Origin of the sequence: Fibrobacter sp. UWH9 (assembly GCF_900129715.1) — a bacterium.
GTDB lineage: Bacteria > Fibrobacterota > Fibrobacteria > Fibrobacterales > Fibrobacteraceae > Fibrobacter.
The window spans coordinates 286,790-402,132 of record NZ_FQWP01000001.1; the positions used below are offsets into that span (position 1 = coordinate 286,790).

91 protein-coding genes and 6 tRNA genes (2 of these 97 running past the window's edge) are annotated in these 115,343 nt (G+C 50.3%); 53 read left to right on the forward strand and 44 right to left on the reverse strand.

Annotated elements, in window-relative coordinates; genetic code table 11:
• From BUB94_RS01290 to purU, 5 genes are all read right to left on the reverse strand, one after another.
• A protein-coding gene (locus BUB94_RS01290) for a hypothetical protein (protein WP_073233581.1) crosses the window boundary here: on the reverse strand, positions 1–891 show its 5' portion. The gene continues 384 nt to the left of window position 1, outside the view; 891 of the gene's 1,275 nt are visible here — the first part of the coding sequence; its start codon is at positions 889–891; its stop codon lies off the left edge, out of view.
• The gene (locus BUB94_RS01295) at positions 888–1,577 is read right to left on the reverse strand and encodes a hypothetical protein (protein ID WP_073155675.1); all 690 of its coding nucleotides are present in this window, start codon (positions 1,575–1,577) and stop codon (positions 888–890) included. The genes BUB94_RS01290 and BUB94_RS01295 overlap by 4 nt, the downstream gene beginning before the upstream one ends.
• Positions 1,578–1,656: 79 nt before the next feature.
• Positions 1,657–2,328 (reverse strand): orotate phosphoribosyltransferase, encoded by a 672-nt coding sequence (gene pyrE / locus BUB94_RS01300; protein WP_073155678.1) that lies wholly within the window; start codon positions 2,326–2,328, stop codon positions 1,657–1,659.
• 42 nt (positions 2,329–2,370) lie between these two features.
• Positions 2,371–2,850, reverse strand: coding sequence for a hypothetical protein (locus BUB94_RS01305; RefSeq protein WP_073155680.1), 480 nt, complete (start codon positions 2,848–2,850; stop codon positions 2,371–2,373).
• Positions 2,851–2,859: 9 nt separating this feature from the next.
• On the reverse strand, positions 2,860–3,705 hold the full coding sequence (purU, locus tag BUB94_RS01310; RefSeq protein ID WP_073155683.1) for a formyltetrahydrofolate deformylase: 846 nt from the start codon (positions 3,703–3,705) through the stop codon (positions 2,860–2,862).
• A gap of 177 nt (positions 3,706–3,882) precedes the next feature.
• Between purU and BUB94_RS01315 the strand changes: the two genes are divergently transcribed.
• The gene (locus BUB94_RS01315) at positions 3,883–5,022 is read left to right on the forward strand and encodes a fibrobacter succinogenes major paralogous domain-containing protein (protein WP_073155685.1); all 1,140 of its coding nucleotides are present in this window, start codon (positions 3,883–3,885) and stop codon (positions 5,020–5,022) included.
• Positions 5,023–5,138: 116 nt separating this feature from the next.
• On the opposite strand, the gene argS is transcribed toward BUB94_RS01315, so the two are convergent.
• From argS to miaB, 9 genes are all read right to left on the reverse strand, one after another.
• A complete protein-coding gene (gene argS / locus BUB94_RS01320) occupies positions 5,139–6,851 on the reverse strand; it encodes an arginine--tRNA ligase (protein ID WP_073155688.1) in 1,713 nt (570 codons plus the stop codon).
• Positions 6,838–7,251 carry a ribosome silencing factor gene (gene rsfS, locus BUB94_RS01325; protein ID WP_073155691.1) on the reverse strand — a complete coding sequence of 138 codons (414 nt, stop codon included), beginning with the start codon at positions 7,249–7,251 and terminating at the stop codon, positions 6,838–6,840. The genes argS and rsfS overlap by 14 nt, the downstream gene beginning before the upstream one ends.
• Positions 7,248–7,613, reverse strand: coding sequence for a LytR C-terminal domain-containing protein (locus tag BUB94_RS01330; protein ID WP_073155694.1), 366 nt, complete (start codon positions 7,611–7,613; stop codon positions 7,248–7,250). The genes rsfS and BUB94_RS01330 overlap by 4 nt, the downstream gene beginning before the upstream one ends.
• 44 nt (positions 7,614–7,657) lie before the next feature.
• Positions 7,658–8,227 (reverse strand): hypothetical protein, encoded by a 570-nt coding sequence (locus BUB94_RS01335; RefSeq protein WP_254793627.1) that lies wholly within the window; start codon positions 8,225–8,227, stop codon positions 7,658–7,660.
• A gap of 103 nt (positions 8,228–8,330) precedes the next feature.
• Positions 8,331–8,684, reverse strand: coding sequence for an aspartate 1-decarboxylase (panD, locus tag BUB94_RS01340; RefSeq protein ID WP_073155699.1), 354 nt, complete (start codon positions 8,682–8,684; stop codon positions 8,331–8,333).
• A gap of 9 nt (positions 8,685–8,693) precedes the next feature.
• A complete protein-coding gene (locus BUB94_RS01345; protein WP_249269360.1) occupies positions 8,694–9,356 on the reverse strand; it encodes a hypothetical protein in 663 nt (220 codons plus the stop codon).
• Between the two features lie 64 nt (positions 9,357–9,420).
• A tRNA-Leu gene (locus BUB94_RS01350) sits at positions 9,421–9,504 on the reverse strand.
• 77 nt (positions 9,505–9,581) lie between these two features.
• Positions 9,582–10,703 (reverse strand): SPOR domain-containing protein, encoded by a 1,122-nt coding sequence (locus BUB94_RS01355; protein ID WP_073233585.1) that lies wholly within the window; start codon positions 10,701–10,703, stop codon positions 9,582–9,584.
• 29 nt (positions 10,704–10,732) lie between these two features.
• The gene (gene miaB, locus BUB94_RS01360; protein ID WP_073233587.1) at positions 10,733–12,055 is read right to left on the reverse strand and encodes a tRNA (N6-isopentenyl adenosine(37)-C2)-methylthiotransferase MiaB; all 1,323 of its coding nucleotides are present in this window, start codon (positions 12,053–12,055) and stop codon (positions 10,733–10,735) included.
• Between the two features lie 463 nt (positions 12,056–12,518).
• On the opposite strand from miaB, the gene BUB94_RS01365 reads away from it, so the two are divergent.
• Together BUB94_RS01365 and BUB94_RS01370 are read left to right on the forward strand one after the other, a co-directional pair.
• On the forward strand, positions 12,519–13,349 hold the full coding sequence (locus BUB94_RS01365) for a hypothetical protein (RefSeq protein WP_073155709.1): 831 nt from the start codon (positions 12,519–12,521) through the stop codon (positions 13,347–13,349).
• Positions 13,350–13,383: 34 nt separating this feature from the next.
• Positions 13,384–14,013: an AgmX/PglI C-terminal domain-containing protein gene (locus BUB94_RS01370; protein ID WP_073233589.1), complete on the forward strand. Its 630-nt coding sequence runs from the start codon at positions 13,384–13,386 to the stop codon at positions 14,011–14,013.
• Between the two features lie 14 nt (positions 14,014–14,027).
• Here BUB94_RS01370 and BUB94_RS01375 read toward each other — a convergent pair whose 3' ends face one another.
• Entirely contained in the window at positions 14,028–14,855 is an 828-nt protein-coding gene (locus BUB94_RS01375) for an HAD family hydrolase (protein ID WP_073233591.1), read from the reverse strand.
• Positions 14,852–15,481 (reverse strand): CatB-related O-acetyltransferase, encoded by a 630-nt coding sequence (locus tag BUB94_RS01380; protein WP_073233593.1) that lies wholly within the window; start codon positions 15,479–15,481, stop codon positions 14,852–14,854. Before BUB94_RS01380 ends, BUB94_RS01375 begins: the two co-directional genes overlap by 4 nt.
• A 55-nt stretch (positions 15,482–15,536) precedes the next feature.
• On the opposite strand from BUB94_RS01380, the gene BUB94_RS16640 reads away from it, so the two are divergent.
• The 3 genes from BUB94_RS16640 (at position 15,537) to BUB94_RS01390 (ending at position 16,618) form a co-directional block, all read left to right on the forward strand.
• Positions 15,537–15,701, forward strand: a complete 165-nt coding sequence (locus BUB94_RS16640) for a hypothetical protein (protein WP_158236565.1) — start codon at positions 15,537–15,539, stop codon at positions 15,699–15,701.
• Positions 15,702–15,721: 20 nt separating this feature from the next.
• Complete coding sequence (locus BUB94_RS01385; protein WP_073233595.1) at positions 15,722–16,465, forward strand: hypothetical protein; 744 nt, start codon at positions 15,722–15,724, stop codon at positions 16,463–16,465.
• 79 nt (positions 16,466–16,544) lie between these two features.
• Positions 16,545–16,618: transfer RNA gene (locus BUB94_RS01390), tRNA-Pro, on the forward strand.
• A gap of 140 nt (positions 16,619–16,758) precedes the next feature.
• On the opposite strand, the gene BUB94_RS01395 is transcribed toward BUB94_RS01390, so the two are convergent.
• Positions 16,759–18,573, reverse strand: coding sequence for a sensor domain-containing diguanylate cyclase (locus BUB94_RS01395; protein ID WP_073155723.1), 1,815 nt, complete (start codon positions 18,571–18,573; stop codon positions 16,759–16,761).
• Positions 18,574–18,581: 8 nt separating this feature from the next.
• Entirely contained in the window at positions 18,582–20,114 is a 1,533-nt protein-coding gene (locus tag BUB94_RS01400) for an extracellular solute-binding protein (RefSeq protein ID WP_073155725.1), read from the reverse strand.
• Positions 20,115–20,369: 255 nt separating this feature from the next.
• Here BUB94_RS01400 and BUB94_RS01405 point away from each other — a divergent pair, with 255 nt between their 5' ends.
• The 6 genes from BUB94_RS01405 (at position 20,370) to BUB94_RS01430 (ending at position 26,054) form a co-directional block, all read left to right on the forward strand.
• A complete protein-coding gene (locus tag BUB94_RS01405; RefSeq protein ID WP_073233738.1) occupies positions 20,370–20,807 on the forward strand; it encodes a DUF3332 family protein in 438 nt (145 codons plus the stop codon).
• Positions 20,808–20,880: 73 nt separating this feature from the next.
• The gene (locus tag BUB94_RS01410; RefSeq protein ID WP_073155731.1) at positions 20,881–21,603 is read left to right on the forward strand and encodes a tetratricopeptide repeat protein; all 723 of its coding nucleotides are present in this window, start codon (positions 20,881–20,883) and stop codon (positions 21,601–21,603) included.
• Positions 21,600–22,706, forward strand: a complete 1,107-nt coding sequence (locus BUB94_RS01415) for a serine/threonine protein kinase (RefSeq protein ID WP_083537976.1) — start codon at positions 21,600–21,602, stop codon at positions 22,704–22,706. Before BUB94_RS01410 ends, BUB94_RS01415 begins: the two co-directional genes overlap by 4 nt.
• A 15-nt stretch (positions 22,707–22,721) precedes the next feature.
• Positions 22,722–24,176, forward strand: coding sequence for a sigma-54 interaction domain-containing protein (locus BUB94_RS01420; RefSeq protein ID WP_073155734.1), 1,455 nt, complete (start codon positions 22,722–22,724; stop codon positions 24,174–24,176).
• 73 nt (positions 24,177–24,249) lie between these two features.
• Positions 24,250–24,672 (forward strand): hypothetical protein, encoded by a 423-nt coding sequence (locus BUB94_RS01425; RefSeq protein ID WP_073155737.1) that lies wholly within the window; start codon positions 24,250–24,252, stop codon positions 24,670–24,672.
• Between the two features lie 32 nt (positions 24,673–24,704).
• Positions 24,705–26,054, forward strand: a complete 1,350-nt coding sequence (locus BUB94_RS01430) for a hypothetical protein (RefSeq protein WP_217653108.1) — start codon at positions 24,705–24,707, stop codon at positions 26,052–26,054.
• On the opposite strand, the gene BUB94_RS01435 is transcribed toward BUB94_RS01430, so the two are convergent.
• The 4 genes from BUB94_RS01435 to uvrA all read right to left on the reverse strand — a co-directional run bounded on the left by BUB94_RS01435 (position 26,055) and on the right by uvrA (position 34,503).
• Positions 26,055–26,127: transfer RNA gene (locus BUB94_RS01435), tRNA-Ala, on the reverse strand.
• 20 nt (positions 26,128–26,147) lie between these two features.
• Positions 26,148–26,726, reverse strand: a complete 579-nt coding sequence (locus tag BUB94_RS01440) for a hypothetical protein (RefSeq protein ID WP_073155744.1) — start codon at positions 26,724–26,726, stop codon at positions 26,148–26,150.
• Positions 26,723–29,050, reverse strand: a complete 2,328-nt coding sequence (locus BUB94_RS01445; protein WP_073233599.1) for a formylglycine-generating enzyme family protein — start codon at positions 29,048–29,050, stop codon at positions 26,723–26,725. The genes BUB94_RS01440 and BUB94_RS01445 overlap by 4 nt, the downstream gene beginning before the upstream one ends.
• A gap of 107 nt (positions 29,051–29,157) precedes the next feature.
• Complete coding sequence (gene uvrA, locus BUB94_RS01450; RefSeq protein ID WP_073233601.1) at positions 29,158–34,503, reverse strand: excinuclease ABC subunit UvrA; 5,346 nt, start codon at positions 34,501–34,503, stop codon at positions 29,158–29,160.
• Between the two features lie 123 nt (positions 34,504–34,626).
• On the opposite strand from uvrA, the gene BUB94_RS01455 reads away from it, so the two are divergent.
• Positions 34,627–36,627 carry a response regulator gene (locus BUB94_RS01455; RefSeq protein ID WP_139260095.1) on the forward strand — a complete coding sequence of 667 codons (2,001 nt, stop codon included), beginning with the start codon at positions 34,627–34,629 and terminating at the stop codon, positions 36,625–36,627.
• Between the two features lie 14 nt (positions 36,628–36,641).
• On the opposite strand, the gene BUB94_RS01460 is transcribed toward BUB94_RS01455, so the two are convergent.
• Positions 36,642–37,673, reverse strand: coding sequence for a hypothetical protein (locus tag BUB94_RS01460; protein ID WP_073155754.1), 1,032 nt, complete (start codon positions 37,671–37,673; stop codon positions 36,642–36,644).
• A 360-nt stretch (positions 37,674–38,033) separates the two neighbouring features.
• Positions 38,034–39,131 (reverse strand): redox-regulated ATPase YchF, encoded by a 1,098-nt coding sequence (gene ychF, locus BUB94_RS01465; RefSeq protein ID WP_073155757.1) that lies wholly within the window; start codon positions 39,129–39,131, stop codon positions 38,034–38,036.
• Positions 39,132–39,253: 122 nt separating this feature from the next.
• On the opposite strand from ychF, the gene BUB94_RS01470 reads away from it, so the two are divergent.
• The 3 genes from BUB94_RS01470 to BUB94_RS01480 are packed head-to-tail and all read left to right on the forward strand — an operon-like array spanning position 39,254 to position 42,966.
• Complete coding sequence (locus BUB94_RS01470; RefSeq protein ID WP_073155760.1) at positions 39,254–40,612, forward strand: MATE family efflux transporter; 1,359 nt, start codon at positions 39,254–39,256, stop codon at positions 40,610–40,612.
• A 23-nt stretch (positions 40,613–40,635) separates the two neighbouring features.
• A complete protein-coding gene (locus BUB94_RS01475) occupies positions 40,636–41,829 on the forward strand; it encodes a hypothetical protein (RefSeq protein ID WP_073233612.1) in 1,194 nt (397 codons plus the stop codon).
• Positions 41,830–41,838: 9 nt separating this feature from the next.
• On the forward strand, positions 41,839–42,966 hold the full coding sequence (locus BUB94_RS01480) for a hypothetical protein (protein WP_073155766.1): 1,128 nt from the start codon (positions 41,839–41,841) through the stop codon (positions 42,964–42,966).
• 162 nt (positions 42,967–43,128) lie between these two features.
• On the opposite strand, the gene BUB94_RS01485 is transcribed toward BUB94_RS01480, so the two are convergent.
• Entirely contained in the window at positions 43,129–44,037 is a 909-nt protein-coding gene (locus tag BUB94_RS01485) for a tyrosine-type recombinase/integrase (protein WP_073155769.1), read from the reverse strand.
• A gap of 88 nt (positions 44,038–44,125) precedes the next feature.
• On the opposite strand from BUB94_RS01485, the gene BUB94_RS01490 reads away from it, so the two are divergent.
• The 5 genes from BUB94_RS01490 (at position 44,126) to BUB94_RS01510 (ending at position 48,971) form a co-directional block, all read left to right on the forward strand.
• A complete protein-coding gene (locus BUB94_RS01490; RefSeq protein ID WP_141099779.1) occupies positions 44,126–45,448 on the forward strand; it encodes a PorV/PorQ family protein in 1,323 nt (440 codons plus the stop codon).
• Between the two features lie 71 nt (positions 45,449–45,519).
• Positions 45,520–46,173, forward strand: a complete 654-nt coding sequence (locus BUB94_RS01495; RefSeq protein WP_073155774.1) for an STAS domain-containing protein — start codon at positions 45,520–45,522, stop codon at positions 46,171–46,173.
• 16 nt (positions 46,174–46,189) lie between these two features.
• Positions 46,190–47,110, forward strand: coding sequence for a M23 family metallopeptidase (locus BUB94_RS01500; protein WP_073155777.1), 921 nt, complete (start codon positions 46,190–46,192; stop codon positions 47,108–47,110).
• A gap of 3 nt (positions 47,111–47,113) precedes the next feature.
• Positions 47,114–48,241 (forward strand): hypothetical protein, encoded by a 1,128-nt coding sequence (locus BUB94_RS01505; protein WP_139258145.1) that lies wholly within the window; start codon positions 47,114–47,116, stop codon positions 48,239–48,241.
• A gap of 7 nt (positions 48,242–48,248) precedes the next feature.
• Complete coding sequence (locus tag BUB94_RS01510; protein WP_073155782.1) at positions 48,249–48,971, forward strand: NUDIX domain-containing protein; 723 nt, start codon at positions 48,249–48,251, stop codon at positions 48,969–48,971.
• A 65-nt stretch (positions 48,972–49,036) separates the two neighbouring features.
• Here BUB94_RS01510 and BUB94_RS01515 read toward each other — a convergent pair whose 3' ends face one another.
• Positions 49,037–49,243 carry a hypothetical protein gene (locus tag BUB94_RS01515; protein WP_073155785.1) on the reverse strand — a complete coding sequence of 69 codons (207 nt, stop codon included), beginning with the start codon at positions 49,241–49,243 and terminating at the stop codon, positions 49,037–49,039.
• A gap of 210 nt (positions 49,244–49,453) precedes the next feature.
• On the opposite strand from BUB94_RS01515, the gene rimP reads away from it, so the two are divergent.
• The 7 genes from rimP (at position 49,454) to BUB94_RS01550 (ending at position 60,714) form a co-directional block, all read left to right on the forward strand.
• Positions 49,454–49,906, forward strand: coding sequence for a ribosome maturation factor RimP (gene rimP, locus BUB94_RS01520; RefSeq protein ID WP_073155788.1), 453 nt, complete (start codon positions 49,454–49,456; stop codon positions 49,904–49,906).
• Positions 49,907–49,921: 15 nt separating this feature from the next.
• Entirely contained in the window at positions 49,922–51,094 is a 1,173-nt protein-coding gene (gene nusA, locus BUB94_RS01525; protein ID WP_073155790.1) for a transcription termination factor NusA, read from the forward strand.
• A gap of 93 nt (positions 51,095–51,187) precedes the next feature.
• Entirely contained in the window at positions 51,188–54,322 is a 3,135-nt protein-coding gene (gene infB, locus BUB94_RS01530) for a translation initiation factor IF-2 (protein WP_073233617.1), read from the forward strand.
• Between the two features lie 22 nt (positions 54,323–54,344).
• Positions 54,345–54,698, forward strand: a complete 354-nt coding sequence (gene rbfA, locus BUB94_RS01535; RefSeq protein WP_073155795.1) for a 30S ribosome-binding factor RbfA — start codon at positions 54,345–54,347, stop codon at positions 54,696–54,698.
• Positions 54,699–55,628: a tRNA pseudouridine(55) synthase TruB gene (gene truB / locus BUB94_RS01540; RefSeq protein WP_073233619.1), complete on the forward strand. Its 930-nt coding sequence runs from the start codon at positions 54,699–54,701 to the stop codon at positions 55,626–55,628. It begins immediately after the preceding gene.
• Positions 55,621–56,529 carry a riboflavin biosynthesis protein RibF gene (ribF, locus tag BUB94_RS01545; protein WP_073155801.1) on the forward strand — a complete coding sequence of 303 codons (909 nt, stop codon included), beginning with the start codon at positions 55,621–55,623 and terminating at the stop codon, positions 56,527–56,529. Before truB ends, ribF begins: the two co-directional genes overlap by 8 nt.
• 153 nt (positions 56,530–56,682) lie before the next feature.
• The gene (locus tag BUB94_RS01550) at positions 56,683–60,714 is read left to right on the forward strand and encodes a T9SS type A sorting domain-containing protein (protein WP_073233621.1); all 4,032 of its coding nucleotides are present in this window, start codon (positions 56,683–56,685) and stop codon (positions 60,712–60,714) included.
• Between the two features lie 38 nt (positions 60,715–60,752).
• Here BUB94_RS01550 and BUB94_RS01555 read toward each other — a convergent pair whose 3' ends face one another.
• The 3 genes from BUB94_RS01555 to pelA all read right to left on the reverse strand — a co-directional run bounded on the left by BUB94_RS01555 (position 60,753) and on the right by pelA (position 65,824).
• The gene (locus BUB94_RS01555) at positions 60,753–61,679 is read right to left on the reverse strand and encodes a hypothetical protein (RefSeq protein WP_073233623.1); all 927 of its coding nucleotides are present in this window, start codon (positions 61,677–61,679) and stop codon (positions 60,753–60,755) included.
• A 149-nt stretch (positions 61,680–61,828) separates the two neighbouring features.
• Positions 61,829–63,967 carry a pectinesterase family protein gene (locus BUB94_RS01560; RefSeq protein WP_073233625.1) on the reverse strand — a complete coding sequence of 713 codons (2,139 nt, stop codon included), beginning with the start codon at positions 63,965–63,967 and terminating at the stop codon, positions 61,829–61,831.
• 27 nt (positions 63,968–63,994) lie between these two features.
• Positions 63,995–65,824 (reverse strand): pectate lyase, encoded by a 1,830-nt coding sequence (gene pelA, locus BUB94_RS01565; protein ID WP_083537978.1) that lies wholly within the window; start codon positions 65,822–65,824, stop codon positions 63,995–63,997.
• Between the two features lie 351 nt (positions 65,825–66,175).
• On the opposite strand from pelA, the gene BUB94_RS01570 reads away from it, so the two are divergent.
• Positions 66,176–68,368, forward strand: a complete 2,193-nt coding sequence (locus tag BUB94_RS01570; RefSeq protein WP_073233627.1) for an NADP-dependent isocitrate dehydrogenase — start codon at positions 66,176–66,178, stop codon at positions 68,366–68,368.
• 149 nt (positions 68,369–68,517) lie between these two features.
• Here the strand turns inward: BUB94_RS01570 and BUB94_RS01575 are convergent, their stop codons facing one another.
• Together BUB94_RS01575 and BUB94_RS17420 are read right to left on the reverse strand one after the other, a co-directional pair.
• The gene (locus BUB94_RS01575; RefSeq protein WP_073233629.1) at positions 68,518–69,270 is read right to left on the reverse strand and encodes a hypothetical protein; all 753 of its coding nucleotides are present in this window, start codon (positions 69,268–69,270) and stop codon (positions 68,518–68,520) included.
• 148 nt (positions 69,271–69,418) lie between these two features.
• Positions 69,419–69,640 carry a type II secretion system protein gene (locus BUB94_RS17420; protein WP_217653109.1) on the reverse strand — a complete coding sequence of 74 codons (222 nt, stop codon included), beginning with the start codon at positions 69,638–69,640 and terminating at the stop codon, positions 69,419–69,421.
• 190 nt (positions 69,641–69,830) lie between these two features.
• Here BUB94_RS17420 and BUB94_RS01585 point away from each other — a divergent pair, with 190 nt between their 5' ends.
• Complete coding sequence (locus BUB94_RS01585) at positions 69,831–70,406, forward strand: pilus assembly FimT family protein (protein WP_073233633.1); 576 nt, start codon at positions 69,831–69,833, stop codon at positions 70,404–70,406.
• Between the two features lie 17 nt (positions 70,407–70,423).
• Here BUB94_RS01585 and BUB94_RS01590 read toward each other — a convergent pair whose 3' ends face one another.
• From BUB94_RS01590 to BUB94_RS01605, 4 genes are all read right to left on the reverse strand, one after another.
• Positions 70,424–71,455 carry a rhomboid family intramembrane serine protease gene (locus BUB94_RS01590; RefSeq protein WP_073233742.1) on the reverse strand — a complete coding sequence of 344 codons (1,032 nt, stop codon included), beginning with the start codon at positions 71,453–71,455 and terminating at the stop codon, positions 70,424–70,426.
• 81 nt (positions 71,456–71,536) lie between these two features.
• Positions 71,537–73,183, reverse strand: coding sequence for a PHP domain-containing protein (locus BUB94_RS01595; RefSeq protein WP_073233635.1), 1,647 nt, complete (start codon positions 73,181–73,183; stop codon positions 71,537–71,539).
• Positions 73,180–74,091 carry a hypothetical protein gene (locus tag BUB94_RS01600; protein WP_073155825.1) on the reverse strand — a complete coding sequence of 304 codons (912 nt, stop codon included), beginning with the start codon at positions 74,089–74,091 and terminating at the stop codon, positions 73,180–73,182. The genes BUB94_RS01595 and BUB94_RS01600 overlap by 4 nt, the downstream gene beginning before the upstream one ends.
• A 2-nt stretch (positions 74,092–74,093) precedes the next feature.
• Positions 74,094–74,945 carry an outer membrane protein assembly factor BamD gene (locus BUB94_RS01605; RefSeq protein WP_073233637.1) on the reverse strand — a complete coding sequence of 284 codons (852 nt, stop codon included), beginning with the start codon at positions 74,943–74,945 and terminating at the stop codon, positions 74,094–74,096.
• A 64-nt stretch (positions 74,946–75,009) separates the two neighbouring features.
• Here BUB94_RS01605 and BUB94_RS01610 point away from each other — a divergent pair, with 64 nt between their 5' ends.
• From BUB94_RS01610 to BUB94_RS01630, 5 genes are all read left to right on the forward strand, one after another.
• A complete protein-coding gene (locus BUB94_RS01610; protein ID WP_073155830.1) occupies positions 75,010–76,422 on the forward strand; it encodes an LptF/LptG family permease in 1,413 nt (470 codons plus the stop codon).
• Positions 76,419–77,504 (forward strand): LptF/LptG family permease, encoded by a 1,086-nt coding sequence (locus BUB94_RS01615; RefSeq protein ID WP_073155833.1) that lies wholly within the window; start codon positions 76,419–76,421, stop codon positions 77,502–77,504. Before BUB94_RS01610 ends, BUB94_RS01615 begins: the two co-directional genes overlap by 4 nt.
• A 7-nt stretch (positions 77,505–77,511) precedes the next feature.
• Positions 77,512–79,344 carry a diguanylate cyclase gene (locus BUB94_RS01620; RefSeq protein ID WP_073233744.1) on the forward strand — a complete coding sequence of 611 codons (1,833 nt, stop codon included), beginning with the start codon at positions 77,512–77,514 and terminating at the stop codon, positions 79,342–79,344.
• A gap of 18 nt (positions 79,345–79,362) precedes the next feature.
• Positions 79,363–80,859 carry a sodium:solute symporter gene (locus BUB94_RS01625; RefSeq protein WP_073233639.1) on the forward strand — a complete coding sequence of 499 codons (1,497 nt, stop codon included), beginning with the start codon at positions 79,363–79,365 and terminating at the stop codon, positions 80,857–80,859.
• Between the two features lie 86 nt (positions 80,860–80,945).
• A tRNA-Gly gene (locus tag BUB94_RS01630) sits at positions 80,946–81,018 on the forward strand.
• Positions 81,019–81,254: 236 nt separating this feature from the next.
• Here the strand turns inward: BUB94_RS01630 and BUB94_RS01635 are convergent.
• Positions 81,255–82,247, reverse strand: coding sequence for a T9SS type A sorting domain-containing protein (locus BUB94_RS01635; protein ID WP_073233641.1), 993 nt, complete (start codon positions 82,245–82,247; stop codon positions 81,255–81,257).
• Between the two features lie 508 nt (positions 82,248–82,755).
• Between BUB94_RS01635 and BUB94_RS01640 the strand changes: the two genes are divergently transcribed.
• The 3 genes from BUB94_RS01640 to nrdG all read left to right on the forward strand — a co-directional run bounded on the left by BUB94_RS01640 (position 82,756) and on the right by nrdG (position 86,080).
• Positions 82,756–85,086, forward strand: a complete 2,331-nt coding sequence (locus BUB94_RS01640) for an anaerobic ribonucleoside triphosphate reductase (RefSeq protein WP_073233643.1) — start codon at positions 82,756–82,758, stop codon at positions 85,084–85,086.
• A gap of 101 nt (positions 85,087–85,187) precedes the next feature.
• Positions 85,188–85,346: an anaerobic ribonucleoside-triphosphate reductase gene (gene nrdD / locus BUB94_RS01645; RefSeq protein ID WP_073155847.1), complete on the forward strand. Its 159-nt coding sequence runs from the start codon at positions 85,188–85,190 to the stop codon at positions 85,344–85,346.
• Positions 85,347–85,474: 128 nt separating this feature from the next.
• A complete protein-coding gene (nrdG, locus tag BUB94_RS01650) occupies positions 85,475–86,080 on the forward strand; it encodes an anaerobic ribonucleoside-triphosphate reductase activating protein (protein ID WP_083537980.1) in 606 nt (201 codons plus the stop codon).
• A gap of 45 nt (positions 86,081–86,125) precedes the next feature.
• On the opposite strand, the gene BUB94_RS01655 is transcribed toward nrdG, so the two are convergent.
• From BUB94_RS01655 to BUB94_RS16645, 5 genes are all read right to left on the reverse strand, one after another.
• On the reverse strand, positions 86,126–86,539 hold the full coding sequence (locus BUB94_RS01655; RefSeq protein WP_073233645.1) for a hypothetical protein: 414 nt from the start codon (positions 86,537–86,539) through the stop codon (positions 86,126–86,128).
• A 25-nt stretch (positions 86,540–86,564) separates the two neighbouring features.
• Positions 86,565–86,637 (reverse strand) — tRNA-Gly (locus tag BUB94_RS01660).
• A 170-nt stretch (positions 86,638–86,807) separates the two neighbouring features.
• A tRNA-Gly gene (locus BUB94_RS01665) sits at positions 86,808–86,880 on the reverse strand.
• A 76-nt stretch (positions 86,881–86,956) separates the two neighbouring features.
• Entirely contained in the window at positions 86,957–88,051 is a 1,095-nt protein-coding gene (locus BUB94_RS01670) for an adenylate/guanylate cyclase domain-containing protein (protein ID WP_073155852.1), read from the reverse strand.
• A gap of 13 nt (positions 88,052–88,064) precedes the next feature.
• Positions 88,065–88,208: a hypothetical protein gene (locus tag BUB94_RS16645; protein ID WP_158535411.1), complete on the reverse strand. Its 144-nt coding sequence runs from the start codon at positions 88,206–88,208 to the stop codon at positions 88,065–88,067.
• 102 nt (positions 88,209–88,310) lie between these two features.
• Here BUB94_RS16645 and hemW point away from each other — a divergent pair, with 102 nt between their 5' ends.
• From hemW to BUB94_RS01690, 3 genes are all read left to right on the forward strand, one after another.
• Positions 88,311–89,456: a radical SAM family heme chaperone HemW gene (hemW, locus tag BUB94_RS01680; RefSeq protein ID WP_073233649.1), complete on the forward strand. Its 1,146-nt coding sequence runs from the start codon at positions 88,311–88,313 to the stop codon at positions 89,454–89,456.
• A gap of 155 nt (positions 89,457–89,611) precedes the next feature.
• A complete protein-coding gene (locus BUB94_RS01685) occupies positions 89,612–92,335 on the forward strand; it encodes a hypothetical protein (protein ID WP_139259068.1) in 2,724 nt (907 codons plus the stop codon).
• A 23-nt stretch (positions 92,336–92,358) separates the two neighbouring features.
• Positions 92,359–96,729, forward strand: a complete 4,371-nt coding sequence (locus BUB94_RS01690) for a hypothetical protein (RefSeq protein WP_139260096.1) — start codon at positions 92,359–92,361, stop codon at positions 96,727–96,729.
• Between the two features lie 236 nt (positions 96,730–96,965).
• Here BUB94_RS01690 and BUB94_RS01695 read toward each other — a convergent pair whose 3' ends face one another.
• Complete coding sequence (locus tag BUB94_RS01695; RefSeq protein WP_073155865.1) at positions 96,966–97,778, reverse strand: sigma-70 family RNA polymerase sigma factor; 813 nt, start codon at positions 97,776–97,778, stop codon at positions 96,966–96,968.
• A gap of 257 nt (positions 97,779–98,035) precedes the next feature.
• Between BUB94_RS01695 and BUB94_RS01700 the strand changes: the two genes are divergently transcribed.
• The 6 genes from BUB94_RS01700 (at position 98,036) to BUB94_RS01725 (ending at position 104,912) form a co-directional block, all read left to right on the forward strand.
• On the forward strand, positions 98,036–98,812 hold the full coding sequence (locus tag BUB94_RS01700) for a class I SAM-dependent methyltransferase (RefSeq protein ID WP_073233660.1): 777 nt from the start codon (positions 98,036–98,038) through the stop codon (positions 98,810–98,812).
• Between the two features lie 3 nt (positions 98,813–98,815).
• Positions 98,816–99,967, forward strand: a complete 1,152-nt coding sequence (locus tag BUB94_RS01705) for a glycosyltransferase family 4 protein (protein ID WP_073233662.1) — start codon at positions 98,816–98,818, stop codon at positions 99,965–99,967.
• Positions 99,957–100,964, forward strand: coding sequence for a lysylphosphatidylglycerol synthase transmembrane domain-containing protein (locus BUB94_RS01710; protein WP_073233664.1), 1,008 nt, complete (start codon positions 99,957–99,959; stop codon positions 100,962–100,964). Before BUB94_RS01705 ends, BUB94_RS01710 begins: the two co-directional genes overlap by 11 nt.
• Before the next feature lie 109 nt (positions 100,965–101,073).
• Positions 101,074–103,296, forward strand: a complete 2,223-nt coding sequence (locus BUB94_RS01715; RefSeq protein WP_254793629.1) for a UvrD-helicase domain-containing protein — start codon at positions 101,074–101,076, stop codon at positions 103,294–103,296.
• A gap of 8 nt (positions 103,297–103,304) precedes the next feature.
• Positions 103,305–104,114, forward strand: coding sequence for a glutamate racemase (murI, locus tag BUB94_RS01720; protein WP_073233666.1), 810 nt, complete (start codon positions 103,305–103,307; stop codon positions 104,112–104,114).
• A gap of 159 nt (positions 104,115–104,273) precedes the next feature.
• Positions 104,274–104,912 carry a hypothetical protein gene (locus BUB94_RS01725; protein ID WP_073155879.1) on the forward strand — a complete coding sequence of 213 codons (639 nt, stop codon included), beginning with the start codon at positions 104,274–104,276 and terminating at the stop codon, positions 104,910–104,912.
• 72 nt (positions 104,913–104,984) lie between these two features.
• On the opposite strand, the gene BUB94_RS01730 is transcribed toward BUB94_RS01725, so the two are convergent.
• Positions 104,985–107,102: a glycoside hydrolase gene (locus BUB94_RS01730; protein ID WP_073233668.1), complete on the reverse strand. Its 2,118-nt coding sequence runs from the start codon at positions 107,100–107,102 to the stop codon at positions 104,985–104,987.
• A gap of 235 nt (positions 107,103–107,337) precedes the next feature.
• The gene (locus BUB94_RS01735; RefSeq protein WP_073155884.1) at positions 107,338–108,510 is read right to left on the reverse strand and encodes a sugar transferase; all 1,173 of its coding nucleotides are present in this window, start codon (positions 108,508–108,510) and stop codon (positions 107,338–107,340) included.
• Between the two features lie 242 nt (positions 108,511–108,752).
• On the opposite strand from BUB94_RS01735, the gene BUB94_RS01740 reads away from it, so the two are divergent.
• The 6 genes from BUB94_RS01740 to BUB94_RS01765 all read left to right on the forward strand — a co-directional run.
• Positions 108,753–110,042, forward strand: a complete 1,290-nt coding sequence (locus BUB94_RS01740; RefSeq protein ID WP_073155887.1) for a homoserine dehydrogenase — start codon at positions 108,753–108,755, stop codon at positions 110,040–110,042.
• Between the two features lie 100 nt (positions 110,043–110,142).
• Positions 110,143–111,567 (forward strand): sugar transferase, encoded by a 1,425-nt coding sequence (locus BUB94_RS01745; protein ID WP_249269435.1) that lies wholly within the window; start codon positions 110,143–110,145, stop codon positions 111,565–111,567.
• 141 nt (positions 111,568–111,708) lie between these two features.
• Positions 111,709–112,572 (forward strand): carboxylating nicotinate-nucleotide diphosphorylase, encoded by an 864-nt coding sequence (nadC, locus tag BUB94_RS01750; protein WP_073155893.1) that lies wholly within the window; start codon positions 111,709–111,711, stop codon positions 112,570–112,572.
• A gap of 130 nt (positions 112,573–112,702) precedes the next feature.
• Positions 112,703–113,515, forward strand: a complete 813-nt coding sequence (locus tag BUB94_RS01755) for a type III pantothenate kinase (RefSeq protein WP_073233670.1) — start codon at positions 112,703–112,705, stop codon at positions 113,513–113,515.
• Positions 113,516–113,698: 183 nt separating this feature from the next.
• Entirely contained in the window at positions 113,699–114,667 is a 969-nt protein-coding gene (locus tag BUB94_RS01760; protein ID WP_073233672.1) for a GGDEF domain-containing protein, read from the forward strand.
• Between the two features lie 72 nt (positions 114,668–114,739).
• A protein-coding gene (locus BUB94_RS01765) for a UDP-glucuronic acid decarboxylase family protein (RefSeq protein ID WP_073155902.1) crosses the window boundary here: on the forward strand, positions 114,740–115,343 show its 5' portion. Its footprint extends 329 nt past the window's final position; only the first 604 of its 933 coding nucleotides appear in the window; its start codon is at positions 114,740–114,742; its stop codon lies beyond the right edge, outside the window.

The following is a 115,343-nucleotide window of genomic DNA, read 5'->3' on the forward strand; positions in this document are numbered from 1 at the left end:
TTCGTGTTGCGTAAAGTCCCAGTGGTCCAACTCGTTATATATGGTATCCCTATCATCTGTTTTTGCGGCGTGTTTGGAATAACGATAGAATATTTCGCCGCCGATAAAGCCGTACCAAGTTCCGCCTGCGTACAAAGTAAATAATGGTGTGGAGTCGTCAATGAAATTCCACAGAGAAACGGAATCCTTGGTGGTGCGGTAATTGTGAATGCGACTTCTTGTGTGGCTGTTGTACCAGCTGTCCGGAGTAAAGGGAATTTGGGCCTGGGCGTAACCGGCTGAAATACCGGCCCATGCTCTGAAATCGGGAACTTCCTTGTAGAAGTCATCGGGTTCGGTTAGCTTCTTGGCCCGTTCTTCCTTGCTGAGCCTGCGGGTTGTATTGCGGTCGAAAAAGGTGCCTGCAATGTCGTCGCCAAGGGCGATCTTGTCGGCTTTCTTTGGTACTGTTCCCGCAGATCTTGGTTCAGAAGAGGTCTCGTCAAAAATGGCAATCAGGAGCTCGCTACCCTTGTCCGAAATGAACATGACGATCTTGTCTTCGACAGACTGAATCTTTGCACTCATGGAAGGGTGTCGTGCCTTGAGGTGGCCCGACGTTAGACCCGGCTCGATGTTGGCGCTGAGCCAGCTTCCGTAACGGACCGCGATAGAGTCTCGTTCCCATTCGCCTAGGGTACGGCATTTGGGTTCGCCGATGCCCATGTTGGTTCTGCGGAGGGAAAGGCAGAACTCCTTGGGGTCGATGGGAAGTTCCTTATCGATGTTCCAGATAAGAATGTCTGCATTCTGCCAGAGGGTCCACTTGGAATTGAAGTAGACGTTGCCTGCATTGGCGATGGTTATGAAGACGAATAACAGCAAACCGATTAAAGAACGGAAGGACTTCATTTATTCACTCCCGTATAAAGGTTGCTGCGAATCTGTCGCACGGAGGCTCGAACAAGAAGCTCCAGGTCCTGCAAACTGAACTTGACAATGGGGTGCTGAATTTCATCGACGGCGCTAAACAGCGGACGTTGCTTCAGATTGTCCCATAAAGTGTAGGATACGATGGCGCTGATATTCTGGACTACGGATTTTTCCTGACTTTCATTGTGGATCAGGGCGTAATCAAAGTAGTCTTCCCGCTTCAGGTCGGTTCCGACGATAACTTCATGAATCAGTAAAATCTCGGGCGGCACTTTGCCTGCGCTGTCCTTGACGACGACTCCCTGTTCAGGAAGTTTGCCCTTCATGAAAATGCGGTCGTCCAGTTTCTGACTTTCTTCGGGGAAGCCGGCGAGGACTTTTTCCGAAAGGACATTCAGCTTGCTATATCCGCCGCGAAGTTCGTCCAGCATAATCTGGGCGCAGAATTCCGTTGACTTGATCTGGGTGCTGTCTCCAAAGTCAAGTCGCTTGGCAAACCAGCTGGTGCGTGTCAGGACAAATGCGTCCTGTACGCCGGCAACGGCCAGTTCCCCGTAGGGGGCCTTATGGTATGCTGGATGAGACTTGGTCCAATGATAACTTTGGCTGCACCCTACAAGAGTGCAAACCAGAATAGCTATCATCAGAACAAGAACATTTCTCATAGCGATATTAGCGTAAAGCGTAAAGGTTAAAGTGTAAAGAAAATCTTTCTCCTTTAACCTTCATTCTTTAACCTTTATCCTAAACAGCGCCCCACTGTTCACGGTAGGCGTAAACCTTTTCCAGGATGCCTTCCGGAGCGTTGATGGCCTTGCGGTTTTCTTCCTTTTCCAGGAAGGCGATGATGTCGTTGATGTTCACGATGGAGTGAGCTTCAATTCCGTATTCTTCCTGAACGGTCTGCAGGGCAGACTTGCCGTTGTCCAACTTTTCCTTGCGGTCCACAGAAATCAGGAGGCCGATCACGTTGGCGTTTTCGATGTTCTTGAGGATCTGGAGGGTTTCGTTAACGGAGGTACCTGCGGTAATCACGTCTTCGATGATGACCACGTTGGTCTTTTCAGCATACTTGTAGCCTACCAGGGAGCCGCCTTCACCGTGGTCCTTCACTTCCTTACGGTTGTAGGTGAAGGTCAGGTTCTTGGCGTACACGTCGGAAAGCTTCATGGCGGTAGCTGCGCACAGGGGGATGCCCTTGTAGGCGGGACCATAGAGGTTGGTTGCCTTGCCGTCAAAATGTTCGACGAAAGCGGCGGCGTAGAATTCTGCCAGCTTGGAAAGGGATGCGCCGGTACGGAATTCTCCGGTGTTGATGAAATACGGGGTGTTACGGCCGCTCTTGGTTACGAAGTCGCCGAACTTGAGGGCGCCGGATTCTACCAGAAAATGGACGAATGCATCAGTCTTTGTCATTTTAAAACTCGCTGTTTTTTATGGATATACAAAATTTGGGTTCTATGCGTTTGCCCCGGTCAGCATGGCGGCGATATTTGCAAAGACGCCAGTCTGTTCGGTCAGGATTTCTGCGGCAATCAGGATGGCTACCACCAGCACGCAGACTCCGATATAAACGTAGAAGGATTTCTTGAAACCCTTAATCTTAAGCTTGAAGATCAACCAGACTACAACGCTCAGCACGGCGCTGAAAACCCATGCGGCCATGGCGCCCAGGCTTACGCCGGGAATCATGTTGATGACATAGGTGAGGGCGATGCCCGGTGCGAAGTAGAAGAGGATGCACAGGACGCACAACAGGGCGAAACCCACATAGTGGGAAAATCCGCGTTCCCTCTGGACGATGACCTGAGGTTGTGTCATGGAGGGGTCGTAAGTCGGTTCTGCAACAGGTTCGGCAACCGGTTCCACGGGAGCAGTTGCGGCCTGGATTTCGGCTTCCTGATTTTCAACTTCCTGATTGTTCTGTTCTTCGGACATAATTCCTCCTTAGAGAATAAAGGTACGGCCGTTATAAACGAATACGCGATGTTCCAGCCAGAGCTTCAGGGCCTGGGACAGGGTGCGCTTTTCGATATCCTTACCCAGTTCCACCAGTTCATTGATGCTGGCGGTTTCGGGCACGCGCTGGATGTCCTGGGCGATAATGGGGCCCTGGTCCAGGTCTTCGGTTGCGAAGTGGGCGGTGGCACCGATAATCTTCACACCCTTGTTCCATGCCTGATGGTAGGGCTTGGCACCCTTGAATGCGGGCAGGAAGCCGTGGTGGATGTTGATGATGCGGTACTTGAATTCTTCGGTAAAGGCGGCAGAAAGAATCTGCATGTAGCGGGCGAGCACCACGGTGTCGGTCTTGGTTTCTTCGATAATTTCGCGGAAACGGTTTTCCGGAATGTTCTTGTCGGGATTAGACGGAACATAGTAGAAAGGCACGCCGAAGGAGCCGCCTACAGCTGCCAAGTCAGTGTGGTTGCCTACGATACAGCTGAATTCGCAGGGGAGATCACCGTCGCGGTGCTTCAGGAGCAGGTCGTAAAGGCAGTGGTCTGTCTTGGAAACGAAAATAGCGACGCGTTCCACCTTGGTGGTGTCGAAAAGTTTCCAGTTCAGCTGGAGGTGACCTTCCAAGGTTTCCAGATGCTTGCGGACTTCTTCGATATTTTCTGAATCTGCTTCGAAAACTGCACGGAGGAAGAACGTTTCGATGTCCTTGGCGGTATGCTGCTGGAGATCGATGATGTTTGCACCGGCCTTGGCAAGAACTTGCGTGGTGCCGGCAATAAGGCCCTTTTGGTCAGGGCAATGAATTTGCAAAATGTAACGTGTGATAGCCATGGATAAAAAGTTAAAAAATCCCTGTTGACTTTATTGTTTTGTTTACAAAAAACAGGCCCTTTTAGGCCGTTGTTTATTTTGGGTCCTTGTTGATTTTAGTTTATAAAAAGATGGTTTGAAAGTGTACCGAAAAATGCTATAATTATATCACAAATCTCTTTTGGAAAAGAAGGAACAATGAATTTCAATCGCATGATCAAGAGCGCTGTCTTTATGGCATTTGGCATGGCTGCAGTCTGCTCTTTTGCAATTCCTCCCAAGACTTGGGACGCTATTTACAACGCAGAAAACGAAGGTGATTACACTTCTGCAAAAATCGAAGGCGATATCCGCTTTGGCAAGTACACCCATTACAAGGCTGTGCAGCCGGTGTCCTTCAAGGTTGAAGAAGGTCCGTTCGCATTCTCTGTAGCCGGTAATCTGACTGTCGTTGCAGATAAAATTGAAAAAGAAAATTTCTATGAAGTCTGCGGCGAAACCAAGGAAGCCTGGATTTCCTATTTCAACAAGCCTCGTACTTTTGTAACTGGCAAAGGTAAGGAAAAGTCTGAAGTAGAACAGATTATCAATATTGCCGGTGTGGATCTGGCTTGCGGTAATGAGCTGTTTGCCGTGTCCGATCTTCGCATCAAGTTTACCAACGAAGCTGCCCAGGAAGCCTGGAAGAAGGAACTGGAAGGCCGCGAAAAGTACCGCCGCGAAAAGGTGGCTGAATTCCGCCTGGCCGAACAGGAAAAGCGTGCTTCCCTCCGCGAAGTTTCTGGTATGTTTACCGACCCCCGCGATGGTCAGGTTTATCGTACCATTAAGGTGGAAGGCCGTGAATGGTTTGCCCAGAACGTGAACTTCAACGTAGATGGTCATTCCTGGTGCTACGAAGATAAGGAATCCTACTGCATGCGTGGTGGCCGCCTCTACGATCTGGAAGGCGCTCGTAAGGCTTGCCCCGAGGGCTGGCATCTGCCCCGTGACCGCGAATGGCAGGACATGATTACTGGCCTTACCCACTGCTATGATGGTGTTGACAAGTGCGAAGCTTTTGCCAAGAAGATGAAAGCTACCACTGGCTGGCAGGGCGGTGGCGGTACCGATGAATATGGCTTCTCCGTATTCTCTTCCGGTTACCGTAAGATGATTGGTAAGTCTACCGTTCGTTACGAAGACATGGGTGAATACGCCGGTTTCTGGTCTGCTCAGAATGGTCGTAACGAAACCATCTGGATTTGGGCTATGGGCCGCATGAGTGACCAGATGGTCCGTCAGCTGGTTCCCAGCAAGACCAACGCCTACTCTGTCCGCTGCATCAACGGAAACTAGTATTGAGTTTTGAACAACGAGCGATGAGCCGTTGTTGCGAATAAAAAAAGAACCGCGGTTTTTTTCGCGGTTCTTTTTTGTTGAAGGTGCCGCAGGTTTTGGCTGCGGCTTCTGTATTACATGGAGCGAATCGGGAAGAGGCCCAGGAGGTCCAGGACGTTTTCCAGGACGATCTGGGTGGACTGCACCAGGAACAGACGGGACTTTTCTTCGGCGCTGCCGAGAACTCGGTCTTCGTGGATGAACTTGTGTGCGGCTTCTGCGATTTCCAATGCATACTGGGCGAGAACGCTGGGTTCGTCAGCGGCGACAGCGCCGAGAATCTTGTCGGCCTTCTTGGAAAGAAGGTTGATCAAGCTATAGGCGGCATCGTCTGCCAGCTGGTCGTAGTTCACGTCGGAAACGGGAACGGTGTAGCCGGCCTTGCGCATGATGCTGCAGAGACGGACGTGTGCGTTCTGGACATAAGGACCAGTGTCGCCTTCAAAGCTCATGACGGCATCCCAATCAAAACGGACGTCCTTCACGCGGCTGTTCTTCAGGTCGTTGAAGGTCAGTGCGGAAATACCGATCTGGCGGGCAATCAGTTCCTTGTTTTCCAGTTCCGGATTCTTGGCGTCGATGAATTCAAGAATCTTCTTCTGTGCGGCTTCAATGACGTCACGCAAAAGGCTTGCGGTACCTGTACGAGTCTTACCCTTTTCCCACTTGCCGTCCACCAGCTGGAGGATCACGCCAAAGGGAATGTGGTACATATTGGTGTACCATTCGCGGCCCATCTTCTTAAGAACATGGAATACCTGCTTGAAGTGCAGGGCCTGGCCCAGGTCGACCACATAGAGGCACTTGTCGAAGTTGTATTCCTTCATGCGGTAGTCGGCTGCGGCCAAGTCGCGGGTTGCGTACAAGGTAGAACCGTCGCTCTTGCGGATCAGGCAGGGATTCAGGTCGAATTCGTCCAGCATCACCACGTCCAGATCCTGGCTCTTGATCATCAGGTTCTTTTCGCGGAGTTCGTCGAGGATCGCGGGAATCTTGTCTTCGAAGAAGGATTCGCCAGTGTAATGGTCAAAGCCGACGCCCATCATGTCGTAGATGCGCATCAGTTCCTTCAGGGTTGCGGCCTTAAAGGCAGACCACAGGGTGCGGTAGAATTCATCGCCCTGTTCCAGCTTGGTAAATGCGGCGCGTGCTTCGTCTTCGAGACCCGGCTCTTCCTTGCATGCCTTGGAGAAGGCTGCATAAAGGATGTTCAATTCCTTGACTGTCAGGGAATCCAGGGTGGCCTGGTCGGTGGGACGATTTTCGCGGAGGTACATCACGATCAGCTTGCCGAATGCGGTACCCCAGTCGCCCAGGTGGTTGATTCGTTCGACCTTGTAACCGGCGGCCTTGTAAATACGGCTCAGGGAGTTACCGATCATGGTGGAACGGAGGTGGTGGAAAGCCAGTTCCTTACCGATGTTGGGGGAGCTGAAGTCAATGCACACGACCTTGCCGTTGGATTCCTGGTGGCCGTAGGCGAGACCCTTTTCGGCGATAGCTTCGAGAGTGGACTTTGCCAGGAAGTTGCGGTCGATAAAGAAGTTCAGGTAACCGTTCACGGCTTCCACCTTGGAAAGGCCGGCGGGCAGCTTTACCTGACCAGCCAATTCTTCGGCGATAATCTTCGGAGCCTTGCGCATGGTCTTTGCCAGCGAGAAGCAGGGAAGGGTGAAGTTGCCGTGGGTGGTATCAGGCGGCACAGAGATAAGCTTCAGGGCGGCGTCGGCTTCGAATGCGCCGGTGGCTGCCAGGGCGTTTGCAATTTCTTGCTCAAACGAGTTCATTGTCGTCTCCAGACTTCTTGGTGGCTTCGCGAACGAAGTCGGCTTCATTCAGTTCTTCAATCTTGCCGTCGGCATACAGACGGTCCAAAGAAATTTCGGCGCGCTTTTCTTCTTCGAACAGGTGTACCATCAGGTCCAGGCCTGCGTCGAATACGGCCCAACGAACACCTTCCTTGTATTCCACACCAAGGGATGAAAGCTTGTTGGCCTTGAATTCCTTGTGGAGTTCATTGAGGATAGCCTGCATCTGGGCTTCGCTTTCGCAAGTAGCAACCAGGAAAAAGTCGGTTACGTCCTTGATGCCGCGAAGGTCGATAAGTTGCACGTTCTGGGCGCGCAGTTCAAAAAGAATGCTTGCTCCCAGCTGGATGGATTCCGGCAGGTCATTTCTTGTTGTCATTTTGTATTTCCCTCTTCGGGTTCGATGATTTGTTTAAAGTCTTTTCCGATATATACCGCTGCGTCTACCACGGCTCGCTTACTTGCCACAACCAGCACGTTGTCGGTCTTGAGCGCCCTGGCCAATGCCTGTGCGCCTTCCCATTCCGGATTTCGCAGCACGATGATCGTCTCGTCGTAATTCTGCAACCGGTCATTGCGGGAACTGACCACGTCAAAACCATTCTGTCTCAGGTAATTTCTCATGGAGGCAGCAGCACCCTGCATACCACAGCTGTTCAGGACTTCTACGTCGCCCTTGTAAGAGCGGACTTCCTGAACTTTCGGGGCTTCAACTTCTTCCTTGCACCCGAAAATTGCCAAACACGCAATGAGACAAAAAGGTATTCTTGCCAGTGATAATCGCATCAGTGACAAAAAATAGAATTTCTCCAGGGGGAGCAGGGACCGTCGTAGTATCTGTGAGGCCCATAAGCCTTAACTGCATCGTTTTCGTTTACCAGCATCAGGCGGACGCGGGTATTTTCGCTGGGTTTATACTCCAGGGCCACGTCGGGAAGGATGAAATCCACCTTTCCCTGACGCAAATCTTCCTTGGCGATGGGCATCCCGAAACGCAAATTGCTGTATAGCGGCATCCAAAGGCCAAGGTCGGCGTAAAGGTGCAGATCCGGGGTGAATTCGTATGCCAGGTGGGCCATGTAGGTCTGCTGGGCGAAACTGCCGAAGCTGCCGCCCACGAAGCTGACGGAGTAGCTGTAGCCCACAGACAGGGCCGGATCCAGCGAGGAATGGCGGAGCAGACGGTCGCGGTCGAAACGTTCCCGATTCCAGGGGATGCCGCTTCGTGAGGCCTCCACGGGCAATTCTTCCACATAGACGGTGTCCACGATGGTATCCCTGGAAACCTCCGCTGGCGAACTTGCTGCGGACGATAAGGCGAGCTGGCTCGCGACAATGGCGGTTAGGATACCCACATCCAGAATATAGAAAAGCTTGGAGGGGAGGCTTGGCTTTTATATAAGCAGAAAAGCACCCGCCAAGGCGAGTGCTCACAGTCATATGGTAAAAAGAAAGAAATTACTTCTGGACGATTTCGTTCTTTTCGTTCACGTGAACCACGGTGGGAGTCCAGCTCTTTGCTTCTTCAGGGCTCATGGTGGCGTAGGCGACGATAATCACCAGGTCGCCTGGCTGAACCAGTCGGGCGGCGGCGCCGTTCAGGCAAATCACGCCAGACTTGGCGGGGCCTTCAATGACATAAGTATCCAGACGGGAACCGTTGTTCACGTCAAGAACGCCGACTTTTTCGAAAGGGAGGATTCCTGCAGCATCCATCAAGTCGCGGGCAATAGTGATGGAACCTTCGTAATTGAGGTTGGCATCGGTAACTGTTGCGCGATGAATTTTGCTTTTGAGTAATTCTAGCTGCATTTTAAGCGCTTAGAACTTTACGCCGAAGAAACCTACAACACCCTGATCCGGAGTGGGGAGGATTCCATAGCTGAAACGGTTTGCGTCGGGATTGTTTTCCCATTGAGTGCTGAAGAATGCGTCTGCAAAAGACCAGATGTGTGCGCCGGCGACAGCCAGCAAGCCATACCACCAGTCAGAAGCGCCATCAGCTGCAAGATAAACGGTAACACCAATGCCAACTACTTCGAGAGCGTCCATCCAGATGGCCTTCATAGACTGATCGGTCTTCCACTGGTACAGGGACGGGAGCAGGAGGGAGAGGTAAGCATACTGCTGATCGCCAGAGTGATTGCGGTAGGAACGGTCGATATCTGCATCTTCCATGCCACCAGTACGCTGGTTCAGCCATTCTTCTTCGGAAACGCCCAGCTTTTCCCACGGCTTCTGGAGGTATTCAGAGGGGCGAACGCCAGTTTCAACCAGGTGGGTCAGCTTATCGCGAGACAGGCCTTCTTTCTTAGCCTGCTGGAATTCCCACTGGGTGAGACCAATTTCTTCGTAATTAAAACCAGCCCATTCATCGCTGGATGCGGTTGCTTCACCGACTTCTTCGGTGTCATCGGAGCCATAAGAGTAGGATTCTTCGTCATCGGACTGTGCAAAAACAAGTCCTCCGCAGAGAAGCAGCATACTTGCAATTTTACACAATTTTGACATTTTCCAATCCTTTCTTAGCCCATTCACTCGAATTTAATGCCGGGGGAGGGAATCGAACCCTCACACTCTCGCGAGTACCGGATTTTGAGTCCGGCGCGTCTACCAATTTCACCACCCCGGCTAGGGGTACAACAAATATAGAACACTTTTCTTTTTTTGGGAGGCAGAAAAGCTAAAAAAACGCGATTTTATGTAAAATTATTTTCTCAAAAGGGGCTGGTACTCGATTTTCTGCTTTACCAGTTTGTCTGCGGCGAAGTCAATGGCCGCTTCCTTTGTCGCAAAGTGACCTGTATGCACCAGGTACAGGATCTTTTCGCCGCGGGGCTGCTCCACGATAGTGCAGGCAATTTTCTGCTTTTTCAGGTTGTTCACCATCAAGTCCGCATAGGCCTTTACGCTGTAGGCGCCCAACTGGAGGATCCAGTATTCTTCGGAAGGCTTGTCGGCTGCCGGGGCTGCAGCGGGTGCTGGAGTTGCTGCGGGGGCTACAGCCGGAGCGCTTGCTTGAACTGCAGGTGCCGGCTGGGCGGCAACAGGTGCTGCGGGCTTGGTTGCTTCCACTGCGGGTTTAGGAGCTTCTGCAGGCTTCGGACTTTCTGCCGCGGGTTTTACTTCTGCAGTCTGAGTTGCCGGAGCGGGTTGCGCCGCAGGCTGGGTGGTCGGCTGTGCAGGAGCCGCAGCTTGTACAGGGGCGGTGGCTTGCGTCGGGGCAGGTGCTGCAGCCTGTGCTGGAACGGCAGGTGCTGTTGTGGCGGGTTGTGCCTGTGCGGGAGATTCGGCGGCTTCAGTCTTTGCCTTCTGCATGGCGGCCAGGGAATCAGGATTCTTCAGCAGTTCGCAACGTTCCTTCAAGTCTTCGTTGCTGCTCTTTGCCTTTACTGCGGTACAAACCTTCTGGAGTACCACGTTGTGGTGGGGCTTGGATGTCTCGATGGCGTGGATCAGGTCCTGGGCGGCCAACTCGTACTTGCCCAGGTAAAGGCGGAACTGGGCGCTGGTCATCATCAGGTCCGCGTACAGGGATTCCTGGGGGCTAACCTTCTGGACCAGACTATCAAGGCGCTTGCCTGCCTTCTTGAAAGAGGCTGCATCGCCGGTTTGAGAAAGGGCGAGGATGTTCCACAAAAGGCATTCTGCCTGCTTTTCCTTGGGCTGCATGGGGCATGCCTTTTCGTAGGCGCTTGCCGCTTCTTTCCAGTTGCCGGAAACATAGGACTTCTGTGCGTTTGCCAGGGCTGTTGCTGCGTCCTGTGCGCTAACGCTAATTGCGGATAAAAGAATTGCTGCTAGGGTTAAATGCTTGCTAATGTAATTCATCCTGATGCCTTTTTTAGTCCAATAAAATCTTAATCGTCCAACAAGGTGCCGCGAAGGGTCCAGCCCTTCATGTCGTCAATTTTCACCTTCACGTAGTCGCCGGGCTTCACGATGCGGGTGGGCTTGAAGATGACCTTCTTGAAGTTGTCGGTCTTGCCCATCAGTTCATTTTCGTCACGGCTGGAGCTTCCCTCCACAAGGAGGGTTTCGGTGCGGCCGATCATGAGCTGGTTACGCTTGGCGGTAATCTCATTCTGCAAGGCTACCAGGCGGGTGTGACGTGCCAATTTTTCTTCGGCGGTCAGAGTTTCCGTTTCCTTGTAGGATTCAGTTCCCTTGCGGGGGCTGTAGATAAACATGTAGGCGCTGTCAAACTGGCAGGCCTCAAAGGCCTTCATGGTGTCTTCGAAGTCTTCGTCGGTTTCGCCAACGAAACCGCAAATCACGTCGGTAGAAATGCCGTACAGCGGGTCCTTGCTGCGAAGCTGCTCAATAACGCTCATGTACTGTTCCATGTTGTGCTGGCGACGCATCTTCTTCAGCATGTTGTCGCTACCACTCTGGATAGGAATGTGGGCGTAGTGGCAGACCTTGGGGTTGTTCAGCAGAACATCGATGAGCTCGTTGGTGTAGTGACGAGGATGGGGGCTGGTAAAGCGGATTCGCTGGATGCCGCCAATCTCGGACACGCGGGTAAGCAGGTCTGCAAAATTGTGGTCGCCGTTCTTGTAGGCGTTCACCGTCTGGCCCAAAAGCATGACTTCCGTAATGCCCTTGTCTGCGGCCTTCTGCACTTCGGTCAGCACGTCGTCCATGTCGCGGTACTTTTCGGGGCCGCGGAGGTAGGGAACGATGCAGTAACTGCAGCGTTTGTTGCATCCACGCTGGATGGTAACGAAGGTGCTGAAGTCGTGCTTTACCTTGGCGTAATCGCCGACGTAGTTCTGGGTGATATCTTCGTCCAGGAACATGCGGTGGTGAGTCTTGTGCAGCGGGCTATCGGGGCCTGCCAGCAGCAATTCCGGAATGCTGCCGTACTGGTCCGGACCTACGACGTAGTTCACCACCTTCAGTCGCTTGAGAATTTCCGGACCGCGGTTCTTGGCCATGCAACCGCAAACCACCACCTTCAAGTCCGGGTTAGCTTTCTTCAGCTTGCGGTACTTGCTGATGTTGGCGAATGCGGTGTCTTCTGCCTTTTCGCGTACGGAGCAGGTGTTGACGATGATGAAATCGGCTTCGGTAATGTCGCCGGTTTCCATACAGCCTTCCATGTCCAGCTTCTGGGCTATGAGGGCCGAGTCATATTCGTTCATCTGGCAGCCGTAAGTGGCCAAGTAATATTTCTTCATGAGGATTGCAGTCTGCTTATGGTTTTAACGGCGGGTAAGATAGAAAAATTCATTGTGTGGGCTGCTGCGCGGGGTGCTTGCGAGGGACTTTTCTGCGGAGGATGAGGTGTTTTCCCGAAAAATGGGCTCCATTGGGAGGGAAAGTGGTGATTTGGAGTCCATGATTTTGAATAAATTAGTTGAAAATGGGGCGGTTGAGTAAACTGTAGGCCGGACATTGGACTCCAATATGACCAATATTGTTTATTTGGAGTCTATATAAATACCCATAACACAAAATCTACTATAGACAAAGTAATTTTATGGGCTCCATTTGCCTACTAACTGACTATTTGGAGTCCAAAAATCATCGAAAACTCATTTTGCAACCGTGAAAAAGCTGTTTTTACGAGGCGATTTTTGTAAATTCGTTCTGTGCGTGAGTGCGCACTATTTTGTATATGGCCCATAACCAAAGGTATTTATGAAGACTTTGGAACTTTTACCGCCAGATACAATTCTGGCGTCAGTCCAGAAACGTGCAGAAGAACTGCTCATTATTATAGAGGAAAAGATGCGCTCTTTAAGTAAGGCGCCAGCGGGGCGAATCAAACTGATTCGTCGTGGCGGGAACATTCACTGCTATCATGTGACAAGTTCAGCAAAACCTGCCGGTAAGTACATTCCCGTTTCGGAGCAAAAATTCATCAAGGCGCTTATTCAGAAGGAATACGATCAGACGGTTTTAGCGGAACTGCAATACCAGCTAAAACTGATAGATAATTTCATAAAGAAGTATAATCCTTCTATGGTGCGGGAATTATTCGGATCCCGCGGAGAATTGCGTCGCGGTTATATCTCTCCGGTAACGCTATCCGATGAGGATTATGCGGCCCGCTGGCTTGCCCAATCATACAAGTGCAAATCATTTCGTGAAGGGGAGCCTGAATTTCTCACCAGCCGCGGGGAACGAGTCCGCTCCAAGTCTGAGATGATTATTGCAGACATCCTGGCGAAAAACAACATTCCTTACAAGTACGAGCTCCCTCAGCAAATGAAGGCCGCGGGCGGCAAGCTGATTCCGGTCTATCCCGATTTCACCTGCGTGAATCTCCGGACTCGTCAGGAGTTTTTGTGGGAGCATTTAGGACGTATGGATGATTCGGACTACTCGATGAAAACGGTGATGAAATTGCGCACCTACAGCAAGAACGATTTTATTCCTGGCAAGAATCTGATTCTGACCATGGAATGCGATGGCATCCCGCTGGATCGCAAGGAAGTGGAAGCCCTTGTAAAAACCTTTTTGCGGTAGACCGCGGCTCTCGTCGTCCGAGCTTTCTTATATTATGGACATGACTCGTTTCTTCTACAAATGCTTAGGCCGTTTTGCCCTTATGACTGCAGCCGCCCTGTGGGCAGGTTGCGACAATGCTGAGAAGAGAGAATCTGTAAAGGAGGAGCCTGCAAGGGACATTTCTTCTAGCTCCTTGCTGAAAAAAGAAATCAAGGATTCCAAGTATCTTCCAAAACAAGAAAGTATTGTTGTCCAGGGAACTACCGTTCTCTACGGAACGATGCCTGTTGTTGGGGATTGTCTTTATGGTTGTCATACACCGATTGGCGAATCAAAAGCGAAAGGGCTAGTGAAGAAATTGACTGAACGGGATCTTAAATTTGAGGGATCTCTTTCTGGTGAGCAACTATCTAAAATTGTATGTCCACGAACACAAGGTCTTCGCCATATCTACAATAAGTTCTTAAAAAAGAAGCCTGGATTTGAAGGCCGCTTGGTGTTGCAGCTGACCATTGCTCCTGACGGCTCGATAACCAATGCTGTCGTAAAATCATCAACCACTGGTTGTGACGATTTTGACGCAGAAATAAAGATGGCTGTAAGTCGTTGGAAATTTGAAAAATCCGACGGAATCACCTCTGTGACCGTTCCGTTTGAATTTTCGGAATCGTCGGATAAATAGGGCTGAGCGTCCTATTATACCAGCTTCAGCAAGTCCTTGATGTGCCTAATGGTATAGCGGGGCTCTAAGGGCAATAAATTTTCGGGGCGACCGAAACCTTCCAGGCAAATAATGCTGTCGATGCCGGCGTTCTTGGCGGCCATTACATCGGGAGTGTCGTCCCCGATCATTATGGCTTTTTCCGGGGCGACGCCCAACTTCTCCAAAATCGCGTAAATGCCGCCGGGGCCGGGCTTGCGTTCCGGGGTGGTGTCTCCGCAGAGGTAAGTGACAATTTTGTCCGCGGTGATACCCTGCGCGGAATCCCCGTTCCCAATTAATCCAAATTTTTCCAAAATCTTCTTTGCCGGTGCCACAGGCTTGTTGGTCAGCATGGCGGCGCGTTTTCCTTGCCCGCAAATCCAGTCTATAAATTCAAGCACACCTTCGTAGGGTTCCGTATCGATGGTACAGTGATCCCAGTAATAAGCGGAGTAAACTTTCAGCACTTCATCGATTTTAGCTTCGTCAAAACCTGCGCCTTCTAAAATCGCATTTACCGCTTCCTTGTCGCGAACATCTAAGTGGTCGGCGGGACTCTTTGAAATGTCCGGTTCGCCGGCGGTTTTGCCTGCGCCGAACATGATTCCCGAGGCAACGGACCTCTTGATCAAATTCCTAGACCCGTTGCCGATGCAACTGCGAACATTTTCCATTGAAATTTCCTGAATGCCGAACTGCTTCAAAGCGTAATTCACCGCGGGAGCCAAGTCCCCCAGGCTGTTGAACATGGTGCCGTCCAAGTCGAAAATGAACAGTTCCTTGCGGGCCAATAATTCTTTCAGTTCTTCGCTGCTAGTCATTTCAAAAGCTCTTTGATTTTTTCTTTGACGATTCCGAGATTGTTGTTGGTAAGAATGGGTATCAAACTATTGATTTCTTCAATGGATTTGTCCCACCATTTCCATTCTAGCATCAGGTTGATGAGTTCGTCGTCAAAACGTTTGCGGATGGGTTTTGCTGGATTCCCTGCGACAATGGTGTAGGGGTCTACGATTCCTGAAACAACACTGCAAGCTCCGATGATTGCGCCATCCCCAATTTGTGTTCCCGGGAGGATTGTCGCATTCTGACCAATCCAAACGTCGTTGCCGATGACTGTATTCCCCTTGAAGGGCATGTCCTCTGGCTTTGGCGGAGCCATGTCCCACCCTTCAAGAGTGTAGAAGGGGAATGTGGACACGGAGTTCATTTGATGATTGGCGTCGTTCATGACAAACTCAACACCCGCTGCAATCTGGCAGAATTTTTCGATAATCAGCTTATCTTTGCTCCAGGGGTAAAAATGGGTGACATGACTTTCGAATTCAGAATCAGCTATATAAGTAAAATCTCCAACGATGATGTTTGGATTTTTGATGGAGGGTTTTACGTAGATTTCTTTATCGTATCCGGCGATGGGATGAATATTGTTTGGATTCGGATTCATATCAGCTATCAAAAATAAAAAACTATTTTTGCATCCATCAAAGGCTGCTTGGTTTATGTCTAAATTCATAGATTATATAGCCTTCCAGTTCGGAAATCCCCGAGGTTTTGTGGGAAAGGTTTGCTGCCGTTTCATCCGTCAACAGGTGGATTTTGAGAATCACCAGGTCAAGGATATTGTAAAAGACAAAAGCTTTGTGGTTATTTACACCAAGACGTAAAAAGTTTGTATATTCATGCCATGAAGAAATTTTTTAATACCCGCGCAATTATCGGCGCATCCATTTTTGCTTCGGCCCTTGCAACCGCTGCATTTGCTATTGATCCCGTTGTCTTTACCCCGGCCGTTTACCCTATCGGTGAAGTGAACCAGGGCGACGTCAAGCATTTTGTCTTGAAGGGGGCTAATGTCTCCGGCAAGGAAATCAAACTAGAAAATGTAATGTGCCAGGGGAATGGCTGCTCCAATTTCAAGTTCCCGGCATCCATTGCCAATAAGGGACCGGTGGTTGTAGAATTCGACATGGACTTCTCTGAAATGGAAGGCCCTATTAGCCCCACCGTCGTGCTGGTGGGCACCGATGGCAAACCCTATACTGCCGCTATGGAAGGTACCGTTAAGGCTCCTTTCTTCTTTAGCGAAAAGATGTTTGACGCTGGTTACTATACCGCCGGCGAGAAGCGTGAATGGTCCTTCTACGTGTGGGAGACCGACAAGAAGGCTCGCCCCGACCTGACGCTTTCCGAGGAATCCGCAAAAGATTTCTCCATCAAGACCAAGAACGTAAAGGTTAAGGTGGACGAAAACGGCAAGGTCACCGAAGGCGGTAAGATTCCCGCTCTCAAGATTACCTTGACTACCAAGGGTCTGAGTCGTGAAGGTTGGGAACAAAAGCAGCAGAGTATCCGCAAATTTGTGGGCTTTAAGAGCAAAAAATACCCCAAGGCCACCCCCGAAGTGCTGGTTGTTGGCTTCTGGAAGTAAAAATTTGAACTTTTTTCGGCGTATTGCCTTGCAAATTTTCAAATATTAACTACCTTTGGTTCACTCTTAATTGAGACCTCGGGATGTAGCTCAGCCTGGTAGAGCGCTTGAATGGGGTTCAAGAGGTCGCTGATTCGAATTCAGTCATCCCGATAGAAAAACCACAACGAAAGTTGTGGTTTTTCTTTTTTTGTGCCTAGTGCGATTATGGGCGTTTAGAAAAGTTCTAATCAACGTTCAAATGAAAAAGGCCTTGGCTTTTGCCAAGGTCTTCTATAAAGTTTGCGGGACTATTAAGCTTTATTAATATCTTCGTCTGTGAAGTTTAGACCATTTCCCGCAGCGCGTTCCCCAAAATCGGTAACTACGGTCGGGACGCCATTCTTTGAAATTTCATTCATTTCGATGGCAGCCGCTTCGTAGTCGGACTCGGTGGTCCATTCGGGTTGCCATACCACAACCTTGTTTCTGCCGGATTCCTTGCCCTGGTACAGAGCCTTATCGGCCAGCTGGATGCTACGGTCGGCTCCGAGACGGTGGTCAAACTGGGAGACGCCCAGGGTGATGGTAATGTTGATGGTGTAGTCGGCGTAATGGACTGTCATCATCTCGATTTGACGGCGGAAGCGTTCTGCAACGGCGGTTGCCCCTTCCAGATCTGTTTCGGGCAGGAGGGTCAGGAATTCTTCGCCACCATAGCGGGCAAAGACGTCGTACTTGCGTAATAGTCCGCGGATAGTCTGCGATACGGATTTTAGGATGACGTCACCGCAAGCGTGGCCGTAGGTGTCGTTAATTACCTTGAAATGGTCAATGTCCACGAAGATGAAACAGAATGGCTTTCGACTGCGCAGGGTCCTTTCGATTTCATTGGCTATAGTCTCATTCATGTCACGGCGGTTGGGGAGTCCGGTCAGTTCGTCTGTTCTTGAAATCAGGTCCAGTTTCTTGTTGGCGATTTTCAATTCCTTGGTTCGTTCGGAAACTTCCTGTTCCAAGCTCTTACGATGGGCTTCCAATTCGCGGATTTGTCGCTGGATTGTTGAAATCATGACGTTAAAGGCTTTGGACAGCATGCCGATTTCGTCATTGCGGTTACCCACATGAATCTGCTCCATTTCCTTGCCTTCGACGATTTCGTAGATATGGTAGGTCAGATTGTTCAGAGGCAGGCCCATCTTGGCAAACATCCAGGCGGCCAGGAAGAAAATGATGAACATGGAAGCTACCAGGATGACCCAGTTGCCCACGGAAGACGATGTCACCATGTTGTCAATTTCGCTCTTGGGCTGGAAGGAGAATAGGGCGAAGTCGTAGGCAGAATCATATCTGAAGTTGGTCAGATAAGTGACTCCATCGGCCAGGGTGTGGTATTCTGCACTCTTCGTGTCAAAATTTTTGGGGTCAATATTTAGTCCCAATTCTGCAATCTTGTGGGTTCCCGTGAGCCATTGTTTCAAGTCCGGATGGTAGAGGATTTCGCCTAGGCTATTGACTGCCATAACGAAACCATTCTTGCCGACCTTATACTCTACCAGGTGCTTCCAGATGCGGCGCAGAGAGAAGGTGGCTACCAGGCTACCGTCACCGGCAGCGCGGTTGACGATACCGATTGCAAAGATCCTCTGGGGAGGGGCGTCTTGTGACGTTCTAAACCAGGGGGTAATGTAGGGGCGGTGGGGGGTTATTCTGGAAAATTCAATGGGGTAGGGGGATTCCGTGGGGGAACTGACCATGGCGTTGTCGCATACGAACTTGTCTTCGCGGTCGTAAACGGTAACTGTTTCTCCTGAGATAAACAGGGACGAAACGCTGTAGCTTTTAAGGAAGCTTGCCGCTGTTGTCGGCTCCATGCCCTGCAATTCGGACGTCTTGGTCAAGAGCGAAAGCCTGTCACCGAACTGTCGCATTTCGGTTGTGGCTGTGTTCATGATCTGGGCTAGCTGGGCTTCGTTATTGTTGAAGTTCCACTCTAGCATCAGGTCGTTCTGTTTGTCGTTCATGAAGAACGTACTTCCCGTGACCACAATGGTCATGGAAACTAGCAGGACCAGGATCACCTTGAAGATGATACTTCTGGAAAACCTTGTTGCCAGGGACTCGTTCATAAGTTCAGTTATCTCTTTGTTTTTCTACGGAAATTAAAGGCGAAACCAAGGGCTATCATAACGATAAATACCAGGGGTGCCTTTTTAAGATTGTCGTTGACGATGTTGTTTTCTGCAGTGTTTGTGTCCGCGGTTGCGGTGGCGGACGGATCTTCTTTTTTCTTGTTCAGTTTTCCCCACAAATCCATGAACTCGGCCTGGGTCATGATATTGTTGGACGGGTAGTTGAGCTTTCTGTCGATTTCGATGGTGTACTGCTTGAAAACATCGTACAGCTTTTCTTCGGAGTACAGGGAAGGAATTTCAACCTGTTCCCAGACGGAACTGAACATGGCGACAAATAACTGTTCCAGATCGCCCCATTCAGGGATGGCGACGTAAGTTTTGCCGGTTGCGAGTGCGTTTATCAGTTCGCGGTAGTCTTCGTCTTCGGACCACTTTTCAAGCACTTTCTTGGAAGTGGGCAGGAAGCCGATCTGCTTGGTATAGGCGTCCTGATTTTCGTCTTCGACCAGGAACTTTAGCAGGGCCTTTGCCTCTTTACGTTCGTTTTTGGCGGGAATGGCCAGGTTGCTTCCGCCGATGAAGCTGACAGAACCAGCGGAACCTCTGGGGATAGGAACCACCATGACGCTATCTGTGCCGATGCGGGCGTTGGATAGACCGCCTTGAGTGCCGTGGATTCGGGTCTGCATCACGATTTCGGAAGTGCTGATGATAAAGGCCAATTCGCTATTGTTGAACTGCTGGGCGATTTGGGCTGTGTTGGCCTGAAGGGCTTCGGTTTGGACCAGGCTGTCCAAGATGAAGTTCAGATAGAGGGAAATGCCGTGGAGAGTTTCCTTCGAGAGAATATTGGCGTGCCACTTGCCGTTATTGTCTTTTTCGATGAACGATCCGCCGTTGCTCCAGATCCAGGGGGCGAAGTTGTGGGGGATGTTCCAGTCGCTCTTGCCCGGGAAGGCGTAGCCGCGGATGGTGGAGCCGTCGTCCTGCACTTCCTTGGCGGCATTGACTTCACGGATTGCCTTGACAAAGCCATCGTAAGTGGCTAAGTCGTTCTTGGAAATGTTGTGCTCCTTGAGGATGCGCTTGTTGGCGAGAATGGGGCGAATATCGATAAACCAGGGCACGGAATAGATGGTGGTATCACCGTCTATATGGGTGGTATTCCAGCTAACAGAAACGAAACGGCTAGGGTCTACTTCGTTAATCCAGTCGTTTAGGGGCTTGATTTCGTTGCGGGAGGCAAAATAGGGAATCCAGGTGGTGCCCAACTGAAGTACGTCGGGGGCATCCTGACCGGTTGCCAGAGCCTGTGAAATGCGGTTCCAGGCTTCTCCCCAGTCTAGAACCTGAACTTTTGTGGGAATACCGGTTTTCTTGGTGAACTGTTCAAGTCGTTGCTCAAGTTTTTCCTGAGGGGTGGCTCCGTTCGGCATAATCCACACGGTAAGGGGCTGATTAGCGGCCCAGACTGCGGTAGATGTTACCATTGCCATGATCGTGGCTGTAACGGTTTTTTTGAGATAATTGAACATTCCAACTCCTTGACAAACACTCAAAAACGGGGGGTGTGTGTGTACCACCCGCAATGTTAAAAGTATATTATTTTTATAATAAGATGGGCGTTTTGTGCATAAAAATGGATTTTTTCGCCGGTTCTTCGAGGTCCTCTCCGTGAGCCAAATCAAGGTGAAAAAAAAATACCGGACTGATGACGAAAATCTTATTTTTTTTACCTATATTTTCTTATGTCGAACCTAACCGACAATTTCTTTACTAAGGAGTATACAATGAAAAAAGGTCTCATTACCCTTCTCTGCGCAGGCATGATCGTTCTTACCGGTTGCTATGGCAAGAATGCTTGCTTCAACAAGATTCACCAGTGGAACGGCACCCTCGGTGACAAGTGGATCAACTCCATCGTCCACTTCTTCCTGATGGTTATCCCGGTTTACGGTATCGCTCTCGGCCTGGTTGACGGTCTCGTTCTTAACACTGTTGAATTCTGGACTGGCTCCAACCCCCTCGCTGCTGACGACAACTACTATGAAAAGGATGCTCAGGGCAACGAAATTGCTGCTGTGAAGAACGCAGACGGCACCATGTCTGTTGAAATCACCACCGCTAAGGGTGAAAAGGCTAACCTCATGCTCCAGCGCGATGAAAACGTTGTCCGCGCTCTCGATGCAGAAGGCAACTTGGTTGCTCAGTACGATATCGCTAAGTAATTCTTAGTTATAACGAGCTTAAAAGGCCTCCCGCCATGGCGGGGGGCTTTGCTTTTATTATCTTAGAGCTATAATGTTAGGGCGTGTTCATAAAAATGCAGGTTGGGTGTCTGCAGTTCTTGCCATGGTCGCTTTGTATCTGGCGGCCTGCGTGGACGATTATGTCGCCCGCGGCAATGCGGCCCTGCGTATCGGCGACTTTGAACGGGCCATTTCCAATTTTTCGAAGGCTCTTGACGAAGATCCGGCTAATCGGGATGCCCGTTATGGCCTGGCTCTATCTTATTATACTACAGCTGAAGATGGGGAACGTCTGCGGCTTCCGTCTTTTGACCTGTGGAGTCGAGCCGCCCGTGAATTCAAGATCCTTTCTAGAGTGGATAGCAGCGGACGGATTAACGCTAACTATTCGACCTGCCTTTTTTACCTGGCCCGTGCGACCTTGGCCCAAAACGAGGGGGCCAATGTGCTTCCGTTGTTGGACCAGTCGATTCAGCTGGATAGCGTCAACTACTTCAGCTACAATCTGAAGGGGCTGATACTTTCCCATCGGGGACGGGGGAACGATTTGGAACAGGCCAAGAAGATTTTTATCCATATCGTGACACACGACCCGGATTTTATTTCGGCCTATGTGAACCTGGGCAATGTCTACTGGGAAGAGGGCGATGTGGAATCGGCCTGGGATATCTGGTCTATGGGGCTGGAGAAGGCTCCCAATCATGAGGATTTGCTGCGCTGGACCCGGGTGGCTGAAGACTCTCTGAAGGCCATGGTCTTGTCTGGGGAACTATGACCGAGGTGAGGTTCCCTAAAAAGTCCCTGTTGGATTCGGCGACCAGGTGCTTCTTGCTTCATGAGGGCGGGGAGGCCTGCGTCTATGGGCTTTCGGTGGAGGGCCGCGGCAACCTTGTGCTGAAATGGTACAAGTCCCATGCCCGCTTTGACGGGAGCGTGATTTCTTCGATTGCAAACAGTCCTGTGGACGGTCTTTACCGGATTCTGGAGTTTGGAGAGCGGGAGGGTACGCCCTATGTTCTCTATGAATTTATTGATGGGGTGGCATCGGCGGAGTTTGATGTAATTCCTGTGGCGGAGGCGCTAGTGGCCCTGCGGCAGGTGGCAAAAACCTTGTCTGCGTTAAGCGAAAAAGGCTCCCATCATGGAGACCTGAGTCCGTCTAACGTTCTTTTGACTGCAACTGGAGATACTGTCCTTATTGACTTTGGGCTGGTGGGTCTTGGGGCGTATGCCTATGCGGCGCCCGAACGGTTCCGCGGTCGAACCTCAGATGCCCGATCCGACATGTATAGTCTTGGCTTGCTGCTGTACCACTGGATCTGCGGAAGGGACTTGGTTGAGACGGATGTTGTCTTGAAGACGACCGGAAAGTTGGACAGTCTCGATCCATTTGTTGAGTTGAAACCTACCGAAAAACTTTATGAGACCGGGATTTTTTTTCCTGGAGAACTGGCGGCTCTCGAACCGATCTGGACGGGACTTTTGCGGAATAGTCCGGAGGAACGCTTTGAGGATTTTGACGAACTGGACGAAGTCCTTGAGATTGCCCTTTATAAGGTATGCGGTGGTGAAATTGCGATCCTAAAGAACAAGCAGAATCTTGCCGGACGAGTTGAAAAAATGCTACAAAATGTTCCGGCCTTTTCGGAACCCTCGGATTTTTGCCCATTTCCCTATCATGTTGCCCAGGGAGTGGGAAAAAAATTCCCAGTGAAACTATCGGTTTTGTGCGGCTTAGGACTTATATTATTGATTGTAGTGGCTGTCCTTGTTTTGGGGGACCGGAATCCAGATATCGATGATGTGGCTTCCATGGTTCTTGAAAATTCCAGGAATCTGGAACTGAAGGATCTGCCTGCTTCGGAAGTTAATCCATAGCTTATAGAGGTGCTCATGAAATCTGAATCGATGCTTGCCACGGAAAAAATGTTGGATGTGGTGAAGACTCTTTTGGATGAGGAGCAGCCCGAGAGTCTTTTCCCGAAAATTCTTGAAGTGGCCCGCGGGGTCCTTCATGCCGATGCCGCTGTGCTGGATATTGGTGGCGAAAAGCCGCTCCACCTGAGCAACCCTGAATCGGTGGCGATTTCTATTTCTGCCGTAAGGCTGGCCAAGGCCGAAAAGCGGGCCGTGGTGTGGAACCAGCTGGATGACGAAAACGCTGACCTTTCCAAGTCCATTGTGCAGAATCAGCTGACCAGCATTATGGTGTCGCCGTTCCGCACGCCTGAATCCGAGGCGGGATATCTGTACTTGCAGCGTGCCGCCCGCGAGGAACCTTTTACGGAAGACGACAGTCAACTTTTTGACTCCTTTGTGGCGGTGTGCGAAAAGTTTGCCTTTGCCATGTTTGACAGGCTCCGCGATAAGGAATCGCTGGATGTCTTGAAGAATGTTGTTCACAAGGACGGGGTGGTGTACTCCAGCAAGGTCATGTCGGACCTGATTGCCCTGGCCGATAAATTGGCCACTTTGCCGTTGCCCGTGATTGTCCGTGGCGAAACGGGTACGGGGAAGGAGGTCGTTGCCCGCTATATCCATAAGCATAGCCCCCGCAGCGACAAGCCCTTTATTGCAGTGAACTGTGGCGCCATTCCGGAACACTTGATGGAATCTTTGCTGTTTGGACATGCCAAGGGTTCCTTTACCGGAGCTATTGAAACTCGCAAGGGTTTCTTCGAAGAGGCTGACGGCGGCACGATTTTCCTGGATGAGATTGGCGAGTTGCCTATGAACATGCAGGTTAAACTTTTACGCGTTCTGCAGGAAAAGCATATTACCCGTGTAGGTGACAATCGCGAAATTCCTGTAAATGTCCGCGTGATCAGTGCGACCCACGTAGACCTGGAAACAGCCGTCAAGGAAAAGCGCTTTAGGGAAGACTTGTATTTTAGAATCCAGGTGATGCCTGTGGTGATGCCCGCCTTGCGTGACCGCGAACAGGATGTGGTTCTGCTGGCACAGGAATTTCTGACCCGATATGGTGCGGAATATGGCCGCGGTAAGTTCCGTCTGAGCCGTAATGCAGAAAAGGCCATGCTCAGTTATTACTGGCCGGGCAATGTCCGCGAACTGGAAAACAAGATTCAGAAGGCCTTGGTGCAGGCTGTTCATGGCGTGGTGCAGCCTAAGGACCTGGGATTGGACGACATGCAGGCTCAAGTCAAGGATTCCCCCAGATCTCTGAAGGAGGCCCGCGAGGCGGTGGATCGTGAAGTTATTGGCAGGGCCCTGCGGGATAGTAACGCAAACCTTACCCTGGCCGCATCCATTTTGGGAATTGACCGCAAGGTGTTGCGCGAAATTATGGAACGTCTGGGAATGCATAAGGAAGACTTCAAGAACTAGTTGTTATATTTTGGCAGACCTATGAAAGGGTTTTGCCTAAACGGATAGTTGGCACGGATATTGCGAAAGTAAGATGATGAATAAGAACACTTTCATTTCGATATTGATGATGGCTGCGGCGCTGAGTTTCGGTGCCGAGTCTTCGATGCGTCCGATGTCTTCTGTCCCGACCCCCGCCGAAAGAGCTGAAATTTCGAAAGAAACGCCAGATTTGGGTGCGAAGGAAAGTGAAGACTGGCAGAAGATGCGTGCCGAAAGACGTAAGGCCCGTGAACAGATTCTCTCTGATTTGCGAGGTCGTTCTGCAATGGAAAAACAAAATTTCCGTCAGAACACGGTGAAAAAGCGGGACGAAAATGCTCACTTTGAGGGGGAATTCCCAAAAAATCAATCTCGCGAGCGCAACCCTTTTTATGAGCGTCCTGAGTCTCAGTACGGTTATCCTCAGCGAGAAAATCGCGGTCCCGGTTTTGAGGGGGATCGCCACCGCTATTAATGCGTTCGCTGGCGGTAGTTGTTCTATTGCTTGTGTCTGCGCTTTGGGCCGAGACTCAGCAGGCGGCATATTACCGTGCCATGCAGGCTGAGGAGGCTGGTAATCTAACCGAAGCCTTGACTGCCTTTGAAGAGGCCGTACTTATACCTGGTCCCTATACCGAAGAAATCCAGGAAATTATAAATCAGTATAAACTGGCGCTGGACTTTACTGATTCGTCGGAAGTACTTGTTTCTGACAGAAGTTCTTCTTTGTCGTTCCGTTTTTTGGGAGACCTTGGTTTTTACGGTCTTCATTACACAGAGAGTGGCTGGGTCGAAAAAATAAGCGAAGATGGCGGTGACCTGTTCTTTACCCTTTCCTCTTTTGCCGATTATGCGGTTGGCGATTATATCCATTCCCTTGGCGTTTCCGCTATGACGGACTGGTTCTTTGATAATGAGGATATGCCCGCTCTGGATACCAGCGACTGGAAACTGACTCTTGGCTTGGAATATGTGTTGGTGGCGCCAACTTTTGTTCTTGATATGGGCGTGGATTTTAATACGGCCCCAAATGAAAGTTTTTCCCCTTCTTTTTATTCCTGGTTAGAAAAGGATTTCTTTAAGTTTGAAAAACAGCGGGTAGGGGCGGCTCTCTGGGGATACTACGATACAGATGGTCCCCTATCTTTCGCCGTGTATGGATCTTGGCATCGTTCTTCTGTGTACGGATGGAATGGAAATGTCTACCTGGGCGTGCGACTTGAGGCAGACTCCGTTGTGGACGTCAAACGTTACATGGCTGATTACGAGGCGGCGTACAATGCTGCTTACGATGAGATGGACGGTTTCAATAATGAGGTCCCCTTTAATGGCGGATTCAATAATTGGGAATCTTCTGATGGGTGGAATGCTCCGTTTTATATGGGAGGCTATGGCGGTTATAACGGTTATGGCGGATTTTATGACAATGAAAATCCTTGGGGGAATAATCCCTTCAATGGAAACCCCAATGGATGGGGGGCGTTCGAGGAAAACTTGGGGGACTCCTCTTCTACGGTATCTATTGATGTTCCCATGTACAAGTCTTATGGCAAGTGGATTGGACCTTCCCTGCGTTCAAAATTATCCTATAAGTTCCGCACAAAAATTACGCTGGAAGGCGTAATGAACCTGTACTATGGTGTTGTGGTTGCCGGTCCAGACGATGATTACGAACAACTTAAAAAGTTCAGTGGCGTATGGGGAGCGACCTTGTCTTGGACTCCCAGTTGGCTTACGGTCTACCTAGGTATGGAAATGCTTTACCGTTGGTATGACTTGCCGATCTACTATAAAGGCATTTACGCCAAGAGCGGTTTCCTTTCAGAAATCAAGACTGGCGTTAAATGGAATTTCTAATGGAGATAGTGGGAGTCGAACCCATGACCTACTGATTGCGAACCAGTTGCTCTACCAACTGAGCTATATCCCCAGGTTTTGCACAAGATAAAATTATTTCTTCTTGCGTGATTTGAAGTCTTCGACAATCGGTCTGATGATCGAGGCTAGATTCATTGCCGTTCCGATAAGAATCAGGGCTGATGCTGCATGAAGGCCGATTCCCGGTTCTACCTTAAGTAGGGGAATGCCCATGGCTGCGTTTAGTTTACTTAGCTGGGCGACAAAGGCCCACGAGGCGACCATGGTAAGCATGCCGATTGTGATGGAGCCTAGCGGGGTAATCAAGGCGAACGCTGCTGCCAGGACCGCTCCGACTAATAAGGCGTAAAGTACTGGCATGGTAGGTAACTTTGGAAACTCGGGTATGGTCTCCTTGAACTTGTCCATAGCCTTGGGATTACCGGCCTGCATTTTCTTCAGGGTGCCAAGAGCCGGTTCTTTCAGTTCTTGTTCCAGGTCGAGACCTGTGGCAAGCTCATAGAGGGTCGGCTCTGCGATGACCTTGTCGTCATTGCAGGATACGTTAGCCATAGGCATCAGAAAGGCAAGGATCACCAGCAGGTAGGGGATGGCTGTGATTTTCTTGAAGAATCTCATCTCTCTGCTGTTGCGAGTTTCAGACTTTGTCATTTACTACCTGCGAAAGGTGTCCAGGAGGTTTCTCCGCCTAGAGCGTTATTCATGGTCTTTTCGGGTTCGGTTGCGGCGGGGGCTGCATCGACTTCGCGCATATCGAAGATGCTTCTGGAAAATGCGCAACGGAAACCGATTGCGTCAGACCAGTAACGGGGGTCTTCATCATCGCGTTCGGTCAGGTTCAGAACGGATTCCTTGTCTTTCCAGGAACCACCCTTGTAAACCTTGTTGGAGCCCATCATGGAACCGGTGGGGTTAGAATCTTCAACCCAGAACGAGAACATGGAGTAGCTGTCGAGAGTCCATTCTGCCACGTTACCGGACATGTCGTAGAGTCCCCATTGATTGGGCTTCTTTGAACTGACCGGCTGGGGACCGTAGTCAAAACTGCTCTTGCCTTTCTTGTAGGAATTGTCGCGATAGACAGCATAGATGTTCACGTTGGGATTTTCATCTAGATTCCACAGGGAGCCTTCGTTGTTGTCGGCTCGGCCTGCAAATTCCCACTGGGCTTCAGTGGGCAGGTCACCACCAATAGCCTGGCAGAACTTGCGGGCGTCTTCCCAGTTGATGTTGTGTACCGGTTTGCGGGGGGCCAGGAAGGTGGAACGGTCTTCAATTCTCTGGGTGGAGTCGATCTTGGCCATGACTTCCTTGAACATCTGCTGCGTCACTTCAGTGGTGTGGATGGCGAAAGGAGACATGCTAACGACTTTGCCGTAATAACGAAAGGCCCCCGAGTCAATGAGTGCCACGGAGCCACGGATCTTGTCTCTGATAATGCGGGGAGCGTTGGCGTTGACTTCTAGATGGAAGCCTTCGTCGGCCTTGGCGGTTTCAACCTTGCGTTCCTCGCTGATTTCCTGAGGAGGAGGTTCTATGGGGCGGTTGAGCCAGTCCTGGACTTCGGTCATATCGAAGATGTAGCCCGGCAGTTCAAAACTACCGTGGCTGGGCAGGATGTTCTTATCTATTTCCAGTTCCAGCTTTGAGTAGCGATACTGGTAGCGACCTTTGAGCAGGCCTTCCTGGTAATGCCAGACGGGCTTGTTGTTTTCGAGGGTGATGATGGCGCGGACGCTGGCGCCTGCAACGATCATGGCGTAAAGAGAATCGGGAGTGTATCCGTCTACATAGCCGTTCCAGGAAACGTCGTAACGTTCATGGTCCTTGCCCAGAAAAACTCGGATGCCCACGACGGCCTTTTCGTTTGTTGCAGGGTCAATTCCGTAAACCGGTTCCATTTTCGAAGGGATCATGGCTCCTCGAAGAGGGAGGGCCTGCAGGCTGTCCAGCTTACGACGGAGGGCCTTGTTTACCAGTCTAGCGGGACCCATCTTGCTGGAACGCCATAAGTCTAGAGCTTCAAGACGCTTCTGCTTGAATCTTACCATGTAGTCGTGGTAGGGCTGTTCGTCTTCGGCGATGTTCAAGGTCAGGGGACGCCTGGGGGTGGGGTAAATCTTTGAAAATTCGTTTGTGTCTACCAGGTCTACGTTACGCTGCAGTTCGTATGTGAGCTTATCGTACAGGTATTCAGTCTGTTCCAGAGTCCTGGCTGCGGCAACGCTATCTAGGGTGACGGTTGTCTTGGGCGGATTGATGGCTGTGGTATCAACTGCGATCAATTCCGGTTTCAGTTCCACAACACTTCCGCTAGGAACATAAACGGCGTCTACATAGGGGAGGTAGTCCGGAGCGCTAAAGGCGAAGGCGTACATACCCGGCTTGACAGGGTAGATTCTGGAAGGTACCGAGTCCACCATCTTGATGGTGATGGATGTGGTCTGCAGGTCCTTTATTGGAGAGCTGATATTGATTACGCCGGGAAGGTCCGTTTCCTTGAGCATCTGCCAGCGGTCATTCTTGCGGAAGAACAGCTTGGGGACGCGGGGAGAGTATATGTATTCCTTGTCAAAGTAGATGTCTGATTCATCCTGGAATGCCTTGGTGTTGGAAGAACCGTAAAAACGCATACCGATGACTTCGGAGGATTTCAGGTAATTTTCCTTAAGGCTGAAAGCGTGGAGTCGGGTAAAGTTGTTGACATCCAGCTGACCAGAGAACCAGTGGTATTCCTTGGGACCCTTTTTCTGACGGAGGTAGATGGTGTTGGACTTAAGAGGAATGGTCGGCGTTTCAGAAATGGAGAGCCCGCCTTCACGCACGATGGGCATGTCTGCCACTTCATGCATTCCTACGCCTTTCTTGAACAGGTTGGGAGCAATCTTGTAGTTGCGGTCACTGTCTGCCATGGAGAGTGCTGGGAGCAGCATCAAGAGCGGCAAACAGCGGGCGCACAGGTGTGAAAACTTCATATTTTCTCCTCTAATCAAAGCTCTTTTAGGGATGTTCTAAAACATCGCAATTTTATTACATAAAAATAACTTTTTTGTGTAAAATCATAAAATGAGAGCTCTAATTTCTATTCATTAATGCCCATTTCCAACAAATGTCCGCCTTCAGATCCGCCTACGGGGCCCAATTCCACCTTCCAGTCGGCCAGACGGATAATGTCGGGGTGGTGCTCGATGACGATTACCGTGTCGCCACGGGCAGAAAGTCTGCGTAGCAGGTTCCATAGAATCTGGATATCTTTTAGGTGGAGGCCGGTGGTGGGTTCGTCTAACAGGTACACCATTTCGGTGGCGGGACGTTTGGCCAGTTCCGCTGCCAGTTTTAGGCGTTGTGACTCGCCGCCGCTGAGGGTGGTTACGGGCTGTCCTAACTTGACGTAGGGTAAGCCCACATCACGGAGGCATTCCAGCTTGGGCAAAATCTTGGGTTGGTCCTTGAAGAATTCACAGGCTTCGACCACGCGCATGTCCAGGACGTCGGCGATGTTCTTCCCCTTGAAAGTGACGGTTAGGGTTTCCTGGTTGTAACGCTTGCCACCGCAAACTTCGCAGGGTTCCCAGATGTCTGAAAGGAAGTGCATTTCTACGGAGATGGCGCCTCGCCCTTCGCAGGCTTCGCAGCGGCCTCTGGCCAGGTTATAGCTGAATCGGCCATAGTCAAAGCCCTTGACCTTGGACTGTTCCAGCTTGGCGAACAGTTTGCGGATATCGTCGAATACGCCGGTAAAGCTGGCGGGGGTACTGCGGGGAGTGCCCGAAATGGGGCTCTGGTCTACCAGAAGTACTTCCCCAGTTTGCTTTTTCTTTCCGCGGGCCTGGAATTTTTTCTTGAGGGCGGGGTAAATCTCGTCCATGACCAGGGAACTCTTGCCGGAACCGGAAACTCCGCAGACCACGCTGACGGCGCTCTTGGGGAACTTTACGGAAAGGTTCTTGAGGTTGTTGTGGCAGAGACCGCTAAATGTATAGAATTCCGTGGAGTCGGTAATGCGGATGGGGGCCACTTCGTTGGCCACGGGGGTTTGGTGGGTTAGGAACTTTACGGTTTCACTGCGGGGGAATTGCTGCAGGGCGTAAGGCTTGGCCAGCAAGGTGGGGGAACCTTCGGCTACCACTTCGCCACCGAAGTCGCCTGCGCCAGGACCCATATCGATAATGTGGTCGGCGGCTTCCATCATCTTCTGGTCGTGTTCAACAACCACCAATGTGTTGCCCAGGTCGCGGAGTCGGTACAAGGTGTCTAGCAGTTTTGCGGTGTCACTTTCGTGAAGACCGACGGTGGGTTCGTCCAGAACGTATAGCACACCTTCTAGGCCGCTGCCGATCTGGCTTGCTAGGCGGATACGCTGGGATTCGCCACCGCTCAGGGTGTCGCCGGCGCGGTCCAGGCCGATGTATCCCAGACCCACAGATTTCAGGAAGTCCAGGCGGCCGATGATTTCACGGAGCAAGGGCTCTGCTACGGTGCGCTTGCCTTCGGCGTTCTTGTCGTTGTCGAAGTTCACGTTGGCGAACCAGTCACGGGCATTGGCGATACTCATGTGATGAACGTCCATGATGTTCTTGCCGTTGATTCGTACGGCAAGATATTCCGGCTTTAGACGTTCTCCATGGCAGCTGGGGCATTCCTTGGGGGAGTCCTTCTTGCCGTCTTTTAGGTAACCAAGGCCAAGGCAGGTTTCGCAGGCACCCCAGTGGGTGTTGAAACTGAAGAACTTGGGATTCAGGGCGCTGTCCATGTACCAGCCGCATTCAGGGCAACCCGGTTTTTCGCTGGCGGAAAGACGTTCTTCCCCTTCGCAGTCCATGTACAGGATGCCGTTCCCGTCGCGGTAAGCCCTTTCAAAGGCTTCGACCAGTCGGGCTCGGTTATCTTCCTTGACGACAACCTGGTCCACAATGGCCAGCACCTGTTTTTCGCGGGTGGGAATCTTGGGCAGCGGCAATTCTACCAGCTGGTCGCCCATGTACACCTTGCGGTATCCCTTTTCTGTCAAAATTTTTGAAAGTTTCAGGATGTCCTTTACCTGGAAGGGGGCGAGGACGGTAACCATCTTGTTCAGGTCGCGGCTGAAGGCCAATTGGATCAAGTCGCCGGCGGCATAGGAATCCACGGGCTTGCCGCAATGGAGGCAGTGGGGCGTACCTGCGCGGGACCAGAAAATACGGAAGTAATCGTAGATTTCGGTGAGGGTGGCCACGGTGCTGCGAGGGCTCTTGCTGGCGCTTTTCTGGTCGATGGCGATGGCGGGGGCGAGACCTGTAATGGAATCGATGCTTCCGCGGTCGGGGCGGCCCAGGAATCGTCGGGCGTAAGTGCTGAGGGTTTCCACAAAGCGGCGCTGGCCTTCGTTGAACAAAGTATGGAATGCCAGGCTGGATTTTCCGGAGCCGCTAACGCCTGTTACCACCGTCAGTTTGTGGCGGGGAATGGTAACGTCAATGTTCTTGAGGTTGTGCTTGCGGGCGCCTCGAACTTCGATGTCAAGGGAAGGGCCGTCAACTCCCGCCTTCTTGGCGGCTGCGTTATAGATGGCGCGGTTTTCGGCAACGGCTCCCATCTGGCTGACAGGAACGTTCTCGCCGTGTTTTTTTGCCAGTACCGGAGCCAGGTAGCGGCCTGTTTCTGACTTCTTGCATTTGGCGATTTGTTCCGGTGTGCCGGTGGCGATAATCTTTCCGCCGTGAATGCCTGCATCGGGGCCCAGGTCGATAATCCAGTCGGCGCACTTGATTACGTCAAGATTGTGTTCGATAATGATGACGCTGTTGCCCAGGCTGCGCAAGCGGTTCAGACATTCCATGAGCTTGCGGATGTCTTCGAAATGGAGACCTGTGGTCGGTTCGTCTAACAGATAAAGGGTCTTGCCGGTACCGGGCCTGCGCAGTTCAGAAGCGATCTTGATACGTTGTGCTTCGCCGCCGCTCAAGGTTGTGGAGGGCTGTCCTAAGGTCAGGTAACCAAGGCCCACTTCGCAAAGCAGATTCAGCGGCTGGGCGATTTTGGAAATGTCCTTGAAAAATTCTGCGGCTTCGCTGATGCTCATGTCTAGAATTTCGGAAACATTCTTGCCCTTATAATAAACTTCGCGGGTGGCGTCATTAAAACGCTTGCCGTTACAGACTTCGCAGGTCACCTGGACAGAAGGCAGAATGTGCATGTCCACTACTTTTACGCCGGCACCTTCGCAGGCATCGCAGCGGCCGCCTTTCACGTTAAAGCTGAATCGGCTCTTGCTGTAACCGCGGATCTTGCTTTCTTCCATGCTGGCGAAAAGGTCGCGGATGTCGTCCCAGATTTTTGTGTAGGTGGCAGGATTGCTGCGGGGGGTGCGGCCAATGGGTGTCTGGTCGATTTCAATGACCTTGTCGATATTTTCGAGGCCTTCCATGTGGTCGAACTTTCCCACAGGTTCTTCGGAGTTGAAGAATACGCGGGCCAGTTCACGACGCAAAATCTGATTAACCAAGGTGCTCTTGCCGGAACCCGAAACGCCGGTTACCACCGTGAGGGCGCCGTCCAGCGGAAATTCCACATCGATGTTTTTCAGGTTGTTCTCGGCGGCTCCGCACACCTTCAGTTTCGGGGTGTCCTTGGTAATTTTCTTCCGTTCTGCAGGAATCTCGATTGCCTTACGTCCGCTCAGGTATGCGCCTGTGAGAGAAGCTTTATTCTTTTCTAGTTCATCAACGGTTCCTGCGGCGATGATTCGTCCGCCTTCTACACCGGCGCCGGGGCCCACGTCAATGACGCAATCGGCGTGACGCATGGTGTCTTCGTCGTGTTCCACCACAATCAGGCTGTTGCCCTGGGCTCTCAAATGTTCCAGCATTCCCAGCAGCTTGTCGTTGTCGCGGGGGTGCAAACCGATACTGGGTTCGTCAAGAACGTACAGCACACCTTGAAGCCCGGCGCCCACAGCACTGGCCAGGCGAATTCGCTGAGCCTCGCCACCGCTCAAGGTAGAGGCCTTGCGAGAAATGTTCAGGTAACCAAGACCCACCGCATTCAAGAAACTCAGACGGCCGCGAATCTCCTTCAGCACTTCCTTGCCGATTCGCAATTCCTTTTCGCTCAACTTCAAATTGTCGAAAAATTCTACAGACTTTTCTACAGACCAGTCGGTCAGTTCCGTAATGTTATGACCGTGAAAATCTACGGCGTTGGCGATGGGGTTAATGCGGGTGCCCTTGCATTCGGGGCAGACTCCAATTTCCATGAACTTGCGGAAGTGGAAAATATGCCACATGTCCCACAGTTCCTGCATGATGCTGATGACGCCTCGTTCGCTGCCGCTAGGAGTGCCGTACAGAATGGCATCCTGCTGTTCCTTTTTCAGCTTGTTCCAAGGCGTGTCAAACGTAAACTTCATTTCGTTGGCGATGGTTCGCAAGTTGCGCCAGCCGAAATCGCTAAAGATGATATTGCCATCGTCCTTCTTCTGGCAGGCTAGGGCTCCCTGCTTCAAGGACAATGTCTTGTCGGGAACTACCAGATTTACGTCGAACTTGCAGCTTTCTCCGAGACCGCGGCAAGCGGGGCATTGCCCCTTGGGATCGTTAAAACTGAAGAATCGCGGTTCCAGTTCCGGGATGGAGATGTTGCACTTGGGGCAAGCTAGCAGCGTACCCTGCAGACGGTATTCCTCGGCGCCGTTCGCACCAGAAACTTCTGCAGAACCCGTTGCACCGGTAGCACCGAACAAGAAACTCACCAGTTTACCTTCGGTCAACTTTAACGCCCCTTCCAGGGCTTCGCGGAGGCGGCTCATGTTCTTGCGTTCTAGAACTAGGCGGTCAATCACCGCTTCGATGGTATGCTTCTCGTATCGCACCAATTGCGGCACTTCTTCAATTCTATAAATCACCCCGTCTACACGGGCGCGAACAAAGCCCTTCTCCTTAAGCTCTGCCAGCTCCTTGCGGTATTCGCCCTTACGTTCCTGTACAATGGGGGCCATGACTGTCAGCTGTTTTCCTTCGTCCCCGGCATAGAGATTATCAACAATCTGGTCTACCGTTTGCGCCTGGATCACGCGTCCACACTTAGGGCAATGAGGCACGCCAAGGCGTGCAAAAAGTAGGCGGTAATGGTCCAGGATTTCTACCACTGTTCCCACGGTACTACGTGGGTTTCGGTTCACCGTTTTCTGGTCGATGCTGATGGTGGGAGAAATGCCGCGGACACTTTCCACTTCGGGGCGCTTCATCCGTCCAATAAACTGGCGGGCATAAGCTGAAAGGGATTCCACGAAACGACGCTGCCCTTCCTGGAACACCGTATCGAAGGCCAGGCTGGATTTTCCCGAGCCCGAAACGCCGGTGACGACTACGATGGAGTCGCGGGGAATGGATAGACTTACATGTCGGAGGTTATGCTCGTGAGCGTCGCGGATGTCGATGGACTTTGTCATACCTCAAATATAGTGAACATTTGAATAGAAATCAATGACTTGTGGGCTAAATAAGCCATATTGGATAATGGAAATTGAAGACTTGATGGATCATTTTAATTGTTTGAATGTATCATTAGTATTATGGATAATGTAGAGCAGAACAACGAACGTGAAATGCTGGAGCTGGTCTTGCAGGCGACGGCGTCTTCTTACGTGTCGATGCATATCTTGAACATGCTGGACTTTACCTTTGAACCGGTTAAGACCACGCCGAATATTGATGCCATTATTCAAAAATTCGGTAATCAAGATATTCGAAGACTCCTTCCCTTTGTTCTGGGTATTTTGACAGACCCGATTTCTAGGAACGAGGTGTCACTGTTTAGTGATATTGAAACCCTAGATGAAAGGTTGAAGGACGTCAATCAGATTGCTCTTGAGTTTCTTAGCTGTACCATGGGTTGGTGCCGTTGTCGATTTATTGCGGTGACCAGGCAGGCTAACGGACTTCTGGAAAAGGTTCTGTGTGTTGTAGAAAATATCGACCAGACCCGAAGGGAAAGCTACCTGCAGGTAGGAATCATCAACGTTCTGGCTGAAAACTTTACCAATATCTTTACCGTAAATGCCAAAACCCGTGAGGCTCGAACCTTCCGATATTCTGAAAAGGCCGTGGGTGTTCAGCAGACCATACAGAATGCTCCCCTTTACGAAAACATTATGGGGGCTTACATCCAGAACAATGTTTATGAAGCAGATCGAGAAGACATGCTTAAGACATGCGAGTTCAGCAACCTGGTAAGAGTGATGCGTGAGGAGGGAACATTCTCCTATCATTATCGTATGGTGTTGAATGGGGAACCGCACTTCTACCTGTTCAAGGCGGTTCGACTTGGCAACGCCGAAAATTTTGAAGTGATTGTCATCGGTGTCGCTTGTGAAGACGAAGCAAAGAAGCAAGAGGCTTTGCTAGAAGAGTCCTTGAGAGTTGCAGAACAAGCCAACAAATCCAAGAGTACCTTCCTCTTCAACATGAGCCACGATATCCGAACGCCCATGAATGCCATTCTGGGTTTTGCAAACCTCTTGGAAAAACATAGCGACGATCCTGAATTGATCAAATCCTATGCCAATAAGATCAAGGGCGCTGGGTCCTATCTGCTGAACCTCATTAATGAAGTTCTTGAAATGGCGCGAATCGAAAGCGGAGCCACATCCGTGAACGAAAAACCGACAAATCTTTTCGACATTGCGTCGCAGATTAGAGCGGTCTTTGATGAAGAATATCGCAAGAAAAAGATTGTGGTGACAGATGAAATTTATCCCGATCATCCTTACGTTCTTTGCGATATGACCAAGATTCAGGGAATTCTGCTGAATGTGATCAGCAATGCCGTCAAGTATACTCCCGAAGGGGGCCGTATCAGGATTTCTGTCAGGGATTACCCCCATGAACAGGAAGGGATTCGCCTGTTTGAAACTATTGTGGAAGATTCAGGAATTGGAATTTCCGAGGATTTTATTCCTCATATTTTTGATAGTTTCTCTCGCGAAAAGAGCGTTACCGAAAACCGTATTTTGGGCACTGGCCTGGGAATGGGCATTACCAAGAAATTGGTTGACCTGATGAACGGATTCATCAACGTGGAAAGTCAATTAGGTAAGGGTACAAAAATATCAATCAAGGTACCTCTAAAGGTTATTGATAAATTTGAATGCTCGCAGAAAGAAAATGCAGACCTTGATGTATCTCGCCTAAAGGGAATGCGAATTCTTGTGGCTGAAGATAACGAACTGAACCGTGAAATTGCCGGTGAGCTGTTGCATGAAATGGGCTTCGAAGTTGATTTTGTAGAAGACGGAGTCAAGTGCGTTTCTGTTGTTCAGAACCTAGAGCCTTTTAATTACGATTTTATCTTGATGGATGTTCAGATGCCTCATATGGATGGCGTCGAGGCGACCCGACGTATCCGCAATATGACGAATCCTGCCAGGGCGAGCATCCCCATTATCGCTATGACCGCAAATGTCTTTGACGAAGACCGTAAAAAAGCCTATGATGCGGGTATGAACGGCTTTACCTCAAAACCCATTGAGTTGGATAAACTCTACAGAGAAATCGTAAGAGTTCTGGGCAAGTAAAAAATGAGGCTGGATTACCACCAGTCCTCATCATCGTCGTCATCTGAAGTTGTGTTGGCGGCAGTATTTACTGCTGGAATAGAACTTGCTGCAACGGGAGTGTGGGTTTCTGAGCTATCGGCTTCTTCGCTGTTGGTTGCGGTGTTGCCTGATTCCTCGTCGTTTTGCACTTCGTTATTCGTATCTTCGTCGTTGTCTTCTGTACTGGGAGTTTCTTGAGATTTCTCCGCTTCTCTTAGGGCACGGATTCTGGCAGCCTCGATTTTTTTACGGCGTCTTTCCCGGATTTTGGCCTTGACGAATTTCTTTGCCTTGTTGGCTTCTTCTATCTGGACTTCGCTGACGGTAGAGTCGGCCTTGGCTTGATCAACTTGTTCTATGGTGGACCTGGCGTTCTGACCAAAGTCTGGCTTGATGTTTCCTGAAATGGCGTGTACGCAGAAAATGATGAATAGGGTGGCTACCACGTAGAATACTAAGCTGTGTCTGTGGGGAATGTTTTCTGCATTCCTGCTTCTCTTGGTGGTAAAGATGTTCATGAATTCTGTAATCACGTCTAGGAACAGACTTTGGTGTTTGGCGTTGACTTCACGGCATCGCTTGTTCCAAACGAAACCGTCTAGGATGAGGGAGGCGAATACGGCGATGGGAATGACCCAGGTGGCTTTAGAATAATTGATGAATAGGGTGGTGAAGAGAACTGCCAAAGCGATCTTGATGCAGTTTAGGAACGCTACGAAATTTCGGTAGAAATCAGGAATGGAGGAGTCTGATTCTCGACGTAGAGCCCATTCTAATGTTGTGAGAGTGACTGTAAGAAATCCTAGAACCGCAATGACGCCTAAAATGGCGAAGTATAGGATTTCCATGGTGAAGCAGTAACCTACGGCGTTGGCGTCGCAGACGGCTCCAGTATTCTGGAAGATTAGTTTTCCCGTAGCATCGACAGTGTGCAGGAATACATAGGCCAGAACCATGAAGATGCTGAACAGAATGGCAAATAGCTTTAACAAAAGGGTGGAACCCTTTTCTTCTTTAATGAACACTCCGACTACCTCCAAACAGGTTTGTTTCAATGATAGCAAAAATACATATGAAATGTGATTTTTATCACTAGTTTATGCAAAACAAAAGTAATTTGTAAGAAATGGAGCCTAGGGGATGGATGTCAGATATAAGTTGCCAGATGTTAGATACAAGATGTGAGTTGTCATAATCGCGCCGGAGGCGCTAGAGATAGATATGAGTTATTAGATATGAAATATTGGATGTTTGGTATGAAACTGCTAACTATAAACGAATTGATGAATTCAATTAATTCATATTTCGTATTTCATAATTGAAAAAAGCCCGCAGTCGAGAAACTGCAGACTTCTTTAATCTTTCAGCTATGCGCTTTAAGCTAACTACACGTTGAAGCGGAACAGCATGATGTCGCCGTCCTGCACCACGTATTCCTTACCTTCGGTGCGGAGCACGCCTGCTTCCTTGGCGGCGTTCCAGCTGCCGTACTTTTCGAAGTCGGCGAAGGAGAGGGTTTCTGCACGGATGAAGCCGCGTTCGAAGTCGGAGTGGATGACACCTGCGCACTGGGGAGCCTTGAAGCCTGCTTCAAAAGTCCATGCACGGCATTCCTTTTCGCCTGCGGTAAGGAAGGTACGGAGGCCGAGAATTTCGTAACCCTTACGGACAACGGCGTCCAAACCGGATTCCTGGAGACCCAGATCCTTCAGGAATTCCACCTTGTCGGCGGGATCCATCTGAGAAAGTTCTTCTTCGATCTTGCCGCTGATCATGATGACTTCGTGACCGTTCTTGGAGGCGTAATCCTTGAGGGCGTCCACGTAGGCGTTGCCGGTCAGGATGTCGTCTTCCTTCACGTTGGCACAATAGAACAGGGGCTTTGCTGTGAGGAGTGCCAGATCCTTGATGACCTGGTCCATTTCTTCGCTGTCGCCGATGAGACCGCGGGCGGCCTTACCTTCCTGGAAGGCGTCGCGGAGCTTTTCGCAAGCGGCCAGACGTGCCTTGGCTTCGGCACCGCCCATACGGGCGTTCTTGGCTTCGGTGGCCAGGCGTTTTTCAACGGATTCCAAATCCTTCAGGATCAGTTCGGTTTCGATGATTTCAACATCGCGGACCGGATCCACGGAACCATGGACGTGAACGATGTCGCCGTCGTCGAAGCAACGAATCACTTCCATGATAGCCTGGCATTCACGGATGTGGGTCAGGAACTGGTTGCCAAGGCCTTCACCCTGGGCGGCGCCCTTTACGAGACCTGCGATATCGACGAATTCGGTAACGGCGGGAACGATAGACTTGGGATTATAAACTTTTACCAGGGCGTCCAGACGTGCGTCGGGAACGTTCACCATACCTACGTTGGGATCGATGGTGCAGAAGGGGTAGTTGGCGGCTTCGGCGCCGGCGTTGGTGATTGCGTTAAAGATGGTGCTCTTGCCCACGTTGGGAAGACCTACGATACCACATTTAAAACCCATGATAATCTCCGTTTATAACTGCCGGAATGTTCCGGCTTAATTTTTTGCGATGTAAAGTTAGTAAAAAGGGGATGCCGAGAGGTGGTTAAAAAGCTAAATTTGCGGGCCGAAAAAGGTGATGTATGGCTACTGCTAAAAATATGGATTTGCTCTCGGGCTCGATTTGGGATAAGATCCTGAAGTTTGCCGTGCCCTTGGCTGCCAGTTCCATTTTCCAGCAACTTTTTAATTCTGCCGATGTGGCAGTTGTGGGTAAGTTCGCTGGCGATGCGGCCCTTGCCGCGGTGGGTGCCAATACCTTCGTCATCAACCTCATGGTGAACCTTTTCGTGGGCCTCTCTATCGGGGCCAACGTGGTGGTGGCCAACGCTCTTGGAGAACGCAGCTCCCGATCTGTTTCGCGAGGGGTTCACACCGCGGTGGCGGTTTCCGTGGTTTGCGGTATCCTGCTTGCCTTGATAGGGTTGTTCTTTGCCCGACCGATTCTTACGGCAATTTCTACTCCGTCAGACATCCTCGATGATGCCGTTTTGTATTTCCGGATTTATTTCGTGGGTATGCCCTTCATCATGCTGTACAATTTCTGTGCGGCGTTGCTCCGTAGCAAGGGGGATACCAAACGGCCCTTTTATGTGCTTCTGGTGGCCGGTGCCATTAACCTGCTTTTGAACATTGTGTTCGTGGTGGGGCTCCACATGGATGTGGATGGGGTGGCTATCGCAACGGTCATTTCCAACGTGATTAGTTCTGTTACGTTGTTGTATTTTTTGAAGACGGAAACGGGACCTTTCAGATTCCAATTCTGGAAACTTAGGGTGACTCCCTTTGTGCTCGGCCGCATGATCCGTATCGGGTTGCCGGCGGGTGTGCAGGGAGCGGTATTCTCCTTCAGCAATGTGTGTATCCAGTCGGCGATAAACACCTTGGGTTCTACGGCGGTGGCGGCTTCGGCGGTGGCCATGAATCCGGAGCTGATTGTGTATTTCTGGCTCAATTCCTTCGGCCATGCCTGCGTTACTTTCGTGGGACAGAATTACGGCGCCCGCAACTTGGATCGTATCCGCAAGACGGTTCGCTGGACCTTGTTGCTGTCGGGACTTTCCACTTTTACCCTTGGTGCCTTGGTTAGCATTTTTTATCACCCGATTCTTTCCATTTTTACCAATGACGAAAGTATTGTGGAAACGGGAGCCTTCCGCGTGTATATCGTAATTGGTCTGGAATTCATCAACGTGCTTATTGATGTGTGCTCCGGAGCCTTGCGTGGCATGGGCAAGTCCATGTTGCCTGCGCTAATTTGCGTGTTCGGTATTTGCGGTGTGCGTATTTTTTGGGTGTTCGCCATGTTCCCCAAGTTCGGTACTTTTGCCTCCCTTATGGTGTGCTATCCCTTGAGCTGGATCACTACGGGGACGATTTTAGTGCTTGTATACCTGCGTTTTATAAGGAAAACCAGACTAGAGTGGTCTAAGGATAAATAGGCAGTTTTATATATTTCTCCTTGATGAAGAAATTTATACTCACCGCATTTTCGGCCTTTATGGGCCTGACCGCCTGTGTATACGAGCCCGAACAATTTGACGGAGACTCGGGTAAGAAGTCGTCTACGGCAACTTCCGATATTGGAAATCTGTACCCTATTAACGAGGGAAAGCAAATCTGTAACGCCTCTGTTTCGCAGGATACCGTCAATTATCCAGGTTCCATGTTGTGGCTGAACTTTGGTGGCAAGCTGAACGTGATTGCGTCGGACTCCCAGTATACGACTTCAGGTGTGGTGCAGCACGACCGTCTTACGGTTTCCGATACGTCCAATACGGTTCGCTGGTACTTGATGCGTGATACCGCTGCAGGTGAATGCCAGTTTCAGGACCCCGAATGGAGTACCCATGCTAACTTTATCGTAGCTCTCCGCGCTTACGACAAGAGCGGTAGCAAGTCTTGCGAAAATCTAGATTACGGCATCTTTGCCGCCCGTATGCAAGACAAGAAAAAGTTCTGGTTCTACGAAAAGAATATCGGCGAATTTGCAACGCCCCATGTGTGGGTCTCTCCGGATGCCGTGGTAGATACTACTGCTGATGCATCTACGATAAAGGGATTCTTTGGCACTGACGATGTGCGTCTTGTCTATGTCAATGGCAACAACGAAATCGTATTTGTAGATCTGTCTTCTGGTGATTTGAAGAAGGCTGTTTCTAAGGCCAAGACCTTGAAGAAGCCCGCTGGTGTGGATGGCTGGATGATGGATAGCCCCCTGATTTCTCCGGATGGTCGCTTTGTCGTTTATAACGTAGTGAATTCTTCTATGAATGGTTGGAATTCCTATGTGCAGGAATTGTCTGAAGATTCTAAGCCTATCCAGATTCCTGTGACTGAAGGTATGATGGGTTCTCCCGCCCAACCTCATTGGTTCAAGTACGGAGAACGTGTTTTCGTGACTTGGGCAGAGTTCCCCCAGGGTGCTCAGTTTGTGAACAAGAATGACTTGACCGATGTTTCTGCCCAGGATGGTTCCGCAGGCCGTACAGCCATGCGCGAGGTTTCCTTGAATGCAGGCGCTCCTGCAGACTTGCAGATTTTGTGGGGTAATGACATTTACGAATTGACTTCGGTTCCCATGATTGGCGGTCGTTCTCCTGATGGCTACTTCCTGACTACAGGAACGAACCGTGCCTATGTCTTGCAGCTTCCGTAAGGGTTCCCTATGAAGATGAATTACAGAAACATTTGCGGAATGGCTTTTGCCGTGGTGGCGGGAATTGCCGCCTTTGGTCTTGGTTTTAGTGGACCTGTAGAAGTTGCTACCCCCTGGGAATCCATCGGCGGTTGCGGTGCTGGCGGTTCTGGCGGCGGCTCCGGTGATGGTATCAAGTGGATTGGCCAGGGAGTATCTGGTGGCTATCTTGAAACGGAAGTTTTTACCAAATATAATGTGGGACAGAACTTCTCCGGCATGACTGTGTCCCCTCACTTTTCCATTAAACCCACCTGGTCAACTAAGTTGGGTGTGACGGTTCCCTGGATGAGCCATCAGGGTGAAGTCCAGTATCGTAGCAACCAGATTCCGACGGACCGTACCACGGGTGGTATGGGTGACGTTTCCTTTGACTTTAGCAAGACGATTGGTAGTGGTGGTGCCGCTTCCCTAAGTGCAAGTCTTACGATTCCCACGGGGCAGTACGACATCAAGCGCGGTACCGATGCTTCTGAGGAAATTCTGCCTAGCAGTTTCCAGAAGGGTTCTGGCCTATACAGTCTGACCCTGGGCTGGGATTATAGCCGTGATACCGACAAGGGCATCTGGCTTTATGGTTTGAGTTATACTCATCCTTTTGCCATGCATCCCTTCTCCGGCGAAAATGAATTTAACGATACCTATTGGAAGGATCTGGATCATAGCGGAAAACGTTTTGATTATCGATTCAAGTTCTACGGTGAAAACGATCTGGGCGCCTATACACCGCCCTCTGTTGGAGGCTCTGTTGCCTATGGTTATCGTGGTCGCCCGGGAATTGTGCAGTCCTTCGGTATGAGTTTCTCTGTGCCTCTGGGCGTTGCCTGGATTTCTTCTGAAAAGGCAGGAACTTATGATCCTCGTCCCGATCCGGATCATCAGGCGTGGTCTGTGGCTTTTGCTTACGGCATTGAATTTTCGAACTCGGATTTCCCGGTGTATATCGGATTCTCCCTGCCGCTCCATGACAAGAGCAATGCTGCCGATCCCAAGGATGAATACGACGAGAGCCCTATGAAAAAGTGGGACGCCCCTGACTGGGATGACTTTGGACAGCAATGGACTATTGCTGTAGGCATTAAAGGAAGTTTCTTCTAAAAGACGCAAGGCAAACTTGCAAAACACCGATTTACAAAAGTCCGCGCAAAATGCTCGGGCTTTTTTTGTGTGAAAAAGTAAATTGCCTACCCAGAAATTTCTGAGTATTAAATGCCCCGATATTTTTGAATTACGCAAGGGGGAGGGCCCCCTTGCATCATCTTACGCGCGTGGGTGTGTTTTTTTGAAGGCTTCGCGGAGGCGTTCTGCGCTAACGTGGGTGTAAACCTGGGTTGTGCTGATGCTTTCGTGCCCCAGCATTTCCTTGACGCTCATGATTTCGGCTCCGTTTTCCAGAAGGTGGGTGGCGAAACTGTGTCGCAATACGTGCGGGCTGGCCTTGCCTTCCCATCCGATGTCACGGAGCAAATCGTGAATGTCCTTGCGTAAGATTACCACATGGATGGCGCCGCCGTTCTTGGACTGGAATACAAATCCCGTAGGGGTAGGGGACATCCCGTTTTCAATTTCGGCTTGTTTGAACATTCCGATGTATTTGAGCAGAGATTCTGTGATGGGGACGATTCGTTCCTTGCTACCCTTACCGATGACGCGTACCGTATGCTCTGTTTCTGAAATCTGGTTCCAGTGCAAACTTTGACATTCGGAAATTCGCAGGCCGGAACCGTAAATCAGTTCCAATAAAAAACGGGCGCGAACTTGTTTGTAAGTCGGATTTTCAAGTTCAGGAAACTTGGTTTCGTCTAGATCTTTCTGACTCAGAAAATTTACCAGGCGTTTGGGCTTCTTGGGCATGGGTACATTTCCGGCAGGATTGGTCTTGAGGACCATGGAACGTACTAAGTATTTGCCGAAGCTTTTTAGGGCTGCGAGGTGTTCGCAGATGCTGGCGGGGGCTAGCCCCTGCTTCTGTTTCATGTCCCAGACGAACCCCTTGACGTTTATTTCTGTAAAGTCTTCTAGGGTAAGGTTTGCGTTTTTACCATTGGCGTCCAGGAACGTGCGAAATTTTTCTAGGGAATGACCGTAGGTTTCGACGGTCATCTTGGCGAACTTGCGCTGGTTTTCCAGATAATCCAAGAATTTGACGAAGTAATCCGAGAGGTTCATGCCCTTGTTGTCCTAATGATCCCATTAAAGTGAGAAGTTCTTTGTCCGCGACACAAAAATAATCTATCTTGTGTGTCAAGTTATGGCAATGGCAAAAAAATATTCGTTCCGTGGTCTGGTTAGTGCTCTCCTGGTTGTATTGGGGACGGTTTATTCCTATGCTGCGGATCGTGTCGTTGGGGCCAATGCCTCCCTGGATGTGGAGCCCGGAGCTCGTTCTGCGGCGTTGGGTTCTGCGACTATGGCTGTGGATGGCGACTACCTGGGTCTGCTTTCCAATCCGTACCAACTGGCCGACATGAATTATGCCTGGGGCAGTTTCTCCCATACGGAGTACTACGAAGATACCAAGTATGATTTCGCTTCTGCCACCATGCCCCTAGGGAATGGTCTTGGCCTGGGCGTGGCTTTTGCCCGCTATGGCGCAGATGACATTCCTTACATCAAGGATGGGGAACCGCTGCCTGAAGGTTCGGACTACAATACCCTTTCTATTGCCGACTACGTCTTTTCTGTTTCTGTGGGTAAGCGCCTGACGGATAGGCTTTCTCTTGGTGTAAGTTTCCATGGTCTGTACCGCGAACTGGACCAGACGGGCTACGGCTTCCGTGGTGACGCGGGACTCCGTTACCGGGTTGTAGACAACTTTGTTCTGTCTGGACTTTTAAAAGGATGGACTTCTTCGGCGGCCTCCTGGGAATCCGGAGAAGTCGAATACAGTGCGCCTGAACTCTACCTGGCTGCCAGCTATGGCATTGACGTGCCTTACCTGTATGGCAAGCTGAACTTCTATTGGCAGGGGGCAGGACTTCTGCATCATGAAGCTCGCGAAATGGATTTTAACGAAGATAATGACGGCGATGGCCGTATCTGGGATGATCCTCTGGCTTGGCTCTCAGGTGGTCGCGGCGGTCTGGAATTTACCTTTGACTTCGGTCTTTCGTTGCGTGCAGGTCTTAGCAGCTTTACCACCTTCCAGAGTGTAACTGCTGGTGCAGGTCTTACAATTGCCAAGTTCCTTAAGGTGGACTACGCCTTTGAATCCCACCCGGTGCTTTCTCCTGTGCATCGAGTCAGCTTCAGCTTCAGCCCCTACCTGTTCTCTAGGAAGCCTAAGGACGGAACTCCCGAAGCACAGATTCGCAAGCGCGCGGTCCTGACCGAGGAACCGGATGATTTTGTAGATGGTGCCGATGACGTGGAAGGTGCTGCCAGTGCTGAATCCTTGGCGGCGGAATCTGCGGGAACTGCAGTCGCTTCCGAGTCTCAGGGGGCGGGACTGACTGAAAAATCGTCGGAAGTATCTGGGCAAACTGCCGAGGAATCGTCTGCAGAAAAGCCTACAGAAAAAAGAGCTGGCGTTGAATCAAGGCCTGTTTTTGTAGAAACGGACGACGAAATTCTCGAATAGAGGGGTTCTAGGTATCATTTTTTTAGTGAGTTAGCTCACGGGCGTTTAAATTTTAGGTTATATTTTCTGTCATGCCTCAGTTAAAGAATTATCGCGAAGTTGGAATTTTTGATTTGATCTCGGCCCCCTTGAATCCTATAGGGGCTTTTGACGCCGAACAATTCAAGAAAGACGTTCGTGCTCTCCTGGACCAGAAGAAGGATGAGCGGTTCCTTGCTGTGGATTTGACTGGCCTTGATTTCGTCTACAGCGATGCCTACAACGCCTTTATCCAGTTCCAGCAGGAAATGGCTTCCAATGGCGGTATGTTTGCAGTCCTTACTAGCAACCAGGTTATTGTAGATGGTCTGAAGAAGGCCGGTCTCGACAAGACAATCCGCGTTTTCGCCTTCGAAGCCGACATGATGTCCTTCTCCTTGCATAAGGATGTTCCCGAGGCTGATGCTGAACCGGTGGAAATGCTGGCCAAGCCCGCCCCTGTGGCTTCCCAGAACAATATTTCTCATATTGAGGTGCCCAGGACCGCTCCCCTGGATCGTCATACTGGCCCTCACCGTCGCTTTACCAAGAGCTTCAATGCTATTGTCAAGGACGATAAGGATAAGCCCAAGAAAGGTCTCGATGTTCCTTTCGATGATGAACCGTCTTCCGCAAAGACTGTGGTGATTGTGGTTCTCCTTATGCTGGCTGCCATTGGCGGTACCCTGGCTTTCTTTACCTTCTAGTTGGCTCTAGTTTAAGATGGCCGCTGACTTTCAAGAGTACAAGGGCAAGCAAAAGCCTATAAACTCTACCCACAAGTTTCCTCTGTTGCGACTGCTGCTGATTGCCGTGGCCGCCTTCTTTGTGTACTGGTCTGGCCTGGTGACGAAAATTGCCGACACCCTTTCCCAGATCGGCAACGAGAGTGAACCGGCGGAGCTGAGTTGGGATGAGAAATGTTTGGCCTATGGCGGTACATCCTTCAATTTGGAACGCGGCCTGGGACAGTGCTCCTGGGTGATTGACGATTCTACTGAAGTCAGTCGTCTGCCCAATTCCTTCCTGCGCTATGTGTCGCAGCTCCGCCATTCTTCCAAATCAAAATTGCACTGGATCGCTTCCCGCAAGAATTTTAGTGATGCTTCTCTGGTTGTTCACGACGATAGTACTCAGTCGATTTTTTTGCGTTACATGAAACCCGATTCCAGTTTTGTCTGGATTAACAAGGCCACCGGCTGCCGTTATCCGGGAGTGTGCCCCCGTCAGCCCTTGAAGTGGTCTGCTCTCCCCATTACCGAGGACTTCGACTTCGAAGGTCAGGAATCTCTGCTGGGAATGGACGTGTTCCGTGGTATTGGCGAGGCTCCTGTTCACCCGGTGCTTTCGGGTAAGGTCTTGGGAACGGGCAAGGATTCCCTGGGCTATTTCGTGGATATCGACCATGGCTACAATGTGATGAGTAGGACGTCTGGTCTAGGATCCCTAAACGATGAGGTCAAGGTCGGGAGCGAGGTATTCTTTGAAACCCGGTTGGGCAGTCTTCCTCCCCAGGATAGTGCAACCTTCTTTTTGACGGTTCGTCAGAACGGTCTGTTTGTTCGTTGGACGGACTTTTATGAGGCAACCCATCCCGTCCAGGATGAACATATTCGTGCTTTCGTGAAGAGTTTGGGTTTTTAGTTTATGAAGTGGTTGCGTTCGACAAAAATGTTGTTTGTAACCCTGTGTGCTATTTGGGTGCTGGGGTTCTATGTGGGTTGTGAAAAGGATACGGATGGCCCCCTGTCTGCAACCTACAGTGACGATGTCTTTGCGGGCAAGGGCTATTTCCTTTCGGCGTCCCTGGATTCCGGTAAGGCGATTCATCTGGTGGGGGATACCCTTTATTTGCAACTTGGAAAAATGTGGACTTTTTCTAATTGTGCATTAAAGTCTATCAATCTTGGTTTTTCTCGTACTGATTCTGTGGGCTGGATTAAGCCCGATATTGACATCCTGGTTACAGACAAGGATTGTTCCGCCCCCTACTACAGACCCGATACGCTCATTAAGCAGATTGTTCGCGATGAGGATGTTCGCGGGGTCGGTATGCTCAAGGTGCAGAACGATGCTGACTCCGTTTTGGATTCCATTCTGGTTCGTCGCGGATCGCTTTCCAAGGATACGTTCTTTATTTACATGGATTCCAGTTTTGCCGACGCCCACAATTATCCGCTACGTACCAAGGGCAAGGATAAGCTGGGACAGCCGACCATCATTCGTGTACTGGATTCCCTGACGCCTCGCGAATTTTATTGGCGTGCCATGAAATCGACTTGTACCTACCGCATCGACATGTGCAAGAACGTGGTGCCTGATACAATCTATCCCACCAGCTGGAATTTGTCTGATACTAACTTGGTGCCGGTGCATTACGCCTGTGCCGATACGGATTCCGTGTACTGCACCAAGAACAAGTGGGAAAACGATTCCACGGATCTTGGGGAACTTCAGGTACGCCCTGATACCATATGGCATTACAGCACTTACTATATGGAAAAGATCCCCAAGTGCGGAACCTTCGCCGCCTTTGCCACGGCCTACTATGGAGTGGGTCAGCGAGTCCGTTTTATTAGACAGTTGTTTAGCCCTGGGGAAGACGAAACGTTTTGCGGACCTTCTACCGGGAGTCAGTGGATGCTGTATAATTTGTCTGGAAACAAGATGGTGGTGGATTCCCTGGGTCGACTGGATAGTCTGATTAAGGTCTGGAAGAATGCCGATATTGCTCCTGATACCCTGATCGTGGATTCCGCCGCTTCAAAAAAGTAGGCTTTAGATGATCGAATATTCTTTTGCGGCAGAGATTGCCGAATCTGACAAGGAAGTTGTTCTTAATTCGAGAATTTATACGGACTGGCTTGCGGCTTCCGAAAAGAAGTTCAAGGTGGCCAAGGTCCATTTTGCTTCTGTGGATTTTCTGAGAAAGGGCCGTCAACCTTTATTTATAAAGCTGGAGGCTACTGCTTTCTTGCCGGATGGACGTCCGGTTCACGGGATCGTACTGGTGCGCGGTAACGCAGTGGGCGTTCTGATTGTGCTCCGCTGCGAAGGTAAGCCTTACCTGCTGTTGGTTCGTCAGCCCCGTTTTGCAATTTCGGAACAGGATTCTCTTGAAATTCCTGCAGGCATTCTGGACTGGACTGGGGATTACCGCAAGGTGGCCCTGTCTGAACTGGAAGAAGAAGCCCAGATCAAGGCAGACGATTCTGAACTGATTGACTTGATGGACTTCTGGTATAAGGGCAAGAGCGAAGGCTTTGCGGCCAGTTGCGGACTTCTGGACGAACGTATCCGCCTGTATGCCATTGAACGCGAGGTCACTCCCGAACAGCTGAAGGCCATGGACGGAAAGGACCAGCAGTATACCGAAGAAATCGAATGGATCCGTACTGAAGTTCTGCCTTACGAAGAGGCCGCCCATCAATTTATCGACGGTAAGAACTTTATCGCCATGTTCCTGTACGAACGTTGGCTGAAATCTCAGGGCCGAGAGGTTTAGCGTATAGCGTAAAGCGGAAAGGTTAAAGAAATTTCCTTTAACCTTTAACCTTTAACCTTTAACCTTTAAACTATGTTATTGATCGTGAGGCCGACGAAGAAGATAATCAGGTATCCGTACCACAGGCCGGTGAGGACGTAGTTCATGCCGCGCTTGTAGGCCTTGGGTTCATTCTTATTCTTTTCCTTGATGACAATGATGTTCTTGCGGAGATAGAATGCGCAGGCTGCCAGGCCAATCAGGGATGCGAGAATAAGGAGTACGTACGTCATAGTGGCCCTAAAATAGCTTTTTTTACTGGATCATTCACAATTAGCGGTGTTTTACCCGCTTTTTTTATCTTGGGTGGTTGAAACACCTCTTTAAAATTTCTCTATTTGTGCTGGTTTTAGACTATCCGTGGAAAACGCCTCGCCTCGAACTGAGTTTCTGTGCAAGGAGTCTTCCGTAAGCGGATGGCAATTTTTATATAAGAGGTCTATTTGGCAGCCCCGAACTTAAAGTTGGATGCACTGATCGCCGAAGCTTGCGCTGCAGCTGGCGTTACATTGGTGGAACAGGATTTGTTCCGCGCCGGAAAGAGAAAGACTCTCCGCCTTTACATTGACAAGCCCGAAGGCGTATCTATCGATGACTGCACTGCTGTCAGCCACCACCTCTCTGACGCTTTTGACTTGGATCCCGAGATTATTGAAGGTGCTTTCACCCTGGAAGTGTCTTCTCCCGGGTTGGACCGCCCCCTGAAGTCGGTCGCCGATTTTACCCGCAACAAGGGTCGCAATATCCGCGTAACACGCAGCACAGGTAAGCCTGTCGTTGGCACTCTGGTTGATGCGGATGAAGAAAATTTGACGCTAACCGTAAAAGGCAATCCCGAGAATGTGGTCATTCCTCGGTCCGAAGTGCTGGTAGCGAAAGTAGATGTACAAATATAATAGGAAGGTCATGTTATGAAGAACGAACCGAAAGTTAATTTGCTCGAAGTGCTGAAGGGCGTTGTCGAAGCCAAGGATATGGAAGATTCCGTTGTCCTGAATGCTCTCAAGGAAGCCCTGGTCACTGCAGCTCGCAAGTACCTGCATATCGAGAAGAAAATCGATGTGGACTTCGATATGGAAACCAACGAAGTTCATGTGTTCCTTCGCGTGGCCGTCGTTGACGACTATCCGGATTACGATCCTGAAATGACCGCTGACGAAGTGGAAGAACTGGACAAGGGTTACATGCTGGTTGAAGAAGCTCGTGAATTCAACGAAGACGCTCAGCCCGGTGACTCCCTGGAAATGGAAATTCCTATTTCCACCTTCGGCCGTCAGGCTATCCAGACGGCTAAGCAGCTCCTGAACCAGCAGATCCGCGACGTCGAACGTCAGAAGATTATGGACACCTATCGTAGCCGTATCGGCTCCATGGTCAGCGGCGAAGTTCTCCGTCTCGAACAGAGCAACATCATCGTCAAGCTGGGCAAGCAGACCGAAGCTATGATCCCGTTCCGCGAACAGATCAAGCGTGAACGCTGGACCCAGGGCGCTTCCATCAAGGCTGTTATCGCTCGCGTCGAAGAATCCTCCAAGACTGGCGCACAGGTAATCCTGTCCCGCGCTAACGGTGACTTCCTCAAGGAACTGTTCCGTCAGGAAGTTCCCGAAATTTACGAAGGCACTGTCGAAATGAAGGGTGTCGCCCGCGAACCGGGTTTCCGTGCTAAGATTGCCGTTTACTCCCGCGACGAAAAGATCGACCCCGTTGGCGCTTGCGTCGGCATGAAGGGTGCTCGCGTTCAGACTATCGTCCGCGAACTGGGCAACGAACGTATCGACATCGTTCAGTGGAATCCGGATCTGGATGTGTTCATCCAGCGCGCTCTCGCTCCGGCAAACGTCATTAAGTTGATTCACGTTCCTGAAACTCGTCGCACTGTCGTTATCATCAGCGACGAAAACCTGGCTCTGGCAATCGGTAAGAACGGTCAGAACGTCAAGCTGGCTGCAGAACTCGTTCAGCGTAACCTGGATGTGTTTGGCGAAAAGGAATGGTCCGAAAAGGACGATGAGACCAAGGCTAAGATCACTTCTCCCTCTATGGCCGATATGCACCAGGCTGCAGGCCGTAAGGGTCGCTAATCGAAGTTAGCGTAGATCGCTGAAGGTCAAAGGGGCCTGCACAAGGGGTGTAGGCTTGAAAGAATTGAAAAAAGGAATATGGAAAGCTAATTCATGGCAATTGAAGATCAAATTAAACCTACAGATTGGGCTGAATCCCACGGCGTCAAGGTTGACGTTGTTATGAAACTGCTTCGCGACGCGGGCGTAACTGTCCGTACTCACATGTCCAAGGTTGCCGCCGCAGACTATGAGAAGATCGAAGCCGCTGCCGAAGCTGAAAAGCAGAAGGCCGAAGCTCGTAACAAGAATTTGAAGAAGAATACGGCTGACCATGCTCCTAGCGCAAGCGCTGCCAAGAAGCCCGCTGCTCCCGCCGCTGGTGGTCGTACTCTGAAGGCAACTCTCATTAAGGGTGCCAAGGTCACCATCAAGAAGGGCGCTGCTGCTCCTGCCGCTGCGGTTTCTAAGCCCGCTGCTGCCCCTGTTGCCGAAGCTCCCAAGGCTGAAGTTAAACCTGTGGCTCCTGCCGCACCTGCTGCAGTTAAGCCTGCTGCCCCTGCCGCTCCCGCAGCTCCCAAGGTCGAAGCCAAGCCGGTCGAAGCTCCCAAGGCCGAAGTTAAGCCTGCTGCTCCTGCCGCTTCCGCTGCTCCTAAGGTTGAAGCCAAGCCGGTCGAAGCTCCCAAGGCTGAAGTTAAGCCTGTGGCTCCTGCCGCTGTTAAGCCTGCTGCACCGGCTGCCGCTCCCAAGGCTGAGGCTCCCGCTGCCAAGCCGGCTCCTGCCGCTCCCGCAGCTGCCAAGCCTGCTGCAGAAGCTCCCGCCATGGTTACTCCGGGTATGGAACTGAAGCAGCCTCCTATGAAGGCTCAGGTCTTTAAACCCGATGCAGCAATTCTTGCTCGTATCGAAAAGTCTCGCCAGATGGCTCAGCAGAACCGCGGCGGACATCGTGGCCCCGGCGGTCCCCGTGGAAACGGCAATGCCCAGGGTTACACTGGAACTTTTGGCCGCCTGAACAACAATGGCGGTCAGGACAACCGCAATGGCGGTAACCGTCGTCCGGGCCAGGGTGGCCCCGGTGGTGATCGCAATAACAACAATGGCGGTCGTTCCTTTACTGGCCGCACCAGCGGCTTTACCGGCTCCTCTATGCAGGATGCCTTCAATGCAAGCAACAACCAGGCCTTTGGTGGCCAGGGTGGCTTTGGCGGTCAGAACCAGAATGGCAAGGGTGGAAAGCCCGGTCAGCAGAATGGTCGCCATGGTCAGAACGACAAGAACCGTCGTGGAAACAACGGTAAGGATCGCGACCAGCAGAAGGAACAGCAGCAGGAAGCCGTACGTCAGAACGTTTCTCGCGTGATGGCTGACCTTTCCAAGAAGCCTGTCAAGAAGGTTTACCGTAAGGAAAAGGCCGAAGGCGAAGTTTCTGAAGAAAAGAAGATTCTTAAGACTTCTGACTTCATCACCGTTGGCGAACTTGCCGGCCTGATGGAACAGATGCCTGCTCGCGTTATCGCAAAGTGCATGGAAATGGGCATGATGGTGACCATCAACGCTCGCCTTGACTTTGAAACCATCCAGCTCCTGGCCGACGAATTCGGTTTCGAAGCCCAGCTGATGGAAGAATACGAAGAAGAAGCACTGGGTGTTGAAGAAGAATCCACCGAAAATCTGCAGCCCCGCCATCCGGTGGTGACTGTGATGGGTCACGTTGACCACGGTAAGACTTCTCTCCTCGACTGGATCCGTAAGACTCACGTGGTCTCCGGCGAATCCGGCGGCATTACCCAGCACATCGGTGCTTACGAAGTTACCACCAGCCAGGGCAAGGTTACCTTCCTTGATACCCCGGGTCACGAAGCCTTCAGTGCTATGCGTGCTCGCGGTTCTCAGGTGACCGACGTTATCGTGCTGGTTGTGGCTGCTGACTCTATGGTCATGCCCCAGACTGTTGAATCTATCGAACTTGCAAAGCGCGAAAAGGTTCCCATGGTCGTGGCCATTACCAAGATCGACCTTCCCACTGCTAACCCCGACAAGATTCGTGCCCAGCTGGCCGAACGCGGCGTAGAAGTGGAACAGTGGGGTGGTACTACTAGCTGTATCGAAGTCTCTGCCCGTACCGGTCAGGGTATGGATCAGCTCCTCGAAACTCTGGCTCTTGAAGCCGAAGTTCTTGAACTTAAGGCTAACCCGGATGCTCACGCTCGCGGTGCTGTGGTTGAATCCAAGCTTGACGTGGGTAAGGGTTCCATGGCTACGATCCTCGTGCAGAACGGTACTCTCCATGTGGGTGACCCGTTTGTCTGCGGTATCTACGCTGGTCGTGTCCGTGCTATGTTCAACGAACGTGGCGAACAGCTCAAGGAAGTTCCGCCTTCTGCACCTTGCCAGGTGCTTGGCTTTGACGGTACCCCTCAGGCTGGTGATGACCTTATCGTTGTGGAAGACGAAAAGGCCGCACGAGAAATTGCTTCCAAGCGTCGTATGGCCGCCCGTGAACGCGACCTCCGCGCCCGTAAGACCGTTTCTCTTGAAAATACGTTTAACGAAAAGAAGGATGGTAAGCTCTCTGAACTCAACCTCATCGTCAAGGCTGACGTGGGTGGTTCTGCCGAAGCTCTTGCCGCATCCCTCGAAAAGCTTACCAATAAGGAAGTCCGCGTGAACATCATCCGTAAGGGTGTTGGTACTATCACGGAATCCGATATCTTGCTTGCTACTACCGCTCAGGCTATCATCGTTTCCTTCCACTTGATGCCGTCTCTCGCTGTCCGCGAAATGGCCCAGAAGGAAGGCATCGAAATCCGCAACTACCGCGTGATTTACGACTGTATCGAAGATATTACCAACGCTGTGGAAGGCTTGCTTAAGCCCACCATGCGCGAAGAACTCAGCGGCGAAGCCGAAATTCGCCAGGTCTTCAAGGTTCCCAAGGTCGGTCTCATCGCCGGCTGTATGGTTACCGATGGTTCCGTGGACCGCGAAAGCCATGTCCGCGTATACCGCAATGGTGTAGAACTGGGTACTACCGTGGTTCAGTCCCTCAAGCGTCTTAAGGACGATGTCAAGTCCGTTGCTCGTGGCTTCGAATGCGGTATCGGTCTTAAGGGTTACGACGATATTCGTGAAGGCGATAGCTTGATCTTCTTCAAGGAAGTCTCCGTTGCACGTACCTTGAAGGATGTGGCCCGCGAAGAAGCCGAAGAAAAAGCCAAGAAGCAGGCTGAATCTTCCGAAGCGTAAGCGATTACCATAAGGAATATAAATGAGTCGTAGAACCGACAGATTAGGCGAACAGTTCCGTGAGGAAATCTCCAAGCTCTTGCAGAAGGGCTTGAAGGATCCTCGCGTCAGTACGCTTTCTAGCATTACCCGTGTAACGATCACCGATGACCTGAGCTATGCAAAGATCATGGTATCTGTCATGGGTTCCGATAAGGAAAAGCGCGATTCCTTGATCGGCCTCAACAATTCCGCTGGCTTTATCCGCGGCGTTTTGGGCAAGGCCCTCAAGATTCGCAAGATTCCCGAATTGAACTTTGTGCTAGACGAGAACCTGGAACACGCCATGCATATCGAAAGCATTCTTGCCGACTTGAAGCAGAAAGGGGAACTCTAATTGTCCAATTCTGGCTTCGTCTTATTAGACAAGATTGCTGGTGAAACTTCTTTTAAGGCCCTTTTCCCTCTGAAAAGGGTCTTTTCTACGAAGCGTGTTGGTCATGCCGGTACGTTAGACCTACGTGCCTCCGGCCTGATTATTGCCGCTACGGGTCGCGTCACCCGTCTGCTGCCTTTTGTAGAGGCCAAGGACAAGTGTTACAGCTTTAGACTCCATCTGGGCTACCAGACCGATACCCTGGAATGGGACGGCGAAGTGGTGGAGAGTGAAGAGCTTAAAGCGGAAAGTTTAAAGGTTAAAGAGATTTCCGTTGCGGATCTTGAGGCGGTATTGCCCCGGTTTACCGGCGATATCGAACAGATTCCGCCTAAGTATTGTGCGGTAAAAATTAACGGTGTCCGCGCCAGCGACCTGATGGAACGTGGCCGAGATATCGAACTGAAGCCCCGCAAGATTAACATCAGCTCCCTGAAGGTGCTGGGTGCTGTTGCCAACGATGCCACTGAAGGATGCTCTGGCAAGGCTTTTGCCACTTTCGACTTGATTTGTGAATGCTCCAAGGGTACTTATATCCGTGCCCTGGGCCGTGATATTGCCCGTGCCCTTGGAACTTTTGGCTGCGTTTCCCATATCCGACGTCATCGTATTGGCGAGGTTACCTTGGATAAGGCTGTCCGTGGCGATGATCTGACCCGCGAACACTTGCTGCCTGTGGACCAGGTGCTTGATTTCCCCGTGGTCCGTCTTGACGACGCGCAGCTGGCGGTCATCCGTCAGGGAAATTATCTGCCCTGGAAAACTCCCATTGAAGGTGTGGATGCCGAAGGCAACGTCTTTGTAGCCAACATGCAAGGCGAAGTCCTCAGTTTCTGTCACTATGAACCTGGCCGCATCAGGCCCAAGATCTACCTAGCCGAAGATGAATAAGAAACGTGCTGTTACCATGGGGAATTTTGATGGTTGCCATCTTGGCCACCAGGCTTTGTTCCGTTCCCTTAAGGCTGTGGCTGAAGCTAACGGTTTACTTCCTACGGTTATCAGTTTTGAACCTCATTCCAACTACGTACTTCGCGGCCCGGGAAATCCGCTCCTGCTGACTACGACTGCTGAAAAACGTGATTTTATCAAGAGCCTGGGATTGGATTTTGTGGTGATCCCTTTTACCCGCGACCTGATGCACTTGCCCTTTGATGAGTTTATTCGTACAGAGCTGATTGAAAAACTGGACGTGTGCTCCATGTTCTTCGGTCATGACCACTGCTTTGGCGCTGGTGGCAAGGGCAATTACGAATCCATTACGGCCGCCTTCCCGGAACTTTCTACCCAGATGCTTTCCATCGTGCTCCACAAGGGGGAACGCGTCAGTTCTTCTGCCGTGCGAACCGCTCTGGAAATGGGGGATGTTGATCGTGCCCAGACCTACCTGGGACGTCCCTATCGACTTTCCGGTCATATTGTTAGCGGTAAACGCCTGGGACATACCATTGGGTTCCCTACGGCAAACCTGCAGGTGGAACAGTACAAGTTCCTGCCTAAGCGCGGGGTCTATGTGGCGACGGCCCGACTTCCTGAAGAGGACGGCTCTGAACGTGTTTTCCGTGCTGTGGTGAATATTGGTATTCAGCCTTCTACGGGGAATCAGCCTCTGGCCATCGAGGCCTATTTATTGGATTTCAGCGAAGATATTTACGGCAAACCCATGTATCTGGATCTGATGGGCTATCTTCGTCCTGAGCAGAAATTTGCCAGTTTAGACGATCTTGTACGTCAAATTGGTATGGATGCCGATACGGCCCGCAATTACAACGGCAACCACTGGGCTGAATAGTCTCTCGTTGTAATGTTATCGTAAGATTTAAGTATGTTTCAAAGCCATTATAAAACAACTTTTTTGTGCTTAGTCACATTGTGTTTATAGGTGGTTGATAAAAGTTGCTAAACGCAGAAATATAACGTATCTTTGTTAAAGAGGTGTGTGAAGATGCGTAAATTAAACTTTACTTGGATTGCCGTTCTGGTGGCTACCGTCATGGCAGCTGCACAGGATGCCGGTCTTTATTTGAATTTCTCAGACGATGGCGCTGGAAATGGCGTCGTTTCTCAGTCTGTAGAGATGTGCGATCTCTGTACGACCTCTCGTCAGATTACCAATGGTAGTGTTTCCCATGAATTGAATGATATTCTTTCCACTCTGTGGAGTGGTAAGACCGCAGGAAGTGGTACGCTGACCTTCAAGTCCGATATCGATTTCCAGGAAATTGGCGAAAACGGTGAATGTGTTACTCAGCATGAACCCATCAAGATTCGCAATAAGGTCTCGATTGAGGGCAACGGCTACACCTTCAAGAATGTTTGCTACAAGAAGACCATAGACTATACCGATAGGACTACTCTTATGAGTGGCCATGTTGGTGTTTTTGATACCCTTTTCAATGCTACTGTTTCTAATATCAGGATCGAAAACGTCGATATTGAAATCAGCGCAAATGATACTGACAACATTCCTAGCGACGCCTTGAAATATTACTATGGCGTTGGAGCCTTGGTTGGTCATGTTGATAGCTCCGATATTTCTGGCATCACTCTGAAGAACGTCCGCGTTTCTAGCCTTGTTGTTGGTGGTGTTGCGGGTATTGCCCAGAGGGTAAACTTTGATGGCATTACAAGCGAAGATATGCTGGACATTTCCAACACCATCCTGATGGAAAGGAACACTGGTGCCGTCAAGGGTACGAATAGGTCAGGTCGTTATTATGCCTGTGTTGGCGGTCTTGTGGGTTATGGTCTGAACCTGTCTGCCAAGGATGTGGATATCTCTGCAGAACTGAATAGTTCCAAGGGTGCTTTTGTTGCCATGGGCGGCCTTGTGGGCCAGATGTTCATGGACAGCCGGAGGAGCAGCAAGGTTCTAAATTTCCATAATGTGAATGTCGGGGCCGGATCTTCTATTAAGGGCGGCGCTGTCATGGGTGGCCTCTTTGGTGGTTTCTTCCCCAGTGAAACTAGTTATGGCCTGGAATCCTCTTTTGATAAGGTTTCCTTTGACGGTTCAATTTCGAACTCTAGCGCTATTTCTGACTCTGTATATATTGGCGGTCTGATTGCCCGCTCCTATCAGATTATTCGCCCCCTGAAGATTTCTGAAAGTTTCGTAAAACTTTCTGTTGATGATACCCGTTCCTCTAAGGCTATCTACTATAACGCTGGTGGTCTTGTTGGTGGTATGGGTGGTAATGAAAAGGCTGTTGATACTACCGGCTATCTGTCTATCTATAATACCAAGGTCGATGGAAAAATCAAAGTTGTAGACAAGAACGCAAATAGCAGTTCTAATAAGGGCTATGTGGCTATGGGTGGCGTGGCTGGTGTGGGTTACCTTGCAGCAACAGAAAAAGCTTTTGCGAATAACACCGTCAGAGTTTCTATGGATGCAGCCCTGAATCTTTCTGAAGCAGATTCCCTGGATATGGGGGGCTTCTTTGGGTATGTGGGCATGCGTGATGAATCTAATGCGGGACTGCGGTTAAAGTCTTCTGCTTATTATGGTTTTATCAAGGTTACCGGTGTAAATAACGGAAATTATGTTGGTGGAGCCGTAGGTGAGTTCCGTAAGGGTGAAAGTGGTAATCATATTGTTTTTGATCGTATAAAGCTTTCTGCAGAAAACGCAACGTCTCTGATTTCTATTAATGCGGATGATGATGCCTCTATGAAGCGCACTGGTTATGTGGGGGGCGTTTGCGGCTACTGCAGAAGTCCGTCTATGGATAGGGTTGCCGTTCATGGCGATATTGATGTACTTGGAAACGTTGATAATGTGGATGCCCTTTATGTGGGTGGTTTTTTGGCTTACATTTCTACTGGTGCTCCTGACCGTGATTTTTACATTACGAATTCCTATCTCAAGGGAACAATCCATGTGTCGACGCCTGCTACCACAGATCATCCGTTCTATGTTGGCTATATGGGCGGCATGCTGTCCTTGAATAATTCTACTGCAGCACACACTATCATGTCTAACTATCATTTGGGTAGTGATGCTTACGATGCCTTTGGATCTTTCGTTAGCGTCACTATGAAAAGTTGGCTCGCCTCTGTTAAGTCCTGCTCTGGTGTAGAAAAAGTTTTTTGCTGGGATATTCAGTATAACGTTCGCAATGGTTCTAACAACCTGGACGAAAACGAAAACGGAACTCTTGCCGCTAGTGACATGAAGTCTTCCTTGCTCACCACATTGAATATGCCTTACCGTTTAGGTAAAGTGGATGAAAAGATCTGGACTATTGATGAAACCGGTGTAACCAACGAAGGTTATCCCTATTGGATTGGTGAACCCGAAGGTGACGTTCCCGTTGTACTTGAACCGGGAAGTTCCTGCTCCGAAGAAGTTGTTGAATCTTCCAGCAGCGCTGAACCTGAGTCTTCCAGCGAAGTTGAACAGTCTTCCTCTTCCGAAGAACCTGAATCTTCTAGTTCCAAGGAACCGGAAAGTTCCAGCTCTGTAGAAATCGTTGAATCTTCTAGCAGCGCTGAACCTGAGTCTTCCAGCGAAGCCGAACCTGAATCTTCTAGTTCCAAGGAACCGGAAAGTTCCAGCTCTGTAGAAATCGTTGAATCTTCTAGCAGCGCTGAACCTGAGTCTTCCAGCGAAGCCGAACCTGAATCTTCTAGTTCCAAGGAACCGGAAAGCTCCAGCTCTGTAGAAATCGTTGAATCTTCTAGCAGTGTGGCCGAACCTGAGTCCTCTAGTGCAGTAGAACCCGAGTCTTCTAGTAGTGAAGTGGAAGAATCTTCTTCTTCTGTTATCGAGGTGGTTGAAGTGTCTTCTTCTAGCGAACCGCTGGTTTGGCGTGCTGGTGCCTGGAACATGGTTTCTCTGAAGGCTCTGAAGAAACATCAGATTATCCCCACGAAGGGCGATTACCTGTACTGGTGGGATGAAAGCGCTACCATTGGCGACTTCTGGCAATATCAGGCCTACGGATTCAAGGGTGATGAAAATGATGTTACTGGCTATTGGTATCAGAGCACCAAGGATATCGTAATCAATGGCAATGACCCGATTCCTGAAGGTGCAGAAATTGTTTGGGAAGTGGATAGCATCAATAGCGGTTGGAACATGGTTGCTAATCCCTATGGTCAGGCAATCGATCTTTCTTGCGATGAATTGAAGGATGTTGCTATCTGGCGTAGAAATGCTGAAGGCACAGACTATGATCCCGAGGTTAAGGTACTTGGCCCCTATGAAGGAGCTTGGATTAAGGTAAATTCTCCGAGAACGATTCGCTTTAGTGCAAAGCCGGTCGCTGCTAAAAAAGCGCTGCAGAAGGCAAACTTTGCTGAAGCAGAAGGTTGGAGTCTGAAGGCAGTCCTGTCTGACGATTATGGTAGAGTTGATTCCTGGAATGTTATGGGTGTTGCCTCTCGTGAACAGAAGATGGAAGAACCTCCTGCCGGTATGGGTGGCTATGTTCGCCTGTCTATCGTTGAGGATAATGTCTTGCTGGCAAAGAGCCTCAAGTCTGAATCCGATGAAATGAGCTGGACTGTTCGACTGAGTGCATCCAATAACCATGAAGGAACTCTTCAGCTTGAAGGTGTCGAAAAGGTAAGAGCGCTGGGCAAGAAGGTCTTTGTATCTGTAGATGGTCGCACTACCGAAATGACGGAAGGTAAATCTATCAAGGTGGCTCTCAAGACCAGCTCCAAGACGGCTACGGTAACCGTAACTTCTGGCAATAAGCCTGTGGTTGCATCCAATGCCATTCGCAATATCCGCGGAATCCGTTCTGCTGAGGGTCTGAATGTGAACTTTGATGTGAACTCTGATCTGATGGGTCAGACGGCTCGAGTAGATGTGGTTAGCGTTTCTGGTAAGGTTGTGGCTACGGCTAAGTTTAACGCAAATGCCGGTGCCAACAGCGTAAACCTGAATGTCAAGGACCGTGGACTTTACATCGTCAGCGTCCGCGTGGGCAGCCAGAGTTCTGTGAAGAACATTGCCGTCAGGTAATTCAGTTTAATTAAAAATTAGACGTTATAAATCAGCGATTATACATCACTAGAATCGTCGGCGAACTTAGCAATTTGTTCGCCGATTTCGTCTGCAAGTCGGGGGTCTTCGTTATAGACCGCCACGATTTTTTTGCAACCCAATTCCAACAGTTTGCGGACCATGGCGTTGTCGCGCCTGGCTCGTAAATCGCGGATGGCCAGGTCTATCAGCTTGACGTCGGCCTGTACCGGGTAGCCCTTCATGAACTGGTAGAACTGCTTGATTTGCACTTCGTATTGTTCATCGGATTCCAGGGCTAGAAGGAACGGAATCACTCGGGTGTTTAGAAGTTTGCCCATGTCACCGACGAAGGTATTCAGGGTAACGCCCCTAGGGAACAGTTCCTCGGTGTCTTTCTGCAAATCGTCGGTATCCACAAATTCGCCAGTCTCGATCTGGGCCAGAGCTTCGTTCAGGAAATCCATTTCCTTGCGGCGGGCCTGTTCGCGGTAGACTGCCTGGTAATAGATGGGCAATGTGGTAAGGCAGTAATGAGCCTGACCTACTCCCATGAATTCGCCGATGTAGTAAATGTCGGCGTCCTCTTCCAGAATTTCGGATTCGCTAGTGAAATTTCCAATCCTTGCGGGAATGGGAATGACTTCCATGTTGGAAAGTTCGTGAAGGCGTTCGCGCATCTTATCTACGTCAACGTTTTCGGGAATCTCGATTCCTTCGGATTCCATACGTTCCAACATATTGTCAAACTTTTCGTCCATGGCGTCGGACAGGGCGCGGCGCTGGCTCTTGGTGGGCAGAGACTGTCTAAAGTCTCCTTCCAGAGTCAGGATGCCGTTCTTGATCATGTCATCAAAAGGCGAACCGCTAGTCTCGTTGTCGGGATTGGGTAAAATGCGGGCGTATGCGATCATGCGACCGCACAAGTTCTCATCATTGCCTTTTTTCTGTTCGATACCTAACATACAAGGCAAATATACAAAATGTCTTGTCTTGTAATGTCTAGGATGCGTTTTGTCGCGTCATTCATAACTTGTTTTTCCAAGTCTTCCTGAACGTGTTCGCCATATCATCTTGAACGTACCCAACATCATCCTGAACTTGTTTCAGGATCTCACTGCACACGGATAACTTGCAGTTTCTTATAACCGGGTGCTACAATGCGTACCAGATAATTGCCAGCCGGCATACCAGACACGAATTTAGAAAGTTCATGAATGTCGGAAACGTTCATATTGCGAATAAACTTTCCTTGAATGTTGTACAGCTGGACGTTAAACGTTCCGCTAACCAGATTCATCTGGTGGTTTGCTATGCCGAGGGTTGTATCCGCAGGTGTTTCGCCGCCGTTAGGATCCTCTGGATCTTCTTCCGTGATGGTTTCTACCTTCAGAGGCGTCAGCACAATCTGATCCAGGTTCGGGCCGTCATTGTTTCCTACTACAGCAAACTGGATGTAGCTTGCTCCGCGGGGCAGTTCAATTTCGATTTCCTTGGACGGGTAGGTTTTCCAGTCTGCGGTCTTTTCGAAAGTGACCTGCTGGGCCTCGGCAGGATCTGCTGCCTTGATAATTAAATCACGGTCTGCGGAACTTCCGTTGGCGTAATACATCTCCATCTTGTAGGTTCCGGCAGCTTCCACATAAACAGGAACGTTCACGTAGGAATTGCCTGCGCCGAAGTTGACATAGCCTGTACCAGCAAAGCCTGCATTGGTGCTTTCGTTGACTCCATTTTCGATAACGCCACTTTCGGCCTGGAATGTGTCTACGCCCTTTGCTGCAAAAGTGGCGCCGAGTTCAATATCGCCGGTGGCGGTAATCTCGAGGGGGTTGCTGGCAGAAGTGGCGGAAGCTCCGGTCCAGCCTTCAAAAGTCCAACCTTCGATGGGCTTGGCGGTGAATGTTGCCTTTTTGCCTTCTGCAACCTTGTTACCGCTGAGGGAACTTTCGATGGTTCCACCGATGCTGTTATTCAGGGAGACCTTGTAGTAAGAGGCATTGCTTTCTACAACGGAAACTTCGTTGGAGGTGGCGCCGAGACCGCCCATGGAGTTGGCTGCACGAACGGTAACTTTTGATCCTACAGAAACTCCCTCAAGATCAAAACTGTTGGAGGCGACGCTAGTCTTGAATTGTCCGTTTACGAATATGGCCCAGCAGCGAGCGTTTTCGTTGTCGTCCCAGACAATTTCATTTCCTTCCTGGGAAATTTTGGGGGCCGCCATTTGAACGGTCAACTTGTTGGGTTCCCAATTATCGGAACCGCCCATGACGTTTTTCAAGGTGTAATTTGCGGCATCACTGGCAGACCAAACTGTTTTCAGGGACTTGGCAGAGGAGGCATCCTTGCCGCCGTTGAAGTAAGTCTTGCGGCGGCTCACGTCAATGGCTCCGCCGTTGCCGTTCTTGCTGTTGTATTCACCGAAAACGGTGGGGGCAGAATTCATGTCGGCACCCCAACCTTCTGCTGTAGGCTGGGCGTACATGGTGGTGTTCAGGAAGGCCACCTTGGCGTGGTTCCAGGAACGTCCCAGATAGAAGGTGCCGTTATAGCTGCCATTGGAAACGTTAATCTTTGCGTTGTTGAAAACGTAGCCCCATTCGGTAGAGGTCTGTGCGGCTGTAATGTACCCGCCATTGCGAGTCATTACAAGATTCGTTCCTTCGAAAAAGACGTCTCCATTACCGCAAATGAAGTCTACTGTACCCTGGATTTCACCATCTTCCCAGTAGGTTCGGCCCTTGTTGGTATAATAGGTGTCCTGCCCACTGACCAGCTTGACGTTCTTGAAAATATTCTTGTCGCCGGAATTCTGCTGGATAGTCACCTGGCGGCATGCAGAGGATCCGCAATAGGTGCTCTTGTTCTGGATGGTCAGATCCTGCAGGTACATGCCCTTGTTTCCGGAGAGGTACAAGGTGGCTGTGTGGCCGATGCTTTCGGTATCGGTCTTGTTGGCAATAATTGCCTTGTCGCGGGTCTGGCCAATCAGCGAAACGAATGAGGTGGAGAATGTGGTTTTTCCGTGACGGTCTGCCGTCACTTTGGTCAAGTCGTATTCACCATCAGGGAAGAATATGACAAAGCGTTTTGATTCGCTGGGGGAGGCGGCGCTGGCTGCGGCCATGGCGGCCTTGAAGTCTCCATCAACGCCCACAACGAAATCAAACTTTCTTTTTTCCACTGCCATGGCTGTAGAGGCAAGCCCCAGACACAACGGCGCGATAATAAAGGTGGAATTTCTTTTCATCTTTTATCCCTGTGTGAACTTGCAACTTTACTTGTTTACTCGTACCATGGAGTTCATCAGGACCTTTCCCTTTTGGGAAACTTTTACCAGGTAGGCTCCAGCCTTCATTCCCTGCATGTTCAGGTCGCGAGTTTCGCTAGTGTAGTTCTTGATAAGGTTGCCCTTAACATCGAGAATTTGGATGTTGTAAGAAGCAGATTTAACGTTCAGCAATAATGTGTTATTGATGGCCATTTCTTCCTCCTCATCGCTATCGTCATCTTCGTCAGGTTCTTCTTCAGAAATTTGTACCATGCCGGGCTTTAGATCGTCGCTCATCCAGCCGATCACATCAATATTGGCCATGCCATCCTTGCCAAGGCTGGTGAACTTGATTTCACTGTAGCCCACGGGCAATTCCACTTCGATAGGAATGGTCTTGTAGGTGGTCCATGCGCTGGTACTTTCCATGGATCCGCTTTCTACCAGAATATTGTCGCCGATGGAAAGTTGATAGTCTCTTGCAGCGGAGCCGCCGTTGGCGTAGCGGATGTATAGGGTGTATGTGCCTGCCTTGGTGGCGGTAACGCCGTAGGTCACGTAGCTTCCGATGGCGTTTGTAACGTTGGCGTATCCTTCTCCTACGAAACCTGCATTGGTTGTTTCCTTAACGCCATCGATGTCGATGAAGTTAACACCGTCAACAACAGTCTTGCAGGAATCGTCACCGCACATGGCTACGGGAGGGGGAGGCGGAACATAGGTGCCGTTCATCTTTTCGATGGCTTCCAGGTATGCCTTCTCGGTGCTGATTAATGCGGTGCCGTATTCGCCGGCCCATTGGTAACCCTTGCGGCGTTCTTCGCTAATTGCCATAAAGTTCTGGGTCTTGGTGCTGGCACCACCGCGGTCGCAGAAGAAGTAGTTGTCATTATTCACTTCGTAGAAACGATACCAAAGGACGTTGCCGGCTCGTTCTTCAAAAACGCCCTGCTTCTTGTTGAAGTAAAGTCCTGTGACCTTGGTTTTCTTGTACCAGTTAATGGCGCTGGTAATAGACTTCTGGATGGCTTCTGTCTGGTCGGGCCAGTTCATCAGGAACCATACAACGCCTGCAGATTCGCTGCCGGACTTGCTTTCCAGTTCGTAAGCTCGGGCGGGGCGAGGGGCGTAATTGGCGGTGTCATGCTGGGCGCACCAGACGGTGGGCGTGCCATTATTTATGATCTGGGCTTTCAGCAAGTAGTCGATGGCTTTTTCCAGAGCGCCTTGCATCTTGCTGCGGGTGGCGTCATCGATAATATCGGAATCGAAAGGAGCAACGCCGTTGGCGATGTCCATCATGGTCACCATGGCGCGAATCATGGCGTTGTCATTCAGGGTAATATGGTCGCTATAGTCGTTGCGCTTGGGCCAAACCTGAGGCAGACCACCGCTCTTGCGCTGCATAGTCAGCAGGAAGTTGACGGCTTTGTTAAAGCTGGACTTGAATGTGTTCTTGTAATTGCTGTTGGTGGTTTCCTTGTAACGTACAGCCAACAAGCGCATTTCCTGGACTGTAGCGTCGTTATCGATGGTGCCCACGTCGCCGCCGGTTGCAGAACGCCAACCGGATTTTTCACCGCCGGTGTAGGCACTCTTGTACTTGTCGGCCATAGCTTTGTAGAAACCGCCGTTGTCGATTTGCCAGGTGGTCATGTTATAGGCGTACTGGTCAATATCCATGCCCTTGGCGGCGGTGGTCAATTCAGAATAGCCACGGTAGCTATTCATCTTGCTCACGGCAGTTGACGGCGGCTCGTATGTGGCGCCAAATGCGCTGGTAACGCCTGCTGCAATGCCTGCAAATCCGATAAACTTCAAAACCCAATTCTTCATGCACACATCCTTTTTCTTTGTGGCAGCACCATCCTGCCGTCATGCTTAACCATTCCGCGTGGGCTGTATAACCCCAACCTACAATCTATACGTTTTTTGTAATGGTTAGCTTTTACACTCCGCGAAACCATTGTCTACAGACAACACTTCCACGAAAATAAAACTATACCGATTTTTCGGTTTTTTTCATTGAAAAAACAGATTTCTCTTGTCAATTTATCAATGGAACGTGCTAACTGTTTTTGGTTCATTTTTGGCATGAAATTTGCGTTATCAAATATGATTCTTCAGACTTTATAAAGAACCTTAAATTTTCTAGATTTTTCGTCGAAAAATTTAACGAGGGAAACCATGAATCCTAAGATCTATTACACCATTACCGACGAGTCTCCGTTTTTGGCAACTCAGTCCCTCCTGCCCATCGTAAGCGCTTTCGCAAAGACTGCCAATATCGATGTGGAAACCAAGAATATTTCTCTGGCTGGCCGTATTTTGGCTGCTTTCGGCAAGGCCGAAGACGACCTGGCTTTCCTGGGTAAGCTCTCCCTGGATGCAAGCGCCAATATCATCAAGCTCCCCAACATTTCCGCTTCCGTTCCTCAGCTGAAGGCCGCTATCGCCGAACTGAAGGCTAACGGCTACGACCTGCCGGATTATCCGGATGCTCCTGCTACCGAAGAAGAAAAGGAAATCCGCGCCAAGTACGACAAGGTGAAGGGCTCCGCAGTGAACCCGGTGCTCCGTCAGGGTAACTCTGACCGTCGCGCTCCCAAGGCTGTTAAGAACTACGCCAAGAAGAACCCCCACAAGATGGGTGCCTGGACTGCCGACAGCAAGACTCATGTTTCTTACATGACCGCTGACGATTTCTACGGTAACGAAAAGTCTGTCACCATCGCTGACGCCGACACCTTCAAGATTGAATTTGTGGCTGCTGATGGTTCTGTTACTGAACTCCGCGCTGCAAAGCCCACTCTGGCTGGCGAAATCCTGGATGCTACCGTGCTCCGCATGGCTGCTCTCGAAAAGTTCGTTGCCGACCAGATGGCTGATGCCAAGGCTAAGGGTGTGCTCTTTTCCGTGCATCTGAAGGCTACCATGATGAAGGTTTCCGACCCCGTCATGTTTGGCGCTTTCGTTCGCGTGTTCTTCAAGGACGTTTTCACCAAGTATGCCGACCTGTTCAAGGAACTGGGCATCGACGCCAACAACGGTCTGGGCGACCTCTACAAGCGTCTGGAAGGCAATGCCAAGGAAGCTGAAGTCAAGGCTGCAATCGATGCTGCTCTGGCCAACGGCCCGGCTCTCGCCATGGTGGATTCCGACAAGGGTATTACCAACCTCCACGTTCCCAGCGACGTGATCATCGACGCTTCTATGCCGGCCATGATCCGTAACTCCGGTATGATGTGGAACAAGGAAGGCAAGCTCCAGGAAGTGAAGGCTTGCATTCCGGACCGCTGCTATGCAGGTATCTACGAAGCTACCGTTGATTTCCACAAGAAGAACGGCGCATTCGATCCCACTACTATGGGCTCTACCTCCAACGTGGGCCTCATGGCTCAGGGTGCCGAAGAATACGGCTCTCACGATAAGACCTTCATTGCCAAGGGCAAGGGCGTTATCCGTGCTGTGAACAGCAAGGGTGAAGTTCTCCTTTCTCAGGACGTTGAAGCCGGCGACATCTTCCGTATGTGCCAGGCCAAGGACGCTCCCATCAAGGACTGGGTCAAGCTGGCTGTGAACCGCGCCCGCGTTTCCAACACTCCCGCTATTTTCTGGCTGGACCCCCAGCGTGCCCACGACCGCGAAATCCAGAAGAAGGTGGAAGTCTACCTGAAGGATTACGACCTCTCCGGTCTCGACATCAAGATTATGGACCCCAAGTCCGCAGTTACCGAATCCCTGACCCGCGCCAAGGCCGGTCTCGATACCATCAGCGTTACCGGTAACGTCATGCGAGACTACCTCACTGACCTGTTCCCGATTTTGGAACTTGGTACCTCCGCTAAGATGTACTCCATCGTGCCGCTCATGGCTGGTGGTGGCCTCTTCGAAACTGGTGCAGGTGGCTCCGCTCCTAAGCAGGTCCAGCAGTTCCTTGCTGAAAACTACCTGCGTTGGGACTCCCTGGGTGAATACTTCGCCCTGGTTCCTTCCTTCGAACAGATTGCCTCTACTACCGGCAATAAGAAGGCTAAGGTCCTGGCTGACACTCTGGATGAAGCTAACGGTCGCATTCTCGAAAACAACCGCACTCCGGCCCGTAAGCTGGGCGACCTGGATAACCGCGGTTCTCACTTCTACCTGGCTATGTACTGGGCCGAAGCCCTTGCCGCACAGACTGCCGATGCAGAACTGGCTGCAAAGTTCGCTCCCGTAGCCGCAGCCCTTACCGCTGGCGAAAAGGACATCGTTGCCGCTTACGCTGCAGAACAAGGTAAGCCCGCTGACATCGGCGGTTACTACCTGCCCAAGGCTGAACTCCTCAAGAAGTGGATGCGCCCTGTGGAACAGTTCAACAAGGTCATCGACGCTATCTAATTAGCGGACGGCGCGGCGAATCTAGCGGACGGCGCGGCGAATCATTTCGCCGTCATCCTGAGAGGCGAAGCCGCGAAGGATCCAATGACGAAAAAAGAACCGGAATAGAATTCCGGTTCTTTTTTTACAAGGAGAGAGAGAATCTGCGTTTAAGTCCAACTTGAGCAATAGCCTTTGCCTTTCCAACTGTTATTACCGCATTCGCTGGCTCGACGCCATTGACTGCAACCGGCCTTGCCGGTGTTTTGACCGGCACAAAGGACATCCACGTATCCGAAGTATGCCTTGGCTTCTGCTTCAGAATTGGTATAGCAGATTTCCTTGGCAGCCGGTTCTTCAGAACTGTTGTAGGCCTCGGTGCTGATTTCTTCGCTGCTCTGGCTGATTACGTTTCCGTTGATGGTGACGTTCGTGCCGGACTTATTGACCTTGCAGTTGTTCTTGTTCTTGCAAGTCAGCAGTCCCTGGTCTGCGGCTTCCTGGATAAGGTCCTGTCTGGCGTTGTAGCATTCGTTCCACTTGTGGCCGGCTTTACTCCAGCCGCCATGGTTTGAACTGACGTTGCCGTTCAGCTTGCACCAGCTCGGCGGACACTTGTTTCCTCCGGTGGTATACATTACACCGCAAGAACCGTCATCTTCTTCAGTCCAGTTTTCATCGGCATCGTAGAAGGTATTGGCTGTCTGAGTGTTAGACGAACTTGACGGAGTATTCTCATTTCCGTTATTTCCACTATTGCCGTTGTTTTCGGTGTTTGTGGAGCTAGAGGAATTGCTGCCGGTATTGTTTGCCGGTGAGGACGGATTCGAGGAGGCGTCTGCTACGACCATATCGCTGGGCGGAGTGTCCATAGAAATGGTGCTCTGGAAAAAGGCCCAGTCGCCCGAAAGGGGGGGGCGCATTCGGCTGAAGTCTCCTTAGATTCGATATACGGCTTGAATTCAATTTCAGTGTCGCTGATTGCAATAGCCTTCAGTTTCCACTGGTTGCCTGCCTTGCATCCGCTCAGGCTTACAAAGTTTTCGGCCTGCCAGCTTACCTTGCCTGCACTCAGATCCTTAGAAATGTTGTCAGTTTTGATCGAGGAAATGACTTCGCCTCTGGTGTAGACGAAGGTGTCGGTCTTACCTCTTTTGCCCGGGGCTTCGTAACCGATCTTTTCTTGGATTTGGAAATGGAGCTGGAAAGCTTAGGAACCGCCACGGCAGTAAGTAAGCCGGAGATGGAGATGGCTACCATCAATTCTGCGAGTGTGAAACCATGCTTTCTCATAAGAACCCCCAAAGCCTTATCAAAAGTCTTGTTGTAAGTTTTTTGTCATAATTCGAATGTAATATTGTATTCTTACAATTGTTCTTTTTTTTTACAATTTGACTTCCACTTTGGATTAGACTAAGTGATTATGGGCATGCCCAGTAAGAAAGTCTGATTTTAATGGGAATTTAGAGCTATATTGTAAGGTATGAACAATCCTACCGCACATAGAAATGTTTCTGGAGCCAAAGGTTTTACCCTTGTAGAAGTATTGGTGGTTGTGGCCATCATGGGCATTCTTTCTGCTATGGGTGTGGCGGGCCTTCAGGGTGCCGTAGAAAATAACCGCGTCAAGGATGCCGCTCTAAACACAGCTGCCTTCCTAGAACGTGTGGCCAGTGATGCTAACAGAAGATCCGAGACGCTGTGCCTTAAGAAATCCGGCGATCGAAGGATTGAAGTGTACATCGGTGATGATTGTTCTAAGCCTACTGGTGATCCTGTTGACCATATGGATCTGGATCCGCCTTTGACGTTTGTTACTGAGAATCCCTTTGATTTTACCAACGCGTTTGAGTGTGCGAGTTGCGATGTTAACTGGCTGGATGGTGCTGGTGTTTTTACACCTAGGCTTGGCCTTTCTGCGGCTCCCATTGCAGGATTTGTTGCCGCTCAGTATGGATCCACTTCGCACTATGCCATTGCATTAAAGTCCGCCACAAAGAATAAGATTATGGCCATAGATGCAGATGATGATGGTGGATTTGATTATAATGAACTCTAGGGTTCAAATCTAACGGTCTAGAGAGCCATCGTCCAGGCTATGGCGAATAAACCGTAATAGACGGCCAGACCGACAATATCGACGAATGTAACCGGCGTTCCCCAGCGGAGCGCCTTTTTCGTTGGAATCAGTCCGCAGAATAGGCCTGCGATGAATCCGTAGCCGTGTCCTAGAATGTCTGCATTTTCTCCTAGACCGAGAAATACGGCCAGGGAAGTGGCTCCACAGAGGGGTGCAAAACGGCGCAGGAGTCCGTGAGATTCCCTAGGCATCAGGCGGAACTCCATGACGGCCAGGCAGCCGATGGCGGCGAAAGCGAAGGTGGAAAATCCCAGGGCGCTGAAGTTTGTCTTGACGGTCATGGAAACGCAGATGTTGGCGACGGCACTGGAGATTGCCAAAAAGGGAGCTAGGCGCAACAGGGGGATGCGGTAGGTAATCATGTTCATGACAATGTATCCGCACAGGATGTTGGAGGCCAGGTGTCGCGCGTCGCCGTGGAGGGTGAGTGCGGTAAGGCTTCTCCACCATTGTCCTTTTAGAACTTTGCTTGCGTCGGATACGCCGGGTAAATGCAAGTTGACTACGTCGGCAAAATCTAGTAGGGTGGCGATGAGTACCGGAATAAAAATCCAGAGAGGCTGTAGGCTGAAACTCAGTGGCTGTGGCAGATTCTCTTCCTTGGGCGGATTTTCCTTTTGGTACAGGGCGATCTGGTCGCGGGCGAATTCTTCAAAATCCGGCAATACGAAAATCTGGAAGGGGCCTTCCTCGCTGCGATCTAGACGATGCTCTACGCCCTGGGAAAGAAGGACTAGGCTGTAATCGCGAATTTGTCTGAAAGTGCCTTCGGCAATGCAACTGGATTCAGGGAAGGACTGCTCGGAGAGTGACTGCTCTTCGTTGGCGATTTGTTGTTCGTTGGAGTCCAGGGTGTTGTTGGCTGGGGGGTGTGCCGTGCTGGTTATGGACGTGATTTTTATATGGGGGTGAATTTCCGAGGAGTCCCGCAAGTATCTGGGGCGTAGTGGCGACATGAACCTTGACATTGAATCTCCTTGGAAAACCTCTGACATAATATACAAAGGTTTAGGTTTGATGCCTGAAGATTACGAATTGTTGCGGAAAGACTAGATGTTCTTTTTATGGATTGCCGCAGATGTTAACGCATACTTGTAACAAGAAGTAAGACATTCTGCACGGAGGTAAGCAAAGTCTTCGAAGGGGACCGTAATGACTGTGGCGGGGCGGGCGGCCACCTGGCTTGCCAGGTGGAGCTCTTCCTTCGGAGCGAGCTTGCCGTTTAACAAACGGCGCCGCCCGTATATGCGGACATAGCGGAAGGCTTCACCTGTCTCGGGCGTGCTGCGGGCATGGAACGTCACAGCGGATTCGCCCCGGTCTGTCACGCGCTCCCACCAGAGGGCGGGTCCGTCAGTAATGTAACAGTTGTCGCCGCAGAAAGCTGCGTTCACGTCGTCAAGAGTCAAGGGCTGTTCCTTGTGGCATCCGTCTGCCTGGGGGATATTTTCTTCGGCGCTCGTCGGATTCTCGCAAGGCTTTTGCGCTAGGCGAACCACGGTTCTGACGTACCCGAATACGTGATGCCTGTTGTTCTTTAGTTCAATTAGCGGTAACCTGACTGCGGTCGTATCATTCATATCGCCGTGGGCATCGTTTCCGCCGATGGGCAACAGGTAGTTTTCCTTGCCCAGTTCCTGGATCCACCATTCTCGCCCCAGCTTGAATCCTTCGTCACGGATGCCGTTCCAGAATTGGATGCCGCGGATGGGGTGGGTGCTGCCGGTCTGCAAATCCACCGAGTGCCAGAAACCGCGCCGGAAGATGAACTTCTCCAGGCCGCTCATTTCCTGATAGGGGTGTGCCGCAAAGCAGTGGCTGCCTGTCATTTTCAGCAGGTCGGGAATCTTCAGGGTGGGGCGGTTCTGGAGCCAGTTTCGTCCGCAGTCCCCAAGGCCCGGCAAATAGCAGTCGGAGCCAAGGACGGTCATGTGGACATTCTCTCCCTTGGAATTGCCTGCGGAAACTTCTTCGCCGGCGATCATCAGGGGCTTGTCCTCGGCCCTGTTGCACAGGTCCACTTCCTTCTGCAAGGCTTCGAAGCGTGGCATGGGGGAGGGAGCTGCCTGGGTGTAGTCTTCGGTGAGGAAGGCGAAATCGTAGGCGTGGTCCGTTAGACTTACGAAATCCAGACCCACGGCCTTTGCTGCCTGCTGGAATACGGCGGGGGTTGCGCCATGTTCTACGTGGTCGGCGGAGTAGTGGGTGTGGCAATGCATTTCGCCGGCGATGTAGCCCTCGGGCTTGGGCAAGTCCTGTGCCAGCACCTGGATTTTTAGGGGGGCGGGCTTTAGCAGGGGGTGGTTCCAGCGGGAGAATTTTTTGACCTTGCCGTTTTGCTTACTGCGGACGGTGACCTTGCAATGGATGCTGTAGGTCCCAGGTGCAAGGTCTCCCAAGTCTACGGGGTAGAATCCGAACTGCTGGTTGGCCTCGATTTGAAGGTTCTGCTGTCGCGGGGCGGATTCGTCTTGGGCGGTGGCAGGCTGGCAGTCTATTTCAATGTTTTCGATAACGACGGGGAACCGGTGGGCGTCCCTGACCACGATCCACAAGGTGGGCCTGGAACCCGGTACAAACAGGAAGGGGGCGTCTACAAGAATCTCTGGCCAGGGCCTGTAAAGCAGGGACCAGGGGAGTTTAAACTTGAAGTGGGTTTCTGCGTATTGCAGGGGCTCGCCGGGAATCAGACTCATTTTGCCTCGGGGGCGGGCTCTTCGGCGGGTGTGGCTTCAGCGGGCTCTATTTCTTTTTCTTTATCGTTTGCGGTCTCGTTTTCGACGTCCGTCCCTATCTTTGTGGATGCCTTGTTTTCGGTTTCCTCGACGGGTTCCGGTTCGTTCCACAAACCAAAGCTTACTCGTACCTGCATCATCAAGCCGCCGATGTTCCATTTAGCCTTTTCCTGGGGGCCGTCAGGTACGATGTCGGCGAAAGTCTTGTTGGATTCTACGGAGATACTGCTGAAGCCGATGTCTCCGTACACGTTAAAATTTTTCCAGCTGGCAATCAGGTAGCCGACTCCCACGCCGAATCCTGCACCGGTAACGGGTGTCTTGGCGTCTAGCTTGCCCCAGGTGGTGTAGATTTCCGTGCCGGGAAGTACCCAGTACCAACGGACCGAAATGCTGAAGAGGCTTTCGCCGGAAAGTGTCATCAGGTTTTTGGGGATGCCCAGACGGTATTCCAGGAACAGGGGCATGCCCTGGATGGTGTAGCTGTAGTTGTGGGTTCTGCCCTTGCGGTCGGTCAGCACCACGGATTCGTTATCGTAGATGAATCCGACACCTGCGCTAATGAACTGGTCCCTAAAAATCTGGAACTGCAGACCTGCGCTAACAGGGAAACAGAAGTTCACCTTCTGAAAATCCTGCTTGGCCACGTTCAGGGAATCGGTTTCGGTCTGGGCGTCTTCGCGGAAACTATAGTAGATGGTGTCGATGGCGTCCTGAAAGTATTTGCGCTGGTCAAAACTGAGGAACGATACGGAGGGCTGCAGGAACAGGGATAGCCTGGAACGGTCATGTTCCACCTTGTCTTCGTCTGCGAAGGCTGAGATTGCCATCAGCAAGATGGCCAGGGCTATATTCCGGTAGAACTTCATTATCAGTTCTGCATATCCTTTTCTTCTTTTTCGATTCGCTTACTTTCGGAATCCTTCTTCATGCGCTTGGCGAAGGCGACTTCGGCCTTGTCGATTTTACCTTCGATCTTTTCGATGTCCTTGCGGAAGTCCTTGTCGTCTTCCTTCAGTTCGTTGCGGGCGATGTTCAGGTAAAGTCTTGCGGTTTCAAACTGGTCCAGTTCGATATAGGACTTGGTCAGGAAAATCAAGGCTTCTTCGCGACGCTTGGCGGTGGGGTAGGTTTCCAGGAATTCCTTGAAGTAGATGACGGCGGCCTGGTACTTGTCCATGCGCCAGTAAAGGCGGCCCTTCTGGAATTCCTTTTCTGCCAGACGGTCAATAAGCAGCTGGTAGTAATAGTTCACGGAATCGCGGAGGGGTGATTCCGGATAGTTGGAAAGGTAACGTTCGAAGTCCCTCATGGCCACGTTGGTGTTGGCTTCGTCGCGGTCCACACGGAATTCCATGTTGAAGGAGGAAATGGCCTTGCGGAATTCAGCGGTCTCGATGAAGGGGGAGCCGGGGAAGTTCAGGATAAAGCTACCATATTCTCCACGGGCTTCAATCCAGTCTTCCTGATTGAAGTAGCTTTCTGCCAACAGGAATTGGGCCTGTTCCATGAATCCGGTACCGGCGCAGGTAGAGAGGATCTCTTCCAGCTTTTCTGTGGTACGGCCATACTTGCCTGCCTTGAACAATTCTTCTGCCTTGTCGTAGCGAACCTTACACCATTCTGTGTGTTTCATCTTGGGACCGCTGGAGGAACATCCGGCGATCAGTGCTGCGGTAGAAAAAATGCAGAGGAACAGGGGAATCTTTTTGAACAGCATCATTTTTTTTCTTTGGTTAATTCTAACTTTACCGCCGTAAATTAGCAAAAATTGGCAGTCCAGAAAAATGATTTTAGTCCGCTATGTCTTGAAAGAGCTGATCGCCCCCTTCCTGGCGTCTCTTTTTGGCATTACGTTTCTATTTGTAGTGGATTTTTTGGTCAAAATTCTAGACAGTGTCTTGTCCAAGGGGCTTCCCACTTCTACGGTGGTTGAAATCTTTGTACTGAACCTGGCCTGGATGCTTTCCCTTTCTATTCCCATGGCCGTTCTTGTGGCGAGCCTTATGGCCTTTGGCCGACTGTCCGGAGACCAGGAAATTACGGCCTGCAAGGCCGCCGGTATTTCTCCCCTTTCCCTGATGAGGCCGGTGCTGATTGTTTCGCTCCTGGTGTCGGTGCTGATGGTGGTGTTCAACAACTGGGTCTTGCCCGAGGCCAACCACCGTTCCGTGGAACTGATGAGTGCTGTGTCCCGCAAGAAGCCCCATGCCTTTATTGATGCGGGTCGACTGATTACCCAGTTCCCGGGGGTCCAGCTTTGGGTAAACCATATCGATCCCACTACGGGTACCCTGTATGGCATTCAAATTTTTGAAATGGAAAAGAAGGGGGCGCCTCGTATTGTCTATGCCGACAGTGCCTCCATGGAATACGCTGACAATGGAGCAACTCTTATGCTCCGCCTGCGCAGTGGCGAAAACCATATGACAGACCCGGATAATCCGGAAAACTATTTCCGCATCCGATTCTTCAGTCAGGATCTGGCCATGAAGAATGTGGATGACCGTCTGGAACGCCGCAACCGCAGTTATCGCAGCGACCGCGAAATGCCCATTGAGATGATGCAGGATGTGGTGGATGACGCGCGAAAGAAGTACGTGGAGTTCCGTAAGGACGCCCTGGAAAAACGTCTGAGTACGTTGGTGGCTCTCCAAAAGAATGTGGTAGGTGACTCCGTTGTCCCTGACATCAAGGAAAGTAATATCGAGATTGATTCCGTCCAACGCCGCCGGTCCCTGCAGCGCCTGCGAGTACAGGAGGTGTCTGCCCTCCGCACCACGGAACGTGCTTTTGGCCGTGTAGAGGCGGAATTGAAACGAGAGGCTCAATATACGGTCGAAATCCAGAAGAAAATCAGTACCGGCGTGGCCTGCTTTATCTTTATTCTGATTGGGGCGCCTTTGGGAATCATGGCTCGCAAGGGTGGTATTGGTACAGGTATCCTTTACAGTCTATCGTTCTTTGTGATTTACTGGATTTGCCTTATTGGTGGCGAAAATCTGGCTGACCGTCTGGTCGTCAGTCCTTATCTGGCCATGTGGGCTTCCAATATCATTATCGGAATTTTTGGTATCTTCATTACGATCGCCATGGTCCGTGACCGCTTCTCGGGAGACTCCAAGTTCTTCAGGGGTGTTCGTGCGGTCAAGGGCTTCTTTGGTAGGGGCTTCAAGAAAGTCTTCGGGAGGTTCGGGTGAAGTTTACAAGGTACATGCTATGGAACTTCTTCAAGATGTTCCTTATTGTGCTTCTTGGTGCAGTCCTTATGTTCGTGGTTATCGACTTTGTGGGAAACATCAAGACCTGGTCTACCCGCGAGACCAAGGATGCAGTGGACTATTACGTCTGCTACTTGCCGTACATGGTGTATTTGATTACTCCCGTGGCCTGTTTTATTTCAATCCTGGCTTCCGTAGGCAATATGGCTCGCCACCTGGAAATGAGCGCCATGCAGAGCTCTGGACAGAGCCCGCTCAAGACACTGTTCCCCATTTTTGTTTTTGGAATTCTTGTGTCGGTGGGTTCTTATGAAATGAGTGAATATTGGCTTCCTGACGCTAACCATAAACGTCTGGAAATTATGGAAACTAACGCCCAGAAAAAGAAGAATCCCCGCATCAAGGAAAAACAGGAATTTACCTTTATCGACAGTGAGAAGGCTAGCTGGTTCTTTAGACATTATTCTGGCAAGAGCAAACTGGGACGAGACGTGCTCCTTTTGCTGCGCGACGAAGGTCGCCTCCAGGAACGCTTTGATGCCAAGGTGGTCCGTTGGCTGGAGGATGAAGGATGCTGGCAGTTTGAACGGGGACATCGACGCGTCTTCCAGAAAGATGGCTCTGTGAAAGTCTACAAGTTCGTTCGCGAAAAGGCCTGTGACCAAGTTTCTACCCGTCCAGAAGACCTCATTAATGAACGTCAGGTTTCCGATGAAATGGATTCCAAAATGGTCAAGAAGAGGATCGAGGTATTGAAGCGCTCCGGTGAAGATACCCGTACCATGGAAACCGCACTGCACTTTAAGCGGTCTGCTCACTGGATGAACCTGATTGTGCTCCTGATTGGTGCCGCACTTTGCCATCGTTATAGCCGTTCTGGGGGGCTTTCCCAGAAATTTGGCATTGGTCTGTTGATTGTATTTAGCTATTATATTCTTGAACGAATAGGATTGAAAATGGGAGAAAATGGTGCGTTGTCGCCTTTCTGGGCGGCATGGATCAGCCACTTCGTCTATGGTGGCGTGGCGACAGTAATGTTGTACCGTTCCTTCCGATTATAGGGTGTCTATGTCTGTTGCCGAAATACTTTTTATCGTGGCAGGTCTTCTGCTTGGCTTGGCGTTCCATGGTGGAATGCTCCTGTTCCTGATTCCCTTTGCCATTGTGGCCTTTGTACTGGCCTGGTTGAATCGTCCTCGTCTGGCAGGTGGTCCTAACAGCCAGAATCCGACTAGCAATATTCCCATTATCTCTATCGGGCCCCGATCTACCAACACTAATCCTGTTGTGTCCCCCGATTTGATTTCCGAGTTCCGCAATGATCATGACAGGGCTAACGAACCTGAGGCCGCCTTCAAGGTGAGCCAGGTATGGGCCCGTGCCAATGCTGATATTAACCGTGCCATGACCGACATGCTTTGTGCGTTGAAGGTCATCGTTCCCGGAGTGAATACCGCCATTGTGTTTACCCAGCAGAATAACCCCAGGGAATGGGGTGTTCGCAATTATGTAAACGACAAGGAAATGTCCGTGAATCCCAGCACACGCCTTTCGGAAAGTGGAAGCCTGCTGAGTCAGATGTTCAGATCCGGTGTGAGCCGCATCCTCGAAGGCGATTTGCCTAGTAGCAAGGTTCTGTCGTTCTACCTGGACAATCCTCCGGTGAAGTCTGTGGTGGCTGTCCCTATGCTGGACCATAGCGGCAACCGCGTCGGTATCCTGGTTCTGGATTCCACTGCGCCTAACGCATTTACCGATAAGACGGCCCAGGCCCTGGTTTATATTGCCAAGGCGATTTCCATGCTTGATTACAAGGGCTTCTACTCTGCCCAGAAGCATATCGCCCTGCAGCAGTACGCTGGTCTTTACAACTATCAGCGTAAGTTCTTCCAGACCATGACTGTGAAGGACATCTATAAGCAGATTATCAACTATGTGAAGGCTAACGTGGCCTACGACCGTCTGACGATTCTTGCCATGAATAAGGTGAATGAAAGTGCTGGACGTGTGGTGTACTGCGATGGTATCGAATCCAGTCAGTTCTCCGAGAAGCGTTTTACCCTTTCTGACAAGGGTATCTTCGTGCTGGCCATGATGCGCAACCGTCCGGTGGAACGCAGCTTTACTCCGGGTTACAACGAATATGTGCCCCGCCTTAGCGATAACGAAAAGCGTAACTTGAATTTGCGTCAGCTGTTCGTGATGCCAGTGGCTACCGAAACAGATGCGGCTACTGCAGATATGGCCATCTGCCTTGAAAGCAGCAGCTCCAGACCGTATAGCGAACACGAAAAGGAACTGCTCAAGGCCTTCGCTGGCGTCGCAGGCTTCGCCTACGATCGCGCTCGAAAGTTCGAGCATGGCCGTGACCTGGCCATGCGCGACGGCCTCACCGGTCTTATCAACCACCGCACGCTCCACGAAAGTCTGCGCTCCGAAAAGGTTCGCGCCGACCGCAAGAAGTACAACATCGGCGTTCTCATGATGGACATCGACCACTTCAAGCGCGTCAACGACACCTACGGACATCCCATCGGTGACGTGGTTATCAAGAGCATCGCCGACACCGTCAGCTCCGAAATGCGAAAGGATATCGACGTGGTGGCCCGTTACGGTGGTGAAGAATTCGTGGTGGGCATGGTGGAAACCACGGCTGAAGGTATGATGGAAAAGGCTGAACGCATCCGCAAGGCTGTCGAAATGCTGGCCATCGACGTCCATCAGACAAAGCCCCTCAAGGTTTCCGTCAGCATTGGCGCCTTCCTGGTCACTCCGGACTTCCACGACATGAAGAAGGCCGTGAACAACGCCGACCAGGCTCTGTATCGCGCCAAGGAAGGCGGCCGTAACCGCGTTGTCCGTTACGAACTTGACGAAGAATCCATGGCTCCCAAAGCATAAAGCCCTTCAGGAGGGAAGATGTTTACTTTAGTTGACTGGCTGGTCCTGGCCGCCTATTTGCTGTTTTCCCTCTTCATCGGCCTGTGGGTTTCCCGCGGCAACAAGAACTTGAAGGAGTACATGCTTGGCGGTGGATCCATGCCCTGGATTGCCGTTGGTATTAGTCTTATCGCCACCTCCGTCAGCGCCACCACATTCCTGGGGGCTCCTGCCGATGTGTATGGCGACAACATGACTTTCCTCATGTTCCAGATCGGCGCCTTCATCAGTATCTTCGTGGTGGGGAAGGTCTTCATTCCCCGATTCCAGAATTCCGGCATTAGTAGCGCCTACGAATTGTTTGAAGTTCGTTTCAGCAGACCGGTCCGTCGTCTGGCGGCCATCTTCTACTGCATGCACTTGTTGCTCCGCACAGGAATTCTGCTGTACGCTCCGTCCCTGGTGCTCGCTCAAATTTTGCACATTGACCTGAAGGTGGCGATTATCGTTTCTGCGGCAGTGGCCATTTTCTACACCTGGTTCGGCGGTATCAAGGCTGTCATCTGGACCGACGTGATGCAGTTCATCGTCTTCTTTGGCGGTGGCGCCTTGGTGCTTTTCATCATTTCCAATTCTGTAGGTGGCCTTGGCGAAATGGCCCGCATGGCAGGGGAGGCCGGCAAGACAAAGTGGTTCGACGGTAGCCTGGATATCTCCAATGCCCGCACCCTGATTTCCGCAGGCTTTGCCTACGCCGTTCTTGAAATCGCCATCCGCGGTTGCGACCAGCAGTTTGTACAACGCTACCTCAGTTGCAAGGACGTGAAGGCGGCTAACCGTTCCAGCGTGCTGTCCATGGTGCTGGGTGTTGTGGTTTCTATCCTATTCTACTGGGTTGGTGCCGCCCTTTATGTTTACTACCAGACGGCCCACGCGGCTCCTCTTCCTACAGGTCTCGGACAGAATGACGTCTTTCCTTACTTTATCGTAAATGGTCTGCCCCAGGGTGTAACCGGCTTGATTGTTGCCGCTATCTGTGCAGCCGCCATGAGCTCTCTTTCAGGCGCCATCAATTCTCTCAGCAATACTTCTGAAAGAGATTTCTTTGGCTGGAAGGAAAATGAAGGCCTGGGCGGTCTCAAGCGCGCAAAGCTTTGGACGGTGCTGTGGGGTGTTCTGGGCGTGTTCGGCGCACTCTTTGCCGCTACCCAGCAGGGGAGCCTTTTGAAGAACGCCGTGTTCTTTACGGGCCTCTTTACAGGACCGCTGCTGGGCATGTTCCTGCTGGCCTTTTTCGCCAATAAACTGTTCGGTGGCGACGATAGTCCCAAGAAACTTCGTGGCTGGTGCGTCATCATTGCCGTCCTCTGCGGTATGGGTAGCCTGATTCTTGTTCAGGGAATCCCCGCTTTCGGTGTGCCTGCAGTTCTCGGCGGAATCTTTAGCTGGCCCTGGATGCCCTTGATCAGCATGACCACTACCATTGTGGTAGCCGTAGGGGTAAATTTCCTGGCTAATATGTTGAATCGCAGGTAAAAAAAGCAAACTTTAAAAAAAAGTTGAAAAAATGGCCCATATCCCTTTACAAGTGAAAAATAAATAGCTATATATGGGCCATCCTCGCGGGAATAGCTCAGTTGGTAGAGCACGACCTTGCCAAGGTCGGGGTCGAGGGTCCGAGTCCCTTTTCCCGCTCTAAAATGTGAAAAGACATCCGAATGGATGTCTTTTTTCATTTTTTGAAGTAGCGGAAGGGAATCCGAGCGCCTCTCGAAGAGGGTACGGCAAAAATCGGATTGTGTGCGAGCCCCCTCGGAGACTGCGGACGAACATTCCCTTTTCCCGCCTACGGTGTCCGCGGCTGCGTTTCGACATACGAAAAGAGGATCCCGTTGCCGGAATCCTCTTTCTATTCTTTAAAGTATGACTTTTTACTTCAGAAGGATCTTCTTGTTCATATTTACGGATTTGCCCGAAATACGAACCATGTAGATTCCTGCCTTGAGGCCTGCCAAGTTGATGGATGCTTCGACCTTGCCGCTCTTTACGACCTGGCCCTGGACGTTTGCAATTTCGTAAGAGGCGCTCTTGATTCCGCTAAAGGAAAGGATTCTGCCAGAAAGGCTTGCGTTTGCTGCAGAGACAGCCTTCTGAGAAATGGCGTCTGGGTCTGCGTGATGGTCATAGGAGTTTGCAGACTCTTCTTTCTGGGAAACAGCCTTTTCTCCCTTACAAGTTCCCTTGGGACCGACCTCGAAAATGCGCAATGCGCCCTGGGCGTCGGAAGCCTGTCCGTCAATCTGGAATTTGACCGCGGTTGCCTTTGCAAAAGCTTCAGCACAACTGGAAACCTTCTGTGCTGCAGGTGTCCACGTGGGTTGGCTGAATTTGCTGAAGTCCAGATCGACCAAAGTCGGGGTGGCTGTTTTGGTTAGCTTGGCTGAACAGGAGGCGTTGCCTGTGCCGTCTGCGTCAATCGTCAATGTGACGTCACTATCTGATGTGTATGTGGCGCAGAGACCCTCGGCGGAGGTTATGTCGAGGGGGGCCTGTGCTGCACCTACAAGGTTGAAGCCCATTCCGACGAAATTGTATGGGTATTCTTCATTTTGACCTGTGGTAGTTGGGTCCACAAGTACATACTTTACAAAGATGTAACCCAAACTGTCGATCATTGGCTGGATGAAAGAGCCGTAATTGCCAGTAGAATCGTAGGGGTACTTAATGTAGGAACCGCCTTTATCGTTGGCACGGTCGTCGTAATCATACCAGTAAGAGGAACTCTCGTAATTGGGTTCCAGGCTTTCTTTTGTGGTGTTGGCGATTTGACTTGTTCCGTTGAACCAGATATCGTTGTTGACGGTTTCTGCCATGGAAACGGCGGATAATGCTGCGACTGCAGCGACAATGATTTTCTTATTCATTTTTGTATCTCCTTAACCATTCCTAAGGTTATACCCTGAGTATACTCTATTTTTGAGAAAAAGCAAGACTTTTGTAAAGAAAAAGTTTAATTTTAGTTTGTAGAAAACTTACGAAAATACTACTTTAGTCTAACTACTTATGATATAAAGAGTTAGCGATTGATGCGTTAAAAATATGCTGTGTTTACAGATTGTTGATAGGCTTGCCGTTGAGGAAAACTCAGAAAATTTTTTGAAAATTTTAAGAAATAACGTCCACAAGGGAGTTATGTTTTATTATCTTGTAGGCCACATCTTGTGGTTGGGTGTGGTGCTTGAACACAAGATGTAGTGAAATCGCGAAATAAAAAGTTTATTGTAAGAAATTGGCGTTTTGCTTGAGTATTCAGGAAAAAAGGCGGTTTTGGTAGACTGATTTCGGTGATTGACACGATAGGATTGAAGAGAATATTACGATTTTTGCGGGGCTAGATTCGATATTTTGTGTCGGCTGGCCGAAGGGATGACGATGATTGTTTCTGTTAAGAAGCGCGACGGCAGAGAAATGCCGTTTAATATCGAAAAGATTGCTGACGCCATTGTTAAGGCATTCCGTGCCTCCGGCGAACTTGATGATCAGATCAAGGCCGCGCAGAGCCAGATGAGCCTCCTCGGCAACGATGATATTCTTAACAGCACCGCCCTCAAGGTTTCCGCCGAAGCTGTTTCCCTTTTGGAAGCCAGCGGCAAGAGTTCCCCCGATATTGAAGAAATCCAGGATGCTGTAGAAAAGGCCCTTACTGAAGGCGGCTATGCCGATACCGTTAAGAGCTACATCCTATACCGTGCAGAACGTACCCGCGTTCGTGAAGTGAACACTCGCCTTATGCACACCCTCCGCGACATTACTTTCAGTTCTGCAAAGGAATCCGATCTCAAGCGCGAAAACGCAAATATCGATGGCGATACCGCCATGGGCACCATGCTCAAGTACGGTTCCGAATCTGCTAAGCATTTCTACACCATGATGATGCTGAAGCCGGAACACAGCCGTGCTCACTCCGAAGGCGATATCCATATCCACGATCTGGACTTCTACGCCCTCACCATGACTTGCTGCCAGATCGACCTGCTGAAGCTTTTCAAGAATGGCTTTAATACCGGTCATGGCCACCTCCGTGAACCCAAGGATATCCGTAGCTACGCCGCATTGGCTGCTATTGCCATTCAGTCTAACCAGAACGACCAGCATGGCGGTCAGGCTGTTCCTAACTTTGATTACGCCATGGCCGATGGCGTCCGCATTACTTATCGCAAGGCCTACCTGAACAACATGGTCAAGGCCCTTATGCTTCTGGCTGGCAAGAGCGAAGAAGAAGTTCGCCCCGTAGTCAAGAAGCTTCACGAAGAAATGGCTGAAATGGGAATGGTTGCAACTTTGGTTCCCAACGAACGCTTCGTTGAAACCGAAACACACGAACTTTCCAAGACCTACGGCGTTGAAACTACCATGCATGCCCAGAAGTTTGCCGAAAAGCAGGCTTACGAAGAAACGGACAAGGCTACCTTCCAGGCTATGGAAGCTTTCGTGCATAATTTGAACTCTATGCACAGCCGTGCCGGTGCCCAGACTCCGTTCTCCAGCATCAACTACGGTATGTGTACCGCTCCCGAAGCCCAGATGGTCATGCGCAACCTGCTCCTTACCACTGAAGAAGGTCTGGGTGGTGGCGAAACCGCAATCTTCCCCATCCAGATTTTCCGTGTCAAGGAAGGCGTCAGCATGAATCCGGGTGATCCCAACTATGACCTGTTCAAGTTGGCCTGCCGTGTTTCCGCAAAGAGACTTTTCCCCAACTTCAGCTTCCAGGATGCTCCGTACAATCTGCAGTACTACAAGCCGGGCCATCCCGAAACTGAAATTGCTTACATGGGGTGCCGTACCCGCGTTATCGGTAACTCTGCACGCCCCGATCACGAAATTACCTTCGGTCGTGGCAACCTGAGCTTTACTTCCATCAACCTTCCTCGCATCGCAATCAAGATGAAGAGCCTGGATCTGTTCTACAAGGAACTGGACCGTATGCTGGCTCTGGTCCGCGATCAGCTCCTGGAACGTATGGAAGTCCAGTGCCGCAAGCGCGTCAAGAACTTCCCCTTCCTCATGGGTCAGGGCATCTGGATTGGTTCCGATAAGCTTGGCTGGAACGACGAAGTTCGCGAAGTTCTTAAGGATGGCACGCTTTCTATCGGTTTTATCGGCCTTGCCGAAACTCTGGTGGCTCTCACCGGAAAGCACCACGGCGAATCTGAGGCTTCTCAGCGCCTGGGTCTCGAAATTATACAGCACATGCGTGAATTCTGCGATAGCGAATCCAAGCGTCTGGGCGTGAACATCACCCTGTTCGCTACTCCCGCAGAAGGCCTCTCTGGCCGCTTCCTCCGTATGGACAAGAAGAAGTTTGGCGTTATTCCGGGCGTTACCGACCGCGATTACTATACCAACTCCTTCCATGTGCCGGTATACTACAAGATTAGCGCATTCAAGAAGATTGAACTTGAAGCTCCGTACCACGCCCTCACCAATGCGGGCCATATCAGCTACATCGAAATGGATGGCGATCCGACCCAGAATCTGGATGCTTTCGAAAAGATCGTTCGCTTTATGGCAAAGTCCGGCATTGGCTACGGCTCTATTAACCACCCGGTTGACCGTGACCCAGTTTGCGGTTACGTCGGCGTCATCAATGACTGCTGCCCCCGTTGCGGTCGCGCAGATGGTCACGCTATCGATCCTCAGAAGATCGAGGAACTTCGCAAGAAGTTCCCGGGCATGCCCGCATTCCTGGGAATTCGCTAGGGCGGTTTTTGGCACGGAATTGGCTATAATGGCCAAAGAGGTTTGAAGGGAACAAGATAAGAGGAAAACGAACTAGGCTTGAATTAGTCAAGGAGAAAAAAATGAGCGAAAAAGAAAAATCCATGTATGGCGAAGGCGTAAGCTTCGAACGTATCCGTCGCATTACCGGTTACCTGGTGGGTACCGTAGATCGTTTTAACAACGCAAAGCGCGCTGAAGTCGCTGACCGTGTCAAGCACGGCTGCTGCGGCGACGCCTAATTGAATAGCCTGCGGTATTTCTTGCGTTTTGTAAGGGAACCCGTGGGCTTTTTTTGTATCTTTGAGATAGGGAGCCGTAAATTGTAAAGGCTCCCTGTTGAATATTCGTCGGATGTAAAGGTGCAAAGATGGACTATCAGGAAGAAGATCGTGAAGATTTGGGCTTGTCCGTGCCCGAAGGTTTTGAGGGCAAGAATCTCCGAATTGCTGGCATCGAGGCGGAATCCTTTGTAGACGGTCCCGGCATTCGTTTTTCCATCTTTACCCAGGGCTGTAAGCACCATTGTCTGGAATGCCACAATCCCCAGACCCATGATTTCAATGGCGGCCATTTGATTTCCCTGGCGGAAATCCTTTCCATGATCGAAGAGAACCCTCTGCTGGATGGTGTTACCTTTAGCGGTGGCGATCCTATGGAACAGGCGGCCACTCTGGTTCCCCTGGCCCGCGAAATCAAGGAACGTGGGCTGAATCTGGTCGTCTTCACCGGCTATACTTATGAGTACATCGTCGCGCACCAGGAACAGCGTCCGGATTGCATGGAACTGCTGACCTTTGCGGATATCCTGGTGGATGGGCCCTTCGTTTTGGCCCAACGCAGCCTTAGTCTCAAGTTCCGTGGTTCCAGGAATCAGCGCCTTATCGATGTCCAGAGCAGCTTGACTCAGGGCCGTGCCGTCCTTCATCAGATTCAGCTGGACGAAATGCAGGAACACCCGGATTTATTTGAATAGAAAACCCAGGATTAAATCCTGGGCTTTTTTATTAAGGCTGTGAGTTTAGTTTTCTTTAGTTGAGCTAATCTTGTATGCAGCGGACGGGGCTTCTGCACAGGCGTCAATTTGCTGGGTGCGCTGTTCCAAATTGTTCGACATGGTCATGGAGCCTAGACGGATTTCTCCTGTCACTTCCATGTAATTCGCTTCGAATTCCGGGAGTTCCACTGCATAGAACTTGCCGCAACTATCATCGAGAATGTCGTTGATAGAAAGCATTTGGCATCGGTCGTTCATGATGCCGATACGGTTGGCCTGCTCAATTAACTTGTTGAGTGCTTCGTTTTCTTCTCCAAGGCTTTCCTTTAGTTCAGAAAGGTCGGCTCTTAAGTTTTCAATTTCGGAAGCGTCCTTCACGAATATGGAAACTGTAGGATCGGCAAAAATCGAAATTGCAAAAAAGGCAAAAAGAACCACTCAACGAGTGGTTCTTTTGTTTTCGAGCGGGAAAAGGGACTCGGACCCTCGACCCCGACCTTGGCAAGGTCGTGCTCTACCAACTGAGCTATTCCCGCGGGGTGACCCATATATAGATATTTTTTTGAGGTTTGTAAAGGGATGTGGCGTTTTCTTTAAATTTTTTTTGAGTATTGTCTGCACCTCCGACCCCGAGGGGTCTCGCGCCCGACTCCATTCTTACGATAAAACAAAAAGAACCACTCAACGAGTGGTTCTTTTGTTTTCGAGCGGGAAAAGGGACTCGGACCCTCGACCCCGACCTTGGCAAGGTCGTGCTCTACCAACTGAGCTATTCCCGCGGGGTGTGCCATATTTAACTATTTTTTTTTAGCTTGTAAAGGGTCTTTTCAGATTTTATTTAATTTTTTTGAAAAATTATTCTTCCGTGATTTTAAAAGAGTCCGGCAGCTGCAAGGAGAATATCAAAGTACCGTTTCTCTTTCCGCGAAGTTCAAAAAGACCTGCCTTGGAACACATGAAATTGTGAGGCAAGGGGAGGGGGAGCTTGGCGAACAGGTCTTCCGAAATCAGGAAATCCTGGCCTAACTTTGAACAGAGCGTCTGGATTCGGGCGGTCGTATTCAGAACGTCTCCATGGTATGCCATTTCACTTCCGAAGTTTCCCACCTCAGTGGCGATCACTTGTCCGCAATGGGCCGCAGCCTTAAAGTCTGGGGCAATTCCGTAGCGTCTCAAAAAGCGTCTTTTGGTGTTGTGTAGGCATTCCTTGAAGTCATAGAAGCAGTTCAATGGTCTTGCCCTGCTGCGACAAGCACTTGTTTTCCAGGTAATGAAGGCTCCATCGCCTGCAATCTGATAGATTTCTCCATGATTTTCTTCGCAACAGTTCGATAAAAGCTTGTAGTAGTCTCGAATAAAGTTGCTGTATTTGATGTTGCCCAGTTCTTCACAGATGGTGGTGGAATTCTTCAAGTCGATGAACATGAATACCAGGTCCTCTTCCACTGGATCCTGGTATTTGCCTAGGACCGTGTTGATGAAGACTCTAGATCCGAATTTTTTGTGGACTGAACGGACGAATGTAATCAAGTGGCCCAGGAGGAACAAGCCGACAATCAGAACCTGGTTACCGTGTTCCTTAAATGCGGCCTGTACCTGGCGCAGTGCATTCTCGTTAACAAGACCTTCGCGGCTGTCGATGTACCAGATTAGAATGCAGAGCATCAAGTTGACGCAAATGCTAGACAAGAAAAACCAGGAACGGATTAACAAGGACGTGGCCACGGGGCGGCTGTCCATTTCGTCCTGAAGAATCACCACGTCGTAGATGCCGTGGGACAGACCTGTGAACAGGGACAACTGCAACATGAATAGCAATCTGGTGGGGTCCATGCCGTCGATGTTTCCGTAGGTAGACAAGGCCGTCGCACCCATAGAAACTACAATCCACGACAGGATGTAGAAACAGATCGCCTTGAATTTACGCTGTGTCATGCGTGTCATTGCCATAGGAGTATCCCGGTCAATGAATGAATAACGGCAGGGCCCAGATCATGGCAATGATGACGATGTCTTTGTAGGAGTCGTCCAGCAGAAGGGTTGATGCCAAGAAGAAAATGACGGTAGAAAGCGTCAAAAAGAGAATGAGGGGAAGGCGCTTCCTCATTTTCTTTTTCCAATTCTTCTTTTCGTTATTCTCCATATACCTTATATAATCTAAATTTCAGTGAATGTTTCTTTAAAAGTAGTAGATTCTGTTGTAAAAAAAATGTTTGGACTGTATATTCACATCCCTTTTTGTGCGAAAATTTGCGATTATTGCGATTTTCACGTGATGCCTGCGTTTCCGAAGCTCTATCAGGAGTATACGGATCTACTTTGCCGTGAGGTTGAATTTTTTGATGCCGCCCATCCGGGATTGCTAAAGACGGCGCAAACCTTATACCTCGGTGGGGGAACCCCGTCGATTCTTCCGTTGGACTGCCTGAGCCAGATCTTTGGCTGTTTGAGGTCTTTGGGGGTGGATGTTGACTCCCTAAAAGAAGTTTCCATGGAATTTAACCCGGAATCTACCCGAAAGCATACGGTAGAGAAGGCTTTGGAACTTGGAGTTCGACGTTTTAGCCTGGGGTTACAGACATTTGACGGGAATTTGTTGACTACCATAGGCCGTTCCCACTCTGTGGAAGCGGGTATCCAGGCTCTTGACTTGTTGACTTCTTCCGGCGCTCAGGTTTCTGGGGATTTGATGTTCAATCTTCCCGGTCAGACTGTTAGAAGTTTCCTGAATGATGTGGATCGGCTGTCCGATTTTAACTTGAATCACATCAGTTTTTACGGTCTAACGGTTTCGCCTAGGTCTATGTTAGGGCAAAAGGTGTCAAAGGGGCTGCTGAATATCGATGAAGATTTGTATGAAGAAATGTACTTGAACGGCGTTGAACTTCTTGGTCGAAAAGGATTTGAACGTTACGAAGTCTCAAATTTTGCCCGCCCTGGTTACGAAAGCATCCATAACCGGAACTATTGGTCCCGGGGAGAATATGCCGGTTTTGGCCCGGGAGCCCATAGTTTTTTGGGAAACACCCGTTTCTATGCACCGGAGATGTACCCTCGATGGAGGGATTTTGTCCGTGAGGGGGCACCGGAATCCCGACTTACTACTGATAAATTAAATGATGAGGATGTGCTCATGGAACTCCTCTGGCTGTCATTAAGACAGTCGTCAGGCCTTGATCTTCAAGGACTTAGCTCATTTGGAGTGCGTCTGCCGCCCTCTTCATACGAAAAATGGCTTAAGAAGGGGTTCGTTTCGATGGAAAATCATGACCGCCTAAAGCTTTGCGGCCGAGGTTGGATTTTTATGGATGAAATCGTTACGGACTTGGCTAATTCCTATTCTGAATTGGAATAAATGAAACTGTAAAATAGCGTGAGATTCAAGTCACAAAGGCGTAAACCCCTTTTGCTTTTTCTTAAAAAAAACATATCTTTGTAAAAGAGAATTTGCATAAAGAAGGATGCATTTTTCTCCTGTTATTGAATTTTGAATTGGATTAGAGGTTTAAGATGCAGTTGTTTAAGTCACATATCTCCGCTATGTGGGCGTTATTGCTCCTGTTGATTTGCTCGACAGCGGCCTTTGCCGAAAATGTAGACTGCGTCAACTACAACAAGAATGACCCCAAGGCAACACCGGACGTCCGCTGCAAGTACGCCCGAATCTGGTCTACCCGAACAGCAGTGCTTTATGTGGTGGATCCGGATTCTGCCATCATGAGAAAGAATGCTATCCCTTACAAGGACTTCCTGGTTTACATCCCTAAGGAAGTTAGCACTGACACTCTGACCGTTACCAAGGCTTCTGACTCCACTCAGATAAAAAATCTCACTCCTGTGAATTCCGGTGCGGATTCTGTTGTCGAAGTCAATATTTATGGCCACTACGCTTATGAGAACTTCCAACTGGGTACTGCAGTCTCCGAATCGGATATCGATCCCATTGTAAGTCTTGTCTATAACTTCTATGCCCCGGAACTGGAATACAGCATTGATGGTAAGGTCATAACCGATGTGTCTAAACTGGACTACAAGGTTGGCGATACTGTAAAAGTTGACGTGCGTGCTGTTATTCCCTATGGCCCCCAGGCTGACAGAACGGACTCCACTCTTGAAAGGACTTTCTTCTTCTCTGCTTTTGGCGATAGCAAATCCCTCAAGTTCCTGAGCCCCAGTGGTTCCGACCTGACCTTGAGTGATGGATCAGTCCGTCTGAAAATCGAAAACGGTAAGTCCAGCTTCCTGGTTGTGGCAACAAAGGCCGTTACCGATGGTTCCACCTTCACTCTTGGTGGCTTTGATGATGGTAAGGACTCCTCTGGCAAGACCAAGTTCCTTGTGGATGAGAAGTTCCCCGGCGAATTGCAGTTCAAGAATCCGGATATGCCTTCTCTGGACGGTGCTGCCATTTATGATACCGATGGTGATGGTATTGGCGATAGCATTGCTACCTGGTTCAGCGGCAATATGGATTCTGTGTCTGTGGACAGCTTCTACTACAGCTGGCCTGATGATGAATCTTTCAAGAAGTATTCCGGCGATGTCAAGGAAAATAAGAATGGAGATATCTTTGGCCTGCCCGATGTGAGCGTGAAACTTCAGAAGGATTCCGCTACCGGTGCTGTTAAGGCCTATGTATGTTCCACCTTGGGCAACCGCTGCGATACCCTGAAGACCGATCTGAAGGATAGCATCGGCGCCGCCATCCAGTCTGCATCCCTGATCAAGGGCAATGGCAAGACTGACACCCTGGTTGTCCGTTTCAACAAGGACATGGATGAGTCCTGGACTTCTGGTCGTGGCCTGGTCCTGAATGGAGAAGCCATTGATGTCAATGCCGTCAAGAAGGATGGCAATGTCTGGACCTTCGTTGTGAAGACTGGCGTGGTTGAAGTTGGTGACATGATCAAGATTGAAACCGTTTGCGGCAAGGATAAGTGCCCCGACGGCATCCTGACTTCAGCTGACGGTGTGCCTACGTCCAAGAACAATAAGGAAGTTCCTGTTGACAACGCTGGCCGTGTTTATGCAGACAACGAAAATAACGGCTTCTATGATCGAGATGGTGACGGCCGTATGGATAGTGTTTCTCTGGGCTTCAGCACTCCTATTACAGAAGATGACTTGAAGAATCTGGAATTGAAGTTCTACTGGTTGGATAAGGATGGTGATGTTGTTGAAATTGTTCCGACTAGCATCTATGACCTGGTCATTTCTGACGATGGACTGGTGGTTGGTTATGCCCTGGATCCAGATAAGTACAACATCAAGCCGATGCTGACTTCTATTGATTCCGTTTCTTCTAAGGGTAAGGAATATGGCTATGCCAAGCTGATCAATAAGGTTACTATTGACGGCGAAAAGACCGAAGAAGAAACACTCTGTGGAATGCACGACTATATGCCGCCTGTTATTTCCACGACCTTCCTGAATCCTGAGTCTTTCCAGGAAATGGAACCGGATCGCTTTACCGTTACCTTCTCTGAACCCATCGATTATAAGAACTTTAACTTGACCGATGACTGCCTCGCCTTCTATGTGGATGGGGAATGGGTCCATTACGACTTGAGTGACGCTCAGTGGAGTAACGGTGGACGTACCGTTACCTTTATGATGGAAGCAGGAGCTGATCTGACTAGCCGTATGAATCCTGCAGATTCTGTTCGCTTTGACAACTTCACTTCTGGCTTGAAGGATCTCGAGGGCAATAACGTTGCCGAAGTCACTCCTCCTGTGATGGTGAAGGGCGATCCTCGTGTGGTTATGAAGACAACCTCTATGGCTGACTTGAACCGCATGGAAGAACTGAGCGAAAGAGCAAAGCCCTTTACTCTTGACCATGTGGAATCTGAACTGAGCGAAGAACAGAAGGCTTCTCTGGGTGTCCTGATGGATGTCAGCTTTGCAACCATTATGAAGAATGGTTCTGATGGTGTATCCAAGGTGGATATCGATAAAATCGGATTGAAGTGGGAATTGTATGTGTATACAAACCTTGGCGCATATGTTGGACACGCCTCGGGCAAGATTGATTGCGACGATCCGTTCTTTGACGGCAATTGCCTTGAAAATCCGGATAAGTTGTATGTTCGCTGGAATATGCGTTCCGACAATGGCCGTAAGGTTGGCGTCGGTATCTATTTGGCAAAGTTTAATATTCGCGTGTACGGCGCAGAGGAAGATTTTAAAGTTGAAAGAGTCTTTAGATGGGGCGTTTCCGCAACTAAGCACTAGGGACGATTTCAGAGGGTAGTGATATGAAGAAGATTACAAGATACATAACAGCTATGCTCATGGCGGCTGGTTCCGCTGTGGCCGCAAATATGCCCGCCCCGGAAAATCCGGCGACCGGTATTTGGATTCAGCAGGTGGGTGACATTGTCCCTCATCCCTCTTCCAAGGCTACTCTGTACTACACAAAGTACCAGAATGATGGGGTCGGTGACCGTGTCAAGGGTATCAGCTATCAGTACAACGGTGCTGGCTACCTGCTAATGAAACCTTCTGATAAGAAGGTGGTTTGTTCTTACAATGATGGTGTTCATGGTGCCGACGGTATTGTTCAGCATCCTGATGGTGATTTGCTTGTTGCAGGTCAGGAACAGAAGACCATCTATAAGGTGAGCAAAACTGCTGGTAATGGAAACAACTGTGTTGTGAAATCAGGTACTCCTGCTCAGGAGACTTCTGGTATTTGGCACTTGATGATGGATCCTACCCAGAAGATTTTGTGGGGTTCGGGTATTCCTGGGCCTCTGTTTAGGTTCTCTACCGAAACGGATGTGACCGAGAAGAACTTCTCTTCTAAGGGTTATCACGTTGAACTTAGACCGAATGCTTCGAATCGCCGAAAGGATAAGAATCTTGCTACGATAGTTTGGGATGGTGATGGAACTGCGTTCTTTACCTATTCTGACTATATGGGTGGTGGTTGCGAACCGAATCACGAAAATTGTACTGCCGATAAAATTAAAGAGAGAAGGGGTGGCGCCTATTTCGGGTATTTCACTGATACAACCTATGTAACGGTAACTGAAGGAAATATCGGTACCTATGGTGGAAAGGTGGGCGAAAAGGTCATCAAATCCTTTGGCACGAAGATCTTGATTGACTCTTTGGAAGGTGCTCATGGTGCCACTTATGATGAATACTCCAAGACCATCTTCGTATTCGGTGGTTCCAAGATTGTTCAGATTCAGCCCTACCGTGAAAACGGTGCCTTGAAGGCCAAGGTGGTCGCCACCATCGATATGCGTGAATATTTCTTTGAGGAAACTCTTGAAAATTTGACTCTCCCGAGAACGAAGGATGGTGCTTATACCGGTTGGCGCCTTGACCAGGGTACTGTCGATGGCTATGGTCATTTGTTTGTTGCCAGTAACACAGGCCACATGGTCTTTGTGGACTATGTTGGCAATTCCCAAAAGCTGATCAAGGATAATATTCTTATCCATGTGCAGTGGATTGACAACTTTTTGGACGATTTGGCCCCTCTTAAAGGTGTTATTGTCGACCGCGCTGGTGGTACGTCTGGCGCAGACGAAGATCTTTCCGAAGAAACCTATCAGAGTAGTTCTGCTTTGATTACCTATAATGGATCTAGCAGTAGCCTGGGTGGAAGCAGCTCTTCTAAGGGTGGCTCCAGTACTTCTGGCAAGTCTAGCAATTCCAACGGAAGTTCTAACTCTAATAGTAGTTCCGGCTCTAACGGTGGCAATGGTTCCAGCGGTTCCAATGGTAATGGCAGCTCTGGTTCCAATGGTGGCAATGGCTCCAGCGGTTCCAATGGTAATGGCAGCTCTGGTTCCAATGGTGGCAATGGCTCCAGCGGTTCCAATGGTAATGGCAGCTCTGGCTCCAATGGTGGCAATGGCTCCAGCGATTCCAACGGCGGCAATGGCAGCTCCGGCTCCAATGGCGGCAATGGTTCCAGCGGTTCCAATGGTGGCAATGGCAGCTCCGGCTCCAATGGCGGCAATGGCTCCAGCGGTTCCAATGGTGGCAATGGCAGCTCCGGCTCCAATGGCGGCAATGGCTCCAGCGGTTCCAATGGTGGCAATGGCAGCTCTGGTTCCAATGGCGGTAATGGCAGCTCCGGCTCCAATGGCGGCAATGGCTCCAGCGGTTCCAACGGCGGTAATTCCGGTAACAATTCCTCTTCTAGCAGAAGTATCGGAGCCGGTGAAGATGTTGACGGAAAGTCCAGCTCCTCCAGAGTCTACTATGGTGCTGATGATTACATCCAGAATGAAGGTTCTGATTACGAAAGCTATCCTTCTGCAGATGACTTTGACAAGGGTGACTCTGCCGTGGCTAGCGTAATCGTCTTGAATCCCACGACTCCGGGTACTAAGAATTCCGTGGTAATTAATGGTAACAGTTACCTGCTGAATGATAAGCCCAAGGGTGATTCTCTGAATCTGGAATACAACTCTGGAAAGAATACCGCAAAGGTTGGACAGGTTCTGGCAATTACTCTGGACTCTTCTAAGGTGAAGGAATACTTCGGTGATGTGGATTCCCTGGAAATTATTTCTGAATCTGTAATCGCCTTGATCGATAAGGAAAATGGCGGTACCAAGACTCAGACCATCAAGGTTAACTCTGATGGTTCCGTGACCTTCTACGTAACTTCTGATAAGGTGGTTTCTGGTGGTGCCATTAAGGTTAGAGGTGGCGGTGAAATGATTATCATCGACAACATCACCTTCTACGATCCTATTCCTGATGCTCGTGTCGGTTACATCAAGGATACTGATGGCAACAATACCTTGGACTACATGGAAATTCTCCTGAACGATTCCCTCTCCGGCAACTATGATCTGGATAGCGTGAAGATCGTTCTGGGTAAGGATACTATCAAGTGCGCTAATCCGAAGCTTAATGATTCCAAGGATCGAATCCTGGTTGACGTAAGCAAGGTCAAGGGCTTGCCGGCCGTGGGCGAATTCCCGAAGGATGCAAAGGCTCTGATTTACTACGGTGATGGTAAGGGTGCTACTTATGGTAGAGAATCTTCCATTGTTGAAGTGGGTAGCTTTGTGATTAAGGATGCATATGCAATCCGCAATGCTAACGGTATGGACTCCCTGTTCCTGCAGTTCAGTATTGATCTGATTCCGGCTGACGTTGGTTCTCCTGAAATGCTGATTATGCTCAAGCAGGAAGCTGAACGTTATGGCTTCGACGTGGGTCAGATTAAGAAAGTGTACATGCCTACAAAGGATATCGTGATCCTGGTTGCAAAGACCTTTGATCTCAAGGGCGGCAAGAAGGATAGCGTGTCTCTGTATCCTAACGTGACCTTCAGCAGCTTGCCGTACATTACTTCTGATGAATACGATCGTGAAATCCCTGTGACGGTAACGGACCGCTTTGCCTCTGCAAAGAACTCGGAATACTGGGATACCGATGGAGACGGCGTTCTGGACCAGATTGTGACCGTGTTCGACAAGAAGCTGACGGCTGCAGATCTTGAGTCTGTGTACATGTCCTTCCCGTGGTATAGCAGCAGAGGCTTGCTGATTCAGCTGCAGGCTCAGCCTGGTGAATTGCGTATTGATCCTAAGGACTCTACCCGAGTCATCTGGGATGTTCATGCCGCAACTCCGCTGGCTTCTGGAGTCACCAGCATTCGCGAAGATCTGCCCGAGGCTACCATCTACACGTACTACAGCGTGTTTAATGAAACCTTCGTGAATGAAGAAACCGTGCCTCCGGTTGACAAGATGTCTCCTGTGGTTTCTCAGGCCTTCCTGAGCTATGGTTCCAAGGCTGACACCTTGATTGTGACCTTCTCTGAACCGATTCTTACCAAGAACCTCAAGGGCGAAGACTTCTTCTCCTATATTCATGGAGGAAAGACTATCGAACTGGATCCCATGCGTATGGAATGGTCCTCTGATGGCTACTCTGTCAAGTTGATTCTGGATGGTGGCGTATCTACCATTATGCCGGGCGACTCCCTGATTGTCCGTAAGGGTGCCAAGGATGCCATTAAGGATAACTATGGCAACGTTGCTGGCGACGATCCTCAGCCGGTTATTATTGGTGGCTTGCTGAACCATTTGGTTGAGGCTACTAATATGGGTACCTTCGATGCCAATGATGATCGCGTCGTTGACGAAGATGGCGATAAGAGCTACACTCTCCAGACTGTAAGCTCCGTGAACCTCCGCTATGTGCCTGGGTCGACGACTAAGGAAGACCTGCAAAAGGAAGGCGCCTTGGGTCAGCTGGTTCAGTTGGGTGAACGCTTCGTGCCGCAGCTCCTGGATCGCGCTCAGGTCGGTGTAGATGGTTCCTACGATCCTTCTGTGCTGGATTCCCTGAAGCCTGAAGATGTCTACATCTCGTTCATCGTGAACTTCTTCGACCATTTGGGCCAGTATGTGAATGACACCATTATTACGGTTCCCTGTAACAGCCCCAAGTTTGGTGGCAACTGCCTGGAAACCGATAAGAAGGTCTTCGTGAACTGGAACTTCAAGGATCATAACGGCCGCTTTGTTGGAACTGGTGTGTACAACGTCCAGTTCAAGATGGTGGTCCGCTATGAAAACAAGAAGATCGAAGAAGAGATTAAGGATAAGTGGGGCGTTCGCCGCAAAAAGAGCAAGAAGAAATAATCCGCTATCCTAGAAAATGAAAAGGCTTCCGCAAAAATCGCGGGAGCCTTTTCTGTTCAATGAGGTGGGCGGAGCCCCCTGCGTCAAAGCGATCGCCGGCAGTACCTACAAAAAACGCAGACGATAAAAATCGTCTGCCAAGGGGTCTAGGGCTAATGAACACTTGGCAACTTTGTTGCCTTAGTGAGAATTGTCCTCATAGGGGATGTGCAGGGCCCCCTGCATCTAAGCGGCCATTACTTGTTAATGGCTGCCAAAAATGCGTCTTTCTTTTCCTGGAGGAATTCCTTGCTGTTGTACTTGCGGATACGGCGGAGTGCCTGGTCACGCAACTGACGCACGCGTTCGTGGGAGATGTTCATGGATTCGCCCACTTCACGGAGGGTCTGAGGAGCTTCCTGGTTGATACCGAAGATGCCTGTAATAACCTTTGCTTCGCGTTCCGGCAGCTGTTCCATAAGGTCGCGAGCCAATGCTTCGACGCTCTGGATTTCGGATTCTGCTTCGGGATTGGAAGCGCCGCCATCGGGGAGCACTTCGGCGTAAGTTGCCTTGGAGTCTGCCTTCAGGGGGCTGTCGAAAGAAACGCCGCGCTGACCGATCTGAATCAATTCGCGGATTTCTTCGTTGATTTCCTTACCGCGGGACTGTTCGTGCAATGCCTTACGCACACGTAGGTGCTGGTTTGCAGGGAGACGAATCAGGTTGCCCTGTTCGTTGATAGCGCGGGTAATATAAGCCTTGATCCACCACACGCCATAAGAAATGAACTTAAGGCCACGGGTGTGTTCGAAAGATTCAATGGCGCGGACGAGGCCCATAGCACCTTCGCTAACCAGGTCCGGCAGGGGGATGGGGCAACCGCGGTACTGGATTGCCACCTTCAAAACGAAACGCATATTTGCAGAGATCAGCTTTTTACGGGCGATTTTATCGCCTTCTTTTGCTTTCTGGAAAAGAATCTGTTCTTCATCTCTGGAGAGGGGAGCGGTGCGACGAATATCTTCTAGGTAACGCTTTAGAGTAGTATCAGTAGAATCAATATGCATGTTTAAACCTTACTCCTTTAATATCGCATTTTTTAAAGCAAGTTGCGTGCCAATAGTGTAAATTTTTGCGAAATAAAGGGCGAAAAGGGCATTTTATTTCACGACGTGTAACGAAATTTAGAAAAATTAGATGTTTTGTCTTGAAATTTAAACAAAAATTGTCATTATTTTATGACTTATGGCTGAATGTTCGTATTTGTTGCATTCGTAAATCGGGGGCCCACTTCTTTTTGACAAATTCGTATATTTAGCTCGTTATGTCAATTAAAGAACCCGATCAATCTGTCTGGAACAGGTTTTGGAAAAGAAAGAACGATATGGACAAGGTTTACCCTTCGTCCCCGTCGGTCATTGAAACGATTAAGAAGAATTTTAAGCTGGAAGGGCTGAAGGTTCTGGAAGTGGGGGCCGGTACTGGTCGCGATAGCGCGGAACTGGCCCGCCTGGGAGCCGAAGTCTATGTCCTGGATTTTGCCGAAAATAGCCTGAAGATTGTGAATTCCCTTCGTGAAAAGGAAAACCTGACCAATCTTCATCTGGTTCGCGGTGATGCGTTCAAGGCTCCCTTCCCGGATAATACCTTTGACCTGGTTTTCCATCAGGGTCTGGCTGAACATTTCAAGGATTCGCTGCCCCTGCTTAAGGAAAACTACCGCATTGTGAAGCATGGTGGGCATTGCCTTTGTGATGTGCCCCAGACGGTTCATCCTTACACTGTTATCAAGCATATCCTGATTGCTATGGATAAGTGGTTTGCCGGTTGGGAAAAACAGTTTACCATGCCCCAGCTGAAGAAGCTGATGAATGATGCTGGCTTTGAAAATGTCTACCAGTATGGCGACTGGATGCGTCCCAATCTGTATTATCGCATGGTTCGTGAACTGGGCTTTAAGGTGGGCATTGAACTGCCTAAGTATCCCTTGCAGGGTACGGCCTACCAGAAGATCAAGGATTCCTTGCTGGATTCCCTGGAAACCAATCCGCTTATGCATTACACTCAGCTTTGCATTGGAGTCTTGGGTCGTAAGCCCTAGCTGATGAACATACTTGTCGTTAACTATCGCGATCGACTGCACCCCGCTGCCGGGGGCGCCGAAAAGCACCTACACCGAATTTTTTCGTTAATTGCCCAGATGGGCCACAAGGTGGTCCTGTTTACGACCGCGTTCCCTGGATGTAAGTCCCGGGAAGAAGTGGACGGAATTACCGTAATCCGCAAGGGTGGCGATTTGCTGTTCCAGGTGAATACGGCGCTGAACTTAAAGAAGTTGGATCGGGAATTTGATTTTGATGTGGTGGTGGAAGACCTGAACAAGCTTCCCCTGTTTACACCTTATCTGACGAAGAAGCCTGTGCTGGTGCAGATGCATCACTTGTGGCGTGGTTCCATTTTCCATGAGGCGTCCTTCCCGGTTGCCTTGGGCGTGTGGCTCTTTGAGACCATCATTCCGTGGTTCTACCGAAAGGAACCCTTTGTGGTGGTGAGTCCCAGTACCAAGCGCGAACTGAACGAGATCGGCGTGGATGAGTCCCGTATTTCTGTAATTTATAACGGTTCCGATGATTGCCGCGTTGAGGATAGTTCTTCCGTTGGCAGCGTTGCCTCTGCGGGTATGGGCGTGCCTTATTTCTTGTGGCTGTCCCGCGTTCATCGCTATAAGGGAATCTGGACGGCTCTTGAGGCTTTTGTAAAGTTTGCCAAGAATCATCCGGATGTGAAACTTGTGGTGGCGGGTGATGGCCCGTTGTTGAAGAAACTTCCTGCTTGGTTGCAACAGCATAATCTTGAAAGTCAGGTGGACCTTCTTGGCTTTGTCAGTTCTAAAAGAAAACGTGAACTGCTTGCCGGAGCCACGGCCTTGCTGCAGACTAGCTATAAGGAAGGCTGGGGTCTTACGGTTGTGGAAGCGGCGAAGCTTGGTACGACGACCATTGCCTGCGATGTGCCTGGTCTTCGTGACAGTGTGCGTAATGGCGAGACGGGCCTGCTCTTTCAGGCGGGTGATACGGATGCCTGCGCTTCTGAGATGGATCGCCTGTATAGTAACGATGACTTGAGGACTCGCCTGGAGGCCGGTGCCGCTGCTTATGCCGATGAATTCCGCTGGGATATTGCGGCTGACATGACTTTGAACTTGATGCAGAATCTTGTGATCCAACATCAGGTTGGGGGTGACGATGAAGAATAATCGTATGAAGCCCTTTATGGTGTTCTGCCTGAAGCTGGTGGTGACGCTGGTTCCTGCTTACTTTGTGTATAGGAACATAGTGTTGGCGCCCGATTGGAACGTCGGGGACTTGTACGAATTGTTCACTGTCAAGAGCGTGCTCCCGTTTGTGCTGGCGCTTCTTTGTCTGGGTTTGTCTAACTTTACGGCTTGCTTGCAGTGGAAACTTTTGCTGGAGCGTCAGAATGTCCATCTTTCTTATGGACGTCTGTTGAAGTTGTATTATGTCGGCTTGTTCTTTAACAACTTCATGCCCGGTAATGTTGGTGGCGACGCCAAGAAGGTTTATGATATCCGCATGCAGGGCGGGCAGGATACTGTCGGGGCTGGACTTACGGCGACGTTCTTTGATCGTCTGTTTGGATTGTTCTTTATTACGTTGTTTGCACTCGCTGTCGGTTTTCTGTTCTTTATGCATGATGCGGAACAGCGTGCCTTTATGTGGCCTTCAGTCTGGATATGCCTTGGATTCTGCGCCTTGTTCGCCTCCCTCTTTAGTCGTAGGCTCGGCCGACTGCTTTGTAAGATCATGGCGAAAGTTTTCCCGGAGAAGGTGAATGCTCGCATGCTCCGTATGTTTGAACGTTTTCAGCATTTCCGTTCTGTGAAACTCTGGGTTTCTATTAGCAGTTTGTCGGCGGTGACGCAGGCTTTGCGAATCCTTGTGCATTTCTTTTGCGGAATTGCAGTCGGTGTAGATCTTTCGATTTCCTGGTATTTCTACTACATCCCGCTGGTGGCGATTATTAGCGCCTTGCCTATTTCCATTGGCGGATTTGGCCCTCGTGAATTGCTGGCTCAATCTTTGTTTGCGAAAGCCGGTGTCCCTAACCTGGAATCGGTGGTGATCCAGCTCCTGGCTTACTTCGTAAGTTTGATTCTCAGCTTGTTTGGGGCTTTCGTTTTCTTGCTTGGTGGATCTGCGAAAAATGCGGATCCTGCCGAGAAGGCCGACTAGGGCTGTCTTAACTTGTCCGTTTATAGAACGGTTAGACGTTCTGTTATGCGGTCTTTTTATATACCGGTGGTGATTTACATGTAAATCATCCCATTCCATACGGGTTTGTATGGACATGAAATCTGCCGAAAGTCCGGCTGAAAAAATTCTCTCTGGTTTGAATTCTGACCAGAGGGCCGCTGTTTTGCATGATCACGAATCTGGGGCTCAGCTTTTGATTTTGGCTGGTGCGGGGTCGGGAAAGACATCCGTGTTGACCAAGCGCATCCAGTACCGCATACTTTGCGGTGTGGCTCCCGAAAAAATTCTAGCGCTGACTTTTACGGCTAAGGCGGCTGCTGAAATGCGGGAGCGTGTACAGGCCTTGTTCCCTAATGCGGGGGTGCGCCTTTGCACGTTTCATTCTCTTGCGCTTTATATGTTGAAGTGTAAGGTTCCTGCAAATGGGGATGGTTCTTCGGGGGAGGTGTGTGCGTACGAGTTGCTGGGGTTTAAGAAGATTCCCTCTCCGACAGAATCTGCAGAGAGAAACTTTGCCCATCGGCTTATGGAACTTAAAATAAAAAGTGGAACAGTCCTTCGTGAAAATCTCTTTTCTTATGGGTTGTCGGCAAAACTGCAAAAGAAGTTGGCACCCCTCCGGGAGGAAGTCCATCAGACTGGTCGTGTGGTTTTTGAAGATTTGATATTTGAGGCGATTCGCCTGATCGAAGAGTTTCCCTTTGTTCGGGACTATTTTCAGAGTCTTTGGTCTGAAATTCTTGTTGATGAATATCAAGATATCAATCCGACTCAATACCGTATGGTTAAAGGTCTGCTTGGAAATCGGAAATCCCTTTTTGTTGTGGGGGACGATGACCAGGCTATTTATGGTTTCCGCGGGGCTGATATCGGCAATATTAACCGCTTCCGAGACGATTTTAGGGAGAGCACGCTGATTCGCCTGGAATGGAATTACCGGTCCGTTCCCAATGTACTTCATTTGGCGAATCAGATTTTTACGAATAAGCCCATTCATTTGCGGAAGGTCCTGCGTGCTGGAAATCCTTCGGGCTCCAAGGGGAATCCCATCTTCAAGGAAAATCGGAAACCTGAAGTGTGGGTGTCCGATAATCCGGTGGAGGAAATGCAGAAGGTCGTTCAGTCCATTAAGGAACTTCGGATGGGCTATGACTTGGAATGGAAAAACTTTGCCATTCTTGTAAGGTATAACCGCCAGCGGCTTTATTATGAAGAGGCCCTGCGGGATTATAACATTCCCATTGCGGGAGGGCCTGCAGAAAATGGTGAGGAAGGGGCCGTCCTGGAAAACGGGGTGCATGTGGAAACTGTGCATGCGTCAAAGGGGTTGCAGTACGCGGTGGTCTATTATGCGGGGCTTGCCGAGGGGTTGACTCCTGGGGCGTGTATGGGATCTAGGTCTCAGCGGAAAAGGCAGCTGGAAGAGGAGCGTCGTCTGTACTATGTGGGGGTGACTCGTGCGGAGGCCTGTCTGATTTTGTTATATTGCAAACGTAGATTTTGGAAGGGGCAGTTGTGTAAGTTCAAACGTTCCAGTTTTTTACCGAAGGAAAGCTCCTGTAAGTCTAAAGGTTTGATGATGCCTCTCGTTTTTTTTAGAATTTATGTCGTCCTGATTGTTCTTGGCTACTTGTGTGTGCAGATGATTCGTGTGCCCTATGCCAAGTGGCGGCATGGCGGAGATATGACTCCTTGGGTCGATGGCCGTATCCAGTTCTTTTCTGCTTTCTGTTTGAAGATGCTCCGTGTGGAATTGAATATTGAAAATCAGGCTGCGCTCGGCAAAGTGGATTGGACTCGCCCCGTATTTGCGGTTGGAAACCATGGCTCATTTTCGGATATCCCTATGGTTTTTCTTGCCCTTCAGCGGACATTTGGTTTTGTGGCCAAGGAGTCTCTGGGCAAGGTGCCGTTCCTTCATTTTTGGATGAAGCAGATTGGCTGTGCCCTGGTGAACCGTTCCAAGGGTGGTGCCGCAGCCGCCGTACGACGTGTTATCGCGGAACGAGGAGCTGCTCCCCGCTTGTTTATCTTCCCTGAAGGAACCCGCAGTAAAGACGGGGCTTTGGGTCCTTTTAAGAGCGGCACGTTCTATTTTGCCCACGAAAATGACGGCTTCATTCTTCCCTTGGTCATCAAGGGCTCTGCCGCTGTCTGGGAGAAACGAAAGAATGCCGGACCGTGCAAGGTGACGGTGAAAATTCTTGATCCTATTGACGTGAAGGCGTTGAAGGAATCCAATCCCGATATTGATCCGAAGCAGGATTTGTGTCCTATGGTTCATGATCGTATGGAAAGTGCATTGAGGTAGGGACTGCTATGATTGGTGTTTTTGATTCCGGTTTTGGCGGTCTAACTATTTTGCGGGATTTGCAAAAGGTGTTGCCGCAGTACGACTACCTGTATCTGGGGGATAATGCCCGCGCTCCCTATGGTTCCCGTAGCTTTGAAACCATTTACCGCTATACGTTGCAGGCGGTTCGTGAACTGTTTAGTCGTGGATGCCCCCTGGTGATCCTGGCTTGCAATACAGCTTCTGCACGAGCCCTTCGCAGTATCCAGCAGCAGGTGCTTCCTTTTGAATTTCCTGATCGCAGGGTACTGGGGATTATCCGTCCCACTGCAGAAGAAATTGGACATGTCAGTAAGACGGGACATATCGGGATTTTTGCGACGGCAGGAACGGTTTCTTCGGGAAGCTATCCCATCGAGATCAACCATTTTTATCCGGAGCTGAAAGTGACTCAGCATGCGTGCCCCATGTGGGTGCCCTTGGTTGAGTATGGCGAACGGGAATCCGATGGTGCTCGTTACTTTGTTAAAAAGGAAGTGGAGGCCGTTTTACGTGAGGATCCTGAAATCGACACCATCCTTTTAGCTTGTACCCACTATCCGCTGCTGGAAAAGGCTATCCGCGAATCTACTCCGCCGGGGGTGAACCTGGTGTTTCAGGGGAGTATCGTGGCGGACAAGACTGTCGACTATCTGAAACGTCACCCGGAAATAGAAAAAAGACTTGCGAAAAACGGTAAAACCAGTTTTTTGACTACAGATACGGCCGAATTCTTTGAAAAAGGCGCCTTTTTCTTTGGAATGCAAGACATTTCTGCTGAATCGCTGACCTTTTAACCTACAAAATTAGTATCTTATACAAAAAACGACGAACCATCTAGGATGGTCCGCCCGTGAGAGTTTTAATTAAAGGGGGGACCTCGGGCCGTAGTCCGGGGTTCTCGAAGTCTAACCAAGTCGAATCTATTTCGAGTATAATTAACGGATTGTATAAAAATGCCGAAGACACAGATTAATCTCGATGGTTGGCAGGACTACCGCGGTAACGCCGCAGGCAGCTTGCTTTATGTAGAAACTAGCCACCAGTCTGAAATGCCGGTGCGCGACCAGCTCAACGAAAATGGCAAGGGCTTCCTTTCTGAACCGAACTACGAAACCAGCACCTATGGCCTCGTGAGCTGCTACAATGTGAAGGCTGTGAATGCTATCCTCAAGGCCAAGAGCCGCTACATTCTTTTCGGTACCCGCTACGAAGGTCTCAGCGATTCCGAAATGCGCAACAAGTACCTGATCATGGGTTATATGCGCATCGATAAGATCAAGGACGTTCGTACCCGCCACATCCAGCGCTACATGGCTAATCCGGAACTTCAGGAACCGGAATGCATGCAGATGGAACACAACTGGGCTGTTTATGGTCCCATGCGCTTTGTCTCCATGAACGATTCCTTTGTCGTTACCGACGAAATCCTCAAGGAATGGGGTTACCGCGGTCACGCTTCCCGTCAGCTGAAGGCAGTATTCCAGAAGGAACATCTTGAACAGATCCTTTCTTACCTGGATTCCAAGGAAGATATGATCGACGAATATATCGCTACCGTCGACGAATACAAGGAAGCTTTGGAAGAAGGTTAATCCTTTAAATTTTTATGCGAAAAAGGCCGTGGATGAAATCCACGGCCTTTTCTGTTTCTTTATTGTTAGACTTTATTTTTTGACGGCCCTAATAGAACTGGAGCTTGTCTTCAGGATGTATGTTCCCTGGCGGACGTCGAGGCGGAGAGTGCCGTTGTCGTTCAGTGCCTGGTTCTTTGTGCCTGTCCAGAGGAGGTTGCCGTTCAGGTCGAAGAGCTTGGCCTGCATGTGGTTGTCGTTGAAGGCGTACTTAAAGTTGGAATGGATGGATGTGGTGCCGCAGCCGACGGCTTCGATCTTGGCAATGTAAATGCCGGATCCGTTGCTGTTGAAGGTGAGGCTGTTGGAACCGAAGGGTGCGCCGGATTCATCTTTTTCGTTTGTTAGAGGAATGGTGACTTCGCTCCATTCGGAACCGCTTGCGTCGTTGCCGTACTGGTAGCTAGTCCATTCGGATCCGCCTGCGCCGCCGATGTTCACGGAGTTGGTGGAATCCACGCCGCGCATGGTGATGACGAGGTCGCTGCAGACCTGGAGAGGATCGTAGACGAGGGCCATGTCGCTCAGGGCGTAAACGCCGTGCTGGTAACCGCAGTCATCCTGATTGCAACCTGCCAAGGGAAGCTTGACGTACTGGGACACGCCGTCCAGCGGGGTGGTGACCAGGGTGCCTTCGAATTCGCCACTCCACTTACCGGCGGAGGTTTCCTTGCTGAAGTCTACGATGGTAATGCTGGAGGGAATGTTGCTGCCGCCATTGCCGCCTTCTTCAATGGGGGCGTCTTCGCAGTTGCCGATATTGGCGCCAGCACTCATGGTGTAGACCAAGGTGGTGATGGAACGGGCCGGAAGATTGTAGCTGACGCTAGTTGTGATTTCCTTGCTCTTGGCTCCGCTCTCTACAGACTGAACTGCGTAGATGGCGTTGTAGCCATTGATGCTGGGAGCATTCAGGCTTACGGGGGAGTTGACGGTGTTGATGGCGATGACGGAGATGGAATCGCAACCTACACTACGGAAGGCTACCACCTTGAGTTCATCCTGGTCGGAAGTACTGGTGATGACGCGTGCGTTGGGATTTACGAACTTGGAGTAGTGTCGCATGGCGTGGTACTCCGGTGCGATAACGATTTCGTCCTTGGTGCAGTTGCCCCAGTTGGCGGCGCAAACGCCGATGAACTGACCCTTTTCGCCCCAGTACAGTTCCCAGGCGATGTAGGCGTTGAGCTTGCCGCTGGTGAAACCGACTTGCATGATGTGGGCGAGGCCGACCATATCTGCTTCGCGGATGTCATTTTCCATGGTGCAGAATTCGGTCATGATCAAGGGCTTGGTATCGCTACCCCAGCGGGAGGCGATGGAACTCATGGGCTTGCGGAAATTTTCCGGGTTCAGGTAGTTCTGTCCGGAGTTGTCGTTACCGTCGCCGGCGTGGTACAGATGGTAGGCGTAGCCTCCCAGCTTGCTGTCGTCCAGCTTGGCCATGTAGTTCTGGAAATTGTTGAAGCCGATGCCCAGCGGTTCGGGGCCGATAATCTTGGGCGGGTTGGCCAGGCTGTTCAGGGAGTCGCTCACTGCCTGAAGTGCTTTGTCGTAACCGGCGATGCCATCCTTTTCGGACGGTTCGAAAAGCGTTTCTTCGTACTCGGCGTTCATGTCCGGTTCGTTCTGCAGGGAGATGTAATCCGGTGCGATGCCCATGGCTTCGTAGGCCTGGTAGGAAGTTTTCCACCAGTGTGCGAAGTCGGCGTATACGAAGGCACCGTAGGGGTCGGTGGATGAAGTCTTGAGGGTGTTGTTCTTCTTGTCGCCGTTGCCTGCGCTACCATTGATGCTGTTGCTGGGCTTGAGGCTCGGAGGGGCGCTCCAGGAAGACATTTCGATTTTCAGCTTGTTGCCGAGGCGCTGTCTTGCGGCCTTGATGATCGCGGCGTCGTTGGCCAGGCTCTTTTCGCTGTCCTGCTTCCAGTTGCCGATACGCAGGATGGAAAGATTTAGACCGGTAAAGGCTGTATCGTAAAATGCTTGCTGGGTTGCATTACCCATGGCGGTAACCCAGTCCTGGTAGTAAACGCTACCGGCTCCGAATCCAAGAATTTTTTGCTTGGTGTCGGCAGGGTCTATGGTAATCGTTGCGGCAGATGCAACTACAGCGGAAGCCAAAGCTGCGGGTACTAATTTCCTGATCATGTTGTTTCCTTTCTATACACCAAGACAAAAATAATTTTTTTGTATTTGCAATGGAAAAACGTTAAACTAAAAGTAAGAACGTAAAAAACGGCCCGTTATAAACGGACCGTCCTTTCGAGATTCCTGGTTCCAAATTTTTTTATAGGGCCCGTTTTTTCCTAAATAGGCTCCAGGAGCCAATCTTTTAGGCCTATTTTTTAATAGGCTCCGGGAGCCAATTATTTAGGCCTATTTTTTAATAGGCTCCGTCGCCCTTGAACACGACCTTGAATGTCTTGAGGATGAGCTTGATGTCGTCGCCCAGCTTGCCGTCGCGGCGGATGTAGTCGTTGTCCAGGCGCATCTGACCTTCGAAGCTAATGTTGCTTCGACCGCTGACCTGCCAGATGCAGGTAAGGCCCGGTGTGACGGACAGACGCATACGGTGCCACGGTTCGTACTCAGCCACTTCCGAGGGAATAGGCGGTCGCGGACCGACGATACTCATGTCGCCCTTGATGATGTTGAAGAACTGAGGCAGTTCGTCGAGGCTGAACTTGCGGAGAACTCTGCCGAAGGGGTAGATTCTCGGGTCGTTCTTCATCTTGAAGGTCTTGCCGCCGGTTTCGTTCAGCTTCATCAGTTCCTTCTTGCGTTCTTCGGCGTCGGCGTACATGCTGCGGAACTTGTACATGGTAAACAGTTTGCCGTTCTTGCCTACGCGGACCTGCTTAAAGATGACAGGACCCTTGGGATCGCTGATCTTGACTGCGGCGGCGCAGAACAGAAGCAAGGGGGAGCAGAGAACGATGGCTGCGCTGGTGCAGACCACATCCACGATGCGCTTGATAATGTGGCGGAAGCGGATGCGGTGGGGGTGCTGCCAGATATGGTCCAGGTTCAGGCGCTGCAACGAGAAGAAACTTCCGTTGGTGCTGTTGAACTCGTCAAGCTTGGCCTGCATTTCCAGGTTGTTCTTTTCCTGGGAACCCATATAGAGGTGGGCTTCGAAAATGGGTTTTCTGGGCTTGATTCGCAGGGACTGGATGAGGCCGGCGTCGTTCAGCTTATGGAGGATTTCCTTACGGATGGACTCCAGGGTTGACATGTCGGAGTTCAACAGGATGATACCAAGGCCGTTTCCGTCGGAGAGGTAGCCGAGGACATCAATGAACCTCAAATGGGAGAACATGGTGAGTATGCTGATTCGCCATGTGTTTTCTACGGTCTGGTTGGGGCTGCCCCAGCCAAAAAAATCGTACTGATGAGCGTAAATCTTGATGTAAAGGAATGGCTTGCAGGTTCGGTTTGCACGAAGGAATTCCTCGTTGAGACGGGCTCTGAACAATCGTGCTGGATACACGATGTTCTTCAATTTCTGCTCGTCGAGAATAGAACCGATTGCCGGATTTACAGATTGCTGATCCATGGACGCAAATATAAAAAAAGAAGAATTTACTTCGGTGTAGCCAAAAGGGGTAAGGGTTTGTAATTGGCTGTTTAAAGGAAAAAACTCCAAAAAACATTTTATTAATTTGTATGAACATAAAGGTTTGCTGCAGAATAGGGACGTTATACCGGTAAAATAGGACGTTCGAAGGGCCTGCTTTCGTGAAGAAATGCGGAACTTTTCTAATTTTGGGCTGTATAATTTTAAAATGGAGACGCTCTATGTTGCGTATTGGTCTTATTGGTACAGGTACCGTCGGTGGCGGTGTTATTCAGATTTTGGAACAGAAGATTGCCGAATACAAGGAAAAGCTCGGTGTCGAAATGGAACTGGCTTGCATTTGCGCCAAGTCCGACGAAGAAGTGGCTCCCTTCAAGGCTAAGGGCTACAAGACCTCTACCAATGCCGACGAAATGATCGCTTCCAACGACATTGACGTGTTGGTGGAACTGGCTGGTGGCTACAATATGCCCCGCAAGTGGATCCTGGCTGCCCTGGAAAGTGGCAAGCATGTGGTTACCGCTAACAAGGCTTTGCTGGCTAAGTACGGTCACGAAATTTTCCCGCTGGCTGCAAAGAAGGGTTTGCATGTTCTGTTTGAAGCTGCTGTCGGTGGTGGCATTCCTATTATCCGTAGCCTCCAGGAAGGCCTGCTGGGCTCTACCGTCGAAAACCTGAGCTGCATCATTAACGGTACTTGTAACTATATCCTGTCCCGTATGGCTGAAGAAGGCCTGGACTTCGATGTGGTTCTTAAGGATGCTCAGCGTCTCGGTTTTGCTGAAGCCGATCCTACCTTTGATATTGAAGGTATCGACTCCGCTCACAAGACCGCTCTCCTGGCTTCTCTCTGCAGCGGCCACCGCGTAGACTTTGAAAAGATTCACGTGACCGGTATTTCCAAGATTACCGCCCAGGATATCGCCATCGCCAAGGAACTTGGCTGCTGCGTGAAGCTTCTGGGTATCTACCGCCGTGAAGGCGATCGCGTGGACGCCCGTGTCCATCCGTGCCTGGTTCCCATGGAACATCAGCTGTCCAGCGTAAACCGCGTTCTGAACGCTGTCTACCTGCAGTGCGACAATCTGGGTGAAACCCTCCAGACCGGTGCTGGTGCTGGTCGTCTGCCCACCGCTTCCGCTGTTGTGGCTGACCTGGTCTCTCTGGCCCGCTCTACCGACTGCGGTTCCCGCAAGGCTCTCCCCATGGGCTGGTTCAATGTTGAAAATTCTGCCACCCTGGTTCCCATTTCCGAAACCAGCGCCCGCTACTACCTGCGCTTCACTTCCCGTGATGCTTGCGGCGTTCTGGCTAAGATCACCAAGATCCTGGCCGATAATAACATTTCCATCGAAACCATCATCCAGAAGAACGTCAAGGATCCGGGTAAGGTTTCTGTGGTTGTCATTACCGAATGCACCCAGGACAGCAAGGCCCAGAAGGCAGTGGATGCCATCGACGCTCTCGCTGAAATCGTGGAAAAGAGCCAGGTTATCCGCTTCTTGGCTTAAACGCTTTAGGATGGTTCCCGTCACGGGTTGATGGGAACCTTTCCTCTTGTTTACTTCTTCCGTTGGATTGTGTATGATTCGAGCGACCACATTGGAACGTATGCTTGTTGTCCTGTCGGACTTTGTTGCGTTGTCCATTTGCTTTGGCTTGGCCTTCTGGGTGCAGTTCCACAGTGGGTGGATTGCTGACAAGTTTGATCCTAGCCGAGCTTTTGCTGATTACTACCACATGGGCATTGTGCTTAATGTGGGGTGGCTCTTTCTGTTTGTTTGCGCGGGACTTTATCGTTCCTGGCTTCTGCAGTCTAGGACTCATCAGATTTTGCGGGTGCTGCGTGCGGTGGTCCTTGGAATTATCCTGGTGATTCTTTGCCTGTTCGGTGCGGAATTCCTGGGCAAGGTTATGTCTAACGAACCCTTGAACAGCGGTTATCTGTATGGATCTCGCTTCCCCTGGATTTTTATATACGGTGGTTTTGCACTTTGCCTGGTGGTCAGTTTTAGAATGATCATCTACCAGTGCCTTCGCGGTCTGTTGCGTCTCGGTTATGGTGCCAATAACATTCTGGTACTTGGTGCAACCGAGGCTGGTCGCAAGATTGCCGAAGAACTCGCCAAGACGCCTCAGCGTGGTCAGCGTGTTATTGGTTTTGTCGATGAACGTTATCAGGTCATGGACAAGGAATTTGCCGGTGTCCCCGTTCTTGGTAAGTATTCTGACTTGCCCGCGTTGATTAAGAGTAAGAAGGTTTCTGGCATCATTATTGCCCATGATAGTACCTCTCCGCAGGAAATTATGCGAGTGCTTGTGTGGGTTTGCGAATGCGCTGTACACATCTACCTCGTTCCGGAACTTTATCAGGTGATTCATGGTCAGTTCAAGGCAAATCTGGTATATGGCTTTGAACTCCAGGAACTGCTGCCTTTTACCATGCCGCCCTGGCAGGTCCGCGTCAAACGTATGGTGGACATTTGCTTCGGTACCTTCCTTGGAATTTGTTCGTTGCCCATTTGCCTGCTTGCGGCTATCGCTATCAAGCTGGACGATCGTGGCCCGGTTTTCTATTCCCAGGAACGAATCGGTTTGTATGGAAAGCCTTTCTTTGTGTACAAGTTCCGTACCATGCGTACCGATGCCGAAAAGTTTGGCGCTCAGTGGGCTACCAAGAACGATCCGCGAATTACCCGCATTGGACGATTCCTGCGTAAGACCCGTATCGATGAACTTCCCCAGATTCTGTGCGTGCTGAAAGGTGATATGAGTATGGTGGGCCCCCGCCCCGAACGAGCTGTGTTTATCGGTAAGCTCCGTGAACAGATTCCCTTCTACATCAGCCGTCTGAAGATGAAGCCGGGGTTGACTGGTTGGGCTCAGGTCTGCCATCATTACGATACCAGCACCGAAGACGTGAAGATTAAATTGCAGTACGATATGTATTACTACGAGAATATGAGCCTCTTGCTGGATTTCCAGATTCTTGTACGTACTGTTTATGTTGTTTTAACAGGAAAAGGCGCTCAGTAGGTTTGAGGGCGTTCGCTCCGCTCACTTTGAGGGGTGAGGTCGGGCTACGCCCTAGAGGTTGTAAGTATCCTCATACCTCAGAGCGAATGAAATGAGCGACCCCATACCTCATACCAAAACGTTTATATAAGGACCTTGATTATGTACGGTGATAATTCTACTCCGGTGTTTCCCACAGAAGATGCTTTGACTATGATCCGTCTGGCTTTGGCTGAAGACGTTCGCACTGGTGACGTGACCAGCATGTGGACCATTCCTGCCGACCAGAAGCAGCATGCTCGTTTGATCGCTAAGGAAGATGGCGTTGTGGCTGGTCTTCCCATTATCGAACTGGTGTTCCAGGAAATGAAGGCTAATGCTACCGTGACCCTCCACAAGAAGGATGGTGACGTGGTAAAGAAGGGCGATCTGATTGCCGAACTGGATGGTACCACTCACGAACTTTTGACCGGTGAACGTACCTTGCTGAACTTCATCCAGCAGCTTTCCGGTGTGGCCACTGTGGCTCACACTTTCCAGGAAGCATTGAAGGGCGGCAAGACCAAGGTCCTGGATACCCGTAAGACTATTCCCGGTTTCCGTACCTTGCAGAAGTATGCAGTTCGCGTTGGCGGCGGATCCAACCACCGTATGGGCCTCTTTGACATGGTGCTGGTGAAGGACAACCACATTGCTGCCGCCGGTGGCGTGTTGGAAGCTCTGGCAGTTGTCAAGAAGAATAACACCCAGAACCTCATGGTGGAAATGGAAGTGGAAAATTTCGACCAGCTGCGCGCCTTGCTCAATAAGGGTGTTGACGTGATTATGCTGGACAACATGAGCAACGAAACCATGGCTGAAGCCTTGAAGATCATCAAGGAAAGCGGCGACAAGTGCCTGGTGGAAGGTTCCGGCAACATGACCCTGGAACGCGCCAAGGAAATCGCTACCCTCGGTCTGGACTTCATCTCCGTGGGAGCCCTTACTCATAGCGTGAAGGCTCTCGACATTTCCATGAGAATTTAGGGGAGTGGTTAGTAAACAGTGGTTAGTAAACAGGGGTTGCGGGTAATGTTCTTCTCCAACGGCCCTAGCCACTAACCACCAACCACTAACCACTTGCAAAAAAAAGAAAACGGCTGCAGAAAAAGAGACTATGGCAGATTCTGTAACATTAGTTGTTGACGTAGGAAACACCCACACGGTTCTTGGCATTTTCAAGGGAACCAAGGTGGTGGATTACTGGCGTCTGACAACCCGTAAGGAAACCACTTCCGACGAGGTGATGAACCGTATCGGAGGTCTTCTCCGCTTTTCTAAGATTAATCCGGAAGAGATTACCCATGTGGGTCTTTCGACGGTGGTGCCCGCTCTTGAGCGCCCCTGGATCAAGGCTCTGGATTCTCTGCTGAAAAAGCACGTTCAGGTTGTCAATTCCAAGAACTGCCTCGGTTTGAAAATTGATTACCAGAATCCTTCCATGGCTGGTGCCGACCGCCTCTGCAATGTGATTGCGCTCCGTGAAGAAGGCCTGAAAAACGGTGTGGTGGTGGATATGGGAACTGCAACCACCTTTGATGTCATGAAGGATGGCGCTTTTGTCGGGGGCGTGATTATCCCCGGTATTAACGCTAGCCTGGATGCCCTTACCGAAAAGGCTGCCCGCTTGCTTCCGGTAACTATCGAATGGCCCGAAAACGTGGTGGCTGACAATACGGATGATGCTATTCGAGCTGGTCTTCTTTATGGCTTCCTGGCTCAGCTGGAAGTGCTGATCGGTAAGATCAAGAAGGAAGTGGGCTGCGAAGACCTGCCTGTCTATGCGACGGGCGGTTGGGGCAAGACCATTGCCCGCCGGACAACCCTTATTGACAAGTATGACCCTTTCCTAACTTTGCGAGGAATCCGTCTGGTGGCTGTCAAGGGAAATTCCGTTGCAGAAGTGGAACGGGATACCGAAGAAGAATAGCCAGAACATCTGTTTTTGAAAGCCTTATCCTGAGGAATAGGGCTTTTTTTATGGGAAAAAAGCAGAAATGTGCTTATCGTAAATTAAACTTATTATATTATTACATAAGTTAAGAAGGTGAAAATCGTGCTGGCAAAATTCCTTAAGACGTTATCGCAGAACAGAACGTTGATCTTTTTGGTCATGTGTCTGTTTGTCCATATATTCAACGCAATCTATTTTTATTCCATTGGCTTAACTCCGCTGGTGGTGCTGAATATTGGTAGTTCTTGTCTGTATGTCTTGTTCCTGACCTTGTTCAAGAAGAATAGTGACCTGCAGATTGTATTTGCCTATTTCGAAATAATCATATTCTCGTTCTTTAGTGAAGTTGTGGCCGGCGGTCACTTTAGCTATGTGAACTTTATTATCGGCATGGTGGCTGTGGTGTTCTTTCTGCTGCCCTTTAGGAACAAGAAGAAACATATTTACCAGTTCATTGGTGCGGTGTCGGCCATTGGCGTAAGCCAAATTACGGTGTTCGAATATTCCATGTTCCCGGAATACTTACCTATTGTTCTTGAACATAAAGTATTCATTTCCTGTCTGAATCTTATCATTACCTTGTTTACCCTTTTCTATGTTTCCAACCTTTATTTGGTAGAGCTGAACGAGGCCAGGGCCAAACTGGATTATTCAAGTAATCATGACGTGCTGACCGGTCTTTATAACCGCCGCTTTTTTGAAGGCATCATGAAACGCAGCAAGGAAGAAAACGAGAATGCCTTTTCTGTGGCCATGGTGGATGTGGACGACTTTAAGCATATTAACGATACTTACGGTCACGAGGCCGGCGACAAGGTTCTGGAACGGGTGAGCCACCTGCTGGCCGATGTGCTTCCCAAGAATGCCATTGCCGTCCGTTGGGGTGGCGAGGAATTCGTGCTTTACCTGCCCATGATGAGTGTGGACAGTGCCCGTGGAGTCCTGGAAAATTTCATTACGAGACTTCGCGAAAGTTCCGTTATTTACCGGAATCAGGAAATCAGGATTTCTGCGACAATCGGCGTGTGTACCGGTGACAGTATTTCGGAATATGAGAATTACATCCGCCAGGCAGACGAAAAACTCTACTGGGGAAAGAAACACGGCAAAAACCAGATTGTGAGTTAGAAGTGTTCTACTCGTAAGTTTTGAAAACTTCAAAAAAAGTTATATTATCGGTGATTAAATATTGGAGCGTGTATGCGTTGTTTAGTTACCGGTGGTGCTGGATTTTTGGGTAGCCATCTCTGTGAACGTCTTCTGAATGATGGTCACGAGGTTATTTGTCTTGATAATTATTTCACTGGCCGAATGGCTAATGTGGCCCACCTCCGCGACAACAGGTGCTTCGAGCTGATCCGTCACGATGTAACGGAACCGATTCTTCTTGAAGTGGATCGTATTTTTAACTTGGCATGCCCTGCCAGCCCTGTGCATTACCAGTATAATCCGGTAAAGACCATCAAGACCAGCGTCATGGGTGCGATTAATATGCTGGGACTTGCCAAGCGTGTGAAAGCCCGCATTCTTCAGGCCAGCACCAGCGAAGTTTATGGCGACCCTGCTGTGCATCCGCAAACAGAAGACTATTGGGGAAACGTGAACCCCATCGGTATCCGTAGCTGTTACGACGAAGGCAAGCGTGTTGCCGAAACTCTCTTTATGGATTATCACCGTCAGAACAATGTGGATATCCGCATCGTTCGAATTTTCAATACTTACGGCCCTCGCATGCTTCCTAATGATGGTCGCGTCGTTAGCAACTTTATTGTGCAGGCCTTGAAGGGCGATGATATTACCATTT

Coding starts and splice junctions, on each gene's coding strand:
- BUB94_RS01295 (WP_073155675.1), bottom strand. CDS start 1,577: ATGAGAAATGTTCTTGTTCTGATGATAGCTATTCTGGTTTGCACTCTT.
- pyrE (WP_073155678.1), bottom strand. CDS start 2,328: ATGACAAAGACTGATGCATTCGTCCATTTTCTGGTAGAATCCGGCGCC.
- BUB94_RS01305 (WP_073155680.1), bottom strand. CDS start 2,850: ATGTCCGAAGAACAGAACAATCAGGAAGTTGAAAATCAGGAAGCCGAA.
- purU (WP_073155683.1), bottom strand. CDS start 3,705: ATGGCTATCACACGTTACATTTTGCAAATTCATTGCCCTGACCAAAAG.
- BUB94_RS01315 (WP_073155685.1), top strand. CDS start 3,883: ATGAATTTCAATCGCATGATCAAGAGCGCTGTCTTTATGGCATTTGGC.
- argS (WP_073155688.1), bottom strand. CDS start 6,851: ATGAACTCGTTTGAGCAAGAAATTGCAAACGCCCTGGCAGCCACCGGC.
- rsfS (WP_073155691.1), bottom strand. CDS start 7,251: ATGACAACAAGAAATGACCTGCCGGAATCCATCCAGCTGGGAGCAAGC.
- panD (WP_073155699.1), bottom strand. CDS start 8,684: ATGCAGCTAGAATTACTCAAAAGCAAAATTCATCGCGCAACAGTTACC.
- BUB94_RS01345 (WP_249269360.1), bottom strand. CDS start 9,356: ATGCTGCTTCTCTGCGGAGGACTTGTTTTTGCACAGTCCGATGACGAA.
- BUB94_RS01355 (WP_073233585.1), bottom strand. CDS start 10,703: ATGAATTACATTAGCAAGCATTTAACCCTAGCAGCAATTCTTTTATCC.
- miaB (WP_073233587.1), bottom strand. CDS start 12,055: ATGAAGAAATATTACTTGGCCACTTACGGCTGCCAGATGAACGAATAT.
- BUB94_RS01365 (WP_073155709.1), top strand. CDS start 12,519: ATGAAGACTTTGGAACTTTTACCGCCAGATACAATTCTGGCGTCAGTC.
- BUB94_RS01370 (WP_073233589.1), top strand. CDS start 13,384: ATGGACATGACTCGTTTCTTCTACAAATGCTTAGGCCGTTTTGCCCTT.
- BUB94_RS01375 (WP_073233591.1), bottom strand. CDS start 14,855: ATGACTAGCAGCGAAGAACTGAAAGAATTATTGGCCCGCAAGGAACTG.
- BUB94_RS01380 (WP_073233593.1), bottom strand. CDS start 15,481: ATGAATCCGAATCCAAACAATATTCATCCCATCGCCGGATACGATAAA.
- BUB94_RS16640 (WP_158236565.1), top strand. CDS start 15,537: ATGTCTAAATTCATAGATTATATAGCCTTCCAGTTCGGAAATCCCCGA.
- BUB94_RS01385 (WP_073233595.1), top strand. CDS start 15,722: ATGAAGAAATTTTTTAATACCCGCGCAATTATCGGCGCATCCATTTTT.
- BUB94_RS01395 (WP_073155723.1), bottom strand. CDS start 18,573: ATGAACGAGTCCCTGGCAACAAGGTTTTCCAGAAGTATCATCTTCAAG.
- BUB94_RS01400 (WP_073155725.1), bottom strand. CDS start 20,114: ATGTTCAATTATCTCAAAAAAACCGTTACAGCCACGATCATGGCAATG.
- BUB94_RS01405 (WP_073233738.1), top strand. CDS start 20,370: ATGAAAAAAGGTCTCATTACCCTTCTCTGCGCAGGCATGATCGTTCTT.
- BUB94_RS01410 (WP_073155731.1), top strand. CDS start 20,881: ATGTTAGGGCGTGTTCATAAAAATGCAGGTTGGGTGTCTGCAGTTCTT.
- BUB94_RS01415 (WP_083537976.1), top strand. CDS start 21,600: ATGACCGAGGTGAGGTTCCCTAAAAAGTCCCTGTTGGATTCGGCGACC.
- BUB94_RS01420 (WP_073155734.1), top strand. CDS start 22,722: ATGAAATCTGAATCGATGCTTGCCACGGAAAAAATGTTGGATGTGGTG.
- BUB94_RS01425 (WP_073155737.1), top strand. CDS start 24,250: ATGATGAATAAGAACACTTTCATTTCGATATTGATGATGGCTGCGGCG.
- BUB94_RS01440 (WP_073155744.1), bottom strand. CDS start 26,726: ATGACAAAGTCTGAAACTCGCAACAGCAGAGAGATGAGATTCTTCAAG.
- BUB94_RS01445 (WP_073233599.1), bottom strand. CDS start 29,050: ATGAAGTTTTCACACCTGTGCGCCCGCTGTTTGCCGCTCTTGATGCTG.
- uvrA (WP_073233601.1), bottom strand. CDS start 34,503: ATGACAAAGTCCATCGACATCCGCGACGCTCACGAGCATAACCTCCGA.
- BUB94_RS01455 (WP_139260095.1), top strand. CDS start 34,627: ATGGATAATGTAGAGCAGAACAACGAACGTGAAATGCTGGAGCTGGTC.
- ychF (WP_073155757.1), bottom strand. CDS start 39,131: ATGGGTTTTAAATGTGGTATCGTAGGTCTTCCCAACGTGGGCAAGAGC.
- BUB94_RS01470 (WP_073155760.1), top strand. CDS start 39,254: ATGGCTACTGCTAAAAATATGGATTTGCTCTCGGGCTCGATTTGGGAT.
- BUB94_RS01475 (WP_073233612.1), top strand. CDS start 40,636: ATGAAGAAATTTATACTCACCGCATTTTCGGCCTTTATGGGCCTGACC.
- BUB94_RS01480 (WP_073155766.1), top strand. CDS start 41,839: ATGAAGATGAATTACAGAAACATTTGCGGAATGGCTTTTGCCGTGGTG.
- BUB94_RS01485 (WP_073155769.1), bottom strand. CDS start 44,037: ATGAACCTCTCGGATTACTTCGTCAAATTCTTGGATTATCTGGAAAAC.
- BUB94_RS01490 (WP_141099779.1), top strand. CDS start 44,126: ATGGCAAAAAAATATTCGTTCCGTGGTCTGGTTAGTGCTCTCCTGGTT.
- BUB94_RS01495 (WP_073155774.1), top strand. CDS start 45,520: ATGCCTCAGTTAAAGAATTATCGCGAAGTTGGAATTTTTGATTTGATC.
- BUB94_RS01500 (WP_073155777.1), top strand. CDS start 46,190: ATGGCCGCTGACTTTCAAGAGTACAAGGGCAAGCAAAAGCCTATAAAC.
- BUB94_RS01505 (WP_139258145.1), top strand. CDS start 47,114: ATGAAGTGGTTGCGTTCGACAAAAATGTTGTTTGTAACCCTGTGTGCT.
- BUB94_RS01510 (WP_073155782.1), top strand. CDS start 48,249: ATGATCGAATATTCTTTTGCGGCAGAGATTGCCGAATCTGACAAGGAA.
- BUB94_RS01515 (WP_073155785.1), bottom strand. CDS start 49,243: ATGACGTACGTACTCCTTATTCTCGCATCCCTGATTGGCCTGGCAGCC.
- nusA (WP_073155790.1), top strand. CDS start 49,922: ATGAAGAACGAACCGAAAGTTAATTTGCTCGAAGTGCTGAAGGGCGTT.
- infB (WP_073233617.1), top strand. CDS start 51,188: ATGGCAATTGAAGATCAAATTAAACCTACAGATTGGGCTGAATCCCAC.
- rbfA (WP_073155795.1), top strand. CDS start 54,345: ATGAGTCGTAGAACCGACAGATTAGGCGAACAGTTCCGTGAGGAAATC.
- ribF (WP_073155801.1), top strand. CDS start 55,621: ATGAATAAGAAACGTGCTGTTACCATGGGGAATTTTGATGGTTGCCAT.
- BUB94_RS01550 (WP_073233621.1), top strand. CDS start 56,683: ATGCGTAAATTAAACTTTACTTGGATTGCCGTTCTGGTGGCTACCGTC.
- BUB94_RS01555 (WP_073233623.1), bottom strand. CDS start 61,679: ATGTTAGGTATCGAACAGAAAAAAGGCAATGATGAGAACTTGTGCGGT.
- BUB94_RS01560 (WP_073233625.1), bottom strand. CDS start 63,967: ATGAAAAGAAATTCCACCTTTATTATCGCGCCGTTGTGTCTGGGGCTT.
- pelA (WP_083537978.1), bottom strand. CDS start 65,824: ATGAAGAATTGGGTTTTGAAGTTTATCGGATTTGCAGGCATTGCAGCA.
- BUB94_RS01570 (WP_073233627.1), top strand. CDS start 66,176: ATGAATCCTAAGATCTATTACACCATTACCGACGAGTCTCCGTTTTTG.
- BUB94_RS01575 (WP_073233629.1), bottom strand. CDS start 69,270: ATGCGCCCCCCCCTTTCGGGCGACTGGGCCTTTTTCCAGAGCACCATT.
- BUB94_RS17420 (WP_217653109.1), bottom strand. CDS start 69,640: ATGAGAAAGCATGGTTTCACACTCGCAGAATTGATGGTAGCCATCTCC.
- BUB94_RS01585 (WP_073233633.1), top strand. CDS start 69,831: ATGAACAATCCTACCGCACATAGAAATGTTTCTGGAGCCAAAGGTTTT.
- BUB94_RS01590 (WP_073233742.1), bottom strand. CDS start 71,455: ATGTCAAGGTTCATGTCGCCACTACGCCCCAGATACTTGCGGGACTCC.
- BUB94_RS01595 (WP_073233635.1), bottom strand. CDS start 73,183: ATGAGTCTGATTCCCGGCGAGCCCCTGCAATACGCAGAAACCCACTTC.
- BUB94_RS01600 (WP_073155825.1), bottom strand. CDS start 74,091: ATGAAGTTCTACCGGAATATAGCCCTGGCCATCTTGCTGATGGCAATC.
- BUB94_RS01605 (WP_073233637.1), bottom strand. CDS start 74,945: ATGATGCTGTTCAAAAAGATTCCCCTGTTCCTCTGCATTTTTTCTACC.
- BUB94_RS01610 (WP_073155830.1), top strand. CDS start 75,010: ATGATTTTAGTCCGCTATGTCTTGAAAGAGCTGATCGCCCCCTTCCTG.
- BUB94_RS01620 (WP_073233744.1), top strand. CDS start 77,512: ATGTCTGTTGCCGAAATACTTTTTATCGTGGCAGGTCTTCTGCTTGGC.
- BUB94_RS01625 (WP_073233639.1), top strand. CDS start 79,363: ATGTTTACTTTAGTTGACTGGCTGGTCCTGGCCGCCTATTTGCTGTTT.
- BUB94_RS01635 (WP_073233641.1), bottom strand. CDS start 82,247: ATGAATAAGAAAATCATTGTCGCTGCAGTCGCAGCATTATCCGCCGTT.
- BUB94_RS01640 (WP_073233643.1), top strand. CDS start 82,756: ATGATTGTTTCTGTTAAGAAGCGCGACGGCAGAGAAATGCCGTTTAAT.
- nrdD (WP_073155847.1), top strand. CDS start 85,188: ATGAGCGAAAAAGAAAAATCCATGTATGGCGAAGGCGTAAGCTTCGAA.
- nrdG (WP_083537980.1), top strand. CDS start 85,475: ATGGACTATCAGGAAGAAGATCGTGAAGATTTGGGCTTGTCCGTGCCC.
- BUB94_RS01670 (WP_073155852.1), bottom strand. CDS start 88,051: ATGGCAATGACACGCATGACACAGCGTAAATTCAAGGCGATCTGTTTC.
- BUB94_RS16645 (WP_158535411.1), bottom strand. CDS start 88,208: ATGAGGAAGCGCCTTCCCCTCATTCTCTTTTTGACGCTTTCTACCGTC.
- hemW (WP_073233649.1), top strand. CDS start 88,311: ATGTTTGGACTGTATATTCACATCCCTTTTTGTGCGAAAATTTGCGAT.
- BUB94_RS01685 (WP_139259068.1), top strand. CDS start 89,612: ATGCAGTTGTTTAAGTCACATATCTCCGCTATGTGGGCGTTATTGCTC.
- BUB94_RS01690 (WP_139260096.1), top strand. CDS start 92,359: ATGAAGAAGATTACAAGATACATAACAGCTATGCTCATGGCGGCTGGT.
- BUB94_RS01695 (WP_073155865.1), bottom strand. CDS start 97,778: ATGCATATTGATTCTACTGATACTACTCTAAAGCGTTACCTAGAAGAT.
- BUB94_RS01700 (WP_073233660.1), top strand. CDS start 98,036: ATGTCAATTAAAGAACCCGATCAATCTGTCTGGAACAGGTTTTGGAAA.
- BUB94_RS01705 (WP_073233662.1), top strand. CDS start 98,816: ATGAACATACTTGTCGTTAACTATCGCGATCGACTGCACCCCGCTGCC.
- BUB94_RS01710 (WP_073233664.1), top strand. CDS start 99,957: ATGAAGAATAATCGTATGAAGCCCTTTATGGTGTTCTGCCTGAAGCTG.
- BUB94_RS01715 (WP_254793629.1), top strand. CDS start 101,074: ATGGACATGAAATCTGCCGAAAGTCCGGCTGAAAAAATTCTCTCTGGT.
- murI (WP_073233666.1), top strand. CDS start 103,305: ATGATTGGTGTTTTTGATTCCGGTTTTGGCGGTCTAACTATTTTGCGG.
- BUB94_RS01725 (WP_073155879.1), top strand. CDS start 104,274: ATGCCGAAGACACAGATTAATCTCGATGGTTGGCAGGACTACCGCGGT.
- BUB94_RS01730 (WP_073233668.1), bottom strand. CDS start 107,102: ATGATCAGGAAATTAGTACCCGCAGCTTTGGCTTCCGCTGTAGTTGCA.
- BUB94_RS01735 (WP_073155884.1), bottom strand. CDS start 108,510: ATGGATCAGCAATCTGTAAATCCGGCAATCGGTTCTATTCTCGACGAG.
- BUB94_RS01740 (WP_073155887.1), top strand. CDS start 108,753: ATGTTGCGTATTGGTCTTATTGGTACAGGTACCGTCGGTGGCGGTGTT.
- BUB94_RS01745 (WP_249269435.1), top strand. CDS start 110,143: ATGCTTGTTGTCCTGTCGGACTTTGTTGCGTTGTCCATTTGCTTTGGC.
- nadC (WP_073155893.1), top strand. CDS start 111,709: ATGTACGGTGATAATTCTACTCCGGTGTTTCCCACAGAAGATGCTTTG.
- BUB94_RS01755 (WP_073233670.1), top strand. CDS start 112,703: ATGGCAGATTCTGTAACATTAGTTGTTGACGTAGGAAACACCCACACG.
- BUB94_RS01760 (WP_073233672.1), top strand. CDS start 113,699: ATGTGTCTGTTTGTCCATATATTCAACGCAATCTATTTTTATTCCATT.